Source organism: Nocardia sp. NPDC051833 (assembly GCF_040681225.1).
Classification (GTDB): domain Bacteria; phylum Actinomycetota; class Actinomycetes; order Mycobacteriales; family Mycobacteriaceae; genus Nocardia.
On record NZ_JBFAYK010000002.1, the window covers coordinates 340,770 to 453,620 of the forward strand.

The following is a 112,851-nucleotide window of genomic DNA, read 5'->3' on the forward strand; positions in this document are numbered from 1 at the left end:
GCACAGGTCGGTGCGCGAGATCTTCCACTTCCCGTCGAGCAGCACGAAATGCACGATGGTGGTGCGGATATTGGTGCCCGAACCGTCCTTGTCCAGGCGCATGGTGGCGGTCAGGGTGCCGTCCCGATTGTCGAAGACCGGGTCGACCACGCCGTACACCGCGTGCGGATTGTCCCGCAGCGCCTTGTACATGTCCGGGATCGCGTCCTTGAACGCGGCGCCGTCCTCGATCAGGTCGGTGCGTTCGACATCAGGCAGGTTCGGGTCGAGCGCGCGTTTGATCTGCGCGTCGAGCTCCGCGGCGGTCGGCAGCGGCACGTTGGCCTTGCTCGACGACACCGAGATGGAGGAGGACAGGGAGGCGTTGGCCGAGGACCGTGCGGCGTCGACCGAGGCCTCGTCGGTGCCGCCACCGCAGGCGGTGAGGGCGACGAGGGCCGTGAGGCAGGCGGTGGCCGCAGCGGCCCTGGCGAAAAATGTGGAAGACATCACCATCTACATACCATCAATGACGGCGCTGATCCGGCCCAGGATGCTCCGCACGGTCGTGGTGTCCCGCGGTACGGCGGTCGGGACCGGGATCGCGTCGTGGATCAGATCGCGCACGAACGCGGCCACACTGCGCTCGTCGCCGAGGTCGATATCGGTGACCTGAGCCTGCGCGGTGGCGACCACATCGTCGGCGCCCGGCACGGCTTCGCCCAGGTCGGGGCGGTAGATCTGCACCGTGAGGGTGGCGCGGCGGGTGCGGAAGGCGAAGGGGCGGCCGTCGTCGGTGGTGCCGAAACCGTGGGCGAAAGGGCCGACGGAGATGTCATCGATGCCGAAACCCGCGGTTGTCCGGTCGGTCATCGCGCTGATCTCCTGCCGTTCGCCGGTAACGGATTGTCGACACGTCAACAGTAGCCCCCGCCACCGACAGGCCCGACGCGCGCCACCCGGTCGGAGCTACCGGTGAGTCATCATGGTCAGATGGTGATCAGCGGTCACCTCGTGAGATTAGGAGTTCGGTGCATGCGCCCTCGCGGCTCGGTCGCCTCAGCGCTGGTCGGCGCGGCGGCACTGGTATTGCTGACCGGTTGCGCCGGTGAGGACGGCGCCCCGGACGTGCCCACCAGGGAACCCGCCACCGCGGCCGTCTCCCCCGCCACGGCTACCACCCCGGCGGGGCAGGTCGTCCCCGCCGCCGCGACGAAAGCCCTGCTGGCCGAACGCGAGACCGGACGCCTCGCGGCGCTCGACACCGCGGGCACCACGCTGACGCTGATCGACCCCGCCGCGCCCGCCACCGCGCGCACCGTCGCGCTGCCCGCCGCGGGTGCCGCGCTCGCCCAGGGCAAGCCGGGGGAAGTGCTCGTCGCCGCGCAGGGCCGGGTACTGCGGGTGGATGTGGCCGCGGGCACCGTCACCGAGGTCCCCGTCGACGGTGACGTGCACAGCGTGCAATTACGCACCGACGGCGACCTGGTGGTCGGCACCGCCGGCGGCAAGATCGTCGAACTGCGGCCCGACGGCAGCGTCGCGCGCACCGTCACCGGCCTGGTCTCGGCCGACGCGATCGCCCTGACCGGCGAGAACATCACCGTCCTCGACCGCAAGCAGACCGCCGTCGTCAGCGTGCGCGACGACGCGCTCGGGCTGATGCTGCGGGCAGGCGACGGCGCGACCAACGCGATCGCCGACCCGGAGGGGCGGATCATCGTCACCGACACCGCGGGCGGCGAACTGCTGGTCTACTCGGCCGGTCCGCTCGTGCTGCGTCAGCGTTTCCCGGTAGCATCATCGCCTTACGCGCTCGCCTACGATCCGCGGTCCAGCACGGTGTGGGTGACCTGCACGCAGAGCAACGAGGTCGTCGGTTACGACCTGTCGACCGGGATCGGTGTCGAGGTGGGGCGGTTCCCGACCCTGCGCCAGCCCGACGCGGTGACCGTCGACCCCCGCACCGGCGACCTGTTCGTGGCCTCGGCCGCGGGCGACGGTCTGCAGCGGATCGGCGCGGACGAGCGGAAGAGAGGGCAGTGATGGCGGCCATATCTCGCGGTGGACGCTCGGCGATCCCGCCGAGCTGGGAAACCAGCAACGACGACTACGAATACGTGCCCCTGCGTCTGCCACCGGAGGTCACCCGGGTCACCGCCTCGATGCGGCTGGCCATCCAGGCCGAATTCGGTGGCTGGGAGTTGTCGCGCGTGCGCGCCTACACCGACGGCAGCCGCCGGGTGTTGTTGCGCCGCCGCAAGAATGCCGTCCTGCCTGTGCCCGAGCCCGGAATGTGAGCCGACCCATGTACGCCCTGCTACTACGCCTGATGTTCCTGATCCCGCCGGAGCGGGTGCACCACCTGGTGTTCTCCGCGCTGCGGTTCGCCACCTGGTTCCCGCCGACCCGCTGGCTCGCGCGCAAGCTGACCGTCGTCGAGGACCCGATCCTGGCGACGACCGCCTTCGGTGTCGACTTCGCCGCGCCGCTCGGGCTGGCCGCCGGCTTCGACAAGAACGCCGACGGCGCGAACACCTGGGGTTCGCTCGGGTTCGGGTTCGCCGAGATCGGCACCGTCACCGCGCACGCGCAGCCGGGTAACCCGGCGCCGCGACTGTTCCGGCTGCCCGCCGACCACGGCCTGATCAACCGGATGGGTTTCAACAACCACGGTGCCGCCGCGGCCGCCGCCCGCCTGCACGACGCGCGCCCCACGGTCCCGATCGGCGCGAACATCGGCAAGACGAAGGTCACCGAACCCGACGCCGCCGCGGGCGATTACGCCACCAGCGCCCGGCTACTCGGCCCGCTGGCCGATTTCGTGGTCGTCAATGTGTCCTCCCCCAACACCCCCGGTCTGCGTGACCTGCAGGCGGTCGAGTCGCTGCGCCCCATCCTGCAGGCCGTGCTGGACAGCGTCAGCGTCCCGGTGCTGGTGAAGATCGCCCCCGACCTGTCCGACGACGACATCGACGCCGTCGCCGACCTCGCCGTCGAGCTGGGCCTGGCCGGCATCGTCGCCACCAACACCACCATCCGCCGCGACGGCCTGGCCACCCCCGCCGCCGAGGTCGAGGCGATGGGCGCTGGCGGGCTGTCCGGTGCCCCGGTCGCCGAACGGTCCCTGGATGTCCTGCGCCGCCTCTACGCGCGCGTCGGCGACCAGCTGGTCCTGATCTCGGTCGGCGGCATCGAAACCCCCGAGCAGGCCTGGGCCCGCATCCTCGCCGGCGCCACCCTGCTGCAGGGCTACACCGGCTTCATCTACGGCGGCCCGTTCTGGACCACCCGGATCCACCGCGGCATCGCCGCCAATCTGCGCGCCGGTGGTTTCCGCTCCCTGGCCGACGCGGTCGGCGCCGAGCACCGCACGCCCTCGGCCTGAGGGTCTATCCGTAGTTGACCTGCCGCGTACCGCCGTGCCCGAACAGGTGCGTCGCGGTGCGCGGCCTGGTCAGCGGCGGGCGCTGTGCTGCTTCGTCGGGATCGTCGAAGCGAGCCAGCATCCGCTTGTAGAGCCGGATGATCGCCTGCTCCCACACGATGCCCACGGTGTCGGCCAGCGCGTTGATCTGCGCGTGCGCGAGCCGGTCGTGCGCGGCGGTGAGGTCGCTGATCAGTTCGTCGAGTTCCATGCCCGCGTAGGCCTGGTCGCGGCTGAGCCGGCGTTCCGGCAGCCAGGTCAACCGCCAGACCTCGGGGTCCGTTCCCACCCGCTCGGCGTATTCGGGGCTGCGGGTGCTGCGCATGTCGTCCGGTGTGATGTGAATGGTCATCGGATACTCCGATTCCACGAGGGGAGCCGTGCGAGCTCCCGGTTCCTGGGATGCGGAACGCGTACGTGGCGCGTTCGGCGAGTGCGTCGGCGGTGCCGACCACACCTGAGTTCGCCGGTGGATCCGTGAACTCGTCGCGCGGAGATTCAGACGACCGTCCGGTATCGGTTCGGGGTGGATGTCGTCTGCACCAGACCTCCCGGGTTGTCCGGTGGGCGAAGGATCGCCAATTCCAGTGTGGCATTTGCCCTTCTATGCGGTCAATTGCCGTTGTAGATTGGTAATTGCCCGACAAGATGTTGTTCAAACACCGCCGTCACGACCATGGAGGGCAGAACGCGTGCCGATGCTCCCGCACGACGCACGAACAGACCTGGTCCGCGGCATCCTCGCGCGGCTCGGCAAGTTCTCCGGTCTCAGCGCAGAACGTTTGCGGCACACCGAGATCGGTGCGGCGCCGATCCTCGAACTACCGGTGGTGACCGGTTACGCGCAGCGCGAAGGCGTCTCCCGCGAGGAGGCGGTGCTCCCGGTGCTCCGTGAGACAACCCGGCAATTGCCCCCTGCCGACCGGCTGATCGCCGATGCCACGCTGGCTCTCGGCCTGCTCCGCGAACCGCCGAACGGGGACATCGATCCCGACCTGCTCTACGCCGCCAATCTCGGCGCCCGCCGCGAGTACCTGGCGCAGCAGTGGATTCCCCTGCACACGGCGCTGGGGGTCACCGATACCCCGGCGGCACCCACGGTGAAACGCTTGCGCACCACCGCCGAGCGGGCCGCGCTCACCGCACTCGCCGGCCTGCTCACGGCCGGTCCGGTGACGGCCGCCGGCCCCCCGCCCGGCACGACCTCGACGTCGTTGCCCACGGGCCGCTCGGTCACCGTGATCGGGGACGCGGTGATCGATCATCTCTACCGGGTGGATACCTTCCCGGCCAAGCATTCCCCCGTCGACGGCACCTTCGCCGGTCTGCCGGGCGGCAAGGGACTCAACCGCGCCGTCGCCGCCGCCTTGCTCGGGCTCGACGTGCGGCTGGTCGCGGCCGTCGGGGACGACGCCAACGGCCGACGCATCCTCGATCTGCTCGCCGACTACGAGGTGAGCCGGGACCTGGTGAAGGTGGTGCCCGCGGCATCGACCCTGGTGACCGCGGTGGTCATGAACCACAGCGGTGAGGTGCGGCTGATCGCCTGCCGCGACGCTCGCGTGCAACTGCTCGACGACGACATCAACCGGCCGGAAGTCCGGGCAGCGCTGGCCGGGTCGGCGGTGGTCGTGCTGACCTTCGAGCAGCCGGCGCCGATCATCGAGCAGGTGCTCGCGTACATCCGTGAGCTGCCCGAGCGCCCGCAGGTCATCGTGTGTGCCGCACCGAGTATCGCGGTGCCGCAGGGGCTGTACATGTATCTCGACGTCGTCGACTATCTCGTCGGCAGTACCGTCGAACTCGACGCGCTGCTGCCCGAGGTGGACACCGACTCGGCGGCGGACACCGCGCGGCGCCTGCGCGGCCTCGGGGTATCGGCCGTGTGCGCGGTGGACGGCTTCGGCTGCACCGTGTATTCCGACGACGACGATATCGTCGTCGACCACTTCCCCCAGGTCCTCAAGGCGGCGGTCGGCGCCGCGGCGGCGTTCGCGGCGGCCCTGGCCTACCGAGTGGTGCAGTCCGAAGACGCGCTCACCGCAGCCGATTTCGTGTGGGCGACGGCGGCGATGATCCCCACCCAGAAGCTGGGCGCGGTATCGGCGGTATTCCCCGATGTCACCGAGGTCGACCGGATCATGCACCTCTACGCGCGCGGCGGTGCGACCACCCGTAACACCGGCGTGACCCCCGGTTGATGTGCCTGGCATCACAGCCGGAGTAGAGTCGCGCCGTTGCCTTGCCCACACACCGTCCACGCAGCGGGTTTTCCGGTGCCGACACTGTCTCGGAGGAGCGCTTGACGATCATCGAGCCCGTCCAGTTCCCGCCGGGTGAGGCGACCGGACGAGACGTTGACGATCCGCGACCGGAGCACCAGTTCAGCCGCAACGGCGCCCAGCTGCGCGTGCATGTGCACACCATCGACGACCCCACCGACGGTGGCTATGTGCTGGTCTTCGGCGACCCCGGCGAACAGCCGCTGGTCCGGGTGCATTCACGCTGCCTCTACGGTGACGCGCTCGGCTCCGACGACTGCGATTGCGGACCCGAGCTGGCCCTGTCGATGGACCTGATCCAAGCCGAGGGCGCGGGCGTCCTGGTCTATCTCGAGCAGGAAGGCCGCGGGGCCGGGCTGATCTGGAAGGCGATCGGCTACGGCACCAGCGAGCGCTACGACATCGACACCTTCGAAAGCTACGCCCGCCTCGGCCTCGAACCCGACACCCGGCGCTACGAACTCGTCGCCAAGGCACTGTTCGGGCTCGGCTTCCATCGGGTGCGCCTGCTGACGAACAATCCCGACAAACTGCGCGCGCTCGCCGACGCGGGCATCGCGGTCGAGGTGATCCCGCTGGCCGTGCGCATGGCAACCGATCGCGGCCGGCGCTATCTCGATGCGAAAGTGCGGTGGCGCAAGCACATGATTCCGCGTGATTTCGCCCCCTGGGCCCCGCAGACAACCCCTTTTCCCGCGCCGGAACGGCCGGTGGACGACGATCGGCGTGCGAGGCGCCGCTGGCAACGGCTCTTCGGTCGGCGGTAACCGACGCCACAATCCCGTATGTCCGGTTACGATGAGTGAGCTGTGCCACTGTGATGCCCATCGCTCGAGACGATGAGAAGGATTCACTCGCATTGGCTCGGCATCCGGAACGGCCTATTCGGGAACAGGGATATGACAGACATCGGTTTCGCGCACGCCTCGGGCGTCACGGTGCACACCGTGCCCGCCGCCTTCCAGCAGACCGCCGCGTTGCGGCCCGACCAGATCGCCTTGCGGACGGTCGGCGGCACCCAGCAGATCACCTGGGCGGAGTATGCGACGCGGGTGCGGGCGCTGGCCGCCGGCCTGGCGAAACTCGGTGTGCGCCACGGTGACGCGGTCGGCATCATGCTCACCAACCGCCCCGAGTTCAACCTGATCGACACCGCGGCCCTGCACCTGGGCGCGACCCCGTTCTCGGTGTACAACACCAGCTCCCCCGAGCAGATCGCGCACGTGTTCGCCAACGCGGGCAACAAGGTCGTGATCACCGAGCAGGCGTTCCTCGACGTCATCCGGGAGGCGGGCGCCGACGTCGAGCACACCGTCCTGGTCGACGGCACCGCCGAGGGCACCCTCGGCCTGGCCCAGCTGGAATCGGATCCGGAGCCCGACTTCGACTTCGACGCCGCGTGGCAGGCCGTGCAGCCGGGCGATCTGGCCACCCTGATCTACACCTCCGGCACCACCGGCCCGTCCAAGGGCGTCGAGCTCACCCAGGGCAATGTGATCGCCCAGGTCGTCGGCCTGGTCTCCGGTCCGCTGCCGGTCGGCTTCGACGACCGCGCCGTGTCGTACCTGCCCGCCGCGCACGTCGCCGATCGCATCTCCGCGCACGCGATGAGCCTGCTCACCGGCATCCAGATCACCACGGTGCCCGACCCGCGCGAGATCGCCGCCGCCCTGTCCGACGCGCGCCCCACCGTGTTCTTCGGTGTGCCCCGGGTGTGGCAGAAGATCAAGGCCGGGATCGAGAACAAGCTCGCGGTCGAGCCGAGCCCGGTGAAGAAGGCCCTGGCCAACTGGGCGATCGGCGTCGGTGTCGCGCAGGCCAAGGCGAAGCTGTCCGGTGAGGGCGGCTCGCTGCTGCTCGGTGTGCAGCACAAGGCCGCCGACGCGCTGGTGCTGTCGAAGCTGCGCGAGGCGCTCGGTTTCGGTGAGCTGAAGGTCGCCGCGTCCGGCGCCGCCCCGGTGCCCGCCGAAACCCTGGAGTACTTCCTGGGTCTCGGCTTCGCGGTCAGCGAGGTGTGGGGCATGTCCGAGACCACCGGTGTCGGCACCTTCACCGATCTGGACAAGCCGCGCCCCGGCTCGGTCGGTCGCGTCATGGACGGTGTCGAGCTGCGGCTGGACGCCGACGGCGAGGTGCTCATCCGCGGCCCGATCGTCACCCCCGGCTACCGCAACATGCCCGACAAGACCGCCGAGGCGATCGACGACGCGGGCTGGCTGCACACCGGTGACATCGGCACCCTCGACGCCGACGGCTACCTGCGCATCGTCGACCGCAAGAAGGAACTGATCATCAGCGAGGCGGGCAAGAACATCGCCCCCTCCAACATCGAGAACGCGATGAAGGCGGCGTCGTCGATGATCGGTCAGGCCGTCGCGATCGGCGAGGCCCGCCCGTACATCACGGCGCTGATCATGCTCGACCCCGATGTCGCGGCGTTGCGCGCCAAGGAATTCGGCGCCACCGACGCGACCCACGCCGAGCTCGCCCGCCGCAGCGAGATCGTCGAGGAGGTCAAGGCCGCCGTGTCGGCGGGCAACCGCAAACTCTCGCGGGTGGAGCAGATCAAGCGCTTCGTGATCGTGGAGACGCTGTGGGAGCCGGGCGGTGACGAGCTGACCCCGAAGATGTCGCTCAAGCGCACCCCGATCGCGGCCAAGTACGCCGAGCACATCGAGCAGCTCTACGCCGCGACCCCGGCCGATCACGTCGTCAACGTGAAGTAGCTACGACAACGGCGGTGGCCCCGGGAGTTCCGACTCCCGGGGCCACCGCCGTTCTACGCTCAGTTCTGCTCGTAGGTGCCGATCAGCGTGGCACGGCCGAGCGTGTGGAAGAACAGGTTGAAGCCGAGGTAGGCGGGCGCCGCGTCCGGTCCGACCTCGAGTTCGGGCACGTCGACGGCGTGCACGACGACGAAGTACCGGTGCGGCCCGTGGCCCTGCGGCGGGGCGGCGCCGACGAAGCCGGGGAAACCGCCGTCGTTGCGCAGGGTGACCGCACCGGCGGGCAGGGTGCCGCCTTCGCTGCCCGCGCCCGCGTCGAGCTCGGTGACCGAGGCCGGGATGTTGGCGACGGCCCAGTGCCAGAAGCCCGAGGCGGTCGGCGCGTCCGGGTCGTAGACGGTGACCGCGAAACTCTGCGTACCCTCGGGGAACCCGGACCAGCTCAGCTGGGGCGAGATGTCCTTGCCGCCCGCACCGAACACACCGGAGACCTGGTCGTTGGCCAGCGGCTGACCCTCGGTGATGTCGGCGGAGGTGACGGTGAACGACGGAACCTGCGGCAGTGCGTCATACGGGTTGTAGCTCATGGAGTCTCCGATTCGTGGCGTCGTGCTCAGCTGTGCAGGAGGAAGTGTTCCAGTACCCGGGTGCCGAATTCCAGTGACCGCACCGGCACCCGCTCGTCCACCCCGTGGAACAGGGCGGTGAAGTCCAGTTCCGGCGGCAGCTGCAGCGGCGCGAAGCCGAAGCAGCGAATACCCAACCGCGCGAACGCTTTCGCGTCGGTGCCGCCGGAGAGCATGTAGGGCACGGTGCGCCCGTTCGCGTCGTGGGCGAGCACCGCGTCGTTCATGGCGTCGACGAGATGGCCGTCGAAGGTGGTCTCGTAGGAGTCGAGCTTGGTGATCCATTCGCGCTCGACGTCCGGGCCGATCAGCTCGTCGACCTCGCGTTCGAAGGCGGCTTGGCGCCCCGGCACCACCCGGCAGTCCACCACGGCTTCCGCGGTCTGCGGGATGACATTGGCCTTGTAGCCTGCCTGCAGCATCGTCGGATTGGCGGTGTCGCGCAGGGTGGCGCCGATTATGCGGGAAATGGTGCCGAGCTTGGCGAGCTGCCCCTCGATGTCGGGGCCCTCCGGGTCGAACTGCAGCCCGCTCTCCTCGCTGACCGCGGCGAGGAATTCGGCCACCGAGTCCGACAGCACCACCGGGAAGGTGTGCCTGCCCAGCCGGGCGACGGCCTCGGCGAGGATGGTGACGGCGTTGTCGTCGTGCAGGAACGAGCCGTGCCCGGCGCGGGCCTTGGCCCGCAACCGCATCCAGCCCAGGCCCTTCTCGGCGGTCTCCACCAGGTAGAGCCTGCGTTCGGTGCCGTCGGGGCGCGGCACGGTGAGCGAGAATCCGCCGACCTCACCGACCGCCTCGGTGACGCCGTCGAACAGGTCGGGCCGGTTGTCCACCAGCCACTGCGAACCCCACTTGCCGCCGTTCTCCTCGTCGGCGAGGAAGGCGAACACCAGATCACGCGGCGGGACGGTGCCCTCGGCCTTGAACTGGCGGGCCAGGGCCAGCGTCATGCCGACCATGTCCTTCATGTCGATCGCGCCGCGACCCCACACGTAGCCGTCGCGGACCGCGCCGGAGAACGGGTGCACGCTCCAGTCGGCGGCCTCGGCGGGCACGACGTCGAGATGACCGTGGATCATCAGCGCGCCACGACCGGAGTCGGCGCCCTTCAGCCGCGCGAAGACGTTGCCGCGGCCGGGCGCGCCCGATTCGACGTACTCGGTCTCGTACCCGACCTCCTGTAGCTGCTCGGCCACCCATTCGGCGCACTCGCGTTCGCCTTTGGTGGTCGCCAGCTCACCGGTGTTGGAGGTGTCGAACCGGATCAGCGCGCTGACCAGCTCCACCACCTCGTCCACCGCGCGGGACCGTTCGCTCGAACCAGAACTCTCGCCAGATGCCGACACGTCCCCTTTCCTACCACCCCGGCGGTGTCCCCCGCGCCATCTCCCCTGGCTCACACGATTCCGCCGCTGCTGGCGACTACTGCTCGGGCTGAGCCGAATTCCGCCGGATTCGCGCGTCCGTCGCCCGGCGTGTTTGGCTGTGGCGATGAGATCGCGGGTCGTTCGGGTCGGGACGCTGCTGGTGGCGGGCGCGGCGACGGCGGTCGGCGCGCTGGGTGTGGCCCTGCACGTCGTCGGCTGGTCGGCCGAGCCGCTGGTGCTCGCCGCCGCGGGCGCGCCCTACCTGATGGGCGGGGCGATCCTGGGCGCGGTGGGGTTCGCGGCGACCCGGCAGTGGGTGGCGACCGGTGCGGCGGTGGTCGTCGCCGGTCTCGGCATCGCGACGCAGGCGCCGCTGTATGTCGCCGACGGTGGGGGCGACGGGCCCGCGATCACGGTGATGCAGGCGAATCTGCTTTTCGACGGCGCCGACCCGGCTGTGCTGGTGGCGCAGGTGCGGGCCAGGGACGTCGCGGTGCTCACGGTCAACGAGCTCACCCGGGCTGCCGTCACCGAGCTCGGGCGCGCCGGCTTGGACGACGTGCTGCCCTACCGCTATCTCGCGCCCGGTCAGACCGCCAGCGGCACCGGGATCTGGAGTCGTTTCCCCCTGTCGGACACCGTCGAATACGACGGCTACGTCCTCAATCAGATCTCGGCGACCGCCACCGTTCCCGAGGTCGGGCCGGTCTCGATCTACGCGGTTCACCCCGTCCCGCCGGTCTACGACACCGGGGTCTGGGCCGACGAGTTGGCCCGGCTCGGCGATGTCCTGCGCCGGTCCCCCGCCGATCGCCCGGTGATCGTCGGCGGCGACTTCAACGCCACCTACGATCACGCGCGGTTCCGGGCGCTGGCGTCGGGCCGGTTCGCCGATGCCGCCGCGCAGGCCGGTGCCGGACATCTGGTCACCTATCCGACGGACAAGCGGTTGCCGCCACTGGTCGGTATCGACCACTTTCTGCTCGCCGGAGCACACGCCACCGCGGTGGCGACCGTCGCGCTGCCCGGTGCCGATCACCGGGCGCTGGTGGCCCGTGTGGTCCTCGACGGCCGGTAGGCGTTCAGCGGGCGGCGAGGAGTGCGTCGATCCGCGCTCCGACAGCACGTCCGGCCGCGTGCAGTGGTTCGGCCGAGCGCAACGTTCTGGCCAGCACAAACGCGCCTTCCAGCGCGCTGAGCAGGCCGAGGACGACATCGCGTGCCTCGCCCGTGGCCAGCCCGCGCCGCGTGAAATAGGTGGTGCCCTGGTCGATCCAGTCCGCGACGACCTCCGCGGCGACGGCCCGCAACTCCGGTTCGCTGTCGGCGATCTCCCCGGCGACGGTGCCGACCGGGCACATGTTGATCCACCCCGACTCGGCCATCGTGCGCGCGGCGTCGTCGAACGCGGCAGGCACCGCCGTCCGCAGATCGGGGTGCGGGTCCATCAGCAGCGGCAGCAGCTGAATGTAGGCGGCGCCGGAGGTTCGCAGCGCCTCCGCCGCGATCTGTACCTTGCCGTGCGGGAAGTGGTGGTAGAGCGACCCCATCGGGGCCTGCGCGGCCGCGGTGATCTGTTTGACGGTGATCGCGCTGTACCCGTGCGTGCGCATCAGCTCGGCGACCGCGACGACCAGCCGATCCCGGGTGGCCGTTGACATCTTCTCGCTCACCGCTCCAGACTAGAGCAAACGCACTAGAGCGGATACTCTAACGCTGGAGGTTCTCATGCCGACCGTCGATCTGCCCGCGGGCCGCGTCCACTACCACGAACGCGGCGACGGCCCACCGGTCGTGCTGCTGCACGGCCTGCTGATGAACCACACGGTCTGGGATTCCGTCCTCGACCTGCTCCCGACCGGCTTCCGCTACGTGCTGCCCGACCTGCCGCTGGGCGCGCACCCCGAACCGCTACGCCCCGGCACCGACCTGAGCCTGCGCGGCCTCAATCAGGTCGTCGCCGACTTCCTCGCCGCCCTCGACCTGCGCGAGGTCACCCTCGTGCACTCCGACTGGGGCGGTGCCCTGTTCCTCACCGCCCACGGTCTCGACGAGCGTGTCGGCAGGCTGATCGTCTTCCCGAGCGAGGCGTTCGACAACTTCCCGCCCGGGCTGCCCGGCAAGACCGCGACACTGGCCGCCTACCTGCCCGGCGGCGTCACCCTCGCGCTGCGTCAGCTCCGCATCCGGTGGCTGCGGGAGAGCCCGCTGATGTTCGGCTGGATGGCGAAATTCCCGATCCCGCAGGACCTCGTCCACGGCTGGACCGAACCAGGGTTGCGCGACCGTGGCATCCGCCGCGACGTGCTCGCCTACATGCGCTCGGATCTCTGTGGGGCCGACCTCGTCGCGAATACCGAAGCGCTGCGGCACTTCCGGGGCGAGGCCCTGATCCTGTGGTCGTCGGCGGGCAAGGTCATGCCGCGCGAGCACGGCCGCCGCCTGGCCGAGCTGATCCCCCGCGCCCGGCTGGTCGAGATCGACGACGCCTACGTCCTGTCGATGCTCGACCAGCCCGCCGCGGTCGCGGCCGCCGTCACGGACTTCCTCGCCACCACCTCGGCGCAGCCGACCGAGCGCTGACGTCAGGTCTGCCGCAGCGGTTCGTAGGCGTCGGCCCCGAGGCCGAAGGTCCAGGCGACGCCTTCGCGCGCGGTGCGGGTGGTCGGCGGTACGCGCAGCCAGTACACGCGATGCGTGCCGTCGGGTTCGGGTGTCGAGTTGACGACCTCGACCATGACCACGTCCTCGTCGCCGACGAGCTCGATCCGCCACAGGATGCCGGTCTCGTCGCGATGGACGGGGCGGGCGTCGGATTCGGTCAGGTAGCGGTCGTAGCCGTAGTGCTCGAGCATGACCCGGCGCAGTTCGGCGTTCTCCTCGTCGCGGATGCGCTGCGGTGTCAGCGAGGCCAGGCTGTCGAGGAATTCGGCCGGTACCGGCATCCCGCGCCACGCGTGCAGGGCGAAGCCGTCGGCGTAGGCCAGGGCGGGTCCGTCGGCGCGGTCGAGCCGGCCCGCTTCGTCGCGGTGCAGGGCCAGTGGGCGTTCGGAGATCACCGCGATCTTCTCGTAGGGCCACCACCAGCCCGCGTGCCGCGCCACGGCCGCGACCCCGCCGAGTGGCCCACCCGGTGCGGTGTCGTAGGCGCTGAGCCAGGCCGCCTCGTGCTGGCCGAGCACGGCATCGAGCAGCAGCACCCGGATCCGCCGCTCCTGCTTGCGGTCACCGGCCGCCGCCTCGACGACGCCGGCCCGGATCCGGTCGATCACCATCCCGGTGACCTCCCACAGATCGGCGCCGGTGGCTCGCCAGTGCGCGCTGTAACCGGGCGCGCCGAGTTCGGCGTGCAGGCGGGCACGTTCGGCCGCCCACGGCGCACTGCGCACCGCCTCCCGCACCGGTGCGCCCGTCTCGATTCCCGAGGTCAGGATCCGGACGGCAGCCAGCGGTGAACGCGCCCAGCGGATCTGTTCGGGCTCGGGCAGCCCCGCGCGGGAATAGGCAAGGCGCACACCCGCTTCGGCGGCGGCCCGGTCACCCGGTCCGGTCGCGGCGGCGATCGCCCGCCAGTCGCTGTCCGTCATCGTCGTCTCCCCGATCATCAGTCCGCCACCACCCGAACAGATCCCGGGATGTACTCGCGCTGGCGCACCACCCGGTACCACCCCTTCGGCAGGCCGATCGCCGCGTGCTCCTCGTGGACCACCCGTCCGCCTTCGGGCAGGTGCAGCAGCATCGGCCCGAAAGCGCCCGCCTCCCTGATCAATCGGCCGGGCGCGGCGATCGCATGCGCGTGCCCGGTCACCTCCCCGAGGGCCAGCACGAGCCTGCCCCGCCCGTCGCGGTGCTCACCCCGCGCGGCCAGCGCGCTACCGGGAACGGCCGTCTCGGCCACCGGCACGATCAGGACATCGCCTTGTCGATACATGAATTTCCTCCCGTCACGGCCCGCGACCGCTGCCGTGGCGAGGACGGTAGCGGCAGGGGCCGACAACTCGGGCCGCCGCGCGGATTGTCGGTGCCGCTTGGTAGAAACGCAGCTGTCACCACGGGGTCACTACGCCAGAAGGGGCGGGAACAGCTATGTCCATCGGAGAACATCTGCGCGGGTGGGGCGGTCTGCCCACCTATCCGTTCCCGGACCCGGAGAAGGACGCCGAAGCGCAGGAGACGGCCGTGCGGCTGCTGCCCGCCGCCGACGGTGTGGCGTGGCGCATCGGTGTCGACTCCTACGACGCCGCCGAAACCTGGCCGGAGGCCTTCGCCCGGTTCCTCGACACCGTCGACGCGGCCCGGGTGCGGTCGATCGTGGTCGGTTCGTGGGCCGACGCCTACGACAACCGGCCCGACGATGTCATCGACGCCATCATCGCCGCCCGCGCGCAGCTGCCCGCGCTGCGGGCGCTGTTCGTCGGCGACATCGTCGGCGAGGAATGCGAGATCTCCTGGATCAACCAGGGCGAGGTCACCCGGCTGCTCGACGCGTTCCCGCTGCTCGAGGAGTTCGGCGCGCGCGGTGGCGAACAGCTCGAGTTCCCGGCGATCCACCACGCGCATCTGCGCAAGCTGAAGGTGCAGGCCGGTGGCCTGCCGGTGGCGGTGGTGCGCGGTATCGCCGCCAGCGACCTGCCCGCGCTGCACGATCTGGAACTGTGGCTTGGCACCTCCGAATACGGTGGCGACGCCGATGTCGACGATCTCGCGCCGATCCTGTCCGGTGATCAGCTGCCCAGCCTCAAGCGCTTGGCCCTGCGCAACAGCGAGATCCAGGACGCGGTGTGTGCCGCGATCGCCTCGGCTCCGGTGGTCGCCCGCCTCGAGGTGCTCGACCTGTCGATGGGTGTCCTCACCGACGACGGTGCCGCCGCGCTGCTCGGCGGCCAGCCGCTGACCCATCTGAAATCGCTGGACCTGCACTACAACTACGTGAGCAAGGAGATCGGCGCCCGCCTCGCAGATACGCTCACCGCGGCGGGCGTGGAACTGAACCTCGACACCGACGACGCCGAGTCCGACGAGGACGACGACGGTTCGGTGTGGCGGTTCGTCGCGGTCGGCGAGTGATCCGAGGTGCGCTTGGTGGTGGTCGGCAACGCCGAGAACCGGCGGGTCCGGCTGTTCACCGAGGCGGCCCGCGCCGCCGGGTTCCCGGCGCCGCGAGTGGTGGAATGGCTGTCGGTCCTGACCGAGGGCGGTCACGAGTTCGCCGACGACGAGATCGTCCGGCTGGATTCGCCGGGCGAGAATATGGCAGTCGATGCACTGTTGCGCGGGGTGAATGACCCGACCCGGGTGGAGGGTTCGGCCCGGTGGTACACCCGATTCCTCGCGACGGTGGACTCCCTGCGCGGCGGGCACCGGCTGGACGATCCGTCCGAACTCGCGGTGCTGTTCGACAAGCGGCGCTGCCATGCGCGGCTCGGCGCGGCCGGTGTGCCGGTCCCGCCGTCGCCGGTCACCGGCCCGGTCCACGGCTGGTCCGACGTCCGGGCACAGATGCGGGCGGCGGGCATGGCCAGGGTGTTCGTGAAGCTCGCGCACGGTTCGTCGGCGTCGGGGGTGCTGGCGATCGAGTCCAGCGCGTCGGGACGCTGGCAGGCGACCACCTCGGTCGAGGTGAGCGCCGGGGGCGCCCTGCACAATTCGCTGCGGGTGCGCCGGTATCGCGACGAACGCGCGATCGGCGCCATCGTCGACCGGCTCGCGCCCGACGGGCTGCACGTCGAACGTTGGATCCCCAAGGCCACCACCGGCGGCCGCTCGGCGGACCTGCGGGTGGTGGTGATCGCGGGCCGGGCCACCCATGCCGTCGTCCGCACCAGCCGTGGCCCGCTGACCAACCTGCACCTCGGCGGTGCCCGCGGTGACCTCGACCAGGTCCGGGCCGCGATGGGTGACCGATGGGCCGAGGCGAGGGAGATCTGTGAACGCGCCGCCGCGTGCTTCCCCGGAACCCTGTGCGTCGGGGTCGATCTCCTGCCCGGTGCGCAGTGGCGGCGGTTCACCGTCGGGGAGGTCAACGCGTTCGGCGACCTGCTGCCGGGCCTGACCGGATTGCCCGGCACCCCAGCCGAGGGACTCGACACCTACACCGCGCAGCTCACCGCCGCGTCCCCGATCGGAGCGTCACGATGACCGTCTCGACACCGTCGCGCCCCGACATGACCGAGGTCGTCGGCCGCGACGACCTGTTGCTGCTGACCCTCGACACCCTGCGCTACGACGTCGCCACCGAGCTCGCGGCCGCGGGCAGACTCCCCACCCTGGCCGCCCATCTGCCGCAGGGCCGCTGGGAGAAGCGCCACGCGCCGGGCAGTTTCACCTACGCCTCGCACCACGCGATGTTCGCCGGCTTCCTGCCGACCCCGGCAACGCCCGGCCCGCATCCGCGCCTGTTCGCGGCCCGCTTCGCCGGCAGCGAGACCACCGCCGACGGCACCTTCGTCTTCGAGGAACCCGATCTGGTGACGGCGCTGGCGGCCCGCGGGTATCACACCGTGTGTATCGGCGGCGTCGGCTTCTTCAACAAGCAGGGCGCGCTGGGCAGCGTGCTGCCCGGCCTGTTCGCCGAAAGCCATTGGGCGCCGGAGTTCTCCGTGGCCTCACCTACCTCGTTCGAGGAGCAGGTGGCGTGCGCCGAACGCGCGGTCGCCGCCGTTCCCGCCGAGCAGCGGCTGTTCCTGTTCCTCAACGCCTCGGCACTGCATCAGCCGAACTGGTTCCACCTGCCGGGCGCGACCGGCGACGCGGGCGACAGCCGCGACACCCACGCGGCGGCGCTCGAGTACATCGACGCCCACGTCGGCAGACTGTTCGACGCGATGCGCTCGCGCCGCCGGTGTTTCGCGATCGTGTGCTCCGATCACGGCACCGCCTACGGCGACGACGGGTACACCGGTCACCGGCTCGGCCACGAGTCGGTGTGGACGGTCCCCTACAGCCACTTCTTCCTGGAGCCCGACGCATGATCGACACCGCGCTACCGCGCCCGTACCAGAACTACGTCTACGCCTATCCGCACAAGACGGCCTATCGCCCGCTGCCGGATCGACCCCCGCTGTCGCGGGTGTGGGCGGGCGAATCCCGGTCGGCGCTCTCGCTGTATCTGCACATCCCGTTCTGTGAGGTGCGCTGCGGCTTCTGCAATCTGTTCACCCGGGTCGGCGCCCCGGAGGGTCTCACCGGCCGCTACCTCGACGCGCTCGCCCGCCAGGCCACCGCCGTGCGCGACGGTCTCGGCGACGCCGAACCCCTTCGCTTCGCCAACGCGGCGTTCGGCGGCGGCACCCCGACCTTCCTCACGGCCGACGAGCTGACCAGGCTGTGCGATATCGCCGAGCGGATCATGGGCGCCGACCTGCGCGCGATCCCACTGTCCGTGGAGGCCTCACCGTCGACCGCCACCGCCGACCGGCTGACGGTGCTGGCCGAGCGCGGGGCGACCCGCCTGAGCCTGGGCGTGCAGAGTTTCATCGACGCCGAGGCCAGGGCGGCGGTGCGGCCGCAACGGCGAGCCGAGGTCGAGGCGGCGCTGGGCCGGGTCCGCGACGCGGGCATCCCCGTCCTCAATATCGACCTGATCTACGGCATCGACGGTCAGACCGCCGCGAGCTGGCGGGTCTCGCTGGACGCGGCCCTGGCCTGGCGGCCGGAGGAGATCTACCTCTACCCGCTCTACGTGCGCCCGCTGACCGGCTTGGCCCGGCACACCGATCCCGCTGTCGCCGACCGGGATTGGGACCGCGACCGGCTCGCGCTGTACGCGCGGGGCCGCGATCACCTGCTGGCCGCCGGGTACGAGCAGGTGTCCATGCGGATGTTCCGCCGCGCCGACGCCCCACCCCAGGGCCCCGACGACTACGCCTGCCAGACCGACGGCATGATCGGGCTCGGCTGCGGCGCCCGCTCCTACACGAGCACGCTGCACTACTCCTTCGACTACGCCGTCGACCTGCGCGAAGTGCGCGGCATCATCGACACCTACGTCGAGACGACGGATTTCACGACGGCCCTGCACGGCCGGGTGGTCGACGGCGACGAAGCCGCCCGCAGGCACCTGCTGCAATCCCTGCTGCAGGCCGACGGGCTCGCCGTCGCCGACTATCGCGCCCGCTTCGGCAGCGATCCGCGGGACGACTTCGCCGTCGAGCTGCGCACCGTGGCCGAGCGGGGCTGGCTGGCCGACACCGGCACCGACCTGCTGCGCCTGTCACCGGAGGGCCTGGCCTACTCCGATGCGATCGGTCCCGGCTTCTTCTCCCCCGCGGTGCGCGCCGCGATGGCCGCCTACGAGCTGCGCTGACCGTGGACCTGACCCTGCTCTATCGCGGCCCGCTCGCCTCCTGCGACTACGACTGCCCGTACTGCCCGTTCGCCAAGCGCCGCGACTCCACCGATCAGCTGCGCGCCGACCGGGCCGCGCTGCGCCGCTTCACCGAGTGGGCGCACGCGCAGACCGGGGACCGGCTGTCGGTGCTGTTCACGCCGTGGGGTGAGGGTTTGGTGCGGTCGTGGTACCGGACGGCACTGATCGAGCTGTCCCATCGCCCGCACGTCGATCGGGTCGCCATCCAGACCAACCTGAGCGGCCGGATCGACTGGACCGCCGACGCCGACCCCGACACCCTCGCCCTCTGGTGCACCTACCATCCCGGCCAGACGCCCTATCGGCGCTTCCTCGACAAGGCCGAACGGCTGGCCGAGGCCGGAATCCGGTTCAGCGTCGGCATCGTCGGGCTGCCCGAGCACCTCGCGCACGCCCGCCGCCTGCGCGCCGATCTGCCCGAGCACGTGTATCTGTGGGTCAATGCCGCCGAGGGGCACACCTACACCGACGACGAGGCCGCGCGCTGGACCGCGATCGACGCGCTGTTCCCGTTCAGCAGGCACCCACACCGCTCGGCCGGATCAGCCTGCCGCACCGGGTCGTCGGTGATCTCGGTCGACGGTGACGGCGAGGTCCGCCGCTGCCACTTCGTGCGCACCCCGCTCGGCAACCTCTACGACGGCTCCTACCGCGCCGCGCTGACCCCGCGCCCGTGCCCACTGTCGGTGTGCGACTGCCACATCGGCTACGTCCACCTGGAGACACTGCCGCTCTACGACGTGTTCGCCGGTGGCGTGCTGGAACGGATTCCCGCTCAGCCGACGTCGAGCGTGGTGCTCACCGGCGTGGCACCGGTCGACAGGTCCAGCACCGGGCAGTGCGCGTCGACCGCCTGCTGCAGTTCGGCGTAGCGCTGTGCGGTCTCGGGGCCGGTGATCCGCACGTGCACCCGCACCGCCTGGAAGCCGGGCCGCACCGTGTCGTCGATGCCGAAGAAACCGCGCACATCCAGGTCGCCCTCGGCGGTGATCGCGAGGTCGTCGACGGTGATGCCGAGGCGTTGTGCCCAGAAGCGGTAGGTGACCACCTGGCAGGAGATCAGCGCGGCGAGATACACCTCCACCGGGTTGGCGGCGGTGTCGGCGCCGCCGAGCGCGGCCGGTTCGTCGACGACGACCCGGTGCGTGCGCGCGGTGACGACGCTGCCCACCGTGCCCTCGGTGGTGCCCGCGGCCCGGAAGACGAAGTGCGCGTTGGCCGGATCGGTCGCCACCGCCTGCGCGGTCGCGTCGGAGATGTCGTTGAGCGTGGTGAGCTGACTGGTCATGGCGGGACGCTATCGCCGGGACGGCGATCCGCCCACCCATGTGTTCGCGCTGATTCCAACCGGCGTCAGCGCTCACCCGACAGCTGGCGGGCGATCAGCTGGTCCACGGCCTCGGCGGTGAGTGGTTCGCTGCCCGGAGGGTCGATCGGTTCCGGGCGATCGCCGAACAGGTAGTCGCGGAAGGCCCGCAGGTAGTCGTTGAGGTCGCGCTGCTCGGCGAATTCGGTTCCGGTCGGATCGGGGTAGCCGTAGCATCCGCCGAAAATCGGGCGGATATGGCGTAGCCGCCTGCTGGGCACCGGTTCTCGTGCTCGGTGTGCGTGTGGGGCGCGTTGGTGCTTGGCTGCCGGGGATGATGTTGGTCGGCTCTGGTGGAGGCTGGGTTTCGTGGCGACGCGGATGTTCGCGGACGAGGAACTGGAACGTCTGCGGGGGTTTCCCGAGATCAGTCGCGAGGAACTGTTCCGGTACTTCACTTTGACGCCGTCGGATCTGGCGTTCGTCGATCCGGGCCGCGGGCGTGGCCCGGCGGACCGGTTGGGGTTGGCGATCGCATTGTGCACGCTGCCGTGGCTGGGATTCGTGCCGGACCGCCTGGTCACGGCCCCGCCGGTGGCGGTGGCGCGTCTGGCCGAGCAGCTCGGGGTGGATCCGGTAGAGATCGGTGGCTACGGCCGGCGCGCCAAGACCCGCACCGAGCACGTGCGCCTGGCCGCGCAGTACCTGGGCTGGCGGGCGGCCGGTGCGCTCGAACTCAAGGAACTCGACGAGTTCCTGCTCGCGCGGGCGATGGAACACGATTCCCCGACCCTGCTGTTCCGGCTGGGATGTGAGTACCTGATCTCGGCGCGGGTGATCCGGCCCGGCCCGGTCACCGTGGTCGAGCGCGTCGCGCACGCCCGCCACCAGGCTCAGACCGAGACCTATGACCGGCTGGCCCACGAACTCACCCCGGCTCGCTGCGCGGAGCTGGACGGACTGCTGGCCACCGACGCCTCGCTGGGGATCTCGCGGTTGCGGTGGCTGTCGACCGGGCCGGTGGAGGCCTCGGCGGCCGGGGTGCGCGCCGAGGTCGACAAGCTGGCGTTCCTGCGAGGGCTGGGTGCTGATCGCCTGGACCTGTCGGCGCTACCGGCCGAGCGGCGCCGGTTCCTGGCCGCGGTGGGTCGCCGGTTGACCCCGCAAGCCCTGGAACGCCGGGATCCGCAGCGGCGGTACCCGATCCTGCTCACCGTGCTGGCCCAGTCGGGCACCGACGTGCTCGACGAGGTGGTCGCGTTGTTCGATCAGGCGATCTCGGCGAAGTTCGGGGCCGCCGAACGCCGGATGCAGCAGGAACTGGCCGAACGCGGCAAGACAGGAGAGGACCGCCAAGGGTTGCTCGACGAGCTGCTGGCGATCGTCACCGACCCGGCTGTCGCGGATGAGGAGATCGGTGGGCTGATCCGCGGAGAGAAGATCGGATGGGAACGCCTGCGCGCGGCGATCGCGCAGGCCAAACCGCGCCTTCCCCGTGATCACGGGCACCTGGCCGCGCTGGATTCCTCCTACAACTATCTGCGCCAATTCACCCCGGCGGTGCTGGCTTCGGTGCGCTTCGCCGGCGGGACCGCCGCGACCGAGCTGCTGGTCGCGGTGGCGATGCTGCGCGAGCTGAACGCGACCGGGCGGCGCAAGGTCTTCGACGACGCCCCGACCGGGTTCGTGCCGACCAAGTGGCGCGGCTACCTCGACCAAGCCCGGAAAACCGGTAGCGCCACGGCCTATCGGCACTACTGGGAGTTGTGCGTGCTGCTCGGGCTGCGCGACGGGTTGCGCAGCGGGGACGTGTTCGTGCCCGGCTCACGCCGCTACGCCGACCCCGCGGCCTACCTGCTCACCGACGAGGCGTGGGCCCCACAGCGCGAGGAATTCTGTCGCCTGGTCGGCCGGTCCGCCGATCCCGGCGCCGCGTTGGCCGGCGTCGTCGACGAACTACACACCGCCCTCGGTGAGCTGGAGACGGTGCTCGCCGAGGGTGAGGGCCCGGTGCGGGTCGACGAGGACGGGGACCTGGTGATCTCGCCGCTGACCGCGGAAGACGTTCCGGCCGAGGCGATCGCGCTCAAGGCCGAGCTGACCGAGATGCTGCCCTTCGCGCCGATCGTGTCGTTGCTGATCGAGCTGGACAAACGCACCGGTTACCTGGACTGCTTCACCCACGCCGGCGGCCAGGCCACCCGCACGCCGGAGTTGAAACGCAACCTGATCGCGGTGCTGCTCGCGCACTCGACCAACCTCGGGTTGACCAGGATGGCCGAGGCCTGCGGCATCAGCTACGACATCCTGTCCTGGACCGACGAATGGTATGTGCGTGAGGAGACCCTGCGCGCGGCGAATCTGGTGCTTATCGACTATCACCAGCGGCTTCCGCTGACCACGGTGTTCGGGACCGGCACTGTGTCCTCGAGCGACGGGCAGCGCTTCCCGACGCGCGGCAAGTCGACGACCGCGCGGCCGATGAGCCGCTACTTCGCCGATCAGGGCCTGTCGACCTACACCCATGTCACCGACACCCACGCCACCTACGGCACCAAGGTGATCGTGGCGACCAGACGCGAAGCCCACTACGTGCTCGACGAGATCCTGGGCAACGCCACCGATCTGCCGATCACCGAGCACGCCACCGACACCCACGGGGTCACGCTCGTGAATTTCGGGCTGTTCGACCTGCTCGGGATGCAGCTGTCCCCACGGATCCGGGACCTGGGCCGGATCACTCTCTACCGGCCGGGCCCGCGCGCCGAGGCCGAGGCTCGGTTCCCGCACGCGGGACCGTTGATGACCCGCAAGGCGAACCTGGAGCTGATCGCCGAGCACTGGGACGACCTGCTGCGCCTGGCGGGGTCGCTGAAGTTCGGGCACGCCACCGCCTCCCTGCTGGTCGGCAAGCTCTCGGCCTCGGGGCGTCAGAACACCCTGGCCGCAGCGCTCAAGGAGTACGGGGCACTGCGACGCACCATCTACGCCGCGAAATACCTCTCCGACCCCGACTACCGGCGCAAGATCTCCCGCCAGCTCAACAAGGGCGAATCGTTGCACGCGCTGCGCCGCGACCTGCTCTACGCCCACGAGGGCATGATCCGAGCGCGCCACCTCGAACAGCAGACCGAACAAGCGTGGTGCCTGACGTTGGCGACCAACGCCGTGATCGCCTGGACCACCGAGTATTACGGGCTCGCCGTGCAGCAGATGCGCCGGGCCGGGCAACGCATCGACGACGAGGTCCTGGCCCACATCTCCCCGGCGCACAGCGCCAACATCAACTTCTTCGGCGCGATCGAAGTCGACATCGACGCCGAACTCGCCGCGCTCGGGCCGACCGGGTATCGGCCATTGCGGGTCCGCGACACCCTGTTCTGACTCAGGCGACGGCCTGCGGGATGAATCGGCCGCGGCCCTACCCCGGACGGGCCCGGTCAGCCCTGCTCGGCGGTCGGCGGGTGTTGCGGTGGCTGCTGAGCGGTGCGGAGCTGTTCGCGTAGCCGTGCCACGGTGTCTTCGAGTTCGAGGATGCGCGCGACCGCGGCCAAGTTGGCACCCTCCCCGGTCAGGGTGGTGATCCGCGCCAGCCGCGACAGGTCGGCGCCGCTGTAGCGGCGGGTCCCCCCGGCACTGCGAGCCGGGGTGAGCAGGCCGTGCTGCTCGTAGAGGCGCAGGGTCTGCACCCCGATCCCGGCCAGCTCGGCGGCCACCGAGATCGCATACACCCCCCGCCCGGCGCCTGGCAGCGTGTCGCGTTGTGGGTCCATCACCTGTCCTCACCTCGTCTTCTGAACTCTAGCCCAGATTATCTCATGTAGACACTTGCACTCTCCTGAGTCGAGTGCTAAATAATATCTATGCCGGATGGCAGAGGTTATCTGGCCGAGAATCTACCGAGAATGGAGTGAGTTGGAGGTGGCGACCATGCTGATGCGTACCGATCCGTTCCGTGACCTGGATCGTCTGACCCAGCAGGTGTTCGGGACACCCGCCCGCCCGGCGGCGATGCCGATGGACGCCTGGCGTGACGGCGACGAGTTCTTCGTCGAGCTCGACCTGCCGGGTATCGACGCGGATTCGCTGGATCTGGATGTCGAGCGCAACGTGGTGACCGTGCGCGCGTCACGGCCGGGCCTGGACTCGGGCAGGACGATGATCGCGGCCGAACGCACCCGCGGCGTGTTCTCCCGACAGCTGTTCCTGGGCGAGAACCTCGACACCGACGCCATCCGCGCCGACTACCGCGACGGAGTGCTGCGCCTGATCATCCCGGTGGCCGAGAAGGCCAAGCCCCGCAAGATCGAGATCGCCCGCAACGACGAACGCCAGGCCATCAACGCCTGAGCCGTGCGATGGGAGGTTCGACGATGTCTGCCTCGATCATCGACACCACGCCCGACCGCTGGTGCGACGACACCGAACTGTGGGCGCTGGATCCCGACTACGCCGACCTGGTCGCCGAGATCGAAGCCGTCTTCACCGGCATCGATCCACCACCGCGGCCACCGGCTCGCCCCGGCGGCGGTGACCCCCACCGGCACCGGCCACCACGACAACAGCGGGCCTACCCACCACCGGCCCGGCCGAGCTCACCGCAGTGGACACCGACCCAGCGCAGCCCTCCGTGGCGGCGGAACGGCCGCGCTGTCCCGATCACACAAATTCTCGAAGTGAGGTGATGCGCAATCGACAGATCCACGACATCGACTCTTCCGATGAGCTGAACAACGTTTTCCTTCGGTCCCGGTGGCCGGGCACCGCGCCCGGCCACCGACTCCGTCCCACGAGCCCGTACGAGGAGGACCGCCATGACCGTGCTACCGACCGCGTCCGAGGCCGACCGCCTCGAACAGCACACCTTCGCCGACGAGGCCGACCGCGACCTGGGCCCGGACTTCGACGCCGTCCAGACCGCCACACCCGGCCCGGCCGGACTCGATACCGCCGACGTGGCCGACCGTTTCGAGCAAGCCTGGAGCACCCCCTACGACAATGATGACGACCTCGCACTACTGGCCCACTGACCAGCAGCCCGCCACCGACCCCGTCCACCCCGAGGACACGGCATCAGCCTGGACAGCGGGACAGGTCGAATGGTTCGACGCGCAGAAGGGTTTCGGGTTCCTGCGCCCCGACAACGGCGGACCGCCGGTGTTCTGCGACTACACCGCCATCGAGTCCCCCGGCTACAAGACGCTGCACTCCGGCCAGCGCGTCGTGTTCACCACCACCGACACCGGCCGCGGCCCCGAAGCCGCCCGGGTCCTGACCTACCACCGACCCGGCACCGAACCCCAGACCGGCGACCGGCCGCGGTTCCGGCCACGATGCCGACGCCGCGCCACCTGAACCACCGCCCCTGTCCTGCCAGGAGTAGACCCCCTATGCCTCGCAACGTCACGCCCACCCCGACCCCCGGCGACAGCGGAGTCGTCTGCTGGCCCGAACCCAGCCCCCTCGACGACTGGTGGACCGAGATCATGGACGGTGTCACCCCGACCCGTGCCCACACCGCCTGTTCCGGCACCACCTGTTCCGGCGAGCACGGTCATCCCCGCCCCACGCCTCCGTCGCGCCGGGGGGCGGCGTGAACACCGCGCTGGCCCTCGTCCTCGCGGCGACCGTGCTGGCCTGCGCCGCAGCCACCGCCGGCTGGGGCGCAGTAGCACTGAGCTACTACTGGGAGATGCGGCGCCGCCGCACCCCCCGACTCGCACCTTGCCGCCCGACTCGCACCTTGCCGCCCGCCTCGGCCCGGTCACCACAGCCAACGGCCTGACCCCGGCCAGATCACGCCCCTCCCGCGACGGCGTCCACGCGCCCCGGCTGCGCTGATACCCCGGATAACAGTCTGTTATCCGGGGTAACGTGAGAGTCGACCTGCGGCGGACCTACCGTCGCACCGACGCGAAGCGGCCCCGTTATCCGGGGCAAGCCGGAAACGGGGGATTCGATGGCCGCGAAGGTGACCCGGCTGCGCACCGCGCCGACCCGCACCCTGCGCACCGCCGCCGAGGCGTTCCTCGACACGATCGGCTCGGCGAACACCCGCCGCGCCTACGGCATCGCCATCGTCAAGACCGTCGACCAGCTCGACGGCCGTGGCGAGGACGGGCTGATCGGGCCCAGCCGGGCCCTGGACTCGGTCACCGACGACGAGATCGGCGCCGCGCTGGAATCGTTGTGGGGCAGCGCGGCGGTCAATACCTGGAACGCGCGCCGCGCCGCGGTCGGCAAATGGCTGAGCTGGTGCGCCGAGCAGGGCTGGACCGCACCGACGCTCCCGGCCTCGGCTGGGCGCTCGACGCCGCCGGACTCCGACACCCCGGTCCGCTCCCGCACCGCGATCGACCGGCTCTTCGGCCGCCGCGAGATCCATGTGCGGGAGAAGACGCTGTGGCGGATGCTGTATGAAACCTGCGCCCGCGCAGAAGAACTGCTCCAGCTCAACATCGAAGACCTCGACCTGGCCGCACGCAGCGCGCCGGTGAAATCCAAGGGCGCCAAACCCCGCACCCGCCGCCGCGGGCCAGCCCACCACGAACACGTCCTCGAGACCGTGTACTGGGACGCGGGCACCGCCCGCCTGCTCCCGCGATTGATCAAGGGCCGCACCCGCGGACCGGTGTTCGTGGGCCACCGCCGGCCCGGGCCCGGCAAGTACCTTGCCGACCGCGATGTCTGCCCCGACACCGGGCTGGCCCGGCTGTCCTATGACCAGGCCCGCGACCTGCTCGACGCCGCTACCGCGCTCGACGGGCCCGGAACCGGCTGGGATCTGCACGAACTGCGCCATTCCGGCCTGACCCACCTCGGGGAATCCGGGGCCAGCCTGTTGCAACTGATGGCCAAGTCCCGGCACCGCAAGGCCGAGAACCTGCGCCGCTACTTCAAACCGTCCCCGCAGGCGATGCGCGAGCTCACCGCGCTGCTCGGCCCGGACGCCAACCGGCGCTGACCAGCAGCTGCGCCATATCCGCCCGATTTTCGGCGGATGCTACGGCTACCCCGGATCGAACCAGTCGTCCGGTGTCGGGCGCCACGCGATCATGAAATCGAGCGCTTCACTCAGCATTTTCCCGGTGGTGGGATCCCTGAGGCAGGCCGCGCGCAGCGCCGCCGCTCGCTCGCGCATTCCGCGGCTGTACTCGCGACTGTGCATGTCGACCAACGGCCATCGCAGGCTTTCGATATGCGGGATTTCGTCCCACCAGGTGGGTGCGGCGCCCCGGGCGGCTCGTCCTGATCCCGTGACCGGCACCGGGTAGTCGGCGGGTGCGTTCCTGCGGTCGATCGCGCGGGTCGGCCCGATTCCGAGGTTCACGGGTGGGTACCACACGCCACGCCACACCGGGACCCCGAGACTACGGTTCACCGGCGGTCGCTCGGCCAGGGAGATGTCGACCGTGATGCGCCGCACCGGTGGCAGCGGTCCGTCGCCGACCATGTCCGCCAGCATCGACAAGCAGTCCGGGACGTCGAAGCCGGTCACGCCGACGCCCTCCCAGAGCCGTGCGTCGGTGCCCTCTTCTCGGTCGAATTCGATCCAGTACCGTCGCGGCTCGGTCACCCGGGATGTCCTTCCCTCGCCGTCAGCGTCGGTGCCGATCCTGTCAGCGCGCGACGCCCAGGGACAAGGCGGCGAACGCTTTCGGTGCGCCCGGATGGTAGAAGCGGTCGAGTTCGGCGGTCTCGAAGCCCGCCTCGGTGAGCAGGCCGGGAATGTCGCGGACGAGGTGACAGCCGCCGGCGATCCGCTGCTGGATCGGGTCGAGCCGGTACTGCCAGGTCCGCACCGACGCGTCGGGGGCGAGCCCGTGTTCGACGAAATGCAGTGTGCCGCCGGGTTTGAGTACCCGGCGGATCTCGGCCAGGGCGGCACCGACATCGGGAATCGTGCACAGCGTGAACGTCGAGAGCGCGGTGTCGAAGGTCGCGTCCGGGAACGGCAGCGACTGCCCGTCCAGCCCGGCCCGTTCGATCGGCACCCGGCTCTCCGCCACCCGTTTCGCCGCGATCTTCCAGGCGACATCGGCCGGTTCCACGCCGCTGACCCGCTCCACCGCGTCCGGATAGAACCCCACATTGGTGCCCGACCCGAACCCGACTTCGAGCACGGCACCGTGCAGACCGGCGCAGGCCCGCCTGCGCAGGGTGTCGTTGGTGGCCACCCCGCACACCGTGTCGACGATGTGCGGCAGGATCCGCTCGCTGTAGAAGCCCATCCCCCGATCATCCCCCTCGCGCGCGCCGAGCGCCGCCGAACGCACGGTCGCCCTGCCCGGCGACCGTGCGTCTCGCGTCTACTTCGCGGGGAACGGCGCGGTGATCGTGGAGACGTATTGGATCACGGCCCCGATCGCCACGGGCGCGGTCACCAATAGTTGACCCGCCACCGTGCCGAGCGCCCCGACAGCGAGGACGCCCCCGAGGCAGCCGACCGCGGCCGCGGGCAGGAACGGACCGAACAGGCCGATGATGGTCGCCGCGGCGACGGTCGCGCCGACCACACCGCCGAGTACGCACCCGACGGCAGCGCCGCCGAGCCCGCCGATCAGGGTGCCGACGGCGGCGCCGGTGGAGATGGTGGTGGTCAGGCGCGCCCACGCGGCCTGCTCCCGGTCGTATTCGGTCTTCCACGGCGCCTTGTCCTCGAACGGCAACGCGACCGGCCGGTAGACCGCGCTGTCCGGGGACAGGTCGGGTGTCAGGGTCGCGGTGCGGCCGTCGATGTGGGCGGCGATCGGGAAGACGAAGTCGTCGACGGCGAAACGCAGCGGTGTCGCGGCGACGACGGTGCCGTCGTCGGTGCGCACGGTCAGCGCGCCGTTCTCGACCGTGAGGGTGCCGGCGTCGATCGCGATGATCGAGGCCGACTCGGTGGCGTGCGCGGTGAATCCGACCGGTGCCGGGCCGGTGGGTTCGGCCTGCGCGGTGCCCGCCGCGGCGACCACCGTGAGGGCGGCGGCGGCCAGGGACTTCATCAGCATGGGGTGGTTCCTCATCATCGTGGGTTCTTCAGTGCAGGGGTGCCGCGGTGACGGCGCGGACGTGGTCTTCGGTGACGCCGGGCGCGCATTCGCGCAGCACCAGTCCCGACGGTTCGACGTCGATGACGGCGAGTTCGGTGATGACGCGGTGCACGACGCCGACGCCGGTGAGCGGCAGGGTGCAGTGCGGCACGATCTTGGCCGTACCCGCCTTGTCGGTGTGGGTCATCAGCACGATCACCCGGCGGGCGCCGTGGACCAGGTCCATCGCCCCGCCCATGCCCTTGACCATCTGTCCGGGCACCATCCAGTTGGCCAGGTCGCCGGTGGCCGAGACCTGCATGCCGCCGAGGACGGCGGTGTCGATGTGGCCGCCGCGGATCATGCCGAAACTGAGCGCGGAGTCGAAGAACGCGGCGCCGTCGGAGACGGTGACGGTCTCCTTGCCTGCGTTGATCAGGTCGGCGTCGACATCCTCGGCGCGTGGGTAGGGGCCGGTGCCCAGGATCCCGTTCTCCGAGTGCAGGGTCACCGCCACGCCGGCGGGTAGCTGGTTCGGGATCAGGGTGGGCAGGCCGATCCCCAGGTTGACGTACTCCCCGGGGCGCAGTTCCCGCGCGGCGCGGGCCGCCATCTCGGTGCGGGTCCAGCCGCCGGTCACGGTCGAGGTCACGAGACGGTCCGCCGTTCGATCGGTTTGGTCTGTGGGCCGGTGTGCACGATGCGGTCGACGAAGACCCCGGGCAGGTGCACCTGCGCCGGATCGAGCGTGCCGGCGGGCACGAGCGTTTCCACCTGGGCGAGGCACACCCTGCCCGCCATCGCGGCGAGCGGGTTGAAGTTGCGGGCCGCCTTGTTGAACACCAGATTTCCCGCGGTGTCGCCGATCAGCGCGTGCACGAGCGCGTAGTCGGCGGTGATCGATTCCTCGAGCACGAACCGGCGGCCGCCGAAGGTGCGGACCTCCTTGCGCGGCGAGGCCACCGCGACGGACCCGTCGGCCCGGTATCGCCATGGCAGCCCGCCCTCGGAGATGGGGGTACCGACGCCCGCGGCGGTGAAGAACGCCGGGATGCCGGTCCCGCCCGCCCGCAGCTTCTCCGCCAGCGTGCCTTGGGGCGTCAGTTCGACTTCCAGTTCCCCGGCCAGGTATTGGCGGGCGAACTCGGCGTTCTCACCGACATAGGAGGCGGTGACCCGGCGGATCCGCTTCTGCGCCAGCAGAATTCCCAGCCCGTGATCGTCGGTGCCGCAATTGTTGGAGAAGATCTCGAGGTCGCAGGCGCTGCCTGCCGCCAGCGCGCTGATCAGGGCGTCCGGGATGCCGCACACCCCGAACCCGCCGACGGCCAGCGACGCACCCGAGCCGATATCGGCGACCGCGTCGGCGGCGGTGGCGAACACCGTCGTCATCGGGCGAGCTCCGGGCTGTCGGTCATCGTGAGCAGGTCGTCGAGCAGTTCCTGCGCGCGCGGCCACGGCCCGTAGCCCGCCGCCGGATTCAGGTGTCCGACATCGCCGAGCTCGACCAGGCTGCTGCCCCACGCCTCGGCCATCCCGGACACCCGGCGGGCGGTGGCCAAGGGGTCGGTGCTGCTGGCGGCGACGATGCTCGGGAACGGCAACCGGCGGCGCGGCACCGGGGTCCAGCCGTGCGCGGCGAGGTCGGCGGCAGCGGGATAGCCGGGCGGCAGCGGTGTTTCGAAGTCGGGCGGCGTCGCCAGCAGCGCGCCGCGGACGGGGCGGGTGGACTGCTGGGCCCAGTGCACGGTGATCATCACGCCCGCGCTGTGTGCCACCAGGACGATGGGTCCGTCGATCTCGGCGAGCACCGCGTCCAGGGCGGCGATCCGCGCGGGCAGGCTGAGCCCGTCGCGTTCCAGCGGCGGCACGATGGCCACCTTGTCCAGGGTGGCGGCCAGCAGGGTCTGCCAGTGGTCGGCGACGTGATCACGCAGACCGGGGACGATCACGACGGTCGGGGTGGGAAGGGAATTCATCGGTGTGGTTGTCCTTGTCGACGAGAGTCAGTGCGGTGCCGCGGCGTGGACGGCGGCGAGTTTGCGCAGTCCCAGCGGGTAGACGCGACGGCCGAGCAGCAGGGCGGCGACGGCGAGCACCGACACCACCGGGGTCACGCGCAGCGCGTCCCACAGGCCGAGGTGATCGGCCAGCACGCCGACCACGAACGGGCCGAGCGCGAGCCCGAGCAGGCTGTTGGCCAGGGTGAGGGTGCCGAAGGCGGAGGCACGCACGGAGGCGTGGGTGAGGTTGGCGACCATCGCGACGGTCGGGCCCGCCGACCCACCGGAGAAGAACGCGCCGATCCCGAGCAGCACAAGTTGCGGGACGCCGGTGCCCAGGCTGAACCCGAGTCCGAGGCTGACGAGCGAGATCAGGCAGAACACGATCGCGGTGACCCATTTGCGGCCCATGTCGGCGCGGCCGACCCGATCGGTGATCACCCCGCACACCACCATGCCGGTCCCGACGAGCGTGACGATGACCGCCGCCAGTCCCGCCGCCCGATCGGGCGCCAGCCCGTAGTAGCGATTGAAGAAACTGGGCATCCACGACAGCAGCACGGCCGCGGTGAACATCTGCAGGCCGCTGCCCACGTAGGCGCACAGCACCGCCGGGTTGGTGAACAGGGTCGAGATCGGTGCGCGGTAGGCGATCTCGGGCGCGGGGTCGGTGGCGTGGCGGGCGGTGCGCTCCTCGGTGACCACCGACCGGAACGCCACCGCCAGCACCAGTCCGAAGATCGCCATGGTCGCGAACGACCACCGCCAGCCCAGGTGCACCGCGATCACGCCGCCCGCGGCGACGCCCAGTACCGATCCGAACGAGCCACCCGCCATGAACGCCCCGCTCAGCGCCGCGTGCCTGCGGGCGGCGAACACGCTGAGCACCAGCGCGATACCGACGCTGCCGTAGGCGGCCTCGCCGACCCCGACGAAGAAGCGGGCGGCCAGCATCTGCGGGTAGTTGTCGGCGAGCGCGCACACCAGGGTCGCCGCGCTCCAGACCAGGGCCATCAGCACGAGGCTTCGCACCCGGCCCCACCGGTCGGCCAGCACCGACAGCGGGAGGGTGAGCAGCCCGACCATCAGGGCGACGACGCTGCTCAGCGACGCCAGTTGCGAATCCGACAGCGCCCATTCGGCTTTCAGGAACGGAAAGACCGCGCTGAGCACTTGGCGCGACATGTAGTCGGCCAGTAGCAGGCCGAAGGCCAGCGCGAACACCAGCCAGGGATAGGTACGGGAGACGGACGGGGTGCGATTCGGCGCCGCGATGGCGGTCGTGGTGTGGTCCATGGGTGCTCCTGCGAACCGGTGGACGTCGTCGCTGACGTCCACCGGGTTGTCGAGACAGGGGAAGCTGATCCCCCGGGAGGGTCAGGCGTGGTGGGTGAAACCGACCTGGCCCGGCTTGCGGTTCGGGGCGAACCCGATCTTGGCCAGCGTCTCGTCGGCGTCGGCGTAGTGCTCGTCGAGCCGGTAGATCTCGCGCGCTTCCTTGCCGGTGGCGACCTCGCGACCGAGTTCCCCGGCGATCCGGACCAGCTGCTGGATCTGCTGGACCGAGGTCATCCGCTCGCCCTTGCGGCCCCACAGGGTGTCCTCGTTGCCGCAGCGGGCGTGCAGACCCATCGCGATGGCCATCGTGTTCACCGGCAGCACGCTGCGCATCAGCGTCTCCAGGGTGAGCACGGCGCCGTCGGGGGTGCGGCGGATGAACTCCATCATGTTGTAGGGGTTGGGGCCGTCGAAACCGCCGCCGATGCCGACCCAGGTCAGCATGAGCGGGCCGGTGTAGACCCCGCGCCGGATCAGCCGCTCGACGGTCTCCAGCTGCGGGATGCTCGACAGCTGGAAGTGCGGCTGGATGCCGTTGGCCTGCAAGCGCTTCAAGTGCTCGGCGACCCAGGCCGGGCCCGCGGGCACGTACATCTCCCGGTACGCCTCGTACACCTCGGGCCGTTCGAACGAGGTGCCCGCGATGTCGTCCTCGGTCATCAGCTCGACGATGTTCATCTGGCTGGTGTTGATCGCGATGGTGACCTGGTCGGGCTTGGGGTCGAGCTCGGCCAGCATGTGCCGGGCGTCGTCGGGCAGCCACAGCGCGTCGGCGCCCTCGCCTTCGGGCGAGAACGAGATCGACCCGCCCACCTGCAGGATCATGTCCGGCACCGCCTCGCGCAGCCGGCCGAGCAGTTCGTTGAACTTCGACAGCCGCTTGGAGCCCTTGCCGTCGAGTTCGCGCACGTGGATGTGCAGCACGGTCGCGCCGGCGGCGTAGCAGTCCACGGCCTGCTGGACGTGTTCGTCCATGGTCAGCGGGAGGTCTTCGCGGAAGTCGTCGAGTTCCCATTCCGGACCGTACGGCGCGGCGGTGATGACCAGCTTTTCCTGGTTCTCGGGGAACAGTGCGTCGTCGTGAAAATGCATGGGGGTACTCCGATCGGAATTGCGAGGGTGAAAGGAAAAAGAGAAAGGTGTCAGAAGGGACGGTCGCCGACGATGCCGGCCCGTTCCATCTTGCGCACCGCCGGCCAGTAGTCCTGGACGGCATAGTGCTGGGTGGAGCGGTTGTCCCAGATCGCGAAGCTGTTCTCGGTCCAGCGCCAGCGCACCTGATACTCCGGAATGGCGGCCTGCCGCATCAGATAATTCAGCAGTTCGCTCGCGCCGGGCGCGTAATCGGCGCCGAATCGCACGTTCTCGGGGGTGTGATAATTCACCAGGTGGGTGGTGAAGGAATTGACGAACAGAATTTCCTCGCCGGTTTCCGGATGAATACGCACCACCGGGTGTTCGGCATCGGGAAAACGTTCGTGCAGCGCGAGGCGGTCCTCTTCGAGCATGGCCGCGCCGAAGCTCGCCTCGATACTGTGCCGGGCCCGCAGGTGCGCGATCCGCGACCGCACCGACTGCGGCAGCCGCCGATAGGCCTCGACCATGTTCACCCAGATGGTGTCACCGCCGACCGGCGGCGATTCCACACACCGCAGCACGGCGCCCATCGGCGGATTCACCCGCCAGGTGGCATCGCAGTGGAAGGCGTTCTCGTAGTGCTCGGGTGCGCTGTCGAGGTCCTTGTAGATGCGGACCAGACCCGGATGGTCGGGATCGCCTGCCGCGACCGGGTGATCCTCGAGCGGGCCGAAACGTTCGGCGAGTGCGACGTGTTCGGCCCTGGTGATGTCCTGGTCGCGCACGAACAGCACCTTGTGGCGCAGCAGCAGGGTGCGCAGCTCGGCGAACAGGGCGTCGTCGGCGGCGACCTCGGCGAGGTTCACCCCGTGCAGTTCGGCGCCGATGGTCGCGGTCAGCGGCACCGCGTGCAGGGCGGTACGGACGGTCATGGCTGGTTCCTTTCCGGTGGACGCGTCAGAGCGTGAAGACCGACGCGCCGACGCTGCGGCCCGCTTCGAGGTCGCGATGCGCCGCGACGGCGTCGGCGAGTTCGTAGCGCTGGTTGATCTCGACCCGCAGGCGACCCGCGGTGAGGTGGTCGAAGAGCTCGCCCGCGAGGTCGGCGCGTTCGGCCGGGTCGGCGATGTAGTCGGCCAGGGCGGGCCGGGTGACGAACAGCGAACCCTTCACGGCGAGCTGCATCGCTTCGATCGGCGGTACCGGACCCGAGGCGGTGCCGAAGCACACCAGCAGGCCGCGGCGGGCCAGCGAGTCCAGCGAGGACTGGTAGGTGGTCTTGCCGATGCTGTCGTAGACCACCGGAACGCCCGCGCCGTCGGTGATCTCGCGCACCCGGGTCGCGACGTCCTCCCTGGTGTAGATCACCACGTGGTCGCAGCCGTTGGCGCGGGCGACGGCGGCCTTCTCCTCGCTGGAGACGGTGCCGATCACGTGCACGCCGAGCAGCTTGGCCCACTGTGTGAACAGCTGACCGACCCCGCCCGCCGCGGCGTGCAGCAGGACGGTGTCGCCCGCGCGCAGCGGATGGATCCGCCGCAGCAGGTAGGCGGTGGTGAGACCGCGCATGGTGGTGGCGGCCGCGGTGTCGGCGGCGATACCGTCGGGCAGGGCGATCAGGTGCTCGGCGGGCATGACCCGTTCGGTGCTGTAGGCGCCGAGCGGGCTGCCGGTGTAGGTGACCCGGTCGCCCGGCGCGAAGCCGGCCACGCCGGGGCCGACCGCCTCGACGACACCGGCGCCCTCGACGCCGAGTCCGGCGGGCAGGGTGGCCGGGTAGAGACCCGTGCGGAAGTAGGTGTCGGCGAAGTTGAGTCCCACGGCCTCGTGGCGGAGCCGGACCTCGCCGGGCCCCGGATCGCCGACCTGGGTGGTCTCCCACCGCATGACGTCGGGGCCGCCGATCTCGGCGAAACGAATTGCGTGTGCCACTGCATCTCCTTCGGTGTGATGGACATAACAGTAGGGATGGACACCGGTCAGTGCTTATCCTGACGGGACAGAGAACTATTCCTCTCGGGACATCGAGGAGGTGGTGGCGTGAAGCCGTTGTCCCGGTACGCGTCGCTGAACGACTACCTCGACCTGGCTCGTTCACTCGGGTTGGAGCCGGCGCGGCTCATCCGCGACTGCGGCCTCGATCCGGCCGGTTTCGGCACCCAGGACCGCTGGATCCCGGCCGAGGCGGTCGCCGAACTGCTGGAACGCTCGGCCGCCGAATCCGGCCGGGAGGACTTCGGATTGCGGATGGCGCAGCTGCGCCGCTTCGCCAATCTCGGCCCGCTGAGCCTGGTCATCCGCGAGGAACCCGACGTGCGCAGCGCACTGCGGCTGCTCGCGCGCCACGAGCACATGTACAACGAGGCGCTGCACACCGAGATCATCGAGGCCAACGGGGTGGCCACCCTGCGGGTCTCGGTCGACGTCGGCAGACCGGCGCCCGTGCGCCAGGCGGTCGAACTCACCACCGGCGTCCTGCACGGGCTACTGCGCGGCTTCCTGGGGCCCACCTGGCGACCGATCCAGATCTGCTTCTCCCACCCCGCGCCCCGCGACCGCGCGACCTACTACAAGATGTTCGGCCCGCACGTCGAGTTCGACCAGGACTTCGACGGAATCCTCACCTACAGCACCGATCTGGACGCCCCCAACGCGATGGCCGACCCCCAGTTGCGCACCTACGCCCAACGATTGATGGGCAGGCTGACACCGACGCGCGAAGCCACCGTCACCGACCGGGTCCGCGAACTCGTGGAACTGCTGCTACCGACGGGACGCTGCACTGTCGAGCAGGTGGCGCGCAGTCTCGGCGTCGACCGGCGCACCGTGCACCGCAGGCTCGCGCAGGACAACACCACCTTCAGCGCGATCGTCGACGACACCCGCGCGGCGCTGGCCGAACGGCTGGTCACCCATCGCCGCCACTCCCTCACCGAGGTCGCCGACATGCTCGGCTTCTCTTCGGTGAGCAACTTCTCCCGCTGGTTCCGCACCCGCTACGGCACCAGCCCCCGGCAGTGGCGCGAGCAGCGCCCCCGCCACTGACCGGTCGCGCTCAGGCCAGGCGACGATCGAAGACCTGGGTCCCGGCACCGGAGGCGGCGTCCACGGTGACGACCCGCAGGTTCACCTTCTCCTGGCTCAGGTCCATCACCATGAAGCCCAGTTCGTGCTGGGTCTCGTACAGCGCGGGATGCGCGGAATCCTCGGTCGCCGCGGGCTGACCGGACGCCGTCTTGCCCGCCGCGCCGGAGACGATCTGCCGGGTGCCCTTCGATGCCGCGGTCGGTTCGAGCACCTGCAGGGTGTGGTCGTGGCCGGACAGCAGGAACGAGACCTTGCCCAGCACATGGTCTTCGAAGAACCGCTTGGCGTGCACGCCGTTGATCGGCTCGATCGGCAGGCCCTCGTAGTTGCCCGCGTCGCCGTGCGGTCCGTTGCTGAGGTACGGGTGGTGGGTGCAGGCGATCTTCCACGGCGCGGTCGACTCCGCCAGCGCCCGGTCCAGCCAGGCGCGCTGCTCGTTCATGTACTGGCCGTCCACCGACCAGTACGGGTCGAGCAGCGGTGGGATGTAGGCCGCGAGCGGATTGACGTCGAGCACGAAGAACTCCACCACCGGGTTCTCCTCAGGCACCCGCACCGAGTAGTAGCGGCTCGGCATCCACCAGCGGCGCGACCTGGCGTGGTACTCGACCTCGTGATTGCCGCGCAGCAGCCAGCCGCCGTCGCCGGGGAACACCGCCGAGGTGTCGTGGTTGCCCAGCACCATCGCCCAGGGAAAGTCCAGGCCCGCGTTGGGATCCTCGAACTTCGTCGCGAACTGGACGTCGTCGGGGCCGTTGGGCCCGGATTCGTAGATGTTGTCGCCGAGGCCGACCGCCATCGTGAACGGCTCGCGCGCGTGGAAGGCCCTGGCCGCGTCGGCCACCGCCCACTGGGTGCGGCTGCCGGTGCCCGCGTCACCGGTGATCAGGATCCGGGCGGTGCGGCCGGGGCCCGGTGCGAACTTCGGCACCTCGGCCGGGACCGCCGCCGCGGGCGTCAGCCCGACGAGGGTGATGCCTGCGACGACGCCTGCCGCGCCGGCCAGCACTTCCCGCCGGCCGATACCGGCCGGGGTGGAACCTGGGGTGGAGTGCGACACGTGGATGCTCACCTTCTGGTCTGGGATCGGTGGAAACCTACACCGCGCACATCGACTGGATGACGCCGCGCACGATCGGTGCGCCGTAGTCGGTCGGCGCGAAGGCCAGCTTCTGCACGATCGACAGGGGCGTGAGGACCGCGTCGGCGACCCCGGCGTACCCGGCGACGGAGGTACCGGCCGAGAACAGCAGGCTGGTGATGTCGAGGGTCAGTGTGGCCAGGTCGAACGCGTTCTCGACCTCCACCTGCGCCAGCGGCACGGTGTCGAGCGCGGTTCCCGCGGCGACGTCGGCGCCGAGGTTGGCCAGGAAGGTCAGCGGGCCCATGTCGAGGGCTTCGACCAGCGGTCCGAGTTCGTCGGAGCGGCGCATCAGCATCACCTCGGCGACGCGATTGCCGGCCAGGAACACCTGCAGGTCCGCGGCAGCCTGGTCGACGGCGGCGGGGTCGACCCGCACGGCACCGCTGGTCAGGAAGGCCCGCGAGCGTTCGACGACGGCGGCCATGGTCAGGTCGGCGATCGGCGTGCAGTGTCCGTCGGCGGTCATGACCAGGGCGGCGAGGTCCTCGATCGGCTGGGGAACGTCGACCGGTTCGGTGGTGGCGGCACCGAGGTCCAGCGGCGGGTACACGTTCGGGGCGACGCAGCCCGCGTCGATCGAATTCTGCACCGCCCTGGCCAGTGCCTTGGTCCCGGTGAACGCGGCGCCGACGATCGGCTTCAGGAAGATCCCGACCGTGGGGACCATGCCGGCGGCCAGCTTGGCGGGAATCTTGACGATGCCGGTGGCGAGGATGAACACCTCGATCGCGTCGTCGACCGTCAGCTGCGAGACCGACATGGTCTGGTCGATCCGGCCGGTGCGGACCGCGTCGAGGCCGTTCACCAGGTAGGTGACGATGGGGTCGTCGAGTTCGGCGGGCCGGATGCCGACCAGTTCGGGCCGCATCGGCAGCCCGTCCCGGTGCACGCGCACGGCGGCGATCCCGGCACGGACGTCGGCGACCTGCCGATCGTAGGCGGCCAGCTGGGCGGGCCCGACCATCCCGCGCAGGATCGACGCGGCCGCGGTCACGACATCGTCGAAGGTCGGTGCGCCCGTGGTGCACAGCGCTGTCGCGTCGGCGATCGGGGTGGCCGCGAGGGTGTCCGCGGCGCTCGCCTGCGCGGTTCCCGGCGCGAGCAGGACACCCGCGGCCACGGTGAGCGCGGTGAGGGAACCGACGCAGGGCGCGGTGCGGCGGGACAGGGGCAGGCGCATGCGGTGTGATCTCCGGCTGGGCGGCGCTCGGCGCACCGCCGAGCGCATCGGATGGAAGGTGCGCACCGAACCTAGGGCGGCGTAGTTTCCGAAACGGTGGCATTTACATGAACGGCTGACCAATTTGGACGTACGTTCAGTTAATCCGTGCTCACCGAACAGGGGTGTTCGCCACGATGTAGCGACGGAGCGGGCCGCGACACGCGCCCGATCGTGGCTGTCACCACGATCGGGCGACAAGCACGGTTGCCCGATGGATACTGGGCCGATGGCCGACAGGTTGTCTCCCCTGGTGCTCAGCACCGAGAGTGTCTCGCGCAGGGAGGCTTTCGACTTCTGGCGCGACAGTGTGTGCGCGATGTACTTCCGCATGCAGGTCGATCCGATGACCAGCGCGGATTTCAACGCGCGCATCGAATACGCCACGCTGGAGAACGCCGTCGGCCTCTCGCGCGTGCGCGCCGACGCGCAGCGGGCCCGCCGACGCCACGTCGACCTGAGCGCCGACACCGAGGACTGCGTGCTCGGCATCATCACCCTCGACGGGCGCGCGGTCCTCGAACAGGACGGCCGCACCGTCGAAGCCACGCCCGGCAGCCTGATCTTCCTCGACAGCACCCGCCCCTACTGCGCAACCTGGACCTCCACCTTCGAGGAACTGGTCGTGCAGGTGCCCACCCGCCGGATCTCGGTCGCCGACACCCGCTCGCTCACCGCGAAGGCCTTCGGACCCGGCACCGTCGCGCCGACGGTCACCTCGTGCTTCACCGCCCTGTTCGACCTCGTCGCCACCGATCCCGCGCAGGCGGCGCCGCTGGTCCCGCACGCGCTGGGCCTGTTCGGTGCCGCCGTGGCGACAGTGGCCCGCCGCAAGAGCGAACCGGAGGAGATCACCGCGCTGCTGCGCCAGCAGGTCTTCGACTTCCTGCGCGCCAACGCGTGCGACCCCGAACTCACCGCCGACGTCGTCGCCGAGGCGTGCGGGGTCTCCCGCCGCACGCTCTACCGGATCGTCGGCGGTGGCGGTGTCGCCCAGCACATCCGGGTGATCCGCATCGATCGGGCCAAGAAACTGCTGCAACGCGAGCGCTACCAGTCGATGGGCGCGATCGCCGCCGCCTGCGGTTTCGGCAGCGAGTCCGGCTTCCATCGCGCGTTCCGGGAGGCGGTCGGCGCGACACCGGCCGACTACCGGCAGATGGTGCGGCCCTAGCGATCACACCGCCGACGCGGGCCGGTCCACGCCGGTGGCGGCATCCATGTCCTCGAGCGACATGCCCTTGGTCTCGCGTACGAACCGTGCAACGAACAGCAGCGACAGCAGCGCGAACACCGCGTACATGCCGTAGGCGAAGCCGAGCGAGAACGTCTTCAGGCTCGGGAAGGACACGGTGATCGCCCAGTTCGCCGCCCACTGGCCCGCGGCCGCCAGCGACAGTGCGGCGCCGCGGATCCGGTTCGGGAACATCTCGCCGAGCAGCACCCACACGACCGGGCCCCAGCTCATGCCGAAGAACACGACGAACAGGTTCGCCGCGACCAGCGCGATCGGTCCACTCGCCCCGGTCAGCTGCGGCTCCATGGCGCCTTCGGAGTTCGCCACCTGGTCGGCGGTGCCGAAGCACACCGCCATCGTGGCCAGGGTGATCGTCATGCCGATCGAACCGATCAGCAGCAGCGGCCGACGCCCGATCCGGTCGATGAGCATGATCGCGACGATGGTGGTGGCGATATTGACCACCGAGGTGAACACGCTGATCTGGAACGACTGGGACTCCTCGAAACCCACGGCCTCCCACAGCACGTTCGAGTAGTAGAAGATCACGTTGATGCCGACCGCCTGCTGGAACACCGACAGCAGCAGACCCACCCAGACGATCGGATAGATCCCGCCCGCCGGGCGGCGCAGGTCCTTCCACGACGGCTTCACATCACCTTTGAGGCTGTCCTCGATCCGGCCGATCGTCAGTTCCAGGTTCTTCTCGCCGAACAGCAGGGCCAGCACCTTGCGGGCCTCGGGAATGCGATGGGTGGCCACCAGGTAGCGCGGCGATTCCGGAATCGTCGAGGCCAGCACGCCGTACACGACCGCGGGCACCATCATCGACAGGAACATCCACCGCCACGCCTCGAGGCCCAGCCACAGGTTCTCGCTGGCGCCGCCGGCGATCTCGGCGAGCACATAGTCCACGAGCAGGGCCAGGAAGATACCGAGCACGATCGCGAGCTGCTGCAGGGATCCGAGCCTGCCGCGAATGCGCGCGGGCGAGGTCTCGGCGATGTAGGCGGGGGCGATCACCGAGGCGACACCGACGCCGAGACCACCGATGATGCGCCCGATCACCAGGATCCACACACTGGGCGCGAGCGCGGTGACGACCGCGCTGACGAAGAACAGCACCGCCGCGATCTTCATGACCTTGATCCGGCCGATCCGGTCGGCGATGCGGCCCGCCGTCATCGCGCCCGCGGCCGCGCCGAGCAGCGCCGAGGCCACCGCGAAGCCGAGAACAGCGTCGTCGACGGCGAATTCGTCCTGGATCGCGGCCACCGCGCCGTTGATCACCGCGCTGTCGAAACCGAACAGCAGACCACCCAGCGCGGCGACCGAGGCGATCCGGATGATGTGGCTGCCCGGCGCGCTCTCCTCGTCGGGGGCAGCGGACTGATCGGTGAAAGAACCTCCGTCGGACATCGGCGTCGTCCTCTCCGCGGCGTGGCACTCGTGCCACGCTGGTCGCTGTGTGGTCTGGTCGCAGTATGCCCCGACCGGCGGGCCGCTTCGTCGAGGACACGCACACCACCGACGGGACCGAAAGGCAGGGCTATGGACGACCGCATCGAGGAATTGCTCGCCACACTGGATCTGGCGGGCAAGCTGCGGCTGATCTCCGGCGCGAGCCTGTTCCGGCTGGCCGGTGATCCCGCGATCGGGCTGGCCGAGATGCCGGTGTCGGACGGTCCGTCGGGGGTGCGCGGCGAGAACTGGGACGAGCGCGATCCGTCGGTGAGCCTGCCCTCGGGCACCGCGATCGCCGCCACCTGGGATCCGGCGCTGCTCGACGAGATCGGCGCGCTCATCGCCGCCGAGGCCCGCCGCAAGAACGTGTACGCGGTACTCGGGCCGACGATCAACCTGCATCGTTCGCCGGTGGGCGGCAGGCACTTCGAATGCTTCTCCGAGGACCCGCTGCTGACCGGCGAGCTGGCGGCGGCGTATGTGCGGGCCGTGCAGGCGCACGGCGTCAGCGCGTGCCCGAAGCACTACGTGGCCAACGATTCGGAGACCGATCGCTTCACCGTCGACGTGCGCGTCGGCGCGCGGGCCCTGCGCGAGCTGTACCTGTACCCGTTCGAGCGGGCCGTCGACGCGGGTGCGTGGATGATCATGGACGCCTACAACGCGGTCGACGGGGTCACCATGACCGAGAACCCACTGCTGGACGAACCGCTCAAGGGCAGCTGGGGATTCGACGGTGTGGTCGTGTCGGACTGGACCGCGGTGCGCACCACCGACAGCGCCGCCCACGGCACCGACCTGTGCATGCCGGGTCCGCCGTATTTCTGGGGCGAGCCGCTGGCCGAGCGGATCCGGGCCGGGGCGATCCCCGAGTCGGCCGTCGACGAGAAGGTGCGCCGCATCCTGCGTTTCGCGATCCGGGTCGGCGCGCTGGACGGGACGCCCCGGAGCACACCGGTTTTCACCGACGCGCGGGCGCGGGATCTGGTGCGCGCGGTGGCCGCCGAGGCGATGGTGCTGGTGCGCAACGACGGTGTCCTGCCGTTGGCGCCGCGGACGACGGTCGCGCTGGTCGGCCCGTCCGCGGGCGAACCCCGCTATCTCGGCGGCGGCAGCGCGACGGTGATTCCCGGCCACACCACCTCCCCGGTCGAGGGGTTGGCGGCGACGTTGCCGGTCACCTACACCGCGGGCGTGCGCCTGTCGGAGGATCTCGTGCCCGCGCCGCTGTCGGTGGTGACCGATCCCGCGACCGGCGAACCCGGCCTGTCCGTGCGCTACCTCGCCGCGGGTACCGAACTCGGCGTCCAGCACCGCTCCGCGAGCCGGCTGGTCCTGCTCGGCGAGCCGCTGGCCGCGCGGGCCACGACGGTGGAGGTACACGCCCGGCTGCGCGCCGACGTCGCGGGCGCGTGGCAGATCGGTGTCGCCGGAGTCTGGCACATCCGGCTCGACCTGGACGGCACGACGGTCATCGACGAGCACGTCGCGCTCGACTCCGGCGATCCGGCGGCGGTTCTGCTCGATCCGCCGCAACGTCAGGTGACGCGCACGCTGGCCGCCGGGGACGAGGTCGATGTGCGGGTGGTGATCGATCTCGGCGCGGCGGCGGTGCCCGGGTTCGGTGTCGTCCTCGGGGCGACGCTCGGCGTCCGCCGCCCGCAGCGCCCCGACGACGAGGAGTTCGCCGCCGCCGTCGAACTCGCGCGCGCCGCCGAGGTCGCCGTCGTCGTGGTCGGCACCACCGAGCAGATCGAGAGCGAGGGCGTCGACCGCACCACCCTGCGCCTGCCCGGCCGCCAGGACGACCTGGTCGCCGCCGTGGCCGCGGCCAACCCGCGCACCGTGGTGGTGGTGAATTCCGGTGCGCCGGTGGAGATGCCGTGGCGCGACGACGTCGCCGCGGTGCTGCTGGCCTGGTTTCCCGGCCAGGAGTTCGGTGCCGCGCTGGCCGATGTGCTCACCGGGGCCGTCGAACCCGGCGGTCGGCTGCCCACGACCTGGCCCAAGACGATGGCCGAGGTGCCCGTGCTCGACACCACCCCGGTCGACGGCGTCCTGGACTACGCCGAGGGCATCCACGTGGGCTATCGCGCCTGGCTGCGGGCGGGGACCGCACCGGCCTACCCGTTCGGGCACGGACTCGGCTACACGACCTGGTCCACCGGCGGACTCGTCGTCGCGGGCCGCACGGTGTCGCTGACCGTCACCAATACCGGCGACCGGCCGGGTAAGCATGTCGTCCAGGCCTACCTGTCCCGCCCGACCAGCGCGATCGAGCGGCCGGTCCGCTGGCTGGCCGGATTCGCCGCCGTCACCTGCGCGCCCGGGGAAACCCGCACCGTCGACATCGCCCTCCCCCGGCGCGCTTTCGAGCACTGGGACGGCCGTGGCTGGGCGGTCGAGCCGGGTGCGTTCACGGTGCTGGTCGGCACCTCGGTCGAGGACCTGCCGCACACCGCGACGGTGTCCTGAGGGCGGCCCACACCGCATGTTCACCTCGCCGACACGCTCGTCGTCTAGCGTCCGCGAAATGACCGATGTCGACACGCGTCCGATCCCCCGTGAGGTCAGCGAGATCGCCGATCTGGCCACCGCCGTGAACCTCGCCGACACCTCGGCGTTCACCGTCGACGACAGCGACGACGACGATCCGTTGCTGCTCACCGCGCCCGGTGGGCTGATCGTCGACACCTGGCGCGAGGGCTACCCCTACGACGAGCGCCTCGCCCGCAATCAGTACGAGCTGGAGAAGCGGCTGCTGCAGATCGAACTGCTGAAGCTGCAGAACTGGACCAAGGCGACCGGGCGCCGCATCGTCATCGTGTTCGAGGGCCGCGACGCCGCGGGCAAGGGCGGCACGATCAAACGGTTCATGGAGCATCTGAATCCGCGCGGCGCGCGCGTGGTGGCGCTGGAGAAGCCCTCGGCGCGCGAATCCACCCAGTGGTATTTCCAGCGCTATGTCGAGCACCTTCCCGCCGCGGGTGAGATCGTGCTGTTCGACCGGTCCTGGTACAACCGGGCCGGAGTCGAGCGGGTGATGGGATTCTGCACGCCCGAACAGCATCGCCGGTTCCTCGCGCAGGTGCCGCTGTTCGAGCGGATGCTCGTCGACGACGGCATCGACCTGGTGAAGTTCTGGTTCTCGGTGTCGCCGCTGGAGCAGCGCACCCGCTTCGCCATCCGCCAGGTCGACCCGGTCCGGCACTGGAAGCTGTCCCCCATGGACCTGGCCTCACTCGACAAGTGGGAGCAGTACACCGCGGCCAAGGAAGAGAACTTCGAGCACACCGACACCGATCACGCGCCGTGGATCGTGGTCAAGAGCAACGACAAGAAGCGGGCCCGGCTCAACGCGATGCGTCACGTGCTCAACCGCTTCGAGTACGACAACAAGGACGAGGAGATCGTCGGTACCGCGGACCCGCTGATCGTGGGCCGCGGTCGCGACGTCATCGGTTCCTAGCGCACCAGCGCGGCGGTGTGCGCGGCGGCCATCAGGCTGGCCAGCTCGTCGCGTTCGGCGGCGTCGAGGGCATCCTCGAAGCAGGGCGCGATGAGCTCGTCGGTGAGGGCCTCCGCGGCGTCCCAGCGGGCCCGCTGATCGTCGGTGATCTGCTCGAACGGTTCGGACCAGCCGAGCATGCGCGCGTGGGTCGGGCCGTCCGACATCGGCGAACCCGCGATCAGGATCGCCTGCAGCGGGGTGAGACCGTGGGCGAGCACGGCGATCAGGTGCAGGCCACCGCGCAGTTCGCGCAGCACATGGGTCAATTGGAGCGCGGCCGCCCGGCTGTCGGTGGGCAGCGGCATGGCGCGCCAGCCGGCGAACAGCGGCAGTCCGGTCGACGGCGCGGCCGCGACGACCCGGCCGAGCAGTTCGGCTAGCCGCTCCGCGTCGTCGTAGGCGGCGAGTTTGCGTCTGCCGAAGTCGTGGCAGGCCGCCAGGTAGGCCGTGGCCGCGTCGGCCGCGGGCAGCGGCACCGATTCCCAGGCGGCCCGGATACATCCGGGTTCGAAGAAACCGAAGGCCGCGGAGACGACATCGGCGTCGACATCGCCGAGCACACCGCCCCGCCCGCGGGTGTAGGTGCCATGGAAGCCGGGGACCCCGACCGCCTGCCCGAATTCCTTGGCCTCGCGCGAGATCATGAACGCCCCACCGAGTTCGAGTACCTGCTGTTTCACTGCTGTCGACGTCATCGTCTGCCTTCCACTCGTTTCACTCAGAGCAGACTTTAGCGTGCAATAGCCAGATTGGGCAGCCCCCTCGGTGAGATCGGCACCGGGAAATCTCGTCGACCACCCCGACCGGTCGCCCTACGCTGAACCCATGACCAGCCGACCCCTCGTGGCGATCCTGTCCGGCGCCGGTGTCTCCACCGACAGCGGGATCCCCGACTATCGCGGACCGCAGGGCCTGTGGCAGCGCGACCCCGACGCCCAGAAACTGGTCACCTACGACTACTACATGCGCGATCCCGACATCCGCCGTCGTTCCTGGCTCATGCGCGGCGAACACCCGGCCTGGCGCGCCCAGCCCAACGCCGCCCACCACGCCGTGACCGCGCTGGCCGCGAGCGGGGTGCCGGTGCGGGTGCTCACCCAGAACGTCGACGGCCTGCACCAGCTCGCCGGCCTGCCCGACCGCAAGGTCGTCGAACTGCACGGCAACGCCCGCACCGCGATCTGCACCGAATGCGGTGACCGCACCACCACCGAGGCGGCGCTGGCGCGGATCGCGGCGGGCGAGGACGATCCGGCCTGCCTGCGGTGTGGCGGCATCCTCAAGACGGCCACCGTCATGTTCGGCCAAGCCCTCGATCCCGACGTGCTTGCCCACGCGATGGCGATCGCGCAGGCGTGCGGCGTGTTCATCGCGGTCGGGACGAGTCTGCAGGTGCAGCCCGCCGCCTCGCTGGCCGGGATGGCCGCCGAGCACGGCGCCCGGCTGGTCATCGTCAATGCCGAACCGACGCCCTACGACGCCCTCGCCGACGAGGTGATCCGCGAGCCCATCGGGACGGCCCTGCCCGCGCTGCTGGCCACCTTCGGCTGATTCCGGCCCGGCGCGATCGTACCGGCGCGGCTAGGCTCGGACGCATGACCGTCGATACCGGCGTGGGTAGCCGGAAGACATGGCTCACAGTCGAATTCGTCGTCCTCTTCCTCGGGGTGGCCGTGTTGTACGCGGTGTTCCTGCGCGGGGTCGGGCCGCTGCCGTTCCTGCTCGTCGTCGCCGGTGGTGTGGTCGTGTATCTGCGCCACACCGGATTCGACCGCCGCGACTTCTGGCGGCCCGAGGCACTGCGGGCCGCGCTGCCTGGCATGCTCGCGGTGTGGGCGATCGCCGCGGTCGGTCTCGGGATCGCCGTCGCGGTGCTGCGCCCGGCGTCGCTGTTCGATCTGCCCCGCGAACGGCCCCTGCTGTGGGTGCTGGTGCTGGTGTTCTATCCGCTGGTCAGCGTGTATCCGCAGGAATTGCTGTTCCGCGCGTTCCTGTTCCACCGATATGCGCCCGTGTTCGGTGACGGCACCCGGATGGTGGCCGCCAGTGCCGCCGCGTTCGGTATCGCGCACCTGATGTTCGGCAGCTGGCTCTCGGTGCTGCTCAGCACGGCCGCCGGATTCTTGTTCGCCGAGCGTTATCGGCGCACCCGCTCGCTGCTGACCGTGTCCGTCGAGCACGCGCTCTACGGCTGCCTGGTGTTCACGATCGGCCTGGGCGAATTCTTCTATCACGGTGCCGCCGGCTGACCGGGTGAACCCGGCACGCCGCTGTTCCGTATGACGGCAGGGGCCCGGGACGCGGCCACACGAGCGACGGAGGCCTGATGCGGGTGATGTTCGTGGCGATGCCGCTGCTCGGGCACCTGTTCCCGATGATGCCGCTGGCCACTCTGCTCCAGCGGCGCGGGCATCAGGTCCTTCTCGCCACGGGTGGTGCCGCCGCCGACGCGGTGGGCGAGCACATCCCGGTCACCGAGGTGGCCCCGCCGATCCACTATCTGCGGTCGGCGGTGCGCGGTCTCGGCACCCATCCCCTGCTGGCGGTGCGTTCGGCGCACGGCATGGCCGAGCCACGCGGTGGCGCCCGGGTTTTCGCCGTCACCAACCGGCCGATGCTCGCGCCTTTGCTCGCGGCGGCCCGCGAGTTCCGGCCCCAGCTGATCGTGCACGAGCCGTTCGCCGCGGCCGCCGCGATCGTGGCCGCCCAGCTCGGCGTGCCCACGATCCTGCACAACATCGCCCTCGACGACGGCACCGTCCTGCGCCGGGAGCTGCTGCGCCTGCTCACCGACACCGACGTCCCCGCACCGGCGCAGACGCTGTCGATCGCGCCACCGAGCATCGTCGAGGTGAGCGGGCGCGCACTGCGCTACACCCCGTACGCCCCGCCCGGCGTCACCACCCCACCGTTCCTGCGCGAACCCGCCACCCGTCCGCGCATCCTGGTCACCCGGAGCACGATGCTCGGTGACGGCCCGGACGCGATGCTGCGCGCGATCATTCGCGCGGCGCCCGAGATCGACGCCGAGATCGTCATCGTCCGGCCCAACCGCACGATCGCGCGCACCGGCGATCTTCCCGGCAATGTCCGCACGACGGGCTGGATCGCCCTGCACGAGGCCCTCCCGCACTGCACCGCCATGGTCGACCACGCGGGCGCGGGGTCGGTCTTCGCCGCCCTGCGAGCGGGAGTTCCGCAGCTGGCCACCCCCGCCGCAGGCGACCGCGCCTGGAATGCCACCGCGGTGCAGCGCCGCGGCGCCGGACTGTCGGTCGCCGCCCGCGCGATCACCGCCGACCATCTCACGACCCTGATCAGCGATCCCGGCCTCGCCGCCACCGCCCGATCGGTGGCGGACGAGATCGCCGCGATGCCCAGCGTCGCCGAGATCGCCGACGACGTGGCGACATTCGTCGCCGCCTGCTGAGATTCCCGGCCTGCGCTGCCGCCCGACAGCACCGAGCGGATCAGCGGTGCGGTGTGCCGAATTCCTCGATCAGCACGGGATACTGCTCGCCGCCGTGTCCCGCGGCGATCGCGCGATCGGCCATCGCCTTGAACAATCGCGGCAGTTCGGCGTTGACGCCCAGGGCCTCGCACTCCTCGATCAGATGCGCCATCGACCGCGCGTCGGTCTCCAGCGCGGCGACCTCGGCGGGGAACGCGCCACTGTCGACCTGGGCGGCGTATCCGGGCAGCCAGGTCGCGACACCGGCGGCGATCTCCTGCGCGAACGGCGCGTAGGTGGCGGCGTCGACCCCGGCGACCCGGAGCATCGCGGTGCCCTGCAGCCAGGCGTTGAGCACACTCCACATCATGGCCAGACCGGCGGCGTCGTAGAGCGACGCGAGGCCGTGGTCGGCACCGAGATGACGGACGGTGCCGAGCGTGTCGAGGGTCGATCGGTGCGCGGTGAGGTCGTCGTGCGCGCCGCCGAGGAGGACGACCGCGTCGGCGGTCCCGATGGTCGAGGGGATGGCCATGATGGCGCCGTCGAGGTAGCGGGCACCGCGCGACGCGGCCCAGCGGGCGGTGTCCCTGGCTTGGGCCGAGTCACCCGAGGTCAGATTCAGCAGGGTCGCGCCCGCGAGGACAGTGTCGCCGAGCAGGTCGCGCACGGCCGGGTAGTCGGTGACGCAGAGGATCGTGAGGGACCCGGCGGCGACGGCGTCGCCGACCGTCGGGGCCAGGCGGGCGCCGCGGGCCACGAGCTCGTCGGCCTTGGCGGCGGTGCGATTCCAGATGATGGTCGGGTACCCGGCGTTCAGGAACGCGCCGGCGAGGGCACGGCCCATCAGGCCGAGTCCGAGAACGGTGACGGGTGTGGCGGTGGTGTTGTTCATGGCAGCATCGTCGACGTTCATACCGGTGTGAAGGTCAAGTGGAGGATGCGGATGCGGATCGGCGAACTGAGCCATCGGACGGGTGTCAATGCCCATCAGCTGCGCTATTACGAAGCGCAGGGCCTGCTCACGGCCGACCGGAGCGCGAACGGCTATCGCGTCTACGACGAGGGCTCGGTCCTGCGCGTTCAGCAGATCCGGCATCTGCTGGGCGCTGGACTGTCCTCCGACGACATCGCCTACCTGCTGCCGTGCGCGCAGGGCGAGGTCCCCGAGCTGCCCGGGTGCCCGGAACTGCTGGGCGCCATGCGATCACGGATGCGGCGGATCACCGAGCAGATCGACCGGCTGGCCCGGTCCCGCGACGCGCTGGCCGACTACATCGCGGCGGCCGAGCGCATCGGGGGCGACAGCTATCCGCCGTTGGACGGCTCCGGCCGCGAACCGGTCTCGGCCTGATGGTCAGGACCCGGCGGTCCAGGCGATCGCAGGCGGTGTCACTCGCGCGCACACCGGGTTTCCGGTGGCGTCGGTGAGTCCGAGCCGGGCCTCGAGGACTCCGGAGATCGTCGCGGCGGCCAGGACGTCCGCGGGGACGTCGGCGAGCATGAGTTTCGCGCGGCGGAACATGGTGGGGGTGCCGTCTTCGCCCGCGGCGGTCCAGCTGAGGTAGACGAACCGCTCGCCCGGGCGGCCTTGCACGTGAGGTCCGCGCACGTCGGTGCCGTCGACGGTGCAGTCCAGTGTCCAGCCGACCGATTCCGCGTCGCCGGGCTGCGGATCGAGAAGTTCCCGCGGGCGGTTCTTGCGCTGCACCCCGACGTGGATGTCGGTGTAGCGCGGCGCTCCCGCGGGTCGGCACGACGAGCCGGGCATCCGGGTCCCCACGATGCGGATCAGCACCCGCTCATTCTCGCCCACGACCGACCTCACGGCTGGAACGTGGTCGCCGCGATCCGCAGCGACGACCACACCAGCAGCGCGCCCGCGCCGATGGTGAAGAACACGATCATCGGAAGATCGCCGTCGTCCCGGGCTTTCGTGATGATCTTGATCGTGCCCGCCTCCACGAACAGGGCCGCCACCAGGAGCGCGTTGATCGCGACCGCCGCCCACACCGCGCTCGGCTGGTACGCCCAGTAGCTGGTGACCCATCCGAACAGCAACGTGCTGGGCAGACCGAACATCATCCAGCCGAAGCCGAGCACGACCAGGTTCTCCCCGTGCGCCTTCGGATCGGTCTCGGCGGCGCCCACCGGCAGCACCCGGCCGATCTGCACGACCGCGTGCCCGACACAGGCCAGCGCACACGCGACGATCAGCGCGAAGTATCCGTCCGCCGCCTCCAGCGGTGGGTTGCGTGCCCAGCGGAACGGCAGCCAGCCCGCGCACACCACCAGCCCGACGGCGAAGACCACTGCGGGCCGGGCCAGGACGTGGACGCGCACGTAACCGGCGGGGAAGAGCTCGGCGCGCCGCCCGTACAGCCAGCCGACGCACACCGGCGCCACGGCACCGACGAGCACCGTCAGCCAGCGCCACTGCGTCGGTGCCAGGAACATCGAGACGAGCGCGAGTAGCCAGCTGGTGACCACGAGGGCGAGCGCCGGTCGCGCGAGTGCCGTCCACAGCCGGTCGGCCCGGGCGGCGGCCTCGGCCATCGGATCGGGCTCCGGCGCCGGATCCACCTGCACCACAGGATGTTCCGGCTCCCGGATACGGGGCGGGGTCGGCCACTCCCCGGCGAAGGCCGAGCCCGGGCACAGGACGAGGCTGTCGTCGGCGTGGTAGTCGTAGTCGACATCGACCTCGCCGTAGTCGCGCATCAGCTCCATCCGCTCGGTGATGGCCAGCCCGTGCCACGATTCCTCGCAGTGCGGGTTGGGGCAGTCGGGGTAGGTCGGGTCGTCGTAGTCGTAGCCGATGCGGGGTTCGCCGTCGCGCATGCTCTCCTCGACGAGCTGATCGATCTCGTCGAGCACTCGTTGCGCCGGTGCGGATTCGACGGTCTGGGTGGTGTCGACGGTGATCGTCCCGGCCGCGACCACGGCGTATTCGGCCGACACCACGTCGAGGTCCACCGCGACCGGCGTAGTCCGGAACCATCGACGCCGCACCGCGATCGCGTGGGCGGTGCCGCCCACCATCAGCCCGAACAGGCAGACGTCGAAGACGGTGTCGCGCACCGGGTCCGACTCGATCGCCCAGATCTCCAGGACCAGCAGCCCCAGGTACGCGAGCGCGGCGCCGGCCAGCGGCCACGACCGTGCGCGCACGGCGAGGACGGCGAATACCGGCCAGGTCAGCAGGCCGAGGGAGAGCAGCGGGACGAACGAGACGATCCAGCTGGCACCGTTGCGTACGGCTGACACGACCACTACCCCCACTGCCCGGACACGATCCGACGATCCTAGGGTCGCCGCCTCATCGGGTCCACACGATTGGCGGCTACTCCGGGGTGGACGTCTCCGCGGGCCGTCGGCGATCGCGCACGACCAGGACGACGGCCGCTACGGACCAGATGACGGCGTAGGCGACCGCGCGCATCGGGCTCCAGTTGGTGAGCAGCAGGATCACGGCGACGCCACCGAGGAGGCCGAGGATGCGGGTGGTGCTGGCCGGGCCGGTCATCCGGCGATCATCGCACGAGAACGGTCAGCCGTCGACGCGGGCATCCACCGGACGTGGCCGCGCATCGGCGGGCGGGCGGCGCGTGCTCCAGGCCAGCGCCGGGACGATGAGCAGCGCGATCGCCGCGCCGAGGTAGGCCAGGCCGGGGTAGTCGGCCGCCGCCACGATCAGTCCGGAGCCGAGGCCGCCGCCCGCGCCCGCGACGGCGATCCCGACGTCGACGGTGCCCTGGGTACGGGCACGGGTCGCCACGGGGGTGGCGTCGGCGATCATCGTGGTGCCCGCGACCAGGCCCAGGTTCCAGCCCAGTCCGAGCAGGCCGAGGGCGGCAGCCAGCGCAGGCACCGAGCTCGGCGGGGCCAGGGCGGCGGCCAGTCCGGCCGCGACCAGGGTGCCCGCCGCGGCGACGGCGACCCTACCGGCGCCGATCCGGTCGACGAGCATGCCCGACAGCAGCGAGGGCAGATACATCCCGGCCACGTGCACCGCGATCACGATGCCCGCCGCGCCGACATCGTGGCCGTGGTGCTGCATGTGGATCGGGGTCATGGTCATGACCGCCGCCATCACCAGCTGGGTCACCACCATGACGGTCGCGCCCGCCACGATCGGCGCCGACCAGGTCCTGGTCGGCGTCGGATCATCGGTGGCGGCGGGTGCGTCGGCGACGGCCATGTCCCGGGCCAGGACGAGCGGATCCGGTCGCAGCAGCACCCACAGCACCAGACCGGCGAGCAGGTAGGCCGTGCCGGAGAGCACGAACGGCCCCGACAGCGGCGGGATGCCCCAGGCGGTGGCCAGACTCGCCATGGGGTGCAACAGGTTCGGGCCGACGACGGCGCCGACCGTCGTCGCGACGAGCACCGTGCTGATGGCGCGGGCCCGGTGCGCCGGGGTCGCCAGATCGGCGCCCGCGTACCGGGCCTGCAAGCTGGTCGCGGTGCCCGCGCCGTAGACGATCAGCGACGCGAACAGCAGGGCGATGCTCCCGGTGACGGCCGCGACGACGACACCGAAACTGCCGAGGGCCCCGACCAGATACCCGGCGGTGAGGCCGGCCCGGCGTCCGGTCCGCTGCGAGATCCGGCCGACCCCGACCGCGGCCGCCGCCGACCCGACGGTGAACAGGGCACTGGGCAGACCGGCCAGCCCGGTCGATCCGAGCATGTCCTGTGCCAGCAGCGCGCCGACCGTGATGCCCGCGGCCAGTCCCGCCCCGCTGAAGATCTGGGCCGTCACGAGCACGGCGAGTGTGCGCCGCTGGGCCGGATGTTCGCTCATGATCGTCAACAGTGCGGCAAAGATGGACGCCCGTCCAATCGTTTCGCCGGCGCACGATCGGCGCTGTCCAGTGTTGCGCTCACCGCGAGCGGATCAGGCGGCCAGGTCCATCCGCAGGAACTCGGTGATGCGCAGCAGCTTCGGCGGCCGGGTCACGTCGTCGGCCAGCGCCCGGAACGCTTCGGCCTCCCCCACGACGACCGGGGCGGTGAGATCGAGTTCCCGCCCGTCGACCCGCAGCCGCGCCCGGCCCGCGGCCAGCACGTTCTGCGCCCAGTCGCAGCGCGCGCCGTACACGAGGACGAACAGGTAGCCCCCGTCGACGGGATAGGCGTCCAGGGGCGTGTGATACATCGCCCCCGACCGACGGCCGACGTGGGTGAGCACCGGCCATTTCCCGCCCTTGATCGCGCGCGGATTGAACACCCGCTTGTTGATGTGACCCCACCACCGCGGCATCGGCATCGGGCTCTCCTCACTGTGACATCCCGGCTGGTCTTACACCTGTAAGGCTGACTTACATGTGTAAGACTGTCAAGGCCGTCCACCCTGGGAGCTGCGATGACCCGACCACCCCTCAGCCGCGAACGCGTCCTCGACGCCGCAATCCGCGTCGCCGACCGCGCGGGCGCCGAGGCGATCACGATGCGCCGGGTCGCCCAGGAACTGGGGGTGGAGGCGATGTCGCTGTATCACCATGTGCCGAACAAGGACGCGATCCTCGACGGCGTGGTCGACGCGGTCTTCGCCGCCATCGACCTGCCCCCCACCGACCACGACGACTGGCGCGACGCCATCCGCGCCCGCGCGCACTCGGCGCACCGGGTCCTGGCCCAGCACACCTGGGCACTGGGCCTGATGGACTCCCGCCGCCATCCCGGCCCGGCGACACTGCGCCACCACGACGCGGTGCTCGGGGTGCTGCGCACGGCCGGTTTCACGCTGCCGATGGCGGCGCACGCCGTCTCGCTGATCGACAGCTACGTCGGCGGCTATGTCCTGCAGGAAGCGAATCTGCCGGTGACGACGCCGACCGAGGTCGAGGATGTCGCGTCGGACATCCTCGCGAGCCTGCCCGACGGCGAGTTGCCGTACCTCACCGAGCTCATCGTCGACCACGCGCTGCGACCCGGCTACGACCACACCGCCGAGTTCGCCTACGGCCTCGACCTGATCCTGGACGGGCTGGAGAGCCGCCGCACCTGACACGACGACCACCGTCCGGGCGGGTGAAACCCGCCCGGACGTGGACTACGGCCGCACCCTCAGTGACCGGCGGGGTCGGTCAGGTGCAGTCCCTCGCCGACTTTGATGCGGCGATGTTCGGCCAGCACGATCGTCACTCCCGTCAGCAGACACACGCCGCAGATCACCCCTGCGATCACTGCCCACCCGGCGAAGCCGGAACCCGCGGCCGTCAAGGTCGCGGCGAGAAAGACGATGCCGATGCCGATGAGGAGCAGTCCGGGCCAGTTGAGGGAGTCCTGGATGGATTCCCCCGCGTGGGAGCGGAAGGTGCGTTCGGTATCAGGGAACCTGTGTACGTGCGGATCCACGTGTGTCGCCCACGGGTCGGGATGTGTAGCCATGGCCTGCCGTCCTTTCGACGAGCCGTTCCATATCCCATGCCTACCCTTGATCCCGCCGATTCACCAGCGGTGTTGTGTGTCAGTCCCGACCGAGAACGAAGAAATAGGGATCGGGCAGGTCACGGAAGTCCATCAGACCGAACACGGTGTCCTCGTCGACCCGGCGGAACACGTCGATGATCGCCAGATGGTCGTAGACCATCGCCGCCGTCACGACCCCACGATGCTCCACCGACCGCAACCGCGCCCGATAGTCACGGGTGCGCAACGCCGGCTTCAGCACCCCGAGCAGGCCGCGGCCCCGCCGTACGAGCGTGTGCGGCACCTTGTCGGCGATACCCAGCGGCACCCGCTTCGGGTCGACGGCGAAGATCTCGCCCGCGGGAGCGCGGAACAGCAGCGGATGCACGCTGTCGACGCCGTCGAACTGCTTGCCGTACCAGCCCGATGCCGCGAGCAGCCCGTCGAGCCCGTGCCCGGTGGCCAGCTCGCGCCCGTGCCATCGACCGGTCAGCTCCGCGGGCGACACCGGCGGGAGACTGTCGAACAGGGCCAGCGCCGCCGCCCTGGTGCAGGCGGGTTCGAGCGCGGCGAGTTGTGCGGTGGCGGTCATGGCGTCCTTTCCGGAGCGGGTCATGCGGGCAGGCGCAGCGCGCCGGGCGCCGACTCGGGGACCACGGGCCGGGTGGGGGCGACGGGGCTGACTCGCTGGTAGCCGGCACCCAGCGCCGGGCGGGGATCGGCCTCGCCCTTGTTGGGCCAGAACGCCATCGCCCGTTCGGCCTGGGCGGTGATGGTCAGCGACGGGTTGACGCCGAGGTTCGCGGTGATCGCGCTGCCGTCGGCGATGTGCAGGCCCGGGTAGCCGTAGATCCGCTGGTACGGGTCGATCACGCCGGTGTCGCTGGAATCGCCGATCGTGCAGCCACCGATGTAGTGCGCGGTGGCGGGGATGTTGAAGATGTCGGTGGCGATATTGCCGCTGACACCGTCGCATTCGTCGGCGTACTTGCGGGCGATGTCGTGCGCGAGCGGGATCCACGCGGGATTCGGTTCACCGCTGCCCTGTTTGGTGACCAGCCTGCGCCCCTTGAGGTACGAGGTCAGCGAGTTGTCCAGCGACTGCATGACCAGCAGGATCACCGACCGATTCGAGGCGCCGTGCGCGTTCTGCGACCGCAGGAACTGGATCGGGTGCAGCAGCATCGTCAGCAGCAGGCGCAGGAACCGGAACGCGCCGCCGTCGACCATCGGCACCGTCTGCAGGAACAGCGCGTTCTGCCCGGTGCCGTACGTGCACACCTCGACGTGGGTCTGCGGCTCGGGATGGATGGAGGAGGTGATGGCCACGCCCTGGGAGAAGTCCTTGCGGGACTTGCTGGTGACGCCGATGATCGCCTCGGAGTTGCTGCGGGTCAGCTCACCGACCCGGGGCGAGAGCTGCGGCAGCGAACCGTCGGCGCGCAGCTTGTGCAGCAGCTTCTGGGTGCCCAGCGCGGCCGCGGCGAACACCACCTGCTGCGCGGTGAAGGTGCGCCGTTCCTTGCGCAGCCACCCGTTGGACGCGACGGTCTCGACCCGGTAGCCACCGTCGCCGTCGGGCGCGACGGAGGTGACCGTGGTCAGCGGATGCACCTGCGCGCCCCGGCTTTCCGCCAGGTGCAGGTAGTTGACCGTGGTGGTGTTCTTGGCGTTGTGCTTGCACCCGGTGAAGCAGTCCGAACAGTGGATGCAGCCCGCCCGCCGCGGACCGGCGCCACCGAAGTACGGGTCCTCGACCTCGACGCCCTCCTCGCCTTCGTTGAAGAACACCCCGACCTGGGTGCGATGGAAGGTGTCGGCGACGTTCAACCCGCGCGCGACTTGCAGCAGCACTTCGTCCTTCGGGCCGATCCGCGGGTTCTCCACGACGCCGAGCATCCGCTTGGCCTGGTCGTAGTAGGGCGCGAGTTCGCTCTTCCAGTCGGTGATGTGCGCCCACGCGCGGTCCTGATAGAACTCGGGCAGCGGTTCGTAGAGGGTGTTGCCGTAGATCAGCGAACCACCGCCGACACCGGAACCACTGAACACCAGGCACTTGCCGAGCACGCTGATCCGCTGCGGCCCGGTCAGGCCCAGCCGCGGCGCCCAGATGGCCTTGGGGATGTTCCAGTTGGTCTTCGGGTAGTCCTCGGCGTTCCAGCGCCTGCCGGATTCGAGCACCCCGACCCGGTAGCCCTTCTCGGTCAGCCGCAGCGCGGTGACGCTGCCACCGAATCCGGAGCCGACGACGATCACGTCGTAGTCGTAGTCAGTCATGCGGAGATCACCTCGTAGTCGGCGGCGTCGAATCGCGCCTGCTTCTTGTATTGGATTCCGAGCAGCGGCCAGTTCGTGGTGATCCGGCCGTCGGCCTGCCGGTACCACGACGAGCACCGGCTCCACACGCTGTCGGTGAGCTGGTCCTGGATCCGGGCGTCATAGGCCTGTTCGACCTCGGGCCGCACCGTCAGCGGCGCGCCGGTCGCGGCGAGATGGGCGACGTAGTCACCGAGGTACTCGGCCTGGGCCTCGAGGAAGTAGATGATCGAGCCACCACCGGTATTGGTGTTGGGCCCGTACATGATGAACAGGTTCGGGAACCGCGGCACGGTCATGCCGTAGTAGGCATGCGCCCCGGTGCGCCACTCCTGGTCGAGTTCGAGCCCACCGGTGCCGGTGATCGCCATCGGCGCGAGGAACTCGGTCGACTTGAACCCGGTCCCCCAGATGATGACGTCGACCTCGTGCTCGCGCCCGTCGGCGGTGCACACCCCGGCCGGGGTGATCCCGGTGATCTTGTCGGTGCTCACCTCGACATTCGGCTGGGTCAGCGCGGGCAGGTAGCTGTCGGAGAACAGCATCCGCTTGCAGCCGATCGGATAGTCCGGCCAGACCTGCTCGAACAGGCCCGGCTTGGCCGCGGTCTGCCTGCGCATGTGCCACTTGGAGATCGCCCGGATGGTGGCGGCGAGCGGCTTGGCGTAGACCCAGGCCAGGCTGAGCCCCTCGACCACGCTGTACCAGGTGCCGCGCTCGGCCAGCTCGGTCACCGGCAGCTTCTCGAACACCCGATGGTGCAGGTCGCTGAATTCACGATCCGGGCGCGGGACGATGTAGGGCGCGGTGCGCTGGAACAGGGTCAGTTTCCCGACGCGCGGCTGGATCTCGGGCACGAACTGCACCGCGCTGGCCCCGGTCCCGATCACCGCGACGCGCTTGCCCGTCAGATCGATGTCGTGGTTCCACTCGGCGGAATGAAAAGTGTTGCCCGCGAACGTCTCCCGGCCTTCGATGGCGGGCAGTGCGGGCCGGGAGAGCTGGCCGACCGCGGGCACGACGACGTCGACCTCGACCGAGTCGCCCGAATCCAGGCGCACGGTCCACTTGCCGGTGGTGTCGTCGAACGCCGCACCGGTGACCTCGGTGCCGAAGCGGATGTGGCGGCGCACGTCGTACTTGTCGGCGACGTCGCGGATGTAGTCCAGGATCGCCGGTTGCCGCGAGAAGCGGTGCGGCCAGCGCGGATTCGGCTCGAAGGAGTACGAGTAGAACGGCGAGGGCACATCGCAGGCCGCGCCGGGGTAGGTGTTCTCGCGCCAGACGCCGCCGACCTCGTCGGCTTTCTCGAACACGACGATGTCGTCGAAGCCCCGTTTCTTCAACGCGATCACGGCGGCCAGGCCACCGAATCCGCTGCCGATGACCGCGATCGAGGGTTTCATGGCGCACTCCGGTTGTCGAGGATGGTCCGAACACACAGCTCGGGGGCGTCGCTGAAGGGCAGATGCCCGCATCCGGGCAGGTCGGTGTGGCGGGCGAACGGCAGCACCGCTCGCGCGCGGGCGCTCTGGGTGCGGTGGGTGAGCACGACGTCGCGGGTGCCCCAGGCGATCGTCACCGGGATGCCGGTGAGCGCGCCGGGGTCGTCGCTCGCGTCCAGGACGTAGGTGGCGAAATCGTCGCGGGCCGCGGCGAACGAGCTCGCGCCCGCCAATCCGGCCAGGTCGACCCGGGCCGCGTCGGGGGCGACCAGGGTCGGATGCCCGAACATGACGGACAGCAGCGCCGCGCGCCCGGCGGGATAGGCGACCGCCTTGTCCAGCGCCGGACCGGCGAAGCGCGCGACCGCGCGCATGGCGGTCAGCGAACCCTGGACCCAGCGCAGGCCGGGCCCGCCGTAGAAGCCCACCGGGGAGAAGGCGGTGACGGCGGCGGCGACACCGGAACGCCCCAGCTCGAGCGCGATACCGCCGCCCATGGAGCTGCCGACGACGTGCGGGCGCCGGATGTCGTTGTCGCCGAGCCACTGCGCCAGCCAGTCGGCATACCCGCGCGGGCCGGGCAGCACACCGGGCAGTGCCGGCGTGTCGCCGAATCCCGGCAGGTCGAGGGCGATCACCTCGTGGCGCTCGGCCAGGAGATCGAGCACCGGCGCGAAGATCTGCCAGCGGCTGCCGAGCCCGTGCACCAGCACGATCGGCGAGCCGGCGCCCCGGCGAATATGAGAGATCTGCGTCATCGCAGCCCTTCACTCGGAAGAAACAGTTACTGCGTACGGTTTCTTGATTGCATCAGGTTGCTGTCTCTGCGTCAATAGGCAATCACACACCGATTCGCCCGGCGTTCGCCCTTCTTACCGTCACCGCGTACGATTTGTCGGGTGACCCTGCAACAACCGCGCCGCACCCAGGCCGAACGCCGGGCCTCGACCAGGGCCCTGATCCTCGCCTGCACGGCGGAATGCCTGCTCGAACGCGGCTACGCGGCGACCACCGTCAGCGCCGTCCAGGAACGCGCCGGACTCGCCCGCGGCACCGTACAGCACCACTTCCCCACCCGCGCGGAACTGCTCATCGCGGCCACCACCCGCGTCGTCGACCTGCGGCTGGAACAGTTCCAGCGCGAAGCCGAACTCCTGCCCGCCGGCCGCGACCGGCTGCAATCGATCGTCGACCTGGCCTGGCGCGACCTCAACAGCCCGGCCTTCTTCACCGCCCTGGACCTGTGGGTCGCCGCCCGCACCGACGCCGAGCTGCGCGAACGCCTCGTCCACGAGGAGCGCCGCGTCTTCACCGAGATGCGCAGGCTCTACCTCGACGTCGTCGGCGAACCGTACGCCTCGGACCCGCGCGCGGAAGTCCTCGTCGAATTCACCATCGACCTGCTCACCGGCCTGTCCATGACGGCCATGCTCACCGGCACCCTCGGCGAACGCGAAGCGGTCGTGCGCCGCTGGAAGCGCGCCCTGGCCGTCCTCATCGGCCGCCTGCCCAGCGACGAACTCCTCGACGGCAGCCCCCTGCCCGCCATCGCCGACTGAATCCCTTCCACGGTCAGCCGATCCCGGCCAGCCCGTTCCAGCACAGGGCGACCGTCGTCTCCACCGCGTCCTGCTTGGGAATCGGCCTGCCCGTGTCCAGCCACAGCCGCGCCGCCTGATGACTGGCACCGACCACCCCGAACGCGCACGCGAACGCCCGCGCGTCGTCCATCCCGGCCGCGCGCAACTCGGCGCTCACCAGCACCGCGCACTCCCCGAAGGCGTGCCGGGCCCGCCAGCGCACGCTCGGTTCGCTCGGCACCGGCGATTCGTAGATCAGCACATGCCCGTCCGGGTCGTCGTCGACGAAGTCGAAGTACGCCCGCACCGCGCGCCGGACCTTGTCCTCCTGGCCGCTCGCGCCGGTCAGCGCGTTGCGGATCCCGCCGACCATCCGGTCCAGATGATGTTGGAGCACCGCCAGATACAGATCGAGCTTGTTCGCGTACAGGGTGTAGAGCACGGGCTTGCTCATGCCCGCCCGCAGACCGATCTGATCCATGCTCGCGCCGTGATAGCCGTGCGCGACGAACACCTCACGCGCGGCGTTCAACGCCGCGAGCAACCGTTCGGCGCGCGCCGCCACCGTCGCCGCGTTCGACGGGATGTCCTCGTCCTCGGCGCGCAGGATGTCGCTGTGCAGAATCGTCATGAGCGGGACCGTTCGCGGGAGTAGTCGTTCACCATGTCAGCACCGGCTTCACCACGCGCCCGGCACGCTGGTCGGCGAGCGCGGCATCGACCTCGGTGTGCGGATACCGGCCGATGAGCCGGTCGACCGGGAACCGCCCCTCGGCGTACAGCCCGAGCAGGTGCGGCAGGAACGTCGACGGCACACTGTCGCCTTCCAGGCATCCGCGAATCGTCTTGCCGCGCAACACGATATCGCCGACATCCACCGGCGGGGTGCCCGCGCCGAGCCCGACCGCGACCACGGTCGCCCCCGTGGCCAGCGCGGCGACGGCGTCGCCGAGCACCGCGGGCACGCCGGTGGTATCGATCGCGTGCGTGACACCGCCACCGGTGAGCGCACGCAGCCGCGGCACGGTCGGCCCCTCGGCGGGGTCCAGTGCGGCCTCGGCACCGAGCTCGAGCGCCAGTTCCCTGCGCGCCGCCGAGGTTTCGACCACGACCACCCGCACGCCCTCGACCGTGCGCGCCGCCAGCAGGGCGGCCATCCCGACCGCACCAGCCCCGAACACCGCCAGCCAGGCCCCCGCCGTGGGCCGCAGCACGTTGAGCACCGCACCCGCCCCGGTCTGGAAACCGCAGCCGAACGGCGCGGCCACGGCCAGGTCCAGCGCCGGGTCCACGACGATGGTGTTGTCCTCGGTGGTCAGCGCGTATCCGGCGAAACTCGACTGGCCGAAGAAACCGTCCAGCACCGGGACGCCCTCGCGCGACACCCGCGCTCCCTCGTGCGCACGCCGCCCGAACTGGTTGAGCGCGACCGAACGCTGACAGTAGGCCGGCCGCCCGTCCACGCAGGTCGCGCACTCGCCGCAATGCCGGAACGTCAGCACGACATGATCGCCGGGGCGCACCGCGCGCACCTCGGGCCCGACCGCGGCCACGACACCGGCACCCTCGTGCCCGAGCAGGATCGGCCGATCCGCCGCACCGGCGCGCCGGGTCACCAGGTCGGTGTGACAGATGCCCGCCGCCGCGATCCGCACCAGGATCTCCCCGCCGCGCGGCTCGTCGATCTCAACGTCCTCGATCGAGAACGCCGCGGCCGGATCACGCGAGAGGACCGCCGTCGTGCGCATCAGGACACCCGTTCCAGCAGGAAGTAGAAGTACTCGCCCTTGGACAGGACCAGTTCGGCGCGCCCGTTCATGATGCCCATCAGCGTGTTCTCGTCGAGCCACTTGAAGTGGTCGAACACCGCGCGCCCGTCGTAGACCATGGTCGCGGTCACCTCGCCGCGGAACTCGATGTTCCACAGCGTCGCCTCGCCCTGTCCCAGTTCGACATTGGAGAACAGGGTGCCGTCCTCGGCGCGGCAGATCAGCGGCTTGGCGTCGTCGACGGCGAGGAAGTTCTTGCCGTACCAGCGGCTCGCGGGCAGCGCTCGGCACAGCGGGTGACCGGTCTGGAAGGCGTCGCCGCGCCACTCGCCCAGGATGTCGTCGGTGCGGGCCGGGCGTAGCCGGGTCCATAGCGCGTCCAGTTCGGCGGTGGAGACGCCCTCGGTCTGCTCCCGGAGTTGCTGCCAACGTGGCTTGTCCGCGCCCATGGTGTCCTCGTCTCGCCGATTCCAGAACCATCTGGTTCCGAACGGACCATAGTTCCGAACCAGTTGGTTCGGCAAGAGGGGTACGATTCCGGCCATGCGTGCGGCAGGCGAGGCAACCCGGGAGCGAATTCTCGCTGCCGCCAAGGCGGAGTTCGCCGAATACGGCATCGCCGGCGCCCGGATCAACCGCATCGCCGACGCCGCGCACGCCAGCAAGGACCGCCTCTACGCCTACTTCCCCGGCAAGAACGAGCTCTACGCGGCCGTCACCGAGCGCTGGACCACCGAAACCGCCGAGGAGACCGCGCTGCGCGCCGACGACGTGCCCGCCTACGTCGGCCGCCTGTTCGACCACTTCGTCGCCCACCCCGACAACGCGCGCCTGCAAGCCTGGTCCGATCTGGAACCCGAAGGCGCCCACATCGGACCGCTGCTGCGCCGCACCATCGACGCCAAACTGACCGAACTGCGCCGCGGACAACGCGAAGGGCTGCTCACCGACGCCGTACCGCCGGTCATCCTGCTGCGCATGCTCTCCGACCTGACCCGCACCAACGCCATGCAGGCCCGGTTCGCGGCCGAACGCGGCGACACCGAACAACTCTCGACCCGCCGCGCCGCCACCGTCTTCGCCGCCGCCCGTATCACCGCGCCCTGAGCCGCCACTATCGTGGGAGCGGTGGGGATCGTGTGGGCGTCGTGGGGGCATGTCCTGGTCGTCTGGCTGGTGGCAGTGCCCGTGCTGGCGGCCGCGACCGCGCTGCTGATCCGTCGCAGGCTCCGCGCCGGACTACCGCGTAGACAGGCGTTGCGGCATTCGATCGCCGAGGTCGGGATCCTCGGCGCCACCCTGCCGTGGGTGTGGATGATCCTCACCCCCGCCGCCGGAGAACGCGCGATCAGCGCGGTGCCACTGCGGGACCTGCTCGACACGCTCGGCGCGGCACCGGGCACCGCCGTCGTCCAGGTCGGCGCCAATCTGATCCTGTTCGTGCCGCTGGGTTTCCTGCTCCCACTGCGGTTTCCGCGCCTGGCGGGCGTGCTGCGGATGACGATGGTCGGCGCACTCGTCTCGACCACGCTCGAGTTGCTCCAGTACCTGCTCGCACTGGGCCGGGTGTCCTCGATCGACGATGTCCTGCTCAACGCGGCCGGGGCAGGCATCGGCGCCGCGCTGGCGGTGGTTCATGTCGCCCGCAGGGAGTCCGGGTCCTCGCGCAGCGACCGGGTACTGCGTCGGCTGGGCTGGGCGAGCTGACCTCGCGCCGCGCGGGCTCCTAGGGTCATGCGGGTGAGTGCAGATCTTCGCGTCTTCTTCTTCGGCGACTCGTTCGTGCAGGGCATCGGCGACCCCGAGTACCAGGGGTGGGTGGGCCGTGTACTCGCCGCCACCGGCGCCGGAACGACCGCGTTCAACCTCGGAATCCGGCGCAACACTTCCACGGACGTCCTGCGCCGCTGCTGGACCGAGATCGAGCCGCGCGTGCAGACCGACGCCGACCAGCGACTGGTCCTGTCCTTCGGCGCCAACGACGCGGTCGAGGAGAACGGCGCGCCCCGGGTCGATCCGGACCGCACCCTGGACAATCTCGCGACGATCCTCGACGGCGCCCACCAGCGCGCGCTGGCCCCGCTGGTCGTCGGCCCGCCACCGGTGATCGACGCGGGCGAACCGCATCTGCGCCGCGTCACCGAGCTCGCCGAACAGATGGGCGCGCTCTGTCACGCACGGGAAGTTCCGTTCATCGATGTCACCGCGACCCTGGCCGAGGACCCGATCTGGCGTGCGGAGGTGACGGCCGGCGACGGCGCGCATCCGGGCAGCGATGGCTACCGCCGGCTGGCCGAGCTGGTCCTCGCGGGTGGCTGGCACGACTGGATCGCCGCGCCGCGCGGCTGACCTCAGCCGGCGGGGGTCGCGCGCGGGTTGTCGGCGAACCTGATCTGGAGCAGCTGGCGGGCGATGACCTCGGTGAGGTGCTCGCGGGTGGTGGCGAACTCCCCGCGCATCCACGCCGCGACCAATTCGAGCGTGCCACTGACCACGGTGTAGGCGGCCATCTCGGAGTCCAGTTCGCGGGTCGCCGATTCCGGGAACAACTCACGACCCACCGCGGCCATGGTGCGGGCGATGGCGTGCTGGGTGGACACCCGCGCGGATTGCAGCGCCTCGGTGCTGTGGGCGGTGAACAGCAGGGCGGACCGGCGCGGGTCGGCGATCAGGAAGCCGAGGGCGGCAGCGGCGGCCGCGTGGACCTGGCTGTCGACGTCGGGGGCGGCCGCGCGGGTGGCGGTGACCACGGCGGCGATGCCCTCGGTCGTCTGGTCGTCGGCCAGCGCCGTCAGCAGCACGTCACGGTCGGCGAACTGTTCGTAGAAGTAGCGGTCGTTCAGTCGTGCGCGCGCGCAGACCGCTCGTTTGGTGACCGCGGGGGCGCCGCCCTCGGCGAGCAGATCCAGCGCCGCCTCGACCAGGGCCGCCCGGCGGCGTGAGCGGCGTTCGTCGGCCGTCACGCCCGCGTAGGCGCGCGGCGTGGCGGCGTCCGCGGAATCTTCACCCATGCTCTTGACCATCCCGTCATTCTGGTGCACTCTGACACCACACGAGTTTCTGGAGTCGCGCGACACCAGAATAGCGCCAGAAAATCGACCGGACCGGCGGTCCGCGACGCTGGAACAAAGGAGTTCCCATGACCTGCCCCGTGCCCCACATCGCGCCCGCGACGACGCCCGACCACGTCTCCGACGCCGTCGCCCGCTTCGAACGGGTCGGCGGCTCCGTGCTGTTCAGCCTCTTCGGCGTCGGCCTGTTCGACCAGACGATGCTGCCGCCGGTCTCCGCGGCCCTGGAGGACACCGGACGCGCACGCACCGAACCGTGGGCCCGCGCGGTCCGCACCGCCGCCGCCGACCAGCTGATCTACCACGGCGAAGACCCCGACCGGGCGACCGAAGCCGAACGCCTGATGGTGCTGCACCGCGACGTCAAAGGCGTCGGCCCGGACGGCGAACGGTACTCCGCGCTCAACCCCCAATCGTGGAACTGGATCCTGTACTCCACCTTCTTCGTCCAGCGCGGCGCCTACCTCGCCCTGACCGACGGCGAACCGACCCGCGCCGAGAACCAGGCCATCTGGGACCACTACCGGCACAAGACCGCCGGCCTGCACCTGCCCGGCAAGTCGCGACCGATCGAGGACTACACCGAACTCGTCGCCCACTACGCCCACATGGCCGCGACCGAACTCCGGCCCACCCCCGCCCTGGCCACCGCCGTCGCCACCGTCCGGCACGCCCCGCGACCGTTCTTCCTGCCCGCCGCCACCGGACCACTGTGGCGGCTCAGCTCACCCGCGCTCGGCCACCTCCTGATGGTGCTCGGCTGCGGCATCATGCATCCCGACGTGCGCGCCCACATGCCCTACCCCTGGACCCGCCGCCACGACCGCGAATTCCAGGCGATCACCACCGCCCTGCGCGTAGCCTTCGACCGCCTGCCCGCGACCGTCACCGACTCCCCCATGGCCCGCAACCGGCGCAAATACCAGCAGCTCGTCAGCAAGTACCGCGACGTCGGACTCACCTCCTTCGCCCCCGACGCCGCCCTCCGCTGACCCGTCAGGGCGCGTCGCCGTAGACGACGAGCCAGATGGCCCGCCCCAGCGCCGCGGCCAGCTCCCCGTCCTCGATCCCGGTGTCGGCGGAGCAGGCCACGGCCATCGTGCGCTCGACCATCGAAGTCAGGATCACCGCAGTGGCGCGCGGATCCAGCTGCGCGGCGACCCGCCCCGCCGCCCGATCCGCCGCCAGCCGCGCCCCGACCAGCTCGGTGAACGCGGCCACCCGCGCCCGCCAGTAGGCGCCGACCTCCCGGTCGTACGCGGCGACCTCACTCAACGCCAGCAACAGATAGCGGTGCGCCCGCACCCCCTCGATCATCGCGGCAGCGGCATCGACGACACCGGCCTGCCGCTCGGTGCGCTCGGCACTCCACCACCGCTCCGCGGCCGCGAACAGATCGGCGGTGGCCAGCTCACCCAGCCGCACCAGCAGACTGCTCTTGTCCGGAAAATACCGGTAGAAGGTGGATCTGGCCGACCCCGACGCGGCGGCGATCCGCTGCACCGCCAGCTCCGTGAACGGAGTGCCCTCGGCCAGCAGATCCTCCACCGCCCGCAACACCCGCGGCTCGAACTCCGAACGACGGTCACCGGGCGACTTACGCGCCGACCGCGGAACACGGGTCAGCGAGGACATCGGCGGCTCCCGAACTGCTCGGCCGCGAGCCCACGTGCGTCGACCATCCGCCCATTGTGCCCCGCGACCACCGCCGTGGACCGGCAACGGCCGAGCGGCCGTGAATCCGCTGCCTCCGGGCTCTGTTGACAGTGGTCGCCACCGACCGGATCATCTTCTCGGACACACTGTCCGAGACTCGATGACCGAGGCGGTACCCATGCTCGATTCCCCCGTCACCTCGGCCGAGTCGGCCGACGTCGTCATCGTCGGCGCGCGCTGCGCCGGCGCGGCGACCGCAGTGACGTCGGCACGAGCGGGCCGCAGCGTCATCGTCCTCGACGCCGCACCCCTGCCCTCGGAAACCCTGTCCACCCACCTGCTCTGGCCCGCCGGACTCGCCGAACTCCGGACACTGGGTGTCCTCGCCGACGTCGAGGCCCTCGGCGCGCCCCGGCTGACCCAGGCCTACGCCGAAGGCGCCGGCTACGGCATCACCTCCACCTTCCCCACCGTCGACGGCATCGACTACGCCATGTGCGTGCGCCGCACCGGCCTCGACGACGTCCTCGTACGCGCCGCCATCGCCGCGGGCGCCGACGTCCGCACCCGCTGCCGGGTCACCTCCGTCCTCTGGGCAGGCGATCGCTGCGCCGGCGTCCGCTACACCGACCGCACCGGCGCCGTCGTCGAGATCCGCGCCGCGCTGGTCGTCGGCGCCGACGGCAGGCACAGCACCATCGCCCGCGCCGTGGGCGCCGACGAACCGTTCCTCACCGTCCCCAGCGGCCGCGACTGCTACTACGCCTACTGGCGCGACCACGGCGACACCCCCCGCGACACCGCCGCCCAATGGCGCGCAGGCGCCGATCTCGGCACCGCGTTCCCCTGCGACGACGGCCTGGTCCTGAGCCTGGTCCAACCACCGGCGAGCCGGGAACGCTCCGGCCCCGGCGAAGCCGAACGCCGCTACACCGACGCCGTCGCACGGATTCCCGCCCTCGCCGCCCGGCTCGACGGCTGCGAACGCGTCGGCCGCGTCCGCTCGGCCACCGGCATCGCCTCCTACTTCCGCCGATCCACCGGTCCCGGCTGGGCACTGCCCGGCGACTCCGGCCACTTCAAGGACCCGGTGACCGCCCAGGGCATCCGCGACGCCCTACGCTACGGCCGACTACTCGGGGAGACGGTGGCCGCCACCCTCGACGACCCGGCCGCACTCGACCGGGCACTGCACGAGTGGGAACGCCGCCGCATCATCGACTGCCGCGCCATCTTCCACTGGACCAACCGCCTCGCCCGCGGCGAAGCCATGCACCCCTTGGAGATCGAGCTCTATCGCCGCGCCACCACCGACCCCGAACTGGCCCGGATCACCACCGGCATCTTCTCCCGCACCCGCCCGCCCGCCGACCTGCACACCCCCGCCCTCGCCCTGCGCCTGGTCGCCGGTGCGCTGCGCCATCAGCGCGGCAACGCACCGGCCGTCGTCGCCGACCTCGCCCGTGAGATCCGCGGCGCCACCCGCAACGCCCTGATCACCCGGACCACCCTGCGCGGCGAGGTCCCCCGACCGGCGCCACCCAGCACGCCGCTGCTCGCTGCGGCCCCGAGTGGATCCCACTGACCCGCACTGCTACTCGATCCCGTGACCGAGCAGTCCGAGCCCGGCCAGATCGCGGACATACTTGCCGATCAGGTCCGGACCCAGGTGCGGGATATCGCGCTCCGCACCGATCCCCGCCGCCCGCACCGCCGCCCGGAATCCCTCGGCGGGCAGCGCCGAACCCGGCAGCGGCCGCCCCGGACGACGATGCGCCTGCAACAGCGGCAGCAGCGTGTGCCTACGCTGCTCCTCCGGCAGCGCGCGCAGCGCGGTCTCGAAACGCGCGAACCAGTCGGCGTAGTCATCGATCCGATCGATCCGATGCCCCGCCTCGATCAGCCAATCCACGAAACTGTCCAGCGAAACACTGTCGTCGTGCGGATTGACCACATCGAAGGTTCGGTACCCCGTCACCGCCGCCGCACCAAGCCCCGTCACCGCCGCGGCGACGAAATCGGCAGGCAACCCGTCGTAGTGCGCGCGCTGCCGCCGCCCGTGGGCGTCGGTCAGGTAGAACGACGCGGGCGCGAGACCGGTCACGAGCACACTCAACAGCAACCGGGTGAACACGTCGGGCACATTCAGCTGACCCGGATAGTCGCTGTGCGCCAGGATCATGTCCGACCGGAACACCGCCACCGGCAACCCGAACCGCTCCGACGCCTCCCGCAACAGCACCTCACCGGCCCACTTGCTGTTGCCGTACCCGTTCGCGTAGCTCGCGTCCACCCGCCGGACCGGACTCATCACCCGCACGTCACCGTCCTCGGCGAACGACTCCCCCTGCGCCGCCACCGCCACGGTCGACAGATAACTCACCGGCTTGCGCCTCACCGTCGACGCCAGCCGGATAACCTCGGCGGTCCCGACCACATTCGGACCGAACAACTGTCCATACGGCAGCACATGATTCACCAGCGCCGCCGAATGCACGATCAGATCCACCTCCTCGGCCAGCCGCCGCCACACCGCCGCGGACAGCCCGAGATCCGGCTCCCCGATATCCCCCGCCACCACCTCGAGCACACCGTCGGCGAGCGCGCGGAAGTGCTCGGCCAGTGCCGAATCGGTGTCGAACGCCGCCGCCAGACGCGCACACGCGGCAGCCGCGTCACCACCCCGCACCACACAGATCACCCGACCACCCAGCGGCGCCAATCGCTCCAGCCAGGTCAGCAGCAGAAACCGCCCCAGATAGCCGTTCGCCCCCGTGATCAGCACCGTGGACGGCGGCACCGTGGCGGGCGGCAGCTCCCGGGCACGATCCAACATCTCCGCGTCGAGGAACTTCGCCAGCGTGAGATCCGCCGCGCGGATCTCGGTCGCACCGACACCGTGCACCGCCTCGACATCGGTTCGCCGCGCACCAGGTTCGCGCTCCCGGCCGACATAGTCCGCGATCCGCGCCAGATCACTGTCCGGTCCGAGCAACACGTTCACCGGCACCTCGACCCCGAGCAACTCCCGCAGCAGCGTCGAATACGACAGCGCCGCCAGCGAATCCCCACCCAGATCACCGAACCGCGCCTCGGGCCGCAACTCGGTGGCCGAACACCCGAGCACCGCGCGCGCCGCCCGTGCCACCGTCTCGTACACCGGCAGACCGGCAGCGTCGCGGCGCAACCGCTGCAACTCCGCTTCCTGATCGCGCGCGACATCGTCGTACAGCGCCTCCAAGCGCGGGCCGTACCACTGTTTCAGCTTGGGCCGCAACAACTTCCCGACCCCGGACAGCAGGCCGTTCGCGATCGAGAACGGCTCGGTCTCGAGCAGGAAATCCCGTGGGATCTCATACGGCTCCAGCTCCGCCGCCACCGCCACCCGCTGCAACGACGCACTCACCGCGGCCCGCACCGCTTCGGCAGGCCCGGCCAGCGCCGCCTCCGTGGGCACCACCACCGCCAGCAGATACGCCCGCTCGCTGCTGCCGTACACGAAGATCTGCCGCACGAGATCCGCCCCTGCGAACACCGCCTCGAGCCGCGACACCGTCACGAACTCCCCCTGCGACAGCTTCAGCACATTGTTGCGCCGATCCACATAGGCCAGCCGATCCGGCGCGAGCTCGGCGACCACATCACCCGTCCGACAGAAACCGTCCTCGTCGAACACCGCCGCGGTGACCTCCGGACGCCGGTAATAGCCCGAGATCATCGTGGTCGTCTTGAGCAACAGCTCACCCCGCGGATACGGCTTGTCCGTCCCGAAATAGCCGAGCTCGGGCACATCGACCAGCTTGTAGTCCAGCACCGGCGGCCGCATCACCTTGGTATCGAAGATGACACCGCCCCCGGTCTCGGTCGACCCGTAACCATCGTGCAACCGCAGCCGCAACACCGACTCCACGAACTCCCGCAGATCCGGCGCGATCGGCGCGCTCCCACACAGCACCGTCATCAACCGGCCACCAAGGAACTGTTCGCGCAGCTCCGTCCGCACCTCCTCGGCCAGCACCGCCGGGTCCACCCCCGGGCCCGACCGCCGATCCACCTCGCGCCGGAAACGCTGCAGGATCATGTCGCACACCCGCGGCACCAGGAAGATCTCCGTCGGCCGCACCAGCTCGATGTCCTCGAACAACGTCGACATATCCGGCGCCGCCGCGAAATACGCCGTCCCGCCCCGCGCCAGCACACCGGTCAGCGTCAACCGCGCCGCGATATGGCTCATCGGCAGGAAGTTCACATTGAGCACCGCCACCGGACGGGCGGGCTGCCAGCCCGCCGCCACCAACCGATGGGTGTACATCGCACCCTTCGGCGTCCCCGTACTGCCGGAGGTGTAGATCAGCATCGCCAGCGGATCCTCGTCGGGCCCCGGCACTGTCAGCGGCGCGGGCTCGACGACTCTGCCCTGGGCGATCGCCTCGTCGATCGTGTTCAGCGTGACCGTCGAACCCGCCGCGGTCAGCCGGGCGCGGGCGGCGGCCAGCGCGTCCCGGTGATCGTCGTCGTCCGCGTGATGATCGAACACCAGCAGCGAAATCGGCGGCGTACCGGCCAGCACCGCCTCGACCGCGATCGCCAGATGCGCAGTATCGACCGCGAACACCCGCGGCCCCGTCTCATCCAGGATCGACCGCAACTGCGCGAGACCGGCACCCGACTGCAACGGCACCGCCACCCCGGCCAGATGGATCGTCGCCAAATCCAGCACGGTGTAATCGGCCCCGGTGAATCCGAGCGTCGCGACGAAATCCCCCGCCCCGACCCCCGCCGCGTGCCACGCGGCAGCCAGCGCCCGAGCCCGCTCCCACACCTCGCCGTAGGTCACCGACTCGAACTCCGGCAGTAGCCGCCGCGTGACCCGCCCGCCCTCGACCACCGGCTCGGTGCGCCGGATACCGAGCGCGGGCCGATCCGCGTAGGCGGTCATCACCATCGAGACGATCTGTGTCAGTGGCAGACCCGGCGTGGTGACCGCCGCGTGCACGTCCTCGAGCGGCGTCGCCGCCCGGATCTGCTCGTCCTCGGCATAGAGCGCCCTGATGCGCTCCGCCAGCAGACCCGCGTCCAGCTCGACCGTCATGCCTCGTTCTTCCGCTCGACCGAACCACCCAGCGCGGAGATCCGGACATCGCGCCAGGCTTCCCGCCGCGCCGCCTCAGGATCGATCAGCACCCGCGGCGGATGGTCGATGATGCAGGTCGCCCTCCGCTCGGCCGTATACGGCGACCACGCCGCGAGCGGCTCCCCGGTCCGGGCGAAACTCACCCAGTTGTCCTGCACGTGGTCCTGCACCGCGCGGAACGCCCGCCGCCCACCCGCGGCCGTCATCGCCCGGCCGACCGGACTGTCCACCCAACCGAACACCGGCACCAGCTCCAGCGCGTGCGTCGCACCGAACCCGGCCAGCCGCACGGCACGTGGCGCGTAGTCGAAACGGTAGGCGTAGGTCGGCGCGTACCGGCTGTGGCCCTCCAAGACGGCCAGCGTCGGCCGCAGGAACATGAAGTCACCGCCCATCCGCACCGCGGTCCGCGCGGCCGGATACCCGGGATAGCTCCGGACCACACGCTGCTCCGCCCCCGGATCGCAGCGTCCGAACGTGGTGGTGAGCTGTGCGGGCGTGTGCGGCACCGACTTCATGAACCGCTGGAACAGCGTCGCCTCGTCCCGGTTCGTCCCGATGATCAACGGCACCCGATGCGCACGGCCCCCGGCGATCGCGTCGATCGGCGCCTCCGGCAGGAACTCCCCGTCCACCACCGGCGTGTACGGGAAACTGCCCGGCCGTTCCCGCAGCGTCCGATACAGCGCCCGATCGGCCGCCCGGCACAGCTCGCTCGCCGGCGTCGTCGCCAGCACGGTCGCGGCGTCGGCCGGATCGGCGCCCAGCCGTTCCAGGCAGCTGCGCGCGAAGCGCCGCGCCTCCGCCGGCTCCGCGGTCCAGTCCGCGGGCGCGCTCTGCGCGATCGCCCGATGGAACAGGCCCTTCGCGGCCGGTGTCGCCAGCAGCGCGACCACCGCGTGCGCGCCCGCCGACTCGCCGAAAATCGTCACATTCTCCGGGTCACCACCGAACGCGGCGATATTGCGCCGCACCCAATCCAGCGCGGCGACCTGATCCCGCAGCCCCAGATTCGACTCGAAAGGCCGCTCCGGCGTGGAGAACTCGCTGAAATCGACATAGCCCATGGCCCCGAGCCGGTAGGTCACCGACACCACGACCACGTCGCCGCGCACCGCCAACCGGGCGCCCGAGTACATGCTCGCCGCTCCGATCACGTACCCGCCGCCATGGATGAAGACCATGACCGGCCGCGGACTCGCCGACGGCGTCGCCGGCGCGGTCACGTTCAGGGTCAGACAGTCCTCACCGGTCGGCTGCCACGTGCGGGGGCCGGTGCGGGCACCGTTGGGCTGCTGCATCGCCGCGAAGCCGTACTCCGTCGCCGAGCGCACCCCCGTCCACGGTCGCACGGGTTGGGGCGCGCGGAGTCGGAGTTCTCCGACGGGCGCGGCCGCGTAGGGAAGGGCTCGCCAGCTGACGACTCGACGGCCCGCACGACCGCGCACGACTCCGTCGGCGGTCACGATCTCTGTGGACACCATGCGCCCCACAGTACGTGGTACCAGCGGTACCGCGCAGGCGGTTCGGTCGTCCGCCACGCCAGGCGGACTAGACTGGTCCGATGGCCGGCGACGCCCCGGAAACCGCACCGCTCGCGGCTCGAGACGCCGGGAGCGTCGCCGACCTCGACCGCCTCATCTGCACCTGTCGCGCCTGCCCCCGCCTCGTCGCCTGGCGGGAGGAAGCCGCTCGCGTCAAACGCGCCGCCTACCGCGACGAGATCTACTGGGCCCGCCCCGTTCCCGGATTCGGTCCCGCCGACGCCGAGATCCTCGTCGTCGGCCTGGCGCCCGCCGCCAACGGCGGCAACCGCACCGGCCGCATGTTCACCGGCGACCGCAGCGGAGACGTCCTCTTCGCCGCGCTGCACGCCGTAGGACTGGCGACCGGCGCGCATCCGGTCGGCGTCGACGACGGCATCCGGCTCGTCAACACGCGCCTCACCGCTCCCGTGCACTGCGCCCCACCGGCGAACAAGCCGACCAGCGAGGAACGCCACCGCTGCGCCCCCTTCCTCAGCCGAGAGCTGGAACTACTGGCCCCGACGGTGCGGGTCATCGTCGTCCTGGGCGCCTTCGGCTGGCAGGCCCTCTTCACGGTGCTCACCGAAGGCGGCTGGACGGTACCCCGACCCCGCCCGCACTTCGCCCACGGCGCCGAGCTCACCCTCACCCACCCGGACGGCCGCACGATCACCATCCTCGGCTGCTACCACGTCAGCCCCCACAACACCTTTACCGGCAGACTCACCCCCGCCATGCTCGAAGACGTCTTCCACACCGCCCAAACCATCGCAGACTCCGCGCACCCGGCCACCCAGCATCCGGCCCGCGCCGCCACGCACCCGACCGGCCACTCCATCCGCTCGAACTGAAACCAGCACAACTGGTCTCACCACAGCCATGAGGACCCACCCCCACCGTCTTCAGCTTCTTTTTGGGACGTGAGGTCGGGGTCTGACGGTCTGGTTAAAGGAGAGATTAATCATTAGTAGATGCGCATATCTACGTCTCCTAATGTCTTATTGAGGAGAATTGGCAAGTCAACCGGTTCCAGATCAGTCACCAGTTCTCGACCCGAAAGAGCTCTCGCCTTCTACCCAGGCTCCTCTACTCGAGCACCCTCCCCCGCCACGCGACTCCCATCCGCCCGCCGGGGCCTCCCCTCCCCCGGCGGCGAGGCCCCGGCGGGCGCGGGCCTGTGGCTGCGCACCGTCGGGGCCTCGGTCGGCTCGGCTCAGTGGACCGGGGTGTCGACCTTGCGGACGATGCCGCGGGCGATGGAGGCTGTGAGGCGGTTCGTGATCGGGCCGGACAGGCGCAGGAGCGGGCGTAGGGCTGCTCCGCCTTCGACGGCGAAGGTCCAGGTGAGGCGGGTGCCGGTGGGGGTGGGGGTGAGATCGATGTCTTCGGCGAAGCGGCGGAGGCCGGGGATGGAGGCCGCGTCGACGGTGAAGGTCATGCGGCGTTCGTCGTCCCAGCGGTAGAAGCGTTCGGTCAGGGCGGCCGCGCCGGCGAGGGTGACGACCCGGGTGGAGCCGATACCGTAGGGCCGCGGGGAGATCCAGCGCATCCCGGTGACGGCGCCGGACCACGACACCAGCGCGTCGTCGGCGATCAGCGCGGCCCAGGCGGCGCTCGGCGGCGCGGCGATGTCGACCACGTGCACGTAGCGATTCGGGGCGGTCGCGAGAAAGGTGTCATCGGATTCGTGCAGGACAAAGGACGGTGACATGGCGTTGCGGTCCATTCAGTTGTGCGGATCGAGTTCTTCTGACAGTCGAAGTCTTTCGGGGCCCGTCTGCGGTCGCACCCCGGACAGGCCGTTCCAGCACAGCGCGACGGTGACGTCGACGGCGTCGTGCTTGGCGATCGGGCGGCCGGCGTCGAGCCACTGCCGGGCCGCGAGGTGACTGGCGCCGACCAGGCTCCAGGCGTACATGTCCGCGGGCGCGGCGGCCACCCCGACCGCCCGCAGCTCGGCGGCCACAAGGTCGGCGCACGCCCGCAGAGCGCTACGCACCCGCCATTCGATGCTCGGTTCACTCGGCACCGGCGATTCGAAGACCAGCACGTGCCCGCCCGGATCCTCGTCGACGAAATCGAAGTACACCGCCACAGCCACCCGCACCCGGGACCGGGGCGTGGTCTCGGCGCCGACCGCGGTACGGACACCGTCGACCATCCGGTCCAGATACTGCTGCAGGACCGCGAGATACAGGTCGAGCTTGTTCGCGAAGTGGTCGTAGAGCACCGGCTTGGAGATCCCGGCGCGCGCACTGATCTCCTCCATGCGCGCGCCGTGATAGCCGTTGACGACGAACACGTCCCGCGCGGCGGCGACCACGGCGCGCCTGCGATGCGCGCGCCTGCCGTCACCGCGCACCCCGCGCGCGGAGGCGACCCCGGTGCCCGGCAGCACCGGATGCCGGAAGGTCGTGTCCGTCGTCATGCCGCTCAGCCGAGCGTTTCCCCGGCGGCGGCCTTGGTGCGCAACGACTCCGGCACCTCGAACCGGTCACCGTAGGCGGCCCGCAGCTCGTCGGCGCGGGCCACGAAGCCCGCCAGGCCGCCCGCGTACTGGTTGATGTACTGCACGACACCACCCGTCCACGCCGGGAACCCGATGCCGAAGATGGAGCCGATGTTCGCGTCCGGCACGGTGCGCAGCACGCCCTCGTCGAAACACCGCACGGTGTCGAGTGATTCGGCGAACAGCATCCGCTCCTGCATGTCGACGAACGGAATGCCGTGGTCGTCGCGGGTGTACTTCTCGATCAGCCCGGACCACAGCCCGAGCTTCTTGCCCTCGGCGTCGTACTCGTAGAAGCCCCGGCCCTCGAGCCGGCCGGGCCGGTCGAAGTCGTCGACCATGGCGTCGACGAGCGGGTACGCCTTGGAATCGGTCCAGCGCTTGCCCTCGGCGAGCAGGTTCTCGCGCAGGCTGCGCCGGATCTTCTGCGCCAGCTTCATGTTGATCTCGTCGGCCAGCGCCAGCGCGCCCACCGGATAGCCGGCCTGGGTGGCGGCCTGCTCGACCGACGCCGGGTGCACGCCCTCGGCGACCAACGCGATCGCCTCGTCCATGAACTGGCCGATCACCCGGCTGGTGAAGAAGCCGCGGCTGTCGTTCACCACGATCGGGGTCTTCTTGATCGCGAGGGTGTAGTCGATGGCGCGGGCGATGGCCTCGTCGCTGGTCTGCTCGCCGACGACGATCTCCACCAGCGGCATCTTGTCCACCGGCGAGAAGAAGTGCAGACCGATGAAGTCCTGCTGCCGCTGCACCCCGCCGGCCAGATCGGTGATCGGCAGGGTGGAGGTGTTGGACCCGAGCAGCGCGTCGGGGTTCACCAGGTGCTCGATCTCGCCGAACACCTTCTGCTTCAAGCCCGGATCCTCGAACACCGCCTCGACGACGAAGTCGCAGCCCGCGGCGTCGGCCGGGTCGGCGGTCGGGTGGATACGGCCCAGGACCTCGTCGTATTTGTCCTGGCTGATCGCGCCCTTGCGCAGCGCCTTGTCGAGCAGCTTGCGCGAGTAGTCCTTGCCGCGCTGCGCCGCCTCGAGGGTGACGTCCTTGAGCACGACCTGCATGCCGGCGCGGGCCTGCACATAGGCGATGCCCGCGCCCATCATGCCCGCGCCGAGCACGAGGACCTTCTCCGGCGTGCGCACGGGGAAGCCTTCGGGGCGGCTGCCGCCCTTGTTGATCGTCCCCAGATCGAAGAACAGGGACTTGATCATGTTGGTGGAGACCTGACCGCAGATCAGCTTGGTGCAGTAGCGCGTCTCGATGGCGAAGGCGGTGTCGATGTCGACCTGCGCGCCCTCGACCGCCGTGGCCAGCACCGCGATCGGTGCGGGCATCGGCGCGCCCTTGAGCTGCTTGCGGACGTTGGCCGGGAACGCGGGCAGGTTCGCCGCCAGCGCCGGGCTCGACGGGGTGCCGCCGGGGATCTTGTAACCCTTCACATCCCACGGCTGGGCCGCCGCGGGATTGGCCGCGATCCAGGCGCGAGCCTTGTCGAACATCTCCTCGCGGGTGGCGGCGACCTCGTGAATGATCCCGACCTGCAGCGCCTTCGCCGGCTTCATCCGCTGGCCCTGACCCACGACATTGAGCACCGCGTTGGTGATGCCGAGCAGCCGCACCGTCCGGGTGACACCACCGGCGCCGGGGAGCAGGCCGAAGGTGACCTCGGGCAGGCCGAGCAGGCTGCCCTTGGCGTCGAGGGCGATCCGGTGGTGGCTGGCGAGGGCGACTTCGAAGCCGCCACCGAGCGCGGTGCCGTTGATCGCGGCGACCACCGGCTTGCCGAGGCGCTCGAGCCGGCGGAACGCGGCCTTGTAGGTGTCGAGGCCGAGCGCGATCTCCGGCGCGGTCTCCGGGGTCGCGTTCATCAGCAGATTCAGGTCACCACCGGCGAAGAAGGTGTCCTTGCCCGAGGTGAGGATGACGCCGTCGTAGGTGTCCTTCTCGGCTTCGAGCCGGTCGACGGTGGCGGTGAGATCGCGCGCGAACGCCTCGGTCATGGTGTTGGTCGACTGGTTCGGGTCGTCGATGGTGAGCACGAGCACCCGGTCGGCGCCGAGGTCCCAGCCGATCATGTTCTCTGTCATGGTCTTTCCTCTGTCTCCGGGTCCGGCGCTCAGACGCGCTCGATGATGGTGGCGATGCCCATGCCGCCGCCGATGCACAGCGTGATCAGCGCCCGCCGCGCTCCCCGCCGCTCGAGTTCGTCGACCATGGTTCCGGTGATCATGGCGCCGGTGGCACCCAGCGGGTGCCCCATGGCGATGGCGCCGCCGTTGACGTTGAGCTTCTCGTCCGGGATCGCCAGCTTCTTCTGGTAATTGAGCACCACCGAGGCGAACGCCTCGTTGAGCTCGAACAGGTCGATGTCGTCTACGGTGAGCCCGGCCAGCGCCAGCACCTTCTCGGTCGCCGGGACCGGGCCGGTCAGCATGATCGTCGAGTCGCTGCCGCTCACCGCGGACGCCACGACCCGGGCGCGCGGGGTGAGACCGGCTGCGGCACCGGCGGATTCGCTGCCGATGAGCACCAGCGCCGATCCGTCGACGATGCCCGAGGAGTTGCCGGCGTGGTGGACGTGGTCGATCTTCTCGACGTGGTGGTAGCGCTGCAGGGCGACCGCGTCGAACCCGCCCATCTCCCCCATCGCCGCGAACGACGGGGTCAGCCCGGCCAGGCTCTCGACCGTGGTGTCCGGGCGCATGAACTCGTCGTGGTCGAGCAGCACGGCGCCGTTGATGTCGGTCACCGGAACGATCGACTTGGCGAAGTAGCCACCCGACCAGGCCGCCGCCGCCTTCTGCTGCGAGCGCACCGCGAACGCGTCGACATCCTCGCGGGTGAAGCCCTCGATGGTGGCGATCAGGTCCGCGCTCACCCCCTGGGGGACAAAGTAGGTGTTGTAGTTGGTGACCGGGTCCATCGCCCAGGCGCCACCGTCGGAGCCCAGCGGAATCCGCGACATCGACTCCACGCCACCGGCGATCACCAGCTGTTCCCACCCCGAGCGCACCTTCTGCGCCGCGGTGTTGACCGCTTCGAGGCCCGACCCGCAGAACCGGTTGAGCTGCACACCGGCCACCGTGTCGGGCAGCCCGGCCGCGAGCGCCGCCGTCTTGGCGATATCGGCGCCCTGATCGCCGACCGGGGAGACCACGCCGAGGACGATGTCATCGATCAGCGCCGGATCGAGCCCGGGGTAGCGGACCTTCAGCTCCTCGATGAGCCCGACCACCAGGTCGAGCGGTTTGACGCCGTGCAGGGCGCCGTTCTTCTTGCCGCGACCGCGTGGGGTGCGGATCGCGTCGTAGATGAATGCCTCGGTCATGGTTCCTCGAAACTGTGTCGTGTGATGACAGGTCAGCGATGGGTGAACTGTGCGGCGCGCTTGTCGACGAAGGCGTTCATGCCTTCCTTCTGGTCCTCGATCGCGAACAGCGAGTGGAAGACCCGGCGCTCGAAGCGGATGCCCTCGGCCAGCGTGGTCTCGAAGGACCGGTTCACGGCTTCCTTCGCGATCATGGTGACCGGCAGCGACTTGGCCGCGACGGTCTCGGCGACCTCGGCGGCGACGTCGAGCAGGTCGTCGGCGGGCACGATGCGCGAGACGAGTCCGGCCCGTTCGGCTTCCTCGGCGCCCATGTTGCGGCCGGTCAGCACCAGGTCCATCGCCTTGGCCTTGCCGACCGCCCTGGTGAGCCGCTGCGAACCGCCGATGCCGGGGATCACCCCGAGTTTGATCTCGGGCTGCCCGAACTGCGCGGTGTCGGCGGCGATCAGGATGTCGCAGAGCATGGCCAGCTCGCAGCCACCACCGAGGGCGTACCCCGCGACCGCGGCGATGGTGGGCTTGCGGAACTGCGCCAGCCGGTCCCAGCGGGCGAAGAAGTCGTCCATGAACATGTCCATGTAGGACTTGGGCTGCATCTCCTTGATGTCGGCGCCCGCCGCGAAGGCCTTGGCGGAGCCGGTGATCACCACCGCGCCGATCTCGTCGTCGCGCTCGAGCTCGTCCAGGGCGGCGACGATGTCGTCGAGGACCTGGGTGTTGAGCGCGTTGAGGGCCTTGGGCCGGTTCAGGGTGATCCAGCCGACGCGGTTCTTGCGTTCGACCAGGATCGTCTCGTACTCGGTCATGCGGTGGCCTCCCCGGAACGCTCCCGGATGTCGGTGACGATGGCCGAGAAGTCCCGGCGCGCGTCGGTCTGGTTGAACCGCTCGTAGATCGCGGCGGCCAGCTCGCCGAGCTGCCCGTCGATGCCGTTGGCGCGCAGGGCGTTCGCGGCCAGGATGAGGTCCTTCGACATCAGCGCGGTCGCGAAGCCGGGCTGGTAGTCGTTGTTGGCCGGACTCGCCGGAACCGGGCCCGGGACCGGGCAGTAGCTGGTCAGCGCCCAGCTCTGGCCCGATGCCGTGGAGACCACGTCGAAGAACGACTGGTGGCTCAGGCCGAGCCGTTCACCGAGCACCAGGGCCTCGGACAGGCCGATCATGGAGATGCCGAGCAGCATGTTGTTGCAGATCTTGGCGGCCTGGCCGACGCCGGCGTCACCGCAGTGCACGACCTTGCCGCCCATCACGTCGAGAATCTCGCGCGCGTCGGCGAAGTCGGCGGCCGCACCACCCACCATGAAGGTGAGGGTGCCCGCCGTCGCGCCCGCCACGCCACCGGAGACCGGGGCGTCGAGCGGCCGGTGACCGGCCGTCACCGCCTGTGCGGCAGCGGCTTTCGCGTCGGCCACATCGATCGTCGAACAGTCGATGAACAGCGTGCCAGGCGTCGCGGCGGGCAGCAGCTCGGCGTAGACGTCGAGCACGAGCTTGCCGTTGGGCAGCATGGTGATCACCACGTCCCGGTCGGCAGCCGCGTCGGCGGCGACCGAGACCACGGTGGCGCCGTCGGCGCGTGCCTGCTCCTGTGCCGCGGGCACCGGGTCGAAGGCGACCACGTCGTAGCCCGCGCGCACCAGGTTCGCCGCCATCGGCGCACCCATGTGGCCGAGGCCGAGGAATCCGATCTTCTTGCTCATCGCTGCGCCTCCTGCGCGGTCGCGCCGAGTTCCCTGTCCCCCAGCTCGGCGAAGTACGCCGCCACCTGCTCCTCACCGACCTCGGTCAGCGTCGCCGGCTCCCACCGCGGATTGCGGTCCTTGTCGATGACCTGGGCGCGGATGCCCTCGACCAGGTCGTGCGAGCGCAGCGCGGCGATCGAGACCCGGTATTCCTGATCCAGCACCGCCTCGAGACTCGGCAGCTCCCGCGCGGCGCGCAGCGAACGCAGCGTGACCTTCAGCGAGACCGGCGATTTGGCCAGCAGGTCTTCGGCGGCCTTGGTCGCCTCGGGCGAGTCGGCGGTGTGCAGCCGGGCCGCGATCTCCTCGACGGTGTCGGCGCTGTAGCAGGCATCGATCCAGCTCCGCTGGGCGAGCAGCTCCGAGGCAGGTGCCGGTTCGGCGACCGCCGCGATCGCCGCGTCGACCTCGGTCGTGCGCAGTGCGTCGAGCAGCGCCGGGAGGGCAGCCGAGGGCACGTAGTGGTCGGCGAAACCGGCCGCGATCGCGTCGCCCGCGCTCATCCGCGCGGTGGTCAGCGCGACGTGCGTGCCGATCTCCCCGGGCGCCCGCGACAGCAGGTAGGTGCCACCGACATCGGGGACGAAACCGATCCCGACCTCGGGCATGCCGATCCGGGACCGCTCGGTGACGATGCGGTGGCTGCCGTGCCCGGACAGGCCGACACCGCCGCCCATCACGATGCCGTCCATGATCACCACATACGGCTTGGCGTAGCGGCCGATCAGCGCGTTGAGGTGGTATTCGTCGCGCCAGAACACCCCGGTCGGCGAATCGGCGTTCGCCGCACCGCCTTTCGCGTCGGCGTGGATGGCGACGATGTCACCGCCCGCGCACAGTCCGCGCTCGCCCGCGCCGCGAACGACGACCGCGCGCACCGCGTCGTCGTCGGCCCACGCGCGCAGCGCCTCGGTGATCGCCAGTGCCATGGGGTGGTTGAGCGCGTTGATGGCCTTGGGCCGGTTCAGGATGATGAGGCCGAGGCCGTCTTCGACGGTGATCAGCACTTCGGGTTCGTCGGTCATGCCGCTCCTGTCAGCGTGCGGGCCACGACCACCCGCATGATTTCGTTGGTGCCCTCGAGGATCTGATGGACCCGCAGGTCGCGGACGATCTTCTCCAGGCCGTATTCGTGCAGGTACCCGTACCCGCCGTGCAGTTGCAGCGCCTTGTTGGCGACCTCGAACCCGGCGTCGGTGGCGAATCGCTTGGCCATCGCGCACAGTTCGACCTTGTCCGGCGCCCCGGCGTCGAGCGCGGCCGCGGCCCGCCACAGCAGGGTCCGGGCGGCTTCCAGCTGGGTCCGCATATCGGCCAGCTCGAACTGCAGCGCCTGGTTGTGCGACAACGGTTTACCGAAGGCGTGCCGTTCGGCCAGATACGGGACGGCCTTGTCCAGCGCCGCCTGGGCGCCGCCGATCGAGCACGCGCCGATATTGAGCCTGCCGCCGTTGAGGCCGTTCATCGCGATCGCGAAGCCGTCGCCCTCGGCGCCGAGCCGGTTGGCCACCGGCACCCGCGCGTCCTCCAGGATCACCTGGCGGGTGGGCTGGGCGTTCCAGCCCATCTTGCGCTCGTTCGGCCCCACCGTCAGGCCCGGCGTATCGGCCGGGACGATCAGCGCCGAGACGCCGCGCGCGCCGTCACCGCCGGTGCGCACCATCATCACGTACACGTCGTTGGCGCCGGCGCCGGAGATGAACTGCTTGGCGCCGGTGAGGATGTAGTCGTCCCCGTCGCGGACCGCCTTGGTGCTCAAGGCCGCCGCGTCGGAGCCGACGCCCGGTTCGGTGAGGGCGTAGCTGCCGAGCAGTTCCATCGACGCCATTCCGGGCACCCAGCGCTGCCGCTGTTCCTCGGTGCCGTAGGCGTCGATCATCCAGGTCGCCATGTTGTGGATCGAGATGTAGGCCGCCACAGCGGGGCACCCGGTGGCCAGTTCCTCGAAGATCCGCACGGCGTCGAGCCTGCGCAGTTGTGAACCGCCGACGTCCTCGCGCACATAGATCCCGCCCAAGCCGACCGGGCCCGCCTTGCGGAGCACGTCGACCGGGAAGTGTTTGCGCTCATCCCATTCCAGCGCGTTCGGCGCGAGGAATTCGTCGGCGAACTGGCGCGCGGTCTCACCGATCGCGCGTTCGTCGTCGTTGAGAGTGAACACGACCGGTCAGTCCATCGTGGGGATGACGAAGGCGTTGGACTCCTTCAACCCCGCGGGCCAGCGCTGGGTCACCGTCTTGGTCTTGGTGTAGAAGCGGATCGAGTCCGGGCCGTGCTGGTTGAGATCGCCGAAGCCCGAACGCTTCCAGCCACCGAAGGTGTAGTAGGCGATCGGCACCGGGATCGGCACGTTGATACCGACCATGCCGACCTGCACGCGCGCGGCGAAGTCGCGCGCGGTGTCACCGTCACGGGTGAAGATCGCGACACCGTTGCCGTACTCGTGCTCGTTGGCCAGCCGCAGACCCTCCTCGTAGTCCTCGGCCCGCACCACGGTCACCACGGGACCGAAGATCTCCTCCTGGTAGATCCGCATGTCCGCGGTCACCCGGTCGAACAGGCTCGCGCCGACGAAGTAGCCGTCCTCGGCACCCTCGACAACCAGCCCACGACCATCCACGACCAACTCGGCGCCCTCGTCGACACCGATCTGGACGTAGTTGTTCACCCGGTCCACGCCGTCGGCACCGACCAGCGGACCGAAGTCGGCGCCCGGATCGTCGGACCGGCCCACGTTGAGCTTGTGCACCCGCTCGGTCAGCTTGGCGACCAGCCGGTCGGCGGTCTCCTCCCCCACCGGCACGGCCACCGAGATCGCCATGCAGCGCTCACCCGCGGAGCCGTAGCCCGCGCCGATCAGCTGGTCGGCGACATCGTCGAGGTCGGCGTCCGGCATGACGATGGCGTGGTTCTTCGCCCCGCCGAAGCACTGGGCACGCTTGCCGTTGGCGGTCGCGGTCTCGTAGATGTACTGCGCGATCGGGGTCGAGCCGACGAAGCCGACCGCCTTGATCCGCGGGTCGTGCAGGATCGTGTCGACGGCTTCCTTGCCGCCGTTGACCACGTTGAACACCCCCGGCGGCAGCCCCGCCTCGAGGAACAGCTCGGCCAAGCGCAGCGGCACCGACGGGTCACGCTCGGACGGCTTGAGCACGAACGCGTTGCCACACGCCAGCGCCGGACCGGCCTTCCACAGCGGAATCATCGCCGGGAAGTTGAACGGGGTGATACCGGCGACCACACCCAGCGGCTGGCGCATCGAGTACACGTCGATCCCGGTGCCCGCGCTCTCGGTGTACTCGCCCTTGAGCAGGTGCGGGATACCGACGGCGAACTCGATCACCTCGAGGCCGCGCTGGATATCGCCCTTGGCGTCGGCGATGGTCTTGCCGTGCTCCGACGACAGCAGCGCCGCCAGGCTGTCGATCTCGTCGCTGACCAGGGTCAGGAACTTCATCAGCACCCTGGCCCGCTTCTGCGGGTTGAACGCCGCCCACACCGGCTGCGCGGCCGCCGCGTTGGCGATCACCGCCTCCACCTCGGCGGTGTTCGCCAGCGGAACCGTGGCCTGCACCTGCCCGGTGTTCGGATCGAACACCTCACCGAACGCGCCCGAGGCGCCCTTGACGTGCTGTCCGTCGATGAAGTGGGTGAGTTCGCGAACCATGCCAGTCCTTGTCGTGGGTCGGTGCGCCGGAGCGCAGGTGAATGGAGCTCCAATAGTTGGATGTCCAATCAATTGATACCATGGAGCACTATTGGCGGTTTGTCAACATCTACTCGTTCTATTGACATAACGCCAACAACTGCTCACTCTGGTGCGCAGCCCATCGACATCAGGAAGAGGAACCCGATGACCACCGCCGAAACCGACCGCGGCATCGACGCCGAGTCGGAGCTGCAAGGCCTGGCCGAGCTGGCCCGCACCTTCTTCGCGAACACCGTCGCGCCGCATCGCGAGGAGTTCGCCGCGCAGGGCTTCCCGAGCCGGGAGGTCTATCGGCAGGCCGGCGAACTCGGCCTGCTGTGCATGTCGATCCCCGAGGAGTACGGCGGCGGCGGTGGCACCTTCGCCCATGAGGCCGTGCTGTTCACCGAGCAGGTCAAGGGCGGCGATTCCGCCATGCAGCTCGGCGTGCACACCGGCATCGTGCCGCACTACATCCTGGCCTACGCCTCGGAGGAGAACAAGAAGCGCTGGCTGCCGAAACTCGCCTCCGGCGAGTGGATCGGCGCCATCGCGATGACCGAGCCCGGCACCGGCTCCGACCTGCAGAACATCGCCACCAAGGCGGTCAAGGACGGCGACGACTACGTCATCACCGGCGCCAAGACATTCATCTCCAACGGCCGCAACTGCGACCTGCTGATCATCGCCGTCAAGACCGATCCGACCCTGGGCGCCAAGGGCGTGTCGCTGGTGGTCGCCGAGGTCTCCGACGACACCCCCGGCTTCGAACGCGGCAGGCTGCTCAAGAAGATCGGCCAGAAGGGCCAGGACACCACCGAGCTGTTCTTCGACGGGCTGCGCGTGCCGCAGGCCAACCTGCTCGGCGCCGAGGGCGAGGGCTTCATCCAGCTCATGCAGCAGCTGCCCCAGGAGCGGCTGATCTGCGGCGTCGCGGCCGCCGCGGCGATCGAAGCGGCTGTCGCCGAGACGCTGGCCTATGTCAAGCAGCGCAACGCTTTCGGCAAGCCGCTGTTCGCCATGCAGAACACCCGGTTCGAGCTGGCCGTCTGCGCGACGATCGCCGAGGTCGTGCGTACCTTTGTCGACTCGGCCGTCGAGAAGCACCTGCGCGGCGCGCTGGATGTGAAGACCGCGGCGATGGTCAAGTACTGGACCACCGATCAGCAGTCCCAGGTGATCGACCGGTGCGTCCAGCTCCACGGCGGCTACGGCTACATGGAGGAGTACCCGATCGCCCGGATGTGGGCCGACGGCCGCATCTCGCGGATCTACGCCGGCGCCAACGAGGTCATGAAGGACCTCATCGCCCGCTTCCTCTGACGCGCGACGCCTGATCGAGGCCGCGACGCCGACCGGCGGCGTCGCGGCGCTCGGGCTGGCAGGATCGACGCGTGACTACCGCGAACCTGACCCGTGCCGAGACCGCCGCCCGATCGGCCGCGGTCACCGTCCGCGCCTATCGCGTCGATCTCGACCTGTCTGGCGCCACCGACCACACCGGCGACACCTTCGCCACCACGACCACCGTCGAGTTCGACGCGACCATGGACCGGACCTGGCTCGACTTCCTCGGCGCGTCGGTCGAATCGGTGACGGTGAACGGGCAGGACGTGCCCGTCGACTACGACGGCGCGCGGCTCACGATTCCCGATCTCGCCGCGGCGAATACGGTCGTGGTGCGCGCCACCGGCCACTACAGCCGCTCGGGCGAGGGCCTGCACCGCTTCCTCGACCCGGCCGACGGCGCGACCTATCTGTACACCCAGTACGAGCCAGCGGACGCCCGCCGGGTCTTCGCGTGCTTCGAACAGCCGGACATGAAGGCGCCCTTCACCTTCGTGGTGACAGCACCCGCGGGCTGGGAGGTGGTGTCGAACCGGCCGATCGCGACGATCGAGGACGAGGGCGCCCGGCAGCGGGTCGAGTTCTCCCCCACCCTGCCGATCTCCACCTACATCACCGCGATCGCGGCGGGCCCGTATCACCGCGTCGAATCCTCCTGGACACGAGACGAACTCACGGTCCCGCTCGGGGTCCTGTGCCGCGCGTCCCTCGCCGGGCACCTCGACGCCGACACGATCCTCGAGGTGACGAAGCAGGGACTCGACTTCTTCGCCGGGCACTTCGCCTACCCGTACCCCTGGGGCAAGTACGACCAGATCTTCGTTCCCGAGTACAACCTCGGGGCCATGGAGAACCCGGGCCTGGTCACCTTCACCGAGGCCTACGTCTTCCGTGGCGCGGCCACCGCCGCCCAGTACGAGGGCAGGGCGAACACCATCCTGCACGAGATGGCGCACATGTGGTTCGGCGATCTGGTGACGATGGTGTGGTGGGACGACCTGTGGCTCAAGGAGTCCTTCGCCGACTACATGGGCGCGCTGGCCAGTGCCGAGGCGACCGAGTGGACCGATGCCTGGGTGGCGTTCGCGAATCGCCGGAAGGCGTGGGCGTATTCGCAGGACCAGCTTCCGACGACACACCCGATCGTCGCCGACATCGGCGACCTCGAGGCCGCCAAGCTCAATTTCGACGGCATCACCTACGCCAAGGGCGCCAGCGTGCTCAAGCAACTGGTCGCCTATGTCGGGCGCGACGAGTTCTTCACCGGCGTGCGCCGGTACTTCCGCACGCACGCGTTCGGCAACACCACCCTGGCCGATCTGCTGACCGAGCTGTCGGCGGATTCCGGCCGCGATCTGGCGGGCTGGGCACGCGCCTGGTTGCAGACGACCGGCATGTCGACGCTGATGCTCGACGACGGCACGATCGTGCAGACCGACCCGCGACCGCATCGGCTCGCCGTCGGACTCTACGACTTCGACGCCGCGGGTGATCTGGTGCGCCGGGATCGGGTCGAGCTCGATCTCGTCGCCGAGCGGACGCCGGTCGCCCTCGAACCCGCGCCGCTGCGCCTGCTCAACGACGGCGACCTCACCTACGCCAAGGTCCGGCTGGACACCGATTCACTGGCCACCGTGGAGAAGTCGCTGGATCGGGTCACCGATCCCCTGGCGCGCGGATTGATCTGGTCGGCGCTCTGGAACGCCGCACGCGACGGCGAACTCGAGGTCGAGCGGTATCTGCGGATGGCCCGCGACTTCGCCCCCGCCGAATCCAACACGGCCCTGCTCGCCGCGGTACTCGCCAACGCCTCCTTCGCCATCGGCCACTACCTGCCCGCGGCGGACCGGGAGCGGTGGCGCGGCGAATGGCTGGAATCATGCTGGGCCACTCTGCATTCCGCGGCACCGGGCTCCGGTGATCAGCTGGCGTGGGCGCGGGCGACCGCGACCGCCGCCACCGTCGACGGTCGCCGGGCCGCCGATATCCGCGCGATCCTGCTCGGTGACGCGCCCGCGCCGGACGGTCTGGCGCTGGATCCCGATCTGCGCTGGCAGCTGTGGACCGCCCTGGCCGCGACAGGTGCCGCCACGGAGGCCGAGCTGGACGCCGAGCTCACCGGGGACAGCACCGCCTCGGGCCGGACCGCCCATCGCCGGGCACTGGCCGCCCGCCCGGAACCGGAGGTGAAGGCCGCCGCGTGGGCCGCGGCGCTCGGCGACACCACCTTGACCAACGATCATCTCGACGCCGTCATCGACGGGTTCCGCGCCGGGCAGCGCCGCGACCTCGTCTCCCGCTACGACGACGAGTACTTCGCGGTGCTGCGGGAGGTGTGGGAGCAGCGCAGTATCGAGATCGCGCGGCGCATCGTCCTCGGCCTCTTCCCCGCGGCCGGCTCGCTCGATCAGGTGGACGCCTGGCTCGACACGCATGCCGACGCACCGGGTGCGTTGCGGCGCTTGGTGATCGAACAGCGCGACCATCTCGCCCGCGATCTGCGGGTCCGCGCGGGCGGCCGGTAGCCCGCGGTCCCGACCTCGGGTGGGCGAGGTCGGGACCGCCGCCGGACGTACGCTGAGGGCGCAGTGGAACCGACCAGCGAGGAGACCGGTGTGACGACCAGTTCGGCGCCCCAGACCACGGTGGACGAGGTGCTGGCCGAGCTGGCCGCCCTGGCCGACCCGAAGATCCTCGCCGTCAACACCCGGCACGGCGACGACCACGCGGTCAACCTGACCAAGCTGCGCGCGGTGGCGAAGGCACTGAAAACCCAGCACGAGCTGGCCGGCGAGCTCTGGGCGACCGATGACACCGCCGCCCGGCTCGTCGCGATCCTGATCAGCCGCCCCAAGTCCTACACCGCCGCCGAACTCGACGCCATGCTGCGCGACGCCCGCGTCCCCAAGGTGCACGATTGGCTCGTCGGCTACGTCGTGAAGAAGAGCCCGCACGTCGAGGAACTCCGCACCGCCTGGTTCACCGACCCCGACCCCGTGATCGCCGGTGCGGGCTGGGCCCTGACCAGCGACCGCGTCGCGAAGTCCCCGGACGGACTCGACCTGCCCCACCTGCTCGACCTCATCGAGTCCCACATGAAGGCCGCCCCCGACCGCCTCCAATGGGCCATGAACGAATGCCTGGCCACCATCGGCATCCACCACCCCGCCCTACGCCCCCGCGCGATCACGATCGGCGAATCCCTCCGCGTCCTGGAGGACTACCCCACCCCACCCAACTGCACCTCCCCCTACGCCCCGATCTGGATCACCGAAATGGTCCGCCGCAACACCCAGCCCTGACCGACACCATTCCCCACCAGAACTGGAATCACCCTGCTTCACTTAGGTGTGATCACTTGCCGCACCGCCGCCATCCTCCTGGCAGCCGCCACCCTCACGGCCCTGAGCACTCCCGCCTCCGGCGAAGCATCCACCGGCAGTACATCAGGCTCGAGCGACCTGGCACCGGCATCACCTGCCTGATCCTGAAACCGACCTGGCCTTACGCCAACTGCCCCGACCCCACCGGAATCACCCTCGACCCCGAGTCGGCTCGAGCTCCCAGGTTCCACCCGGATTCCGCTCGACGCGTGCGCGAGGGCGCTCGGTCCGCTCAACAGAAAGCTGGTGCCGACGCTTCAGGCGCGGGGTGGGGCGACGACGCCGAGGCGGGTGAGCAGGCGGGCCAGCCAGTCTCGGGCGGCGGGCTGGTCGTTGTCGAGCAGGAGTTGGACGGTGACGCCGTCGTAGGCGGCGACGACCGAGTGGGCCAGTTCGGCGATCGAGCCGAGTTCGGGGGGCACAGTGAAGCCGCTGGCGGCGAGTTTGTCGGCGATGGCGGCGCGGAGCTGGGCGCGGTGGGTGATCAGGCGGGCCGCGATGTCGGGGCGGCGGGCGGCGTGGGTGAGGAAGTCGGTCTTCACCAGGAGCCAGTCGCGGTCGAGGAGCAGGGTCGCCGACAGCCGGTCGACGAAGCCTGCCACGTCCGCGGGGTCGTCGATCGCGGCGAGCGCGTCGCGCACCTGTCCGGTGATCAGGGTGGCGCGCTGGTCGTAGAGGACGAAGAACAGTTCCTCGAGACTGTCGAACTGGGAGTAGAACGCGCCCCGCGTGTAGCCCGCCGCGCCGCACACGTCCTCGATGCGCACCAGCCCGAAACCCTTCTCGGCGAACACGGAGAACGCGGCCTCGAGCAGGCGCGCCCTGGTCTCGGCCCGGCGCCGGGTCACGCGGGGTGGCTTGGCCGTCTCGGTCGTGTTCACGGATCGACGATACCTCTCACCATCAGATGCATTAATGTATCCGATGCAGCAATGAAGCTTTTGTGGAGAGTGGAGGTAGTCCGGATGGATGCCGATGTCATCGTGGTCGGCGCGGGCCTGGCCGGCCTGGTCGCGACCCATGAGCTGACCCGCCGGGGCAAGCGTGTCCTGGTGGTCGATCAGGAGAACGCGGCCAACCTCGGCGGGCAGGCGTTCTGGTCCTTCGGCGGGATCTTCCTGGTCGGCAGTCCCGAGCAGCGCAGGCTGGGCATCCGGGACTCGCTCGAGCTGGCCTGGAACGACTGGAGCGGCAGCGCGGGCTTCGATCGGCTCGACGACGAGGACAGCTGGGCCGCCCGCTGGGCCCGCGCCTATGTCGAGTTCGCCGCGGGCGAGAAGCGTTCCTACCTCACCGATCTCGGCATCGGCTTCGTGCCGTCGGTCGGCTGGGCCGAGCGTGGCGACCTGCGCGCCGAGGGCCACGGCAATTCGGTCCCCCGCTTCCACGTCGCATGGGGTACCGGCACCGGTGTCGTCGGGCCGTTCACCGAATCCGCGCTCCGCGCCGCGGACGCCGGACTGGTCACCTTCCGGCATCGACACCGGGTCGACGAGCTGGTGTTCACCGACGGCGCTGTCACCGGCGTGCGCGGGGCGATCCTGGCCGACGACGACGCCGAACGCGGCGCACCGTCCAACCGGGACGTGGTCGGCGAGTTCGACTTCGGCGCGGCCGCCGTGGTTCTCGCGACCGGTGGGATCGGCGGCAATCACGACACGGTCCGGCGACACTGGCCCGCGCGGCTCGGCGCGCCGCCGGCGCACATGATCACCGGCGTCCCCGCCTATGTCGACGGTCGCATGCTCGATATCGCCGCCGACGCCGGTGTCCGGTTGGTCAACCGGGATCGCATGTGGCACTACACCGAAGGCATCCGGAACTGGGATCCGATCTGGCCCGAGCACGCGATCCGGATCCTGCCCGGTCCGTCATCGCTGTGGTTCGACGCGCTGGGCCGTCGGTTGCCCGCGCCGTACCTGCCCGGCTACGACACCCTGGGCACGCTGCGCTACCTGCGCACCACCCCCGAGCTGGCCGAGCACGATCATTCCTGGTTCGTCACCACGCAACGCATCGTCGCCAAGGAGTTCGCGCTGTCGGGATCGGAGCAGAATCCCGACATCACCGCGAAGAACCGCGTCGGGATGATCCGGGAACGGGTCTTCGGCAAGGGCGCTCCCGCGCCGGTGGAGGCGTTCAAGCGGCACGGCGCCGACTGGGTGGTGGCCGACACGCTCGACGACCTGGTCGCGAAGATGAACGCACTCACCGAGCGGCCGCTGCTCGACCCGGATCGCCTGCGCGAGCAGATCGTCGCCCGGGATCTCCAGGTGGACAACGCGTTCAGCAAGGACGCCCAGATCCAGGGCATCCACAATTCCCGCCGCTACCTCGGCGACCGCATCACCCGGACCACCGCACCGCATCGCATTCTCGACCCGGCCGCCGGACCGCTGATCGGCGTGAAACTCCATGTCCTGACGCGCAAGTCGCTCGGCGGCATCCAGACCGACCTCGACTCCCGAGCGCTCGGCGCCGACGGCACCACGATTCCCGGGCTCTTCGCTGCGGGCGAGGCCGCGGGCTTCGGCGGTGGTGGCGTGCACGGCTACAACGCGCTCGAGGGCACCTTCCTCGGCGGGTGCGTGTTCTCCGGGCGAGCGGCGGGCCGGGCGGCAGCCCAGGACGCCTGACCAGCGCAACGTGAACGGCGCCTCCGGAATTCCGGAGGCGCCGTTCATGCCACTCACACCGCGTCAGCGGATCAGGCGGTACGCACCGCCGTGACGATCGCGACGGCCGCCGCGGACAGCGCCGCGAGCACGACCCCGCCGAGGACGACCGCGGCGGCGGCGACCGTGAACTGGGCCCAGCCCACCATCAGCGCGGCCACGCCGAGCACCACGAGGACCGCGTCGAGGCTCACCGAGGCCAGCACGACATCGTCGCGCTCCAGCAGCCGCGGAGCCAGGGCGACGGTGGCCAGGCCGAGCAGAACGGAGACCAGGCCGACCGCGACGAAGACGGGGACGGCCAGTCCGGTGCCGACCTCGACCCCGAGGATCAGCGCGGCGAAGGGGACGAGGCCGTAGAGCACGCGGATCGCGCCCACTCCGCGCAGCGTCCACGCGGACGCGTCGACGGGGGCGCCCCCGGTGGAGGTCCGGGTCGCGTACGCCATCTGCACAGTTGCCACCTGGCTGGTCATATCCCGCTCCTTCGATATTTTCACACCTTCGTGCAATTGCACGATGATGTGAAACTACGCCCGTTGCACAACCCTGTGCAAGAACTCGTGGGGGGACTCACAGCGCCTCGGGTACGTGCCGAGCAGCACAGTCGGAGCCGTTCGCGGACAGCGTGATTCGTCGAGCGGTCGCCCGCCCGCGGCGCAGTCAGTGCGGTGCCGAGGCCGCCGCGGTCCGGGCGATCGCCGCGGCGGTGGAGCGGTCGACACCGGCCGCGATCAGGCAGGCCAGGGCGGCGTCGCGCCCGGCGTCGGCGTCGACCCACTCACCGTCGCTGTGCGCGTTCAGCAGCGCGAGCACCAATGCCGTGAGCACCCTGGCGATCGCGGCGGGTGGGAGATGGTCGGCGAAGGTTCCGTCGGCCTGACCGGCGGCGATCAGGGTGACCAGCCGGGTGCGGACGGGCGCGAGCCGGTCGGACATCCGGGCGCGCGACCCGGCTTCGTCCAGGCGCAGCAGCAGCTGGAACTCGTCGCCGACCGCCCACAGCGCGACGGTCATCTCGGCGATCACCGGAGCGGGCGGCTGCGCCGTGTCGATGCCGTCCAGTGCCCGGCCCACCTGCTCGAAGGCTTCGTCGAGCATGCCGTCGATCAGCGCTTCCCTGGTGGGGAAATGCCCGTAGAGAGTACGGCGGACCATGCCCGCGGCGGCGGCGATGTCTTCCATGCTCGCCGCGGGGTTGCGCAGCAGCTCGTCCCCGGCGACGGCGAGGATGCGTCGCCGGTTGGCCAGTGCGCGCGGCCCGAGGGCGGCGGTCGAGTGCGTCGTCGCAGTCACGTACTTCCTTTCGCCCACCACCCTCCCACACCTGCGCGGGGGCGGGCAAAAGCCCTCCGCGCCAACGGCGCGGTAGGTCCGGGGTGACGGCCGACGCCGTCACCATGCCGATCACCTCGACATCGCCGGCCAGGACGCGACACCGCGCTGGAGATCTCCTCCATGGCCGCCTTGGCGATAAATTGATCCCATGGCAACCTCGTACCACCACGGCGATCTCCCCAGCGCGCTGGTGCGGGCCGCCGTGGAGCTCCTCGAGGAGGACGGCGCGGCGGACCTGTCGCTCCGCGCGGCCGCCCGCCGGGCCGGGGTGTCCACCGCCGCGCCGTACCGCCACTTCGCCGATCGCAACGCGCTGCTGTCGGCCGTGGCCGCCGTCGGGTACCGCGACCTGGCCGAGCAGCTCGTGGCCGCCGGCCCAGCGCCGAGCACAGCCGAGGATCTCGCCGCGATCGGGGTCGCCTACGTGCGCTTCGCCCTGGCCCGGCCCGCGCTGTTCCGGGTGATGTTCTCCGATCCCTGCGATCCGACCAGCCCGGAACGCGTGGCCGCCATGACCGCGATCCACGAGTACGTCAGAACGATTGTGCGCCAGGTGTTTCCCGACGGCGACGAGGATTCCCTCGCGACCGCGATGTGGGCGCTGGTCCACGGGCTGGCGTTCCTCCACCTGCACGGGAAGTTCGACGCCGACGAGCTCGACAACCGGGTCCGCGCCACCGTTTTCGCGGTGCTCGAACTCCCGGGTGGCGCACCCGCCTGAGGCGATCCGTGCCCGTCAGACCCTCCACACCTGGGGTGATTGCTCGACCGTCGACCGCGCCACCGTCAAGGTCTGTCCAGCTGCGACCGCTTGGCCTGGCAGCCGACATCGGTGCTGTGGCCGTAGGCCGCGCCGATGGTCAATGCCTCGGTGCGGGCGACGAACGCGGCTGGAGCGCGCGGGCACTGCCTGCCGTACTACCGCCACTATCGGCGCGGCGGACTCGACATCGCCGTGATAGCCACCCTGGTGCCACTGCTGACCTCAGTGGCCGGGTATCTCCCCGCGCCCGCGTTCGGCGCGCCCGGCGCCCGCACGATGATGCGGGAATGGGCCGGTGGGACTACCGCACCGCCGACGTCCCGGCCGGGGCGAACAACGACCACATCCGCTGGGTGCGCAGTCCCGGACCGGTCGTCGACCGTGTCGTCGCGTGGTGGCAGGAGGCATCGGCGACCTCATCGGTGCGCGTACACGCCGCGGACCGACGGCGGTCCGGCGCTTCGGTCATCGCGGCGCAACAGTCCAGGTCAGGCTACGGCGTGCGTTCCCGCGCGGCGGCCGGAGAAGACGCAGTCGGCCAGGGACAGCCCGCTGACATAGGAGTTCGAGCAGATGCCGACGGCCGCGCGGCCCGCCGCGAAGAGGCCGGGGACGACGCCGCCCGCCTCGGCGCGGACCGCGCCGGTGTCCTCGTCGACCAGCAGGCCGCCGAGGGTGAGCATCGGCATCGGGTAGGTCAGCCGGGCGGTGAACGAGATGTCCAGCAGTGTGAAGGGTCCCGTGCGCAGCGGACGGCGGATGTCGTCGGGCTTGCCGAACGGGTCGGGCAGGTTGTGCTCGATGGCCCGGTTGTGCGCGTCGACGGTGTCACGCAGGGTGGCCGGGTCGATGCCCGCGCGGGTGGCGGCCTCCTCGACCGTGCGACCGCGCGAGGTCCCGATCCGCAGCAGGCGCTCGGTCTGCATCCGCTGGAACCACACCGATTGCGGGCCCAGTTGCTCGCGGGCGTCCCGGTCGAGTTCGGCGTCGACCAGCAGCCACGCCCGGTTACCGGGGCTGGTCGCGATCGCCGCGCCGAGCGCGGCACCGTAGCGGGATTCGTCGATCATCCGCTGCCCCAGGGAGTTCACCGCGATCGCGCCGAACATGGCGCTGGGGGGCGCGATGAACCGCCAGGTCGACAGGGCGTCCAGCTTGCCGGTCGCAGCGCCGATGTCCTGCGCCATGGTGATGCCGCTGCCGTCGTCGCCCGCGGTGCCGAGGGGCAGGCCCTGCGACCACGGGTAGTCGGGGGCATGGCGGGCGACCATCGCGCCGTTGGCGATGAATCCGCCGGTCGTGAGGACCACGCCGGACTTCGCCTGGATCCGGACCGGTCTGCCGTGCTTGCGTTCGATCCGGGTCAGCAGCGCTTCCATCGCCGCGCGGAGACCCGGGTGGTACACGCCCGGCTTCGCCGAGATCCGGGCCAGGGCGGCGAAGCGGCGGCGCACGGACGCGGGCGCGTCGGCGATCGTGATCGCCTCGATCCCGGTGACGCGCCCGTCCTCGACGACGAGCCGAGTGGCTCTGGTGCCGGTGCGGACCCGCACGCCACGGTCGGCCGCCGCGGCGGCCAGCGGCCCGAACAGCGCCTTGCCGGACACACCGGGGCCGTGCGCGCGGTGCCCGCGCTGCCGCGGCTTCGCGAGATCCCGGTACCCGCCGGAGTTCTCGCTGCCGGAGTAGTACAGGTAGTAGTCGTCGGACGGGTACGAGGTCTTGTAAGGGCAGAGCGACGCCTGGAAGGGCACACCGCGCTCGGTCAACCAGTCGATCATCGCCGGGGACTGCTCGCAGAACCGGCGCAGGGTCGCGGCGCTCACCGCGTCGCCGACCTCGGCCTCCAGGTAGGCGAGCATGGTGTCGACGTCGTCGTCGATGCCCGCGTCCCGCTGGACCCAGGTCCCGCCACCGGCGTAGACGATGCCGCCGGACAGCGCCGTCGCCCCGCCACCGAGGTACCGGTCGATCGCGAGCACGTCCGCGCCCGCCTCCCGCGCGGTCAGCGCGGCGGTCACACCCGCTCCGCCGTACCCGACGACCACGACATCGGCCGCACTGTCCCAAGCCCGCACCAGTCCACCTTCCGAGCGGACGCCGACCCCGTCGTCGCCGTCCGACCCCAACTATAACGTGTTCTAGAAATCTGGCAGCCGGACCGGCGCGCCGCTATCCGTGGACGCGCACCCGCCCGCCGGTCAGTTGCGCGGCGACGTGGTCGATCGCCGCGACGGGCTGATCCAGAATGCGCACGGCGGTCCGCAGCCCCTTCGTGCCCCCGACCTTCTTCCGCAGCACACGCTGCACGTCGGGATGCTCGAGCCCACGCACTCCGCCGGTCTCCGGCCCCACTCCCGGGAACAGATCGATCACCAGCAGGTCGTTGCCGAGCTTGCGATGCAGGCGCAGCCCCTGGATGGTGGCCCACGGCAGGAAGACCGAATCCGGTGCGGCATCGATGCTCAGCCGCAGACCCGCGGGCGACAGGCGCATCGCCGTCGGCGGCACGCCCTGCGCTTGCCAAGTCGCGCGCAACTCGCGCAGGCGCCGCAGTTTGCGCACCCCGTCGACACCGAAGATCGCCACGACCGGCAGTTGTACGAGTCCGATCGGCCCGGCCAGCCAGACCAGCAGCGCGGTGATCGCGGCGACGACGGCCGCGGTCACCACCCCCACCCAGGCCGCCACCGCCCCCAGTCCGAGCACCGATTCCCGCGACCGCTGCACGGCCACCGCTTCCACGCCGACGACGAACTCCCCCACGGATTCCATCCCGCGCACGCTACCGCTGTTCTCGACGGCACGACGTCTTTGCACGCGCTGCCACCATGCAGTCACTGCCACGTATCGGCTCGGCGACCCGCCTGCCCAACGGTCGGAGGGCATTTCGTGGTCGATCACAAACCCGGACGGCACCGGGGGGTGGCGGGCACCGGTACTGTGGCTAGCGCCCACCGGACGCGGTGTCGGCGTTCCACTGCGACAACCTGGATGTAATCGATGAGTGCTACTGCCGAAAAGCTTGCCGACCTGCGAGAGAAGCTGGAGCTCGCGCAGGAACCGGCCGGAGAGGCGGGAGCCGCCAAGAGAGCGCGCAAGGGCATACCCTCGGCCCGCGACCGCATCAACATGCTCATGGACCCGGGCACGTTCGTCGAGATCGGCGCCCTCGTGCGCAATCCCACCGACAAGAACGCCCTCTACGGTGACGGCGTGGTGACCGGACACGGTCTGGTCGACGGCAGGCCGGTGGCGGTGTTCTCGCACGATCAGACCGTCTACGGCGGCACCATCGGCGAGATGTTCGGCCGCAAGGTCGCCGCGATCATGGCTCTCGCGGGCAAGATGGGCTGCCCGCTCGTCGGCATCAACGACTCCGGCGGCGCGCGCGTGCAGGAGGCGGTGTCCTCGCTGCGCTGGTACGGCGAGCTGGCGACCATGATGGAGCCGCTCTCGGGTGCGGTGCCGATGGTCTCGCTCATCCTCGGCAACTGCGCCGCCGGTGCGGTGTACCAGCCGATCTGCACCGATGTCGTGGTCGCGACCGAGAGCGCGCACATGTTCGTCACCGGCCCCAAGATCATCGAGGACGCCATCGGTGAGAAGGTCGACATGGAGGAGCTGGGCGGCGTCTACAACCAGGCCGCGTACGGCAACATCCACCACGTCGCCAAGGACGAGCCCGCCGCCTTCGAGTGGGTCCGCACCTACCTGAGCTACCTGCCGTCGAGCTCCACCGAGCTCCCGCCGGTCGTCAACCCCGGCCTGGAGCCGGAGATCACCGAGTCCGACCTCATGCTGGACAAGCTGGTCCCCGACTCCGACAACATGGTCTACGACATGCACGACGTGCTGCTGCGGATCTTCGACGACGGCGAGTTCCACGAGATCGGCGCGGCCGCCACCGAGAACATCATCACCGGCTTCGCCCGGGTCGACGGTCGGCCGGTCGGCGTGGTCGCCAACCAGCCGACGGTGCTGGCCGGCGCCCTCGACGCCAAGGCCAGCGACAAGGCCTCGCACTTCATCCACATCTGCAACGCCTTCGAGATCCCGCTGGTGCTCGTCGTCGACACCCCGGGCTTCCTGCCCGGCGTGGAGCAGGAGAAGGCAGGCGTCATCAAGCGTGGCGGCCGGTTCCTGTTCGCCTACGTCGAGGCCACCGTGCCGAAGGTGACCGTGGTGATCCGCAAGGCCTACGGCGGCGGCTGGGCCGTGATGGGCGCCAAGGCACTGGGCTGCGACGCCTACCTGGCGTGGCCGACCGCGCGGATCGCGGTGATGGGCGCGGAGAGCGCCGTCGGCCTGACCCAGCGCAAGGTCCTCGAGGCGACGCCCGAGGAGCAGCGCGGCGCCATCCGCCAGCAGATGATCGACTTCTACAACGCGACGATCGCGACGCCGTGGATCGCGGCCGAGCGTGGCTACATCGACCGCGTCATCGAGCCGTCGACCACCCGCCTCGAGATCCGTCGCGCCCTGCACCTGCTGCGGGACAAGCAGGTCGTGCGCTACCCGCGCAAGCACCACCTGCTGCCGCTGTGATCCGGTGCGGGCGGATCTCCGCCCGCACCGTCACTTCCCGTCCCGCATGACCGACCGCAGCCGCTCGGTGTCGGCCGCGGTCCAGCCGGGCGGTGACAGGATCGCCGCCCAGGCGTCGGCGATGTCGGCCTGAAAGGTGTGCCCGTGCCCGTCGGGCACATCGGTCGAGACCGCCATGTCGGCCGACACCTGCAGGAACGTCACGACCGGGATCCACCGGGTACTGGGCAGGACGTCGGGACCACGCGGCTCGCGCAGCCAATCCGGTTGCTGGAACAGCAGTTTCAGCGTCCACCAGGTGATCGGGTCGGAGGCGTGCTGGAGGTAGACGACCCGCGGGGGCGGCCACTGCGCGTCGGGGCGGGCCAGATCGGGGGCGCTCGCGACGAAGCGCGCGGTGCGGCCGTCGCGGTAGATCGGCAACCATTCCGGCGAGCCCGGATCACGGCGCATCGTGGCGTCGCGCCAGACCGGGTTGGTGGCGGTCGGGCCGACGAACAGCACGCCGTCGGTGCGGGCGGCCATGTCCTGCACGCTCGAGAACGCCGCTTCGCCGCCGAAGGATCCGAGGCTCTCGCCGAACACCACCAGCTTCGGCCGCCGGTCCGGCGGCAGCGTCGCCCACTCCGCGTGCACCGCCTCGAACAGGGCCTGTCCGGCGTGGCGGGCCCGTTCCTGATCGACGAGGAACGACAGCCAGCTCGGCAGGAACGAGTACTGCATGCTCACCAGCGCGCTGTCGCCGTTGGCCAGATACTCCACGGCCGACGCGGTGGACTCGTTGATCCAGCCGGTGCCGGTCGTGGTCGCCACGCCGAGCACTGCGCGCTCGAAGCCGCCCGCCCGCCGCAACTCGGCGACCGCGAGATCGGCTTCGGCCTCGACAGTCTCGGCCGAATCGAGACCCGTGTAGACCCGGATCGGTGGCCGCGCCGGGCGGCCGTTGAACGCGGTCAGATCGACCTCGGTCGGTCCGTTGGACACGAAGATCCGGCCCTGCCTGCCCAGCGAGTCCCAGGTCACCAGTGAGCCGGGGCCGCCGGACCGCTCCGGGGAGACGGGCTGCGGGGTGTCCGCCGACGTCTCCTGGTTGACCGCCTTGAACGTCGAATTCAGCAGCGACATCGCCGCACTCGCCACCACGCCGTTGAGCAGCGCGATCACCACCGCCACGACAACGACACCGCCCAGCAGCACCGACACCCGCGGTGGCAGGACCCGTCCGAGCAGACCGCCGACCCAGCCCACCAGCGCCCGCCCCACCCGGACGAGCCCCATCAGCACCCCGAACACGATCAAGCCGATCAGCACCATGATCGGATACGCCGACCACGACAGTCCCGCCACGCCCATCAGCTCGCGCAGCTCCCGCTGCCAGCCCGCGTACCAGATCAGCGCCACGACGGTGCCCGCGATCGCCACGACGCCCAGTCCCCAGCGCAGCACGGGCGGCATCGGGATCGGTTCCCGTTCGAGCACCCACCACACGAGCGCGGCGATCGCGGCGCCCAGGCCGTAGCCGAGGGCCGCCGCCGCGCCGGACACGACGCCCTGGAACAGCGGCCCGCGCGGCAGCAGGGAGGGAGTCAGCGACAACCACACCAGGATCAGCGCACCGGTGAGCCCGCCGAACCCGTGTCCGCGTGGTGTCGAATTCATCTGTGCCCCTACGGTTCGATCAGCGACCACCGGGTGCGCATCCCGGTGCTGCACGTTCACCGGTACGGAGCAGACGCCGCTCTCCGCACGGACAGTTGAACTGTACGACCGGTCACGACCTCGCCGCCGGATCTGCTGCGACGCTGCTCCGAATCGTGATCCGGTCCCGGCCGGGGCTACTGGGCTGCGGGCGGACCCGGTTGTGGCGCGTCGTAGCCCGGAGTTCGCTGTCCGTCGCGCACACTGGGGTCATGGGTTCGCTGTGGATTCTGCTCGGCTCGGGTGCGATTCGCGCCGACGAGGTGTCCGAGATCGCGGTCGTCAAGACCGGCCGGGTGGTGGGTGGCCGGGTCGGGCGTGAGCAGTTCGCGGTGGTGGTGCGCTCGTTCCGGGGGTCACCGACCGCCGGGCGCGCACTGTCGCGGACCGTCTGGACCACCGCACGGGAGCCACGGGCCGACGAGGTCGCCCGGTCCCTGCTCGACCAGTTGATCGCCCGGGCCGACGCGGCGGGCACGCTGGCCGTCGACGCCTCGGGCACGGTCGAATTCACGAGTCCGCCCACCGAGACCCGCTGACCGGCTCGTGCCGCGGCGAACGAAGGCCCGCGTGCGCGGTGTCGGCGATCAGCAGGTGCTGTTCCGGGTCGTCGTCGCGATGTCGGTGGCGTTCGTGGTGTTCGGGTTCGTGGTCGACTCCCCCGGCGCCGTGCTGCGCGGTGTCGTCGATATTCTCAGCGCGCGCGACACTCTCGTCACCGACTTCGTCGTGGTCGGGGGGCTCGGCGGGGCGTTCGTGCAGGCCGGGCTGCTCACCCTGGTCGCCTGCGCGACCTACCGGATCACCGGCGCCGCCGCCGACGGACCGGCGGTGGCCGCTCTGCTGCTGGTGCTCGGCACCGCGCTCTACGGCAAGACCCTGCTCAATGTCTGGCCGATCCTGGCCGGAGTGGCACTGTATGCAATATTGCGTCGCGAGCGGCTGTCGGCCGATGTCTCGACCGCGTGGTTCGGGACGGCGCTGTCGCCGATCTTCGTCGAGCTGGCCTTCAACACCGCGCTGCCGGTGTGGGCGGGAGTCCTGCTCGGCGCGGCCACCTCGGTCCTGATCGGCTTCGTCCTGCCGCCGGTCGCGCGTCAGCTGTTCCGCGCGCACGACGGATTCACCCTCTACAACATGGGTTTCGTCGCCGGTGTGGTCGGCGCCGTGGTCGTCGCGGTGTACCGCGCGTTCGGGCTCACCGCGCCACCGGAGATGGTGTGGACCTCCGGCGACGACGGGCCGCTGTCGATCCTGCTGGCGATCCTGCTCGTCGGCCTGATCGGCACCGCGTTCGCGCTCGACCGGGCGCCGTGGCGCGCCTACGTCCGGTTGACCCGCCGCGACGGCCGGGCTCCGTGCGATTTCCTCGCCGACGACGGCGCGGCCGCGGTCCTGCTCAACATGGCGGTGATCGGCACGCTCACCACCGGGTACGTGCTGGTGATCGGAGCGCACCTCAACGGGCCGGTCATCGCGGGCATTCTCAGCGTCATGGGTTTCGGCGCGTGCGGGAAGAACGCCGTCAACATCGTGCCCGTCGTCGCCGGGGTGGCGATCGCGGGACTGCTCAAGCCGTTCGAACTGACCGACCCCGGCCTGATCTGGGCCGCGCTGTACGGCACCTGCCTGGCCCCGATCGCGGGTCGCTTCGGTCCGCACTGGGGTGTCGTCGCCGGGTTCTTCCACGCCTCGGTCGCCCAGGTCACCGGCGCGCTGGTCATCGGGCTCAACCTATACGGCAACGGATTCGCCGCCGGCTTCGTCGCCGCGGTGATCGCCCCGGTCGCCGCCCTGATCTCGCACCCACGCCGCGGCGCGGGCGAGCGGGAGAAACCGGTCCCCGCGGCGTGAGCCACCGGCCGTCCGTCGACGCGACGACAGGACGGCCGGTTCCGGGTCAGCTCAGGTTCAGGTAGACCGCCTTGGGGTAGAGGTAGCTCTGGACGTGGTCGCGGCCGCCCTTCCAGCCGTAGCCGCTCATCTTGGTGCCGCCGAAACCGACGGCCGGGTCGAGCACTCCGTAGCAGTTGACCCAGACGGTGCCCGCGGTGATGCCGCGCGACACCCGGTGCGCGGTGGCCAGATCCGTGGTCCAGACGCCACCGGCCAGGCCGTAGGGCGTCGCGTTGGCCAGGGTCAGCGCCTCGTCGACGTCGTCGAACGGGATCACGGTGGCCACCGGGCCGAAGATCTCCTCCTGCGCGATGGTCATGTCGTTGGTGGCGGCGGCGAAGACGGTCGGCTCGACGAAATAGCCCGCGGCGCGGTCACCGTCGACCCGGTGACCGCCGCTGATCAGTTCGGCCTCGCCGGACCCGATATCGATGTAGTTCAGCACCCGGTCGAGCTGGCGCTGCGAGATCAGCGGACCCAGCTGGGTGGTGGGGTCCAGGCCGTCGCCGACACGGATCGTCTTGGTGAATTCGGCCATCCGCGCGACGAATTCGTCGTGGATCGACCGCTGGACGAAGATCCGCGTGCCCGCCACACAGACCTGACCGCTGTTGGTGTACACGCCCATCGCCGCGCCGGGGACCGCGCGGTCGAGGTCGGCGTCGGCGAAGACGATGTCGGGTGACTTCCCGCCCAGCTCCAGCTGCAGCCGCTTCATATTGCCCGCCGAGGCCCGCACGATCGTCTGCGCGGTGCCGACCGAGCCGGTGAACGCGATGCGGTCGACGCCGGGATGCTCGGCCAGCGCGGCGCCCGCGTCCTTGCCGTATCCGGTGACCACGTTGACGACACCGTCGGGCACACCGGCCTCGGTGAGCAGCTGCGCCACCCGCAGCACCGACAGCGACGCGTCCTCGGCCGGCTTGAGCACCGCCGTGCAGCCGGTCGCCAGCGCCGGTCCGAAGATCCACCACAGACCGATGAGCGGCCCGTTCCACGGGATGATGCCGCCGACCACGCCGACCGGCTCGAGCGAGCGCAGGGTCAGGAAGTCGCCGGGCAGCGAGTTGGGGGCGCTCGCCACGGTGCCCGCGTCGACCTGGGAGGCGAAGAACTGCAGTACCTGCGAGGTCCACTCGCGCAGTCCCTGGGTCCGGGTCAGCGGCGCGCCCATGTCCAGGGTCTCGATCGTGGCGAGTTCGTCGAAGTTCGCCAGGACCAGGTCGTGGACGCGGAGGATGAGCGCGCGCCGCTGGTGCGGGGTCCAGCGACTCCATTCGCCCTCGAACGCGGCCCGCGCCGCCGCCACCGCGGCGTCCACGTCGGCCGCGCCGCTCGCGGCGATGGTGCCGAGCGTGGTGCCGGTGGCGGGGTTGATCACCTCGATGGTCTCGCCCGACGCGGCGGGCACCCAACGGCCCCCGATCAGGTTCTGCTGCGCGGCTCCGACGAAGGCGGGAACCGGATGAGTGGTGGTCATGAATTACTCCCTTTGCCCCCGGCCGAGCGCCGGGGGCGTTGCTGAAATCACCGGGCGGGCAGCGCCGCGCCGGTCAGTCGAACAGGAAGACGCCCTTGCCCGCGTCCTGCTTGTCGAACCACCGGTAGGCCTCGTCGGCCTGCTCGATGGTCCAGGTGTGCGAATACAACTCGTCGACCGGGAGATCGTGGGCGACCACGTACTCGGCGCAGCGCGCCTGCTCGATCGACGACATCGTCCAGGAGGTCAGCAGCGTCCACTGCTTCTTGTAGACCGCCTGGGTGGTGAACCGCACGTCCCCGGGCAGCCCGGTGAACACGGCCCGGCCGAAGGTGCCGAGCACCGCCAGCGCGTCGTCGCTCGCCCGCCCCGAGGTCTCCAGGACGACATCGGCCAGGCGCCCGCCGGTGAACTCGGCGACCGCGTCGGTCAGCGACTGCGCGCGCGAGTTCACCACCAGGTCGGCCCCGAACTTCGCACTGTGGGCCAGGCGCCGGTCGTCGACATCGACGGCGATCACCCTGGCGCCCATCGACGCCGCGAACATGGTCGCCGACAGTCCCACCGGGCCCTGCCCGAGCACGACCGTCGTGGTGTCCGCGACGCTGCCGAGTCGCTTGATCGCACCCCACGCCGTGCCGGTGCCGCAGCCGATCGCCGCGCCCGCCTCGAAGGAGAGGCCGTCGGGCATCGGCAGCAGCGAGGACTCCGGTACCAGGGCGAAGGGCGCGTGACCGCCGTCGACGTGCACCGCCATGGTCTTGCCCGGCGCGGTCTCGCACATCTGCGGCCACCCCGCCCGGCACCGGCGGCAGGTTCCGCAGCCGATGTAGTGGTGGATCATCACCCGCTCGCCGATCCGCGCCGGGTCGACGCCGGGGCCGACCGCGTACACCTCACCGCACGGTTCGTGCCCCTGGATCACCGCGTGGTCGAAATCGAACGCGCCGTGATAGAAGTGCAGGTCCGATCCGCACATCCCGGAGGCGCGGATCTTCACCACGACCTCGCCGTACCCCGGTTCGGGCTCGGGGAAGTCCCGCAGCACGATGGTCCCGTCACCCGGGAACACGACGCCCTTCATGTCACTCTCCTCTGGATATCTGATGTCTCGCGGTCGCTCATGCCGACCGCCCCGCCCGCAGGCGTGCCGTCGCGTCGAGGTCGACGCGCAGCCCCTCGGGATCGGTCCGCGGGTCGCCGACGACCACGACGCCGTAGTCCCGCGCGGCGCCCGCGATGCTCACGTACTCGTTGCGGACGTCGGCGAGCACGCGGTCGGCATCGCGGCGCAACGGATCACCCCAGCCGCCACCGCCATTGGTGAGGCAGCGCAGGACGGTGTTCGGCACGGTCGACCACACCGGCTCGGCGGCGAAGTAGTGATACCTGCCGTCGACCGGGTCGAGTGCCTTGGTCTCGGGATCGAGCACGCCGGCGACCGGAACACTGTCGGCGTACACCTCCGGACCGGTGCCGAGAATGCCCGGCGCCGTCCCGTCCGCCCCGGGCGGGAACAGCCACATCGCGCCGGTCGGCCCGGAGCCGCCGCCGTTGGCGCCCACCCCGGTGGCCTGTTTGGTGCGGAACGGCGACAGGTGGTGTTCCCCCGCGGTGAGCCACAGCGCGTCCTTCAGATTCGCCGCGCCACCGCGGAACACGCCCGCGCCGCCGGTGTCGATGGCGTGTTCCTTGCGCAGCAACACCACCGGCGAATCGCGTTCGATCGTCTCGGTCGCCGGATCGAGGTTGTTGAGGGTGAACAGCACGGTGTAGCTGTCACCGTCACCGGCCTCGGTGGCACCCCACGGGCCGTGCTCGCCACCGCACTGGGTGGCCGAGGTCCACGGCGTGCCGTCGGGGCGCACGCCGGAGGCGTTGTGGGTGTTGGTCGACCCGTAGTCGCCGCCGACGCCCTGCGTCCCCAGCACGGGATTGAGCGCGTCGAAGATCGCCGACGCGACCGCGCCCGAGGCCTCCCAGAACATCATGATGCCGCCGTCGGGCGGGAGCGAGGAGACGATGGTGCCCGGTGGCACCGCGAGGTCGACATTGCGCCAGGTGCCCGAGGTGAACGGCACCTTCGGATCGAGGAGCATCGTCAAGGCCACGCCCACCGCGGTCTTCGCGTCGAGGACACCGCAGTTGATGCAGGTGCGGGCCTGGGGCGAGGTCCCGGACAGGTCGATCTCCATGTCCTCGCCGCGCTTGCGGACCAGCACCCGCACGGTGTAGTCGATGCTGTCGTCGAGGCCGTCGGCGTCGATCAGCGCCGAGCCGGTGTAGTCGCCGTCGGGCACCGCCGCGATGGCGTCGCGCATCCGCTCGGCGGAGGTGTCGCACGCGTAGTCCAGGGTGCCGAGGTAGGCCGCCAGCCCGTACCGGTCGATGTTCTCGTGGACGAGCCGCTCCCCCAGCTTCAGCTGCTGGAAGATGCTCTTGAAGTCGGGCAGCAGCATGCCGCCCCAGCGGGTGTTGTCGAAGATCAGGCTGAAGGTCGACCGCACCGGCTCGTCGCCCGACCACAGCAGCATGGGCGGGATCACCAGCCCGTTCTCGTAGACATTGGCCTTGGTCGCCGAGAACCCGCCGGGCACCGTGCCACCCATGTCCAGCTGGTGCGCGCACATGGTGACGTAGGAGACGATCTCGTCGTCGACGAAGACCGGCCGGGTGAAGGCCACGTCGTTGACGTGCCTGCCACCCCGGTACGGATCGTTGCAGATGAGAACGTCACCGGGACGCAGGTTCTCGGGACCGTACTCCTCCACGGCATTGCGCACCGCGTCGCCCATGGTGCCGAGGAACACGACCAGGCTGTTGCTGACCACGGCCATCGGATAGCCCTTGTCCGCGGGACCGCTGATGGTGCAGGCGAAGTCGTACCAGTCGCGGATGATGGGCGAGAACGCCTCGCGCATGAACCCGGTCGACATGTGCTCGACCGCGTAGCGCAGCCGGTTGGTGAGCACGGTGGCGCTGAACCGGTCGCACCCGTAGCGCTCGTGGAACTGCGCGTCGGACAGGTCGCGCAGCCGGGGCGCGGCGGGAATGGTGGGGCTGGACATGGTCACTTCCTCCGGATCACGATCTCGCCGTAGGCGCCGACGTGGGCCTGCTGCCCCGCGCCGATATGGGTGGTGGACAGCCCCTCCTCGACGACCGCCGGCCCGTCGAACCGGTCTCCCGCGCACAGGGTCGCGCGGTCGTAGACGTGGGCCTGCTGGGCCCCGACGCCGTCCGCGTCGAGGTCACCGAGGTAGCGCAGCGTGACGGTCCGCACGGGGGTGAGTGGACCGTTCTGCGCGCCGCGGGTGTCGATCCGCGCGTACTCGACCTTCGGGGTGTCCAGGATCGCGCGGACGCGGAAGGTGACGCCCTCCACCGGCATCGCCTCGAACCGGTTGCCCGAGCGCGCCTCGTAGGTGTCGTGGAAGGCCGACACCATGAGCTCGACCGCCCTGTCGTCGATGAGGCCGCCGGGGACGGGCACGAACGGTGTCTCCCAGCTCTGTCCGGCCAGGTGCGCGTCCATGCTGCGCAGCAGGGTCACCGAACCGTCGCCCGCCTGCGCCCGCAGCTGCTCCTCCATCTCGACGAACAACGCGTCGATGGCGGGCGCCGCGCCTGCGGTGAGCATCAGGTACGCGCTGCGATTGACGGTGAAGACCTGGTCGGCCGAGAGCAGGCCTACCGCCGAGAACAGGCCGGGGTTGGGCGGCACGATCACCTGCTTGCACTGCACCGTGTCCAGCACGGCGGGCAGCAGCATCGGGCCCGCCGCGCCGAAGGCGACCAGGCTGTAGTCGCGGGGGTCGACGCCGTTCTTGATGGCGACGTTGAACACGCCCTCGGCCATGTTGTTCACCGCCATCTCGTAGGCGTAGCGCACGCGATGGGCCAGGTCGAGCTCGGTGTCGAGGCCCTCGAAGGCCCGTCGGGACGCGGCGGCGTCGAGCTGGAGCTCACCGCCGGCGAAGTCCGTCGCGTCGAGGATGCCGATCATGAGACACGTGTCGGTCGTCGTCGGCGCGGTGCCGCCGCGGCCGTAGCAGGCCGGTCCCGGCTGGGCCCGCGCGCTGTCGGGTCCCACCTGGATCTCACCGGCGGGACCGATCGCGACGATGCTCCCGCCACCGGCACCGATGCTGGAGATGTCGTTGGCCAGGGCATTGACCACGAGGTCGTGCTCGAGCTCGAAGGTGGTGTCGACGAACGGCTCGCCGTCGCTGACCACGCTGATGTCGCACGAGGTGCCGCCGACATCGGCGCAGAGCAGGTCGTTCTCGCCGATCAGGGCGCCGAAGTGGGCGCTGGCCACGGTGCCCGCCGCGGGTCCGGAGAACACGATCCGGAACGGCTGTTCCATCGCGCGGGCCGCGGGGACGAGGGTGGCCGCGCAGTCGGCGAAGTTGAGCTGACCGGCGAAGCCGAGCTCGCCGAGTCCCTTCTCCAGGCCGGCGGTGTAGTCGGTGTAGATGATCTTCATCAGGGTGTCGACCACTGTGGTCGAGGCCCGCGCGTACTCCTTGGCCAGCGGCGAGACCTCACTCGAGATCGAACACGGCACGTCCCCGAGCACCTCGCGCACCAGCTCGCGCAGCCGCAGCTCGTGCACCGGCGTGACATAGGCGTTGATCAGGCAGATCGCCACGCCCGCGACCTCGCATCGGCGCAGCACCTCGAGTTCGGCCCTGGCCTGGTCCTCGTCGAGGGCGAACAGCACGCCACCGTCGGCGGTGATCCGCTCGCGGATGCCGCGGCGCAGGTAGCGCTGCACCAGGGGCCGGGACGCGTCGCCGAAGCTGCGCCGCCAGTGCGGGTCGAGGATGGCCTCGGCCGGGCGCCAGACGCGGCCCATGTCGAGGATGTCGCGGTGCCCCTCGGTGGTCAGGAACCCGATCTTGGGCAGCCGGCGGGTGATCACCGCGTTCAGGCCGTGGGTGCTGGCATGGTTGAACACGGCGGCATCGGCGACGCCGAGCACTTCGGCGCCGCGCAGCACCGGGCCCGCGACCTCGGCGTAGTCGGTGGAGATCTTGGCGGTGTGGATCCGGCCGTCGCGCCAGGCGACGACATCGGTGAACGTTCCGCCCACATCGACTGCGATCATGGTTGTCTCCTCAGGTGTTTCGCGCTCAGACGAGGTCGGCGAGCAGCTGGATGGGGCCGAGCCGACGCCAGGGTTCGCGCGCCACCGAGTGCAGGCAGCGCTGACACTTGACGACTCGCACCCAGCCCTGTTCCGCGACAACGGGATACGCGCGGAGCTCGGCGGCGCCGCACCGTGGACAGGTGCCGTCGCGGGGTTCGCGGATCACCTCGGGCGGTGTCGATGCGTCGGGCATAGCTGGTCCTCCTGCGGCTGAGATGTACGGCCGAATGCCGTGAGGACGACGCTAGGAGTGGAGAGACCCAGGTCACAATCCGCGTAGCGAAGGGGGGATATCCACGGACCGAAACTAGCCAAACTCGCCCAGATTTTATATTATATTCATGTTAATGTGACCCCCATCACGCTCGAGAGGAAGGTCGATCGTTGCCCGCAGCACCGGTGACGTGCGCGAACGCTTTCCGCACCGCCGACCCGGCCGCCGCCCACGCGCACGTCGCCAGCACGTTCGCCCATCACGAACTCCGCCTCGACGAGCGCACCGGGATCGACTTCGCGCTGGAGTCGGTCCGCACCGAACGCCTCACGGTCGGCCGGATGACCTACGGCACCACCGCGCGCCTGGACGGCCCACCGATGCAGACCTGCTATCACGTGAACCTGGTCGTCACCGGGAACAGCACGGTGCAGCAGCGCGGTGAGCGCCGGTCCTTCGGCGCGGGCCAGGCGGGCGTGGCCTTCGTCCACGACGCACCGCTGTCGATCCGCTGGAGCGCCGACGCCGAGCACTTCCACATCAACCTGCGGCGGGACCCCCTCGAACGCCACGCGGCACACCTGCTCGGCAGGCGCGATCCCGAACCGGTCCGCTTCGATCTCACCTTCCCGACCGACTCCCCCGCCGGCCACGCCCTGGTGGCCGCCACCCGGTTCGTCTACACCGAACTCGCCCGCGAAGGCGGCGTCTCGACGATGCCGCTGGCCTGCCGCGACCTCGAGTCGACCCTGATGACCCAGGTCCTGCTCACCGCGCCCAGTCAGCTCACCCCCGCGCTCACCGGATCCGCGCCCAATATCGGCTCGTCCCGGATCCGCGACGCCGTCGCCTACATCCACGCCCACCCCGACGCCGACATCTCCACCGCCGAACTCGCTGCCCGCGCCGGTGTCACCGCCCGCGCGCTGCAGCTCGGATTCCGGGACGCGGTCGGCATGTCGCCCAGCGCGTACGTCCGCGCGGTACGCCTGGACCGGGTACACGACGACCTGACCTCGGGTCGCGCGCTGTCGGTGAGCGACACCGCGATGCGCTGGGGCTTCTTCCACCTCGGCCGCTTCGCGCAGCAGTACCGCGAGCGGTTCGGCGAGTTGCCCTCGGAGACGACCGCGTTGCGGTAGCACCGCCGGTTCACCGGGTCGCCATCACCCGTTCGTTCCCCTAACGAGAATCACGGCGATTCGAACCATGGCCCCGTCGTGCCCTGACGCCGTATACCTGTACCCCGAACCGGAGATTCCGAATAGTTCAGGGGGACAACATTGTTCGTGCGCGAGGGTGCCGATACCGTCTCGCCGGCGACGCAACGGGCCGTGGTCGCCACCGCCTGCGGCGCCGTCACCGCCGCGCAGATGGCCACCACGATCTACCTTCCCGGGATGCCCGCGCTGGGCGCCGACATCGGCGCGAGCGAGGGCGTGCTGCAACTGTCGGTGGCCGTGTTCGTGGTGTTCGCGGCGCTGCCCGTCGTCGCGTGGGGCCGGGCGGCCGAACGCTACGGCCGGGTGCCCGCGTTCGTCGCGGCCGGGGTGCTTTTCGTGCTCGCCAGCGCGGCACTGGCGGTCATCAGCAACGCCCCGGAACTGCTGGGGCTGCGCGTGCTCCAGGCGATCGGCGCCGGCGGCATCGCGGTGGTCGGGCGGATGATGATCAAGGACCTGTTCACCGGCGCCGACCTCGCTCGTCAGCTCGCGCTGCTGTCGATGGCGTTCGTGGTCGCGCTCGGCGGTGGTCAGGTGATCGGCGGCATCGTCACCTCCACGGTCGGGTGGCGCTACGGATTCGTCGTCCTCGCGATCCTCGCGGCGATCCCGGTGGTATCCGCGCTGCGCATCGCACTGCCGAAACCGGCGGTGACCGCGACCGTACGCGGCGTGGCCCGGCGCCTGTTCGGTGACCGGACCTTCGTCGCCAGCGCGGTGGCCGGTGGCATCGGCTTCGCCGTGATCGTGATGATCCAGCAGAAGTCCGCCTTCATCTTCACCGATCGATTCGCGTTGCCGCCCTGGGTCTTCGGCCTGTTCGGCGTGCTCTACGGCGCCGCCTATCTCGGCGGCGCCACCTATGTGCGCCGAGCCGTGCGCGGGGTCGGCGCGCGCACCATGATGCGCCGCGGCGCCTGGATCATGCTGGCCGGGTGCGTGCTGGTCACCGTCGTCTGGGCGGTGGAGCTGCCGCGTGCCGTCGCGCTGCCGATCTTCCTGGCCGGCTACGTGACCACCACCTTCGGGCAGGCGACGCTGTTCCCCAACAGCGCCGCGCACGCCGTCAGTCACCTGGCCACCGGCGCGGCCATCGCCGTCTCCTGGTGCGCCCTGATCCAGCAGGGCCTGGCCGGAATCGCCTCGCTGGCCGGCCCCGCGCTCACCGGGCTGCTCGCCTGGTCGCTCGTGCTCACCGCGCTCGCCGCGGCCAATGTCGCGCTGGTCGCGACCCCCGACAACCGAACCTGAACACCCTCATCGACGCTCGACCGCCAACGAAGGACTACCGAATGGGTACCCACCAGTTCGCCAACATCCGTAGGCAGCTGCACCTGAGCAACACCTTCTGGGACGACAGCACGGCCAACGGACTGGTCGACATCGTCGCGACCGACATGCGCGACGGTCTGGTCAACGACCGCGACGGTCGCACGATCGTGAACTTCTCCTCGTACTCCTATCTCGGTCTGGACAGCGACCCGCGCATCGTCGCCGGCGCGCACCGCGGCCTCGACGAGACCGCGACCATCAACTCCTCCATCTCCCGGATGCGGATCCGGTTGTCGCTGCTGGAGGAGGCCGAACAGCGCCTGTCGCGCACCTTCGGCGCCCAGGCGGTGACCGTATCGTCGTGTGCCGCGGCGGCCTGGGCCACCCTGCCGCTGCTGGCCTCGGGCGAACTCACCGACGGCCGTCCACCGCTGGTGGTGTTCGACAAGAACGCCCACTTCTGCCTCAACGCCATGAAACCGCTGGTGGCCGACGAGACCGAGCTGGTGACCATCGAGCACAACGACATCGCGGCCCTGGAAGAGCTGTGCCGCACCCATGCCACGGTCGCCTATGTCGCCGACGGCGTCTACAGCACCGGCGGCGGTGCGCCGCTGCGGGAACTGCACCGCCTGCAGGACCGGTACGGCCTGTTCCTGTATTTCGATGAGGCGCACGGCATCTCGACCATCGGGCCGGGCGGGCGCGGGTACGTCCTCGGCGCGCACGAGGGCTGGCGCGAGCGCACGCTCGTGATCGCCTCGCTCAACAAGGGTTTCGGCGCCAGCGGCGGCGTCATCTTCCACGGCGCCGAGGGCGATCATTCCCGCACGCCGACGCTGCTGCGCACCAGCGGGCCGCTGATGTGGTCGCAGCGGGTGAACACCGCCGGGCTCGGCGCCATCGTGGCCGCCTGCGATCTGCACGACGACGGCACCGTCGACACCCTCCAGCGCGCGCTGCGCGAGCGGGTGCGTCTGTTCGACTCCCTGGTCGACACCGAACTCGCCGGCGACGGGCTGCCCATCCGGTTCGTCTCCA

The 112,851-nt window shown here is 70.3% G+C and carries 109 protein-coding genes and 1 pseudogene (2 of these 110 running past the window's edge); 47 read left to right on the plus strand and 63 right to left on the minus strand.

The annotated features are described in order from the left end of the window. Both AB0L91_RS19565 and AB0L91_RS19570 read right to left on the minus strand, forming a co-directional pair. Positions 1-489 carry the 5' portion of a hypothetical protein gene (locus AB0L91_RS19565; RefSeq protein WP_357346988.1) on the minus strand. Its footprint begins 45 nt before the window's first position, so the window shows 489 of its 534 coding nt (coding positions 1-489); its start codon is at positions 487-489; the stop codon falls past the left edge of the window. Positions 490-495: 6 nt separating this feature from the next. After that, the gene (locus AB0L91_RS19570; RefSeq protein ID WP_365011803.1) at positions 496-852 is read right to left on the minus strand and encodes a hypothetical protein; all 357 of its coding nucleotides are present in this window, start codon (positions 850-852) and stop codon (positions 496-498) included. A 162-nt stretch (positions 853-1,014) separates the two neighbouring features. On the opposite strand from AB0L91_RS19570, the gene AB0L91_RS19575 reads away from it, so the two are divergent. The 3 genes from AB0L91_RS19575 to AB0L91_RS19585 are packed head-to-tail and all read left to right on the plus strand — an operon-like array spanning position 1,015 to position 3,367. Further along, on the plus strand, positions 1,015-2,025 hold the full coding sequence (locus tag AB0L91_RS19575) for a hypothetical protein (RefSeq protein WP_365011805.1): 1,011 nt from the start codon (positions 1,015-1,017) through the stop codon (positions 2,023-2,025). Between the two features lie 8 nt (positions 2,026-2,033). Further along, positions 2,034-2,279 (plus strand): DUF5703 family protein, encoded by a 246-nt coding sequence (locus AB0L91_RS19580; protein ID WP_355273027.1) that lies wholly within the window; start codon positions 2,034-2,036, stop codon positions 2,277-2,279. Between the two features lie 8 nt (positions 2,280-2,287). Continuing rightward, positions 2,288-3,367 (plus strand): quinone-dependent dihydroorotate dehydrogenase, encoded by a 1,080-nt coding sequence (locus AB0L91_RS19585; protein ID WP_365013639.1) that lies wholly within the window; start codon positions 2,288-2,290, stop codon positions 3,365-3,367. A 4-nt stretch (positions 3,368-3,371) separates the two neighbouring features. Here AB0L91_RS19585 and AB0L91_RS19590 read toward each other — a convergent pair whose 3' ends face one another. Further along, positions 3,372-3,758 carry a hypothetical protein gene (locus tag AB0L91_RS19590; protein ID WP_365011807.1) on the minus strand — a complete coding sequence of 129 codons (387 nt, stop codon included), beginning with the start codon at positions 3,756-3,758 and terminating at the stop codon, positions 3,372-3,374. Between the two features lie 346 nt (positions 3,759-4,104). Here AB0L91_RS19590 and AB0L91_RS19595 point away from each other — a divergent pair, with 346 nt between their 5' ends. The 3 genes from AB0L91_RS19595 to AB0L91_RS19605 all read left to right on the plus strand — a co-directional run bounded on the left by AB0L91_RS19595 (position 4,105) and on the right by AB0L91_RS19605 (position 8,414). Beyond that, a complete protein-coding gene (locus AB0L91_RS19595; protein ID WP_365013642.1) occupies positions 4,105-5,607 on the plus strand; it encodes a PfkB family carbohydrate kinase in 1,503 nt (500 codons plus the stop codon). A gap of 101 nt (positions 5,608-5,708) precedes the next feature. Further along, a complete protein-coding gene (locus tag AB0L91_RS19600) occupies positions 5,709-6,455 on the plus strand; it encodes a GTP cyclohydrolase II (RefSeq protein WP_365011808.1) in 747 nt (248 codons plus the stop codon). Between the two features lie 132 nt (positions 6,456-6,587). Continuing rightward, positions 6,588-8,414 carry a long-chain fatty acid--CoA ligase gene (locus AB0L91_RS19605; protein WP_365011809.1) on the plus strand — a complete coding sequence of 609 codons (1,827 nt, stop codon included), beginning with the start codon at positions 6,588-6,590 and terminating at the stop codon, positions 8,412-8,414. 59 nt (positions 8,415-8,473) lie between these two features. Here AB0L91_RS19605 and AB0L91_RS19610 read toward each other — a convergent pair whose 3' ends face one another. Both AB0L91_RS19610 and AB0L91_RS19615 read right to left on the minus strand, forming a co-directional pair. Continuing rightward, a complete protein-coding gene (locus AB0L91_RS19610) occupies positions 8,474-9,001 on the minus strand; it encodes a YbhB/YbcL family Raf kinase inhibitor-like protein (protein WP_355272176.1) in 528 nt (175 codons plus the stop codon). A gap of 26 nt (positions 9,002-9,027) precedes the next feature. Continuing rightward, entirely contained in the window at positions 9,028-10,389 is a 1,362-nt protein-coding gene (locus AB0L91_RS19615; protein WP_365011811.1) for a M20/M25/M40 family metallo-hydrolase, read from the minus strand. A 145-nt stretch (positions 10,390-10,534) separates the two neighbouring features. On the opposite strand from AB0L91_RS19615, the gene AB0L91_RS19620 reads away from it, so the two are divergent. Beyond that, complete coding sequence (locus AB0L91_RS19620; protein ID WP_365011813.1) at positions 10,535-11,488, plus strand: endonuclease/exonuclease/phosphatase family protein; 954 nt, start codon at positions 10,535-10,537, stop codon at positions 11,486-11,488. Positions 11,489-11,492: 4 nt separating this feature from the next. On the opposite strand, the gene AB0L91_RS19625 is transcribed toward AB0L91_RS19620, so the two are convergent. Beyond that, the gene (locus tag AB0L91_RS19625) at positions 11,493-12,083 is read right to left on the minus strand and encodes a TetR/AcrR family transcriptional regulator (protein WP_365011815.1); all 591 of its coding nucleotides are present in this window, start codon (positions 12,081-12,083) and stop codon (positions 11,493-11,495) included. A 55-nt stretch (positions 12,084-12,138) separates the two neighbouring features. Here AB0L91_RS19625 and AB0L91_RS19630 point away from each other — a divergent pair, with 55 nt between their 5' ends. Continuing rightward, positions 12,139-12,993: an alpha/beta hydrolase gene (locus tag AB0L91_RS19630; RefSeq protein ID WP_365011816.1), complete on the plus strand. Its 855-nt coding sequence runs from the start codon at positions 12,139-12,141 to the stop codon at positions 12,991-12,993. Positions 12,994-12,995: 2 nt separating this feature from the next. On the opposite strand, the gene AB0L91_RS19635 is transcribed toward AB0L91_RS19630, so the two are convergent. Continuing rightward, entirely contained in the window at positions 12,996-13,997 is a 1,002-nt protein-coding gene (locus tag AB0L91_RS19635) for a DUF6745 domain-containing protein (RefSeq protein WP_365011817.1), read from the minus strand. Positions 13,998-14,014: 17 nt separating this feature from the next. Then, positions 14,015-14,341, minus strand: coding sequence for a hypothetical protein (locus AB0L91_RS19640; RefSeq protein WP_355272188.1), 327 nt, complete (start codon positions 14,339-14,341; stop codon positions 14,015-14,017). A gap of 155 nt (positions 14,342-14,496) precedes the next feature. On the opposite strand from AB0L91_RS19640, the gene AB0L91_RS19645 reads away from it, so the two are divergent. From AB0L91_RS19645 to AB0L91_RS19665, 5 genes are read left to right on the plus strand one after another with little or no spacing between them, the layout of a single operon-like run. Then, positions 14,497-15,477 (plus strand): STM4015 family protein, encoded by a 981-nt coding sequence (locus tag AB0L91_RS19645; protein WP_365011818.1) that lies wholly within the window; start codon positions 14,497-14,499, stop codon positions 15,475-15,477. 15 nt (positions 15,478-15,492) lie between these two features. Beyond that, the gene (locus tag AB0L91_RS19650; RefSeq protein ID WP_365011820.1) at positions 15,493-16,548 is read left to right on the plus strand and encodes an STM4014 family protein; all 1,056 of its coding nucleotides are present in this window, start codon (positions 15,493-15,495) and stop codon (positions 16,546-16,548) included. Further along, positions 16,545-17,381, plus strand: coding sequence for an STM4013/SEN3800 family hydrolase (locus tag AB0L91_RS19655; protein ID WP_365011822.1), 837 nt, complete (start codon positions 16,545-16,547; stop codon positions 17,379-17,381). Before AB0L91_RS19650 ends, AB0L91_RS19655 begins: the two co-directional genes overlap by 4 nt. Continuing rightward, positions 17,378-18,715: an STM4012 family radical SAM protein gene (locus AB0L91_RS19660; RefSeq protein ID WP_365011824.1), complete on the plus strand. Its 1,338-nt coding sequence runs from the start codon at positions 17,378-17,380 to the stop codon at positions 18,713-18,715. Before AB0L91_RS19655 ends, AB0L91_RS19660 begins: the two co-directional genes overlap by 4 nt. 2 nt (positions 18,716-18,717) lie before the next feature. Beyond that, a complete protein-coding gene (locus tag AB0L91_RS19665) occupies positions 18,718-19,650 on the plus strand; it encodes an STM4011 family radical SAM protein (RefSeq protein ID WP_365011825.1) in 933 nt (310 codons plus the stop codon). On the opposite strand, the gene AB0L91_RS19670 is transcribed toward AB0L91_RS19665, so the two are convergent. Both AB0L91_RS19670 and AB0L91_RS19675 read right to left on the minus strand, forming a co-directional pair. Then, entirely contained in the window at positions 19,554-20,066 is a 513-nt protein-coding gene (locus AB0L91_RS19670) for an OsmC family protein (protein ID WP_365011827.1), read from the minus strand. The two genes, AB0L91_RS19665 and AB0L91_RS19670, sit on opposite strands and share 97 nt — an antisense overlap. Positions 20,067-20,131: 65 nt before the next feature. After that, positions 20,132-20,365, minus strand: coding sequence for a hypothetical protein (locus AB0L91_RS19675; RefSeq protein ID WP_365011829.1), 234 nt, complete (start codon positions 20,363-20,365; stop codon positions 20,132-20,134). Positions 20,366-20,453: 88 nt separating this feature from the next. On the opposite strand from AB0L91_RS19675, the gene AB0L91_RS19680 reads away from it, so the two are divergent. Then, positions 20,454-23,468 carry a Tn3 family transposase gene (locus AB0L91_RS19680; protein WP_365011831.1) on the plus strand — a complete coding sequence of 1,005 codons (3,015 nt, stop codon included), beginning with the start codon at positions 20,454-20,456 and terminating at the stop codon, positions 23,466-23,468. Between the two features lie 56 nt (positions 23,469-23,524). Here the strand turns inward: AB0L91_RS19680 and AB0L91_RS19685 are convergent, their stop codons facing one another. Then, positions 23,525-23,857, minus strand: coding sequence for a MerR family transcriptional regulator (locus AB0L91_RS19685; protein WP_365011833.1), 333 nt, complete (start codon positions 23,855-23,857; stop codon positions 23,525-23,527). A 157-nt stretch (positions 23,858-24,014) separates the two neighbouring features. Here AB0L91_RS19685 and AB0L91_RS19690 point away from each other — a divergent pair, with 157 nt between their 5' ends. From AB0L91_RS19690 to AB0L91_RS19715, 6 genes and pseudogenes are all read left to right on the plus strand, one after another. Next, entirely contained in the window at positions 24,015-24,434 is a 420-nt protein-coding gene (locus AB0L91_RS19690) for an HSP20 family small heat-shock protein (RefSeq protein WP_357347194.1), read from the plus strand. 23 nt (positions 24,435-24,457) lie between these two features. Beyond that, on the plus strand, positions 24,458-24,769 hold the full coding sequence (locus tag AB0L91_RS19695; protein WP_357347192.1) for a hypothetical protein: 312 nt from the start codon (positions 24,458-24,460) through the stop codon (positions 24,767-24,769). A gap of 129 nt (positions 24,770-24,898) precedes the next feature. Then, positions 24,899-25,114 carry a hypothetical protein gene (locus AB0L91_RS19700; protein WP_365011836.1) on the plus strand — a complete coding sequence of 72 codons (216 nt, stop codon included), beginning with the start codon at positions 24,899-24,901 and terminating at the stop codon, positions 25,112-25,114. 58 nt (positions 25,115-25,172) lie between these two features. Further along, positions 25,173-25,346 (plus strand): annotated as a pseudogene (locus AB0L91_RS19705) (cold shock domain-containing protein); the annotation flags it as partial. A gap of 128 nt (positions 25,347-25,474) precedes the next feature. Beyond that, positions 25,475-25,681, plus strand: a complete 207-nt coding sequence (locus AB0L91_RS19710; RefSeq protein WP_357347188.1) for a hypothetical protein — start codon at positions 25,475-25,477, stop codon at positions 25,679-25,681. Positions 25,682-26,043: 362 nt separating this feature from the next. Next, positions 26,044-27,048, plus strand: a complete 1,005-nt coding sequence (locus AB0L91_RS19715) for a site-specific integrase (RefSeq protein WP_365011838.1) — start codon at positions 26,044-26,046, stop codon at positions 27,046-27,048. 45 nt (positions 27,049-27,093) lie between these two features. On the opposite strand, the gene AB0L91_RS19720 is transcribed toward AB0L91_RS19715, so the two are convergent. The 10 genes from AB0L91_RS19720 to AB0L91_RS19765 all read right to left on the minus strand — a co-directional run bounded on the left by AB0L91_RS19720 (position 27,094) and on the right by AB0L91_RS19765 (position 35,451). After that, positions 27,094-27,582, minus strand: coding sequence for a hypothetical protein (locus AB0L91_RS19720; protein ID WP_365011839.1), 489 nt, complete (start codon positions 27,580-27,582; stop codon positions 27,094-27,096). A 121-nt stretch (positions 27,583-27,703) separates the two neighbouring features. Next, positions 27,704-28,315, minus strand: coding sequence for a methyltransferase domain-containing protein (locus AB0L91_RS19725; RefSeq protein ID WP_357346961.1), 612 nt, complete (start codon positions 28,313-28,315; stop codon positions 27,704-27,706). A gap of 78 nt (positions 28,316-28,393) precedes the next feature. After that, positions 28,394-29,080: a hypothetical protein gene (locus AB0L91_RS19730; protein ID WP_365011841.1), complete on the minus strand. Its 687-nt coding sequence runs from the start codon at positions 29,078-29,080 to the stop codon at positions 28,394-28,396. 28 nt (positions 29,081-29,108) lie between these two features. Continuing rightward, on the minus strand, positions 29,109-29,753 hold the full coding sequence (locus tag AB0L91_RS19735) for a 3-oxoacid CoA-transferase subunit B (protein ID WP_365011842.1): 645 nt from the start codon (positions 29,751-29,753) through the stop codon (positions 29,109-29,111). Continuing rightward, entirely contained in the window at positions 29,750-30,493 is a 744-nt protein-coding gene (locus AB0L91_RS19740; protein WP_365011844.1) for a CoA transferase subunit A, read from the minus strand. Before AB0L91_RS19740 ends, AB0L91_RS19735 begins: the two co-directional genes overlap by 4 nt. Beyond that, positions 30,490-31,080 (minus strand): alpha/beta fold hydrolase, encoded by a 591-nt coding sequence (locus AB0L91_RS19745; protein ID WP_365011845.1) that lies wholly within the window; start codon positions 31,078-31,080, stop codon positions 30,490-30,492. The genes AB0L91_RS19740 and AB0L91_RS19745 overlap by 4 nt, the downstream gene beginning before the upstream one ends. A gap of 27 nt (positions 31,081-31,107) precedes the next feature. Then, entirely contained in the window at positions 31,108-32,400 is a 1,293-nt protein-coding gene (locus AB0L91_RS19750) for an MFS transporter (RefSeq protein ID WP_365011847.1), read from the minus strand. Positions 32,401-32,481: 81 nt separating this feature from the next. After that, entirely contained in the window at positions 32,482-33,534 is a 1,053-nt protein-coding gene (locus AB0L91_RS19755; protein ID WP_355272209.1) for a 3-keto-5-aminohexanoate cleavage protein, read from the minus strand. Positions 33,535-33,584: 50 nt separating this feature from the next. Beyond that, the gene (locus tag AB0L91_RS19760) at positions 33,585-34,451 is read right to left on the minus strand and encodes a TauD/TfdA family dioxygenase (RefSeq protein WP_355272210.1); all 867 of its coding nucleotides are present in this window, start codon (positions 34,449-34,451) and stop codon (positions 33,585-33,587) included. 25 nt (positions 34,452-34,476) lie between these two features. Beyond that, positions 34,477-35,451 (minus strand): quinone oxidoreductase, encoded by a 975-nt coding sequence (locus AB0L91_RS19765; protein WP_365011849.1) that lies wholly within the window; start codon positions 35,449-35,451, stop codon positions 34,477-34,479. Positions 35,452-35,559: 108 nt separating this feature from the next. On the opposite strand from AB0L91_RS19765, the gene AB0L91_RS19770 reads away from it, so the two are divergent. Then, positions 35,560-36,564, plus strand: coding sequence for an AraC family transcriptional regulator (locus AB0L91_RS19770; RefSeq protein ID WP_365011851.1), 1,005 nt, complete (start codon positions 35,560-35,562; stop codon positions 36,562-36,564). A 10-nt stretch (positions 36,565-36,574) separates the two neighbouring features. On the opposite strand, the gene AB0L91_RS19775 is transcribed toward AB0L91_RS19770, so the two are convergent. Together AB0L91_RS19775 and AB0L91_RS19780 are read right to left on the minus strand one after the other, a co-directional pair. Then, a complete protein-coding gene (locus AB0L91_RS19775; RefSeq protein ID WP_365011853.1) occupies positions 36,575-37,666 on the minus strand; it encodes a metallophosphoesterase in 1,092 nt (363 codons plus the stop codon). A 37-nt stretch (positions 37,667-37,703) separates the two neighbouring features. Continuing rightward, a complete protein-coding gene (locus AB0L91_RS19780; protein ID WP_365011854.1) occupies positions 37,704-38,930 on the minus strand; it encodes a hypothetical protein in 1,227 nt (408 codons plus the stop codon). Between the two features lie 268 nt (positions 38,931-39,198). Between AB0L91_RS19780 and AB0L91_RS19785 the strand changes: the two genes are divergently transcribed. Then, complete coding sequence (locus AB0L91_RS19785; RefSeq protein ID WP_365011855.1) at positions 39,199-40,143, plus strand: AraC family transcriptional regulator; 945 nt, start codon at positions 39,199-39,201, stop codon at positions 40,141-40,143. 3 nt (positions 40,144-40,146) lie between these two features. Here the strand turns inward: AB0L91_RS19785 and AB0L91_RS19790 are convergent, their stop codons facing one another. Next, positions 40,147-41,625 (minus strand): sugar porter family MFS transporter, encoded by a 1,479-nt coding sequence (locus AB0L91_RS19790; protein WP_357346951.1) that lies wholly within the window; start codon positions 41,623-41,625, stop codon positions 40,147-40,149. A 132-nt stretch (positions 41,626-41,757) separates the two neighbouring features. Between AB0L91_RS19790 and AB0L91_RS19795 the strand changes: the two genes are divergently transcribed. Together AB0L91_RS19795 and ppk2 are read left to right on the plus strand one after the other, a co-directional pair. Further along, positions 41,758-44,145, plus strand: a complete 2,388-nt coding sequence (locus AB0L91_RS19795) for a glycoside hydrolase family 3 C-terminal domain-containing protein (protein WP_365011856.1) — start codon at positions 41,758-41,760, stop codon at positions 44,143-44,145. A 58-nt stretch (positions 44,146-44,203) separates the two neighbouring features. Continuing rightward, positions 44,204-45,139 (plus strand): polyphosphate kinase 2, encoded by a 936-nt coding sequence (gene ppk2 / locus AB0L91_RS19800; protein WP_357346949.1) that lies wholly within the window; start codon positions 44,204-44,206, stop codon positions 45,137-45,139. Here ppk2 and AB0L91_RS19805 read toward each other — a convergent pair. Continuing rightward, complete coding sequence (locus AB0L91_RS19805; protein ID WP_365011858.1) at positions 45,136-45,876, minus strand: hypothetical protein; 741 nt, start codon at positions 45,874-45,876, stop codon at positions 45,136-45,138. The two genes, ppk2 and AB0L91_RS19805, sit on opposite strands and share 4 nt — an antisense overlap. A gap of 130 nt (positions 45,877-46,006) precedes the next feature. On the opposite strand from AB0L91_RS19805, the gene AB0L91_RS19810 reads away from it, so the two are divergent. The 3 genes from AB0L91_RS19810 (at position 46,007) to AB0L91_RS19820 (ending at position 48,611) form a co-directional block, all read left to right on the plus strand. Beyond that, on the plus strand, positions 46,007-46,732 hold the full coding sequence (locus AB0L91_RS19810) for a Sir2 family NAD-dependent protein deacetylase (protein ID WP_365011860.1): 726 nt from the start codon (positions 46,007-46,009) through the stop codon (positions 46,730-46,732). A gap of 44 nt (positions 46,733-46,776) precedes the next feature. Next, complete coding sequence (locus AB0L91_RS19815) at positions 46,777-47,430, plus strand: CPBP family intramembrane glutamic endopeptidase (RefSeq protein WP_365011861.1); 654 nt, start codon at positions 46,777-46,779, stop codon at positions 47,428-47,430. 77 nt (positions 47,431-47,507) lie between these two features. Then, positions 47,508-48,611 carry a glycosyltransferase gene (locus tag AB0L91_RS19820; RefSeq protein ID WP_365011863.1) on the plus strand — a complete coding sequence of 368 codons (1,104 nt, stop codon included), beginning with the start codon at positions 47,508-47,510 and terminating at the stop codon, positions 48,609-48,611. Positions 48,612-48,651: 40 nt separating this feature from the next. Here the strand turns inward: AB0L91_RS19820 and AB0L91_RS19825 are convergent, their stop codons facing one another. Beyond that, a complete protein-coding gene (locus AB0L91_RS19825) occupies positions 48,652-49,527 on the minus strand; it encodes an NAD(P)-binding domain-containing protein (RefSeq protein WP_365011865.1) in 876 nt (291 codons plus the stop codon). Between the two features lie 51 nt (positions 49,528-49,578). Between AB0L91_RS19825 and AB0L91_RS19830 the strand changes: the two genes are divergently transcribed. Then, positions 49,579-49,986: a MerR family transcriptional regulator gene (locus tag AB0L91_RS19830; protein WP_365011866.1), complete on the plus strand. Its 408-nt coding sequence runs from the start codon at positions 49,579-49,581 to the stop codon at positions 49,984-49,986. 3 nt (positions 49,987-49,989) lie between these two features. On the opposite strand, the gene AB0L91_RS19835 is transcribed toward AB0L91_RS19830, so the two are convergent. The 5 genes from AB0L91_RS19835 to AB0L91_RS19855 form a co-directional block, all read right to left on the minus strand. Beyond that, complete coding sequence (locus AB0L91_RS19835; protein WP_365011868.1) at positions 49,990-50,448, minus strand: DUF5990 family protein; 459 nt, start codon at positions 50,446-50,448, stop codon at positions 49,990-49,992. A gap of 8 nt (positions 50,449-50,456) precedes the next feature. Continuing rightward, the gene (locus AB0L91_RS19840) at positions 50,457-51,899 is read right to left on the minus strand and encodes a hypothetical protein (RefSeq protein ID WP_365011870.1); all 1,443 of its coding nucleotides are present in this window, start codon (positions 51,897-51,899) and stop codon (positions 50,457-50,459) included. Positions 51,900-51,975: 76 nt separating this feature from the next. After that, positions 51,976-52,158, minus strand: a complete 183-nt coding sequence (locus AB0L91_RS19845; RefSeq protein ID WP_355272239.1) for a hypothetical protein — start codon at positions 52,156-52,158, stop codon at positions 51,976-51,978. Positions 52,159-52,182: 24 nt separating this feature from the next. Next, positions 52,183-53,439, minus strand: coding sequence for an MFS transporter (locus AB0L91_RS19850; protein ID WP_365011871.1), 1,257 nt, complete (start codon positions 53,437-53,439; stop codon positions 52,183-52,185). Positions 53,440-53,532: 93 nt separating this feature from the next. Beyond that, a complete protein-coding gene (locus AB0L91_RS19855) occupies positions 53,533-53,904 on the minus strand; it encodes a nitroreductase family deazaflavin-dependent oxidoreductase (RefSeq protein ID WP_365011873.1) in 372 nt (123 codons plus the stop codon). 96 nt (positions 53,905-54,000) lie between these two features. Between AB0L91_RS19855 and AB0L91_RS19860 the strand changes: the two genes are divergently transcribed. Continuing rightward, a complete protein-coding gene (locus AB0L91_RS19860) occupies positions 54,001-54,645 on the plus strand; it encodes a TetR/AcrR family transcriptional regulator (protein WP_365011875.1) in 645 nt (214 codons plus the stop codon). A 59-nt stretch (positions 54,646-54,704) separates the two neighbouring features. On the opposite strand, the gene AB0L91_RS19865 is transcribed toward AB0L91_RS19860, so the two are convergent. The 5 genes from AB0L91_RS19865 to AB0L91_RS19885 form a co-directional block, all read right to left on the minus strand. Then, entirely contained in the window at positions 54,705-55,028 is a 324-nt protein-coding gene (locus AB0L91_RS19865) for a hypothetical protein (protein ID WP_355272246.1), read from the minus strand. Between the two features lie 79 nt (positions 55,029-55,107). Further along, positions 55,108-55,641 (minus strand): DUF4334 domain-containing protein, encoded by a 534-nt coding sequence (locus tag AB0L91_RS19870; RefSeq protein ID WP_365011877.1) that lies wholly within the window; start codon positions 55,639-55,641, stop codon positions 55,108-55,110. 20 nt (positions 55,642-55,661) lie between these two features. Continuing rightward, positions 55,662-57,326 carry a GMC family oxidoreductase gene (locus tag AB0L91_RS19875; RefSeq protein ID WP_365011879.1) on the minus strand — a complete coding sequence of 555 codons (1,665 nt, stop codon included), beginning with the start codon at positions 57,324-57,326 and terminating at the stop codon, positions 55,662-55,664. Further along, positions 57,323-58,771 carry an NAD(P)/FAD-dependent oxidoreductase gene (locus AB0L91_RS19880; protein ID WP_365011880.1) on the minus strand — a complete coding sequence of 483 codons (1,449 nt, stop codon included), beginning with the start codon at positions 58,769-58,771 and terminating at the stop codon, positions 57,323-57,325. The genes AB0L91_RS19875 and AB0L91_RS19880 overlap by 4 nt, the downstream gene beginning before the upstream one ends. Beyond that, positions 58,768-59,568 (minus strand): alpha/beta hydrolase, encoded by an 801-nt coding sequence (locus tag AB0L91_RS19885; protein ID WP_365011882.1) that lies wholly within the window; start codon positions 59,566-59,568, stop codon positions 58,768-58,770. The genes AB0L91_RS19880 and AB0L91_RS19885 overlap by 4 nt, the downstream gene beginning before the upstream one ends. Positions 59,569-59,709: 141 nt before the next feature. On the opposite strand from AB0L91_RS19885, the gene AB0L91_RS19890 reads away from it, so the two are divergent. Then, positions 59,710-60,369: a TetR/AcrR family transcriptional regulator gene (locus tag AB0L91_RS19890; RefSeq protein WP_365011884.1), complete on the plus strand. Its 660-nt coding sequence runs from the start codon at positions 59,710-59,712 to the stop codon at positions 60,367-60,369. Positions 60,370-60,382: 13 nt separating this feature from the next. On the opposite strand, the gene AB0L91_RS19895 is transcribed toward AB0L91_RS19890, so the two are convergent. Genes AB0L91_RS19895 through AB0L91_RS19905 form a run of 3 tightly spaced genes read right to left on the minus strand, consistent with a single transcriptional unit; the run spans position 60,383 to position 62,608 of the window. After that, the gene (locus AB0L91_RS19895; RefSeq protein ID WP_355272254.1) at positions 60,383-61,021 is read right to left on the minus strand and encodes a TetR/AcrR family transcriptional regulator; all 639 of its coding nucleotides are present in this window, start codon (positions 61,019-61,021) and stop codon (positions 60,383-60,385) included. A 28-nt stretch (positions 61,022-61,049) separates the two neighbouring features. Further along, a complete protein-coding gene (locus AB0L91_RS19900; protein WP_365011886.1) occupies positions 61,050-62,138 on the minus strand; it encodes an NAD(P)-dependent alcohol dehydrogenase in 1,089 nt (362 codons plus the stop codon). Next, on the minus strand, positions 62,138-62,608 hold the full coding sequence (locus AB0L91_RS19905; protein WP_357346932.1) for a DUF4334 domain-containing protein: 471 nt from the start codon (positions 62,606-62,608) through the stop codon (positions 62,138-62,140). Before AB0L91_RS19905 ends, AB0L91_RS19900 begins: the two co-directional genes overlap by 1 nt. A 94-nt stretch (positions 62,609-62,702) precedes the next feature. Between AB0L91_RS19905 and AB0L91_RS19910 the strand changes: the two genes are divergently transcribed. Genes AB0L91_RS19910 through AB0L91_RS19920 form a run of 3 tightly spaced genes read left to right on the plus strand, consistent with a single transcriptional unit; the run spans position 62,703 to position 64,508 of the window. Beyond that, the gene (locus tag AB0L91_RS19910) at positions 62,703-63,266 is read left to right on the plus strand and encodes a TetR family transcriptional regulator (protein WP_365011889.1); all 564 of its coding nucleotides are present in this window, start codon (positions 62,703-62,705) and stop codon (positions 63,264-63,266) included. A 21-nt stretch (positions 63,267-63,287) separates the two neighbouring features. Then, on the plus strand, positions 63,288-63,866 hold the full coding sequence (locus AB0L91_RS19915; protein ID WP_365011891.1) for a VanZ family protein: 579 nt from the start codon (positions 63,288-63,290) through the stop codon (positions 63,864-63,866). Between the two features lie 33 nt (positions 63,867-63,899). Further along, a complete protein-coding gene (locus AB0L91_RS19920; protein ID WP_365011893.1) occupies positions 63,900-64,508 on the plus strand; it encodes a GDSL-type esterase/lipase family protein in 609 nt (202 codons plus the stop codon). Between the two features lie 2 nt (positions 64,509-64,510). Here the strand turns inward: AB0L91_RS19920 and AB0L91_RS19925 are convergent, their stop codons facing one another. Continuing rightward, positions 64,511-65,170, minus strand: coding sequence for a TetR family transcriptional regulator (locus tag AB0L91_RS19925; protein WP_365011895.1), 660 nt, complete (start codon positions 65,168-65,170; stop codon positions 64,511-64,513). Between the two features lie 128 nt (positions 65,171-65,298). On the opposite strand from AB0L91_RS19925, the gene AB0L91_RS19930 reads away from it, so the two are divergent. After that, entirely contained in the window at positions 65,299-66,222 is a 924-nt protein-coding gene (locus tag AB0L91_RS19930) for an oxygenase MpaB family protein (RefSeq protein ID WP_365011897.1), read from the plus strand. Positions 66,223-66,226: 4 nt separating this feature from the next. Here AB0L91_RS19930 and AB0L91_RS19935 read toward each other — a convergent pair whose 3' ends face one another. Further along, the gene (locus tag AB0L91_RS19935; RefSeq protein WP_365011899.1) at positions 66,227-66,865 is read right to left on the minus strand and encodes a TetR/AcrR family transcriptional regulator; all 639 of its coding nucleotides are present in this window, start codon (positions 66,863-66,865) and stop codon (positions 66,227-66,229) included. Between the two features lie 199 nt (positions 66,866-67,064). On the opposite strand from AB0L91_RS19935, the gene AB0L91_RS19940 reads away from it, so the two are divergent. Beyond that, positions 67,065-68,471 (plus strand): NAD(P)/FAD-dependent oxidoreductase, encoded by a 1,407-nt coding sequence (locus AB0L91_RS19940; protein ID WP_365011901.1) that lies wholly within the window; start codon positions 67,065-67,067, stop codon positions 68,469-68,471. 9 nt (positions 68,472-68,480) lie between these two features. On the opposite strand, the gene car is transcribed toward AB0L91_RS19940, so the two are convergent. Continuing rightward, positions 68,481-71,978: a carboxylic acid reductase gene (gene car, locus AB0L91_RS19945; protein WP_365011902.1), complete on the minus strand. Its 3,498-nt coding sequence runs from the start codon at positions 71,976-71,978 to the stop codon at positions 68,481-68,483. Further along, entirely contained in the window at positions 71,975-73,504 is a 1,530-nt protein-coding gene (locus tag AB0L91_RS19950; RefSeq protein WP_365011904.1) for a carboxylesterase/lipase family protein, read from the minus strand. Before AB0L91_RS19950 ends, car begins: the two co-directional genes overlap by 4 nt. An 80-nt stretch (positions 73,505-73,584) precedes the next feature. Between AB0L91_RS19950 and AB0L91_RS19955 the strand changes: the two genes are divergently transcribed. After that, a complete protein-coding gene (locus tag AB0L91_RS19955) occupies positions 73,585-74,397 on the plus strand; it encodes a uracil-DNA glycosylase (protein ID WP_365011906.1) in 813 nt (270 codons plus the stop codon). Between the two features lie 362 nt (positions 74,398-74,759). On the opposite strand, the gene AB0L91_RS19960 is transcribed toward AB0L91_RS19955, so the two are convergent. Genes AB0L91_RS19960 through AB0L91_RS20000 form a run of 9 tightly spaced genes read right to left on the minus strand, consistent with a single transcriptional unit; the run spans position 74,760 to position 84,797 of the window. Then, on the minus strand, positions 74,760-75,257 hold the full coding sequence (locus AB0L91_RS19960; protein ID WP_365011908.1) for an SRPBCC family protein: 498 nt from the start codon (positions 75,255-75,257) through the stop codon (positions 74,760-74,762). Positions 75,258-75,272: 15 nt separating this feature from the next. After that, positions 75,273-75,974, minus strand: a complete 702-nt coding sequence (locus AB0L91_RS19965) for a TetR/AcrR family transcriptional regulator (RefSeq protein ID WP_365011910.1) — start codon at positions 75,972-75,974, stop codon at positions 75,273-75,275. A gap of 5 nt (positions 75,975-75,979) precedes the next feature. Next, the gene (locus AB0L91_RS19970) at positions 75,980-78,145 is read right to left on the minus strand and encodes a 3-hydroxyacyl-CoA dehydrogenase NAD-binding domain-containing protein (RefSeq protein WP_365011912.1); all 2,166 of its coding nucleotides are present in this window, start codon (positions 78,143-78,145) and stop codon (positions 75,980-75,982) included. A 29-nt stretch (positions 78,146-78,174) separates the two neighbouring features. Continuing rightward, positions 78,175-79,386, minus strand: a complete 1,212-nt coding sequence (locus tag AB0L91_RS19975) for an acetyl-CoA C-acetyltransferase (protein WP_365011914.1) — start codon at positions 79,384-79,386, stop codon at positions 78,175-78,177. Between the two features lie 32 nt (positions 79,387-79,418). Further along, a complete protein-coding gene (locus AB0L91_RS19980; RefSeq protein ID WP_365011916.1) occupies positions 79,419-80,195 on the minus strand; it encodes an enoyl-CoA hydratase in 777 nt (258 codons plus the stop codon). Continuing rightward, positions 80,192-81,088: a 3-hydroxyisobutyrate dehydrogenase gene (gene mmsB, locus AB0L91_RS19985; RefSeq protein ID WP_365011918.1), complete on the minus strand. Its 897-nt coding sequence runs from the start codon at positions 81,086-81,088 to the stop codon at positions 80,192-80,194. The genes AB0L91_RS19980 and mmsB overlap by 4 nt, the downstream gene beginning before the upstream one ends. After that, a complete protein-coding gene (locus AB0L91_RS19990; RefSeq protein ID WP_365011920.1) occupies positions 81,085-82,155 on the minus strand; it encodes an enoyl-CoA hydratase/isomerase family protein in 1,071 nt (356 codons plus the stop codon). Before AB0L91_RS19990 ends, mmsB begins: the two co-directional genes overlap by 4 nt. Beyond that, the gene (locus AB0L91_RS19995; RefSeq protein WP_365011922.1) at positions 82,152-83,291 is read right to left on the minus strand and encodes an acyl-CoA dehydrogenase family protein; all 1,140 of its coding nucleotides are present in this window, start codon (positions 83,289-83,291) and stop codon (positions 82,152-82,154) included. The genes AB0L91_RS19990 and AB0L91_RS19995 overlap by 4 nt, the downstream gene beginning before the upstream one ends. A 6-nt stretch (positions 83,292-83,297) precedes the next feature. Then, positions 83,298-84,797 carry a CoA-acylating methylmalonate-semialdehyde dehydrogenase gene (locus tag AB0L91_RS20000; protein ID WP_365011924.1) on the minus strand — a complete coding sequence of 500 codons (1,500 nt, stop codon included), beginning with the start codon at positions 84,795-84,797 and terminating at the stop codon, positions 83,298-83,300. A gap of 186 nt (positions 84,798-84,983) precedes the next feature. On the opposite strand from AB0L91_RS20000, the gene AB0L91_RS20005 reads away from it, so the two are divergent. The 3 genes from AB0L91_RS20005 to AB0L91_RS20015 all read left to right on the plus strand — a co-directional run bounded on the left by AB0L91_RS20005 (position 84,984) and on the right by AB0L91_RS20015 (position 89,467). Then, a complete protein-coding gene (locus tag AB0L91_RS20005) occupies positions 84,984-86,141 on the plus strand; it encodes an acyl-CoA dehydrogenase family protein (RefSeq protein ID WP_365011926.1) in 1,158 nt (385 codons plus the stop codon). 71 nt (positions 86,142-86,212) lie between these two features. Continuing rightward, positions 86,213-88,690: an aminopeptidase N gene (gene pepN / locus AB0L91_RS20010; RefSeq protein ID WP_365011928.1), complete on the plus strand. Its 2,478-nt coding sequence runs from the start codon at positions 86,213-86,215 to the stop codon at positions 88,688-88,690. Between the two features lie 90 nt (positions 88,691-88,780). Continuing rightward, the gene (locus AB0L91_RS20015) at positions 88,781-89,467 is read left to right on the plus strand and encodes a DNA alkylation repair protein (RefSeq protein ID WP_365011930.1); all 687 of its coding nucleotides are present in this window, start codon (positions 88,781-88,783) and stop codon (positions 89,465-89,467) included. 338 nt (positions 89,468-89,805) lie between these two features. Here the strand turns inward: AB0L91_RS20015 and AB0L91_RS20020 are convergent, their stop codons facing one another. Continuing rightward, the gene (locus AB0L91_RS20020; protein WP_365011931.1) at positions 89,806-90,429 is read right to left on the minus strand and encodes a TetR/AcrR family transcriptional regulator; all 624 of its coding nucleotides are present in this window, start codon (positions 90,427-90,429) and stop codon (positions 89,806-89,808) included. Between the two features lie 84 nt (positions 90,430-90,513). Here AB0L91_RS20020 and AB0L91_RS20025 point away from each other — a divergent pair, with 84 nt between their 5' ends. Next, positions 90,514-92,184 (plus strand): FAD-binding dehydrogenase, encoded by a 1,671-nt coding sequence (locus tag AB0L91_RS20025; protein ID WP_365011933.1) that lies wholly within the window; start codon positions 90,514-90,516, stop codon positions 92,182-92,184. Between the two features lie 71 nt (positions 92,185-92,255). Here the strand turns inward: AB0L91_RS20025 and AB0L91_RS20030 are convergent, their stop codons facing one another. Beyond that, positions 92,256-92,699: a hypothetical protein gene (locus AB0L91_RS20030; RefSeq protein WP_365011935.1), complete on the minus strand. Its 444-nt coding sequence runs from the start codon at positions 92,697-92,699 to the stop codon at positions 92,256-92,258. Positions 92,700-92,886: 187 nt separating this feature from the next. Continuing rightward, entirely contained in the window at positions 92,887-93,519 is a 633-nt protein-coding gene (locus tag AB0L91_RS20035; protein WP_365011937.1) for a TetR/AcrR family transcriptional regulator, read from the minus strand. A gap of 190 nt (positions 93,520-93,709) precedes the next feature. Between AB0L91_RS20035 and AB0L91_RS20040 the strand changes: the two genes are divergently transcribed. Then, positions 93,710-94,282 (plus strand): TetR/AcrR family transcriptional regulator, encoded by a 573-nt coding sequence (locus tag AB0L91_RS20040; RefSeq protein ID WP_365011939.1) that lies wholly within the window; start codon positions 93,710-93,712, stop codon positions 94,280-94,282. Between the two features lie 530 nt (positions 94,283-94,812). Here the strand turns inward: AB0L91_RS20040 and AB0L91_RS20045 are convergent. Both AB0L91_RS20045 and AB0L91_RS20050 read right to left on the minus strand, forming a co-directional pair. Further along, positions 94,813-96,402, minus strand: a complete 1,590-nt coding sequence (locus tag AB0L91_RS20045) for an FAD-binding protein (RefSeq protein ID WP_365011941.1) — start codon at positions 96,400-96,402, stop codon at positions 94,813-94,815. A 94-nt stretch (positions 96,403-96,496) separates the two neighbouring features. Beyond that, positions 96,497-97,099 carry a hypothetical protein gene (locus AB0L91_RS20050; protein WP_365011943.1) on the minus strand — a complete coding sequence of 201 codons (603 nt, stop codon included), beginning with the start codon at positions 97,097-97,099 and terminating at the stop codon, positions 96,497-96,499. A 228-nt stretch (positions 97,100-97,327) separates the two neighbouring features. On the opposite strand from AB0L91_RS20050, the gene AB0L91_RS20055 reads away from it, so the two are divergent. Next, entirely contained in the window at positions 97,328-98,872 is a 1,545-nt protein-coding gene (locus AB0L91_RS20055) for an acyl-CoA carboxylase subunit beta (protein ID WP_365011945.1), read from the plus strand. Between the two features lie 30 nt (positions 98,873-98,902). On the opposite strand, the gene AB0L91_RS20060 is transcribed toward AB0L91_RS20055, so the two are convergent. Next, positions 98,903-100,531 carry an alpha/beta-hydrolase family protein gene (locus AB0L91_RS20060; RefSeq protein WP_365011946.1) on the minus strand — a complete coding sequence of 543 codons (1,629 nt, stop codon included), beginning with the start codon at positions 100,529-100,531 and terminating at the stop codon, positions 98,903-98,905. A 251-nt stretch (positions 100,532-100,782) separates the two neighbouring features. On the opposite strand from AB0L91_RS20060, the gene AB0L91_RS20065 reads away from it, so the two are divergent. Next, a complete protein-coding gene (locus AB0L91_RS20065; protein WP_357346891.1) occupies positions 100,783-101,109 on the plus strand; it encodes a hypothetical protein in 327 nt (108 codons plus the stop codon). A 7-nt stretch (positions 101,110-101,116) separates the two neighbouring features. Then, positions 101,117-102,424 carry a DUF1576 domain-containing protein gene (locus tag AB0L91_RS20070; protein WP_365011948.1) on the plus strand — a complete coding sequence of 436 codons (1,308 nt, stop codon included), beginning with the start codon at positions 101,117-101,119 and terminating at the stop codon, positions 102,422-102,424. A gap of 46 nt (positions 102,425-102,470) precedes the next feature. On the opposite strand, the gene AB0L91_RS20075 is transcribed toward AB0L91_RS20070, so the two are convergent. From AB0L91_RS20075 to AB0L91_RS20095, 5 genes are all read right to left on the minus strand, one after another. Next, positions 102,471-103,946: an aldehyde dehydrogenase family protein gene (locus AB0L91_RS20075; RefSeq protein ID WP_365011949.1), complete on the minus strand. Its 1,476-nt coding sequence runs from the start codon at positions 103,944-103,946 to the stop codon at positions 102,471-102,473. 73 nt (positions 103,947-104,019) lie between these two features. Further along, on the minus strand, positions 104,020-105,030 hold the full coding sequence (locus tag AB0L91_RS20080; protein WP_365011951.1) for an alcohol dehydrogenase catalytic domain-containing protein: 1,011 nt from the start codon (positions 105,028-105,030) through the stop codon (positions 104,020-104,022). Between the two features lie 37 nt (positions 105,031-105,067). Then, positions 105,068-107,014 (minus strand): hydantoinase B/oxoprolinase family protein, encoded by a 1,947-nt coding sequence (locus tag AB0L91_RS20085; RefSeq protein WP_365011952.1) that lies wholly within the window; start codon positions 107,012-107,014, stop codon positions 105,068-105,070. Positions 107,015-107,016: 2 nt separating this feature from the next. Next, the gene (locus AB0L91_RS20090; RefSeq protein WP_365011954.1) at positions 107,017-109,059 is read right to left on the minus strand and encodes a hydantoinase/oxoprolinase family protein; all 2,043 of its coding nucleotides are present in this window, start codon (positions 109,057-109,059) and stop codon (positions 107,017-107,019) included. Positions 109,060-109,084: 25 nt separating this feature from the next. Then, on the minus strand, positions 109,085-109,294 hold the full coding sequence (locus AB0L91_RS20095; protein ID WP_357346885.1) for a hypothetical protein: 210 nt from the start codon (positions 109,292-109,294) through the stop codon (positions 109,085-109,087). Between the two features lie 191 nt (positions 109,295-109,485). Here AB0L91_RS20095 and AB0L91_RS20100 point away from each other — a divergent pair, with 191 nt between their 5' ends. The 3 genes from AB0L91_RS20100 to AB0L91_RS20110 form a co-directional block, all read left to right on the plus strand. Beyond that, entirely contained in the window at positions 109,486-110,457 is a 972-nt protein-coding gene (locus AB0L91_RS20100; RefSeq protein ID WP_365011956.1) for an AraC family transcriptional regulator, read from the plus strand. 147 nt (positions 110,458-110,604) lie between these two features. Then, positions 110,605-111,789, plus strand: coding sequence for an MFS transporter (locus AB0L91_RS20105; protein WP_365011958.1), 1,185 nt, complete (start codon positions 110,605-110,607; stop codon positions 111,787-111,789). A 41-nt stretch (positions 111,790-111,830) separates the two neighbouring features. Beyond that, on the plus strand, positions 111,831-112,851 hold the 5' portion of the coding sequence (locus AB0L91_RS20110; RefSeq protein ID WP_365011960.1) for an aminotransferase class I/II-fold pyridoxal phosphate-dependent enzyme. 215 nt of this gene lie beyond the right edge of the window; the window shows 1,021 of its 1,236 coding nt (coding positions 1-1,021); the start codon lies at positions 111,831-111,833; its stop codon lies off the right edge, out of view.

Bases quoted from the DNA above. Each gene is read 5' to 3' on its own strand.
- AB0L91_RS19570 (WP_365011803.1), bottom strand. From the start codon at position 852: ATGACCGACCGGACAACCGCGGGTTTCGGCATCGATGACATCTCCGTC.
- AB0L91_RS19575 (WP_365011805.1), top strand. From the start codon at position 1,015: ATGCGCCCTCGCGGCTCGGTCGCCTCAGCGCTGGTCGGCGCGGCGGCA.
- AB0L91_RS19585 (WP_365013639.1), top strand. From the start codon at position 2,288: ATGTACGCCCTGCTACTACGCCTGATGTTCCTGATCCCGCCGGAGCGG.
- AB0L91_RS19590 (WP_365011807.1), bottom strand. From the start codon at position 3,758: ATGACCATTCACATCACACCGGACGACATGCGCAGCACCCGCAGCCCC.
- AB0L91_RS19595 (WP_365013642.1), top strand. From the start codon at position 4,105: ATGCTCCCGCACGACGCACGAACAGACCTGGTCCGCGGCATCCTCGCG.
- AB0L91_RS19605 (WP_365011809.1), top strand. From the start codon at position 6,588: ATGACAGACATCGGTTTCGCGCACGCCTCGGGCGTCACGGTGCACACC.
- AB0L91_RS19610 (WP_355272176.1), bottom strand. From the start codon at position 9,001: ATGAGCTACAACCCGTATGACGCACTGCCGCAGGTTCCGTCGTTCACC.
- AB0L91_RS19620 (WP_365011813.1), top strand. From the start codon at position 10,535: ATGAGATCGCGGGTCGTTCGGGTCGGGACGCTGCTGGTGGCGGGCGCG.
- AB0L91_RS19630 (WP_365011816.1), top strand. From the start codon at position 12,139: ATGCCGACCGTCGATCTGCCCGCGGGCCGCGTCCACTACCACGAACGC.
- AB0L91_RS19635 (WP_365011817.1), bottom strand. From the start codon at position 13,997: ATGACGGACAGCGACTGGCGGGCGATCGCCGCCGCGACCGGACCGGGT.
- AB0L91_RS19640 (WP_355272188.1), bottom strand. From the start codon at position 14,341: ATGTATCGACAAGGCGATGTCCTGATCGTGCCGGTGGCCGAGACGGCC.
- AB0L91_RS19645 (WP_365011818.1), top strand. From the start codon at position 14,497: ATGTCCATCGGAGAACATCTGCGCGGGTGGGGCGGTCTGCCCACCTAT.
- AB0L91_RS19655 (WP_365011822.1), top strand. From the start codon at position 16,545: ATGACCGTCTCGACACCGTCGCGCCCCGACATGACCGAGGTCGTCGGC.
- AB0L91_RS19660 (WP_365011824.1), top strand. From the start codon at position 17,378: ATGATCGACACCGCGCTACCGCGCCCGTACCAGAACTACGTCTACGCC.
- AB0L91_RS19670 (WP_365011827.1), bottom strand. From the start codon at position 20,066: ATGACCAGTCAGCTCACCACGCTCAACGACATCTCCGACGCGACCGCG.
- AB0L91_RS19685 (WP_365011833.1), bottom strand. From the start codon at position 23,857: ATGGACCCACAACGCGACACGCTGCCAGGCGCCGGGCGGGGGGTGTAT.
- AB0L91_RS19690 (WP_357347194.1), top strand. From the start codon at position 24,015: ATGCTGATGCGTACCGATCCGTTCCGTGACCTGGATCGTCTGACCCAG.
- AB0L91_RS19695 (WP_357347192.1), top strand. From the start codon at position 24,458: ATGTCTGCCTCGATCATCGACACCACGCCCGACCGCTGGTGCGACGAC.
- AB0L91_RS19700 (WP_365011836.1), top strand. From the start codon at position 24,899: ATGACCGTGCTACCGACCGCGTCCGAGGCCGACCGCCTCGAACAGCAC.
- AB0L91_RS19710 (WP_357347188.1), top strand. From the start codon at position 25,475: ATGCCTCGCAACGTCACGCCCACCCCGACCCCCGGCGACAGCGGAGTC.
- AB0L91_RS19715 (WP_365011838.1), top strand. From the start codon at position 26,044: ATGGCCGCGAAGGTGACCCGGCTGCGCACCGCGCCGACCCGCACCCTG.
- AB0L91_RS19725 (WP_357346961.1), bottom strand. From the start codon at position 28,315: ATGGGCTTCTACAGCGAGCGGATCCTGCCGCACATCGTCGACACGGTG.
- AB0L91_RS19730 (WP_365011841.1), bottom strand. From the start codon at position 29,080: ATGCTGATGAAGTCCCTGGCCGCCGCCGCCCTCACGGTGGTCGCCGCG.
- AB0L91_RS19740 (WP_365011844.1), bottom strand. From the start codon at position 30,493: ATGACGACGGTGTTCGCCACCGCCGCCGACGCGGTCGCCGATATCGGC.
- AB0L91_RS19745 (WP_365011845.1), bottom strand. From the start codon at position 31,080: ATGAATTCCCTTCCCACCCCGACCGTCGTGATCGTCCCCGGTCTGCGT.
- AB0L91_RS19750 (WP_365011847.1), bottom strand. From the start codon at position 32,400: ATGGACCACACCACGACCGCCATCGCGGCGCCGAATCGCACCCCGTCC.
- AB0L91_RS19755 (WP_355272209.1), bottom strand. From the start codon at position 33,534: ATGCATTTTCACGACGACGCACTGTTCCCCGAGAACCAGGAAAAGCTG.
- AB0L91_RS19760 (WP_355272210.1), bottom strand. From the start codon at position 34,451: ATGACCGTCCGTACCGCCCTGCACGCGGTGCCGCTGACCGCGACCATC.
- AB0L91_RS19780 (WP_365011854.1), bottom strand. From the start codon at position 38,930: ATGCGCCTGCCCCTGTCCCGCCGCACCGCGCCCTGCGTCGGTTCCCTC.
- AB0L91_RS19785 (WP_365011855.1), top strand. From the start codon at position 39,199: ATGGCCGACAGGTTGTCTCCCCTGGTGCTCAGCACCGAGAGTGTCTCG.
- AB0L91_RS19790 (WP_357346951.1), bottom strand. From the start codon at position 41,625: ATGTCCGACGGAGGTTCTTTCACCGATCAGTCCGCTGCCCCCGACGAG.
- AB0L91_RS19795 (WP_365011856.1), top strand. From the start codon at position 41,758: ATGGACGACCGCATCGAGGAATTGCTCGCCACACTGGATCTGGCGGGC.
- ppk2 (WP_357346949.1), top strand. From the start codon at position 44,204: ATGACCGATGTCGACACGCGTCCGATCCCCCGTGAGGTCAGCGAGATC.
- AB0L91_RS19805 (WP_365011858.1), bottom strand. From the start codon at position 45,876: ATGACGTCGACAGCAGTGAAACAGCAGGTACTCGAACTCGGTGGGGCG.
- AB0L91_RS19810 (WP_365011860.1), top strand. From the start codon at position 46,007: ATGACCAGCCGACCCCTCGTGGCGATCCTGTCCGGCGCCGGTGTCTCC.
- AB0L91_RS19815 (WP_365011861.1), top strand. From the start codon at position 46,777: ATGACCGTCGATACCGGCGTGGGTAGCCGGAAGACATGGCTCACAGTC.
- AB0L91_RS19820 (WP_365011863.1), top strand. From the start codon at position 47,508: ATGCGGGTGATGTTCGTGGCGATGCCGCTGCTCGGGCACCTGTTCCCG.
- AB0L91_RS19825 (WP_365011865.1), bottom strand. From the start codon at position 49,527: ATGAACAACACCACCGCCACACCCGTCACCGTTCTCGGACTCGGCCTG.
- AB0L91_RS19830 (WP_365011866.1), top strand. From the start codon at position 49,579: ATGCGGATCGGCGAACTGAGCCATCGGACGGGTGTCAATGCCCATCAG.
- AB0L91_RS19845 (WP_355272239.1), bottom strand. From the start codon at position 52,158: ATGACCGGCCCGGCCAGCACCACCCGCATCCTCGGCCTCCTCGGTGGC.
- AB0L91_RS19850 (WP_365011871.1), bottom strand. From the start codon at position 53,439: ATGAGCGAACATCCGGCCCAGCGGCGCACACTCGCCGTGCTCGTGACG.
- AB0L91_RS19855 (WP_365011873.1), bottom strand. From the start codon at position 53,904: ATGCCGATGCCGCGGTGGTGGGGTCACATCAACAAGCGGGTGTTCAAT.
- AB0L91_RS19860 (WP_365011875.1), top strand. From the start codon at position 54,001: ATGACCCGACCACCCCTCAGCCGCGAACGCGTCCTCGACGCCGCAATC.
- AB0L91_RS19865 (WP_355272246.1), bottom strand. From the start codon at position 55,028: ATGGCTACACATCCCGACCCGTGGGCGACACACGTGGATCCGCACGTA.
- AB0L91_RS19870 (WP_365011877.1), bottom strand. From the start codon at position 55,641: ATGACCGCCACCGCACAACTCGCCGCGCTCGAACCCGCCTGCACCAGG.
- AB0L91_RS19875 (WP_365011879.1), bottom strand. From the start codon at position 57,326: ATGACTGACTACGACTACGACGTGATCGTCGTCGGCTCCGGATTCGGT.
- AB0L91_RS19880 (WP_365011880.1), bottom strand. From the start codon at position 58,771: ATGAAACCCTCGATCGCGGTCATCGGCAGCGGATTCGGTGGCCTGGCC.
- AB0L91_RS19885 (WP_365011882.1), bottom strand. From the start codon at position 59,568: ATGACGCAGATCTCTCATATTCGCCGGGGCGCCGGCTCGCCGATCGTG.
- AB0L91_RS19895 (WP_355272254.1), bottom strand. From the start codon at position 61,021: ATGACGATTCTGCACAGCGACATCCTGCGCGCCGAGGACGAGGACATC.
- AB0L91_RS19900 (WP_365011886.1), bottom strand. From the start codon at position 62,138: ATGCGCACGACGGCGGTCCTCTCGCGTGATCCGGCCGCGGCGTTCTCG.
- AB0L91_RS19905 (WP_357346932.1), bottom strand. From the start codon at position 62,608: ATGGGCGCGGACAAGCCACGTTGGCAGCAACTCCGGGAGCAGACCGAG.
- AB0L91_RS19910 (WP_365011889.1), top strand. From the start codon at position 62,703: ATGCGTGCGGCAGGCGAGGCAACCCGGGAGCGAATTCTCGCTGCCGCC.
- AB0L91_RS19925 (WP_365011895.1), bottom strand. From the start codon at position 65,170: ATGGGTGAAGATTCCGCGGACGCCGCCACGCCGCGCGCCTACGCGGGC.
- AB0L91_RS19930 (WP_365011897.1), top strand. From the start codon at position 65,299: ATGACCTGCCCCGTGCCCCACATCGCGCCCGCGACGACGCCCGACCAC.
- AB0L91_RS19935 (WP_365011899.1), bottom strand. From the start codon at position 66,865: ATGTCCTCGCTGACCCGTGTTCCGCGGTCGGCGCGTAAGTCGCCCGGT.
- AB0L91_RS19940 (WP_365011901.1), top strand. From the start codon at position 67,065: ATGCTCGATTCCCCCGTCACCTCGGCCGAGTCGGCCGACGTCGTCATC.
- car (WP_365011902.1), bottom strand. From the start codon at position 71,978: ATGACGGTCGAGCTGGACGCGGGTCTGCTGGCGGAGCGCATCAGGGCG.
- AB0L91_RS19950 (WP_365011904.1), bottom strand. From the start codon at position 73,504: ATGGTGTCCACAGAGATCGTGACCGCCGACGGAGTCGTGCGCGGTCGT.
- AB0L91_RS19955 (WP_365011906.1), top strand. From the start codon at position 73,585: ATGGCCGGCGACGCCCCGGAAACCGCACCGCTCGCGGCTCGAGACGCC.
- AB0L91_RS19960 (WP_365011908.1), bottom strand. From the start codon at position 75,257: ATGTCACCGTCCTTTGTCCTGCACGAATCCGATGACACCTTTCTCGCG.
- AB0L91_RS19965 (WP_365011910.1), bottom strand. From the start codon at position 75,974: ATGACGACGGACACGACCTTCCGGCATCCGGTGCTGCCGGGCACCGGG.
- AB0L91_RS19970 (WP_365011912.1), bottom strand. From the start codon at position 78,145: ATGACAGAGAACATGATCGGCTGGGACCTCGGCGCCGACCGGGTGCTC.
- AB0L91_RS19975 (WP_365011914.1), bottom strand. From the start codon at position 79,386: ATGACCGAGGCATTCATCTACGACGCGATCCGCACCCCACGCGGTCGC.
- AB0L91_RS19980 (WP_365011916.1), bottom strand. From the start codon at position 80,195: ATGACCGAGTACGAGACGATCCTGGTCGAACGCAAGAACCGCGTCGGC.
- mmsB (WP_365011918.1), bottom strand. From the start codon at position 81,088: ATGAGCAAGAAGATCGGATTCCTCGGCCTCGGCCACATGGGTGCGCCG.
- AB0L91_RS19990 (WP_365011920.1), bottom strand. From the start codon at position 82,155: ATGACCGACGAACCCGAAGTGCTGATCACCGTCGAAGACGGCCTCGGC.
- AB0L91_RS20000 (WP_365011924.1), bottom strand. From the start codon at position 84,797: ATGGTTCGCGAACTCACCCACTTCATCGACGGACAGCACGTCAAGGGC.
- AB0L91_RS20005 (WP_365011926.1), top strand. From the start codon at position 84,984: ATGACCACCGCCGAAACCGACCGCGGCATCGACGCCGAGTCGGAGCTG.
- AB0L91_RS20025 (WP_365011933.1), top strand. From the start codon at position 90,514: ATGGATGCCGATGTCATCGTGGTCGGCGCGGGCCTGGCCGGCCTGGTC.
- AB0L91_RS20030 (WP_365011935.1), bottom strand. From the start codon at position 92,699: ATGACCAGCCAGGTGGCAACTGTGCAGATGGCGTACGCGACCCGGACC.
- AB0L91_RS20040 (WP_365011939.1), top strand. From the start codon at position 93,710: ATGGCAACCTCGTACCACCACGGCGATCTCCCCAGCGCGCTGGTGCGG.
- AB0L91_RS20050 (WP_365011943.1), bottom strand. From the start codon at position 97,099: ATGGAATCCGTGGGGGAGTTCGTCGTCGGCGTGGAAGCGGTGGCCGTG.
- AB0L91_RS20055 (WP_365011945.1), top strand. From the start codon at position 97,328: ATGAGTGCTACTGCCGAAAAGCTTGCCGACCTGCGAGAGAAGCTGGAG.
- AB0L91_RS20060 (WP_365011946.1), bottom strand. From the start codon at position 100,531: ATGAATTCGACACCACGCGGACACGGGTTCGGCGGGCTCACCGGTGCG.
- AB0L91_RS20065 (WP_357346891.1), top strand. From the start codon at position 100,783: ATGGGTTCGCTGTGGATTCTGCTCGGCTCGGGTGCGATTCGCGCCGAC.
- AB0L91_RS20075 (WP_365011949.1), bottom strand. From the start codon at position 103,946: ATGACCACCACTCATCCGGTTCCCGCCTTCGTCGGAGCCGCGCAGCAG.
- AB0L91_RS20080 (WP_365011951.1), bottom strand. From the start codon at position 105,030: ATGAAGGGCGTCGTGTTCCCGGGTGACGGGACCATCGTGCTGCGGGAC.
- AB0L91_RS20085 (WP_365011952.1), bottom strand. From the start codon at position 107,014: ATGTCCAGCCCCACCATTCCCGCCGCGCCCCGGCTGCGCGACCTGTCC.
- AB0L91_RS20090 (WP_365011954.1), bottom strand. From the start codon at position 109,059: ATGATCGCAGTCGATGTGGGCGGAACGTTCACCGATGTCGTCGCCTGG.
- AB0L91_RS20095 (WP_357346885.1), bottom strand. From the start codon at position 109,294: ATGCCCGACGCATCGACACCGCCCGAGGTGATCCGCGAACCCCGCGAC.